Here is a 114,390-nt window from a genome sequence, read left to right as displayed (position 1 = left end):
TGATGTACCCCGCGTGGACGCTGCACAGGAACGCGCACGCACGGCCAAATTCGTCGCGATGTCCGAAGCGGCCGGCGGGGATCGTCTTCATGCGCTGCTTGCGCGCTTCGTCGACGGAAATGTTTTGCGCCCTGGCCTGCGCCTCGAACGTCACGGCAATGCGGTCGGTATCGAACATGCCGGGCAGCAGGTTGTTGATCGTCACGCCGGTCGGCGCCATTTTGCGCGCGAGTCCCGCGACGAAACCGGTCAGCCCCGAGCGCGCGCCGTTGGAGAGGCCCAGCACGTCGATCGGCGCCTTCACCGCCGAACTCGTGATGTTGACGATACGGCCATAGCCGCGCGCGCTCATCGAGTCGATGGTCGCGCGGATCAGCTCGATCGGCGTCAGCATGTTGCTTTCGAGCGCGCGAATCCAGTCCTCGTGCGTGAAGTCGCGGAAGTCGCCCGGCGGCGGGCCACCCGCGTTGTTCACCAGGATATCCGGCTGCGGACACGCGGCGAGCGCCGCGGCGCGGCCTGCGGGCGTGGTGATGTCGCATGCCACGGTGGTCACTTGCACGCCGCTTTGCCGGCGGATTTCGGCGGCCGTCGCCTCGAGCGTCTCGGCGGTGCGCGCGACGATTGTCAGGTTGACCCCCTCGGCGGCGAGCGCTTCCGCGCAGCCGCGCCCCAAACCCTTGCTGGCCGCGCAAACCAGCGCGGTGCGCCCTGCGATTCCCATGTCCATGTCTGTTCCCTCGTGGCGTAGTCGTGGCGCGTCGGCGCGCACGCGTTGCAAAGTTTCCCCCGATTCTAGAAGAATCGGTGCCGGACTGCGTCCGCCTGCTGCAATCTCCGGTATCTTCGGGCGGCACTCTTTCGGTAAACTTGCGCCGTGGCGCGTCCGCCGGCCCGCTGCCTCGGGCAGCGGACGGCGCGCCGAACGATTCCCCAACCGATCCCTCTTGCGCCGCCCGCGCCCCCGCCATGACCCAGGACAGCCGTTTTCCCAATCTCTTCATCCTCGATCACCCGCTGATCCAGCACAAGCTGTCCCACATGCGCGACCGGGACACGTCGACGCGCACGTTCCGCGAACTGCTGCGCGAAATCACGCTGCTGATGGGCTACGAGATCACCCGCAACCTGCCGATGACCACGCGCCGCATCACCACGCCGCTCGTCGAAATCGACGCGCCGGTGATCGCCGGCAGGAAGCTCGCGATCGTGCCGGTGCTGCGCGCCGGCATCGGCATGTCGGACGGGCTGCTGGAGCTGGTGCCGTCGGCGCGGGTGGGCCACATCGGCGTGTACCGTGCGCAAGATCATCGGCCGGTCGAATATCTGGTGCGGCTGCCGGACCTGGAGGACCGCGTGTTCATCCTCTGCGATCCGATGGTCGCGACCGGTTACTCTGCCGTGCATGCGGTCGATGTGCTCAAGCGCCGCAAGGTGGCCGGCGAAAACATCATGTTCCTCGCGCTCGTCGCTGCGCCCGAAGGCGTGCAGGTGTTCCACGACGCGCATCCGGACGTGAAGCTGTACGTCGCGTCGCTCGATTCGCATCTGAACGAACACGCGTACATCGTGCCGGGTCTGGGCGACGCCGGCGACCGGCTGTTCGGCACGAAGAACTGAAGGTGGGCTGCAAGCGCGCTGAGGACCGCCCGAATCCATGCCGGCGCATGCCGGCGGTGCAGGCGCAATGCCGCCGCGCCCCGTGTCAGGGCGCTTGGCGCGCAGTGTTCGGGCACCTCACTCGCTGCCGCACCCCGGCGGCATGATAAAATTCGCAACCGCTCCAGAAGCGCTCGGTCCGCGTGCTGGCGTGCAATGCCGGTGTCGCAATCTGGCGCGTCGCGCCTGTACGCGCAGCTTGGCGCAGCCGGCGCCGGGTTTGCCGTACGCCTGCTGCCACGCCCCCCACCGCGATGCCGCGTCACGCTGCGCCGGGCTCGGCGCAGCGTGAGCGGGCTGCACACGCGGGCTGCACACGCGGGCTGCACACGCGGGCTGCACACGCGGGCTGCACACGCGGGCTGGATAAGCGGGCTGGATAAGCGGGCGGAATGCGCGCGCTGAAGCACGTCGACACGGGCGGCTAGTTCCGACCAGCCGCCGCGGACGTCCCACCCCAGGCTTTGACATCGAGGCGCGCAACTCAAGCGCCCGACATCGCAACGACAATTGCACTATGCGTGCGCCCTGCTGGCGCGCGCGACGGAGAACGGTATGGCGGGTCATTCGAAATGGGCCAACATCAAGCATAAGAAAGCAGCGGCCGACGCCAAGCGCGGCAAGGTCTGGACGCGGCTCATCAAGGAGATTCAGGTCGCGGCGCGCATGGGCGGCGGCGACATCGACTCGAACCCGCGTCTGCGGCTCGCCGTCGAAAAGGCGTACGACGCCAACATGCCCAAAGACAACGTCAACCGCGCGATCCAGCGCGGCGTGGGCGGCGTGGACGGCGCGAGCTACGAAGAAATCCGCTACGAAGGCTACGGCATCGGCGGCGCGGCGGTGATCGTGGATACGATGACCGACAACCGCACGCGCACGGTCGCAGAGGTGCGGCACGCGTTCTCGAAGAACGGCGGCAACATGGGCACCGACGGCTCCGTGTCGTTCATGTTCAATCACGTCGGCCAGTTCCTGTTCGCGCCCGGCACGCCGGAAGACAAGCTGATGGAAGCCGCGCTCGAAGCCGGCGCCGACGACGTCGTCATGAACGATGACGGCAGCATCGAAGTGCTGTGCCCGCCGAACGATTTCCCGAAGGTGAAGACGGCGCTCGAAGCCGCCGGCTTCAAGGCCGAAGTGGCCGAGGTGACAATGAAGCCCCAGACGGAAGTCGAGTTCACCGGCGAGGACGCCGTGAAAATGCAGAAGCTGCTCGACGCGCTGGAGAATCTGGACGACGTGCAGGAAGTCTATACAAACGCCGCGATCGCAGACGAATGATCGTGCTCGGGCAGCGCGAGGCACGCGGGCTCCTGTCGCATGGGATGCAACCGCGTCGCTGGCTCGCCCTCGCGTCGGTGTGGCGTCGCGTGATCGCGAGGCGGGCGTCGGCACCTCGGCACACTTCGCGCGCCGCCACGTCCGCGTCGCTGCGCTCGGCCGCGGTTCGGCTTGCCAGCTTCGCCGGCGCGAAACCTGTCCGGCGCGAGTCTGGCGCTTGTCTCACTGTTTATTGCACGGCTGAGCTTGCTGTTTCGGCCGTTTACGCTTTTTAAGTCTCGGGGATTCACATGAAGTTACTCGTCGTCGGTTCCGGCGGTCGCGAACATGCACTCGCATGGAAGCTCGCGCAATCGCCGCGGGTTCAGCTCGTCTACGTCGCGCCGGGTAACGGCGGCACCGCGCAGGACGAGCGTCTGCGCAACATCGACATCACCACGCCCGCCGCGCTAGCCGATTTCGTCGAGCAGGAACAGATCGCCTTCACGCTGGTCGGGCCCGAAGCGCCGCTCGCCGCCGGCATCGTCAATCTGTTCCGCTCGCGCGGCCTCAAGATTTTCGGGCCGACGAAAGAAGCAGCCCAGCTCGAAAGCTCCAAGGACTTCGCGAAAGCCTTCATGAAGCGCCACGCGATCCCGACCGCCGAATACGAAACGTTCGCCGACGTCGACGCCGCGCATGCCTATCTGGACGCGAAGGGTGCGCCGATCGTCATCAAGGCCGATGGACTAGCCGCCGGCAAAGGCGTGGTGGTCGCGCAAACGCTGGAAGAAGCGCACGCCGCGGTCGACATGATGCTGTCGGACAACAAGCTGGGCGACGCCGGTGCGCGTGTGGTGATCGAGGAATTCCTCGCCGGCGAGGAAGCCAGCTTCATCGTGATGGTCGACGGCAAGCATGTGTTGCCGCTCGCATCGAGCCAGGACCACAAGCGTCTGCTCGACGGCGACCGGGGCCCGAACACCGGCGGCATGGGCGCGTATTCGCCCGCGCCGATCGTCACGCCGCAGTTGCACGCCCGCGTGATGCGCGAAATCATCCTGCCGACCGTGCGCGGCATGGAGAAGGAAGGCATTCGCTACACCGGCTTCCTGTACGCCGGCCTGATGATCGACGCGCACGGCAACCCGAAGACACTCGAATTCAACTGCCGCATGGGCGACCCCGAAACGCAGCCGATCATGGCGCGTCTGAAGGGCGATTATTCGAAAGTGGTCGAGCAGGCGATTGCGGGCACGCTGGACACGGTCGAGCTGGAATGGGACCGCCGCACCGCGCTGGGCGTCGTGCTCGCCGCGCACAACTATCCGGATACGCCGAGGAAGGGCGACCGCATCAACGGCATCCCCGCCGAAACCGCGGATTCCGTCACGTTCCATGCCGGCACCACGCTCGCCGACGGCAAGCTGACCACCGCCGGCGGCCGCGTACTGTGCGTGGTCGGCCTGGCGGATTCGGTGCGCACTGCGCAATCGGTCGCGTACGGAACGATCAATCAGATCTCGTTCGACGGCATGCAGTATCGCCGCGATATCGGCTACCGCGCGTTGAACCGCAAGCACGACGCCCGCAGCGAAGGCAAATAGCAAGCCCCCACTTGCCGGGTTGCGGCGCCAGGAGCGCTACGCTGCGCGCGCTACACTGGGGGCTTCCGCGTCCACGGCAGCAGGCTGGCACCGATACGGGCGGGAGCCCGGCGCCTGACGCGAAACGGCGTAGGGCCGCGCGCCGCCAGGTCTGTCCCTGACGACGGCGCGACCGTCGTCCTTCACGAAGAACCCGCGGCACCACGAGCGTGCCGCCCTCAGCATCCGCATTCATGACCGATTCGAGCTTCGACGCACAAGCCGTGCGCAACTGGCTGCAAGGCCTGCAAACGCATATCGCAGACACGCTTGGCGCGTTCGACGGCACATCGTTCGCCACCGACGCCTGGCAGCGTGCGCCGGGCGAGAAGCTGCGCGGCGGCGGTTGCACGCGGATTCTCGAAGGCGGCAAGTTTTTCGAGCGGGCCGGCATCGGCTTCTCGGACGTGGCGGGTGACGTGTTGCCCGGTTCGGCGAGCGCCGCGCGTGAGCAACTGGCCGGGCGCGGCTTCGAAGCGATGGGTGTGTCGCTGGTGCTGCACCCGCGCAATCCGCATTGCCCGACGGTGCATATGAACGTGCGTCTGCTGGTCGCGACCAAGGCCGGCGAAGCACCGGTGTTCTGGTTCGGCGGCGGCATGGACCTGACGCCGTACTACGGTTACGAGGAAGATGCGCAGCATTTTCATCGCACCTGCCGCGATGCGCTGCAGCCTTATGGCGCGGATCTTTACCCGGAGTTCAAGCGCTGGTGTGACGAATATTTTTTCCTGAAACACCGCAACGAACCGCGCGGCATCGGCGGGATTTTCTTCGACGATTTTTCCGCGCCGGGCTTCGATCAGTCGTTCGCGATGGTGAGGAGCGTCGGCGACGCGTTCCTGAAAGCGTACCTGCCGATCATCGAAAAGCGCCGCAACATACCGTACGGCCAAGCCGAGCGCGACTTCCAGGCCTACCGGCGCGGCCGCTACGTCGAGTTCAATCTGGTGTTCGACCGTGGCACACTGTTTGGACTGCAGAGCGGCGGACGCACCGAATCGATCCTGATGTCGATGCCGCCGGTGGTGAACTGGCGCTACGACTGGCGCCCCGAACCGGGCACGCCGGAAGCGCGTCTTTACAGCGATTTTCTCGTCCAGCGCGAGTGGGTGTGACGAGCATGCCGCCCGCACCGCCGCACGCGCCCGCCACCCGGCCACGATCGAGGACCTTCACCTGAATCCGAACGCCCACCCTGCCGCCCTGCCTCGCCGGATCGGCCTGCTAGGCGGCACCTTCGATCCGATCCACGACGGCCACCTCGCGCTCGCGCGGCGTTTCGCCGACGTGCTGCGGCTGACCGAACTGGTGCTGCTGCCGGCCGGTCAACCGTGGCAGAAAGCGGATGTGTCGCCGGCCGTGCACCGGTTCGCGATGACGCGCGCCGCCGCCAGCACGCTCGCGCTGCCGGGCGTGACGGTACGCGTCGCGAGCGACGAAATCGATCACGAAGGCCCCACTTACACCATCGACACGCTGCGGTGCTGGCGTGCGCGCGAAGGCAAAGACGCATCGATCGCGTTGCTGATCGGCGCGGATCAACTGGTGCATCTCGACACATGGCGCGACTGGCGGCGCCTGTTCGACTTCGCGCACATTTGCGCGGCCACCCGGCCCGGCTTCGACCTCGCGTCGATTCCGCCGGCGGTCGCACAGGAAATCGACGCGCGCCGTGCCCGCGCCGACGTTCTGCAAGCCACCCCCTGCGGCCACTTGCTGATCGATACGACGCTTGCGTTCAACGTTTCGGCCACCGACATTCGCGCGCATCTGCGCGAGCAGGTGCGCCGACGGCTGGCCCTGACCGGCCGCGAACAGCAGGACGAGGCCGCGAGCCATGTCCCCACCGCGGTGTGGGACTATATTCTTCAACATCATCTGTACCACCGGTAACCCCATGGATATTCGCAAACTACAACGCGTGATCGTCGACGCTCTCGAAGACGTCAAGGCGCAAGACATCAAAGTGTTCAACACCAGCCACCTGACCGCGCTGTTCGATCGCGTGGTCGTCGCGAGCGGCACCTCGAACCGGCAGACCAAGGCGCTCGCCTCGAGCGTGCGCGAAGGCGTGAAGGAAGCCGGCGGCGATATCGTCAGCACCGAGGGCGAGGACATCGGCGAGTGGGTGCTGGTGGATTGCGGCGACGCCATCGTCCACATCCTGCAGCCGGCGCTTCGCCAGTACTACAACCTCGAGGAAATCTGGGGTGACAAGCCGGTGCGCATCAAGCTGTCGACACCCGACCCGTTCGGCGGCGCGCGCTCGAGCGAGCCGGATGAGGAAGAAGAAGACGAAGAAGCGCCTGCCGCGAAGAAGCCCGCGCGCAAGACCGTCGGTCGCCGCAAGTAAGCGGGCCTTCTCCGGCATAGCGTAGACGTCCGCACTGCAACCGCGATCACATTCGTCATGAAACTGCACATTCTCGCGGTCGGCCACAAGATGCCGGACTGGATCGCCACGGGCTTCGACGAATACGCGAAGCGCATGCCGCCCGAGCTGCGCATCGAGCTGCGCGAGATCAAACCCGAGCAGCGTTCCTCCGGCCGTCCGGCCGAAAGCGTGATGGCTGCCGAGCGGCAGAAAATCGAAGCCGCTTTGCCGAAGAACGCACGCATCGTCGCGCTCGACGAACGCGGCAAGGACTGGACCACGATGCAGCTCGCCGGAGCGCTGCCCGGCTGGCAGCAGGACGGCCGCGACGTAGCCTTTCTGATTGGCGGCGCCGACGGGCTCGATCCCGATCTGAAAGCGCGCGCCGACCTGCTGTTGCGCGTGTCGAGCCTGACCTTGCCGCATGCGATGGTTCGCGTGCTGCTTGCCGAACAGCTTTACCGCGCGTGGACCATCACGCAAAATCACCCTTATCACCGGGCGTGAGCAAACGAGACGGCTGACCAGCCGGCGCGTCCTCGTCGCGCGTGACGCTGCGCGTTGCCGCGCGTTTCGGCTCGTCTGCAATGTTGCCGCCGATGCCGATACCGGTCGACTTCTCGCATCGATTCCATTTTGACGCGCGTGATCGACCTGCGTACCGCGACGCATTAGAGCGACACATTCGAGCGACGCATTCGGGCGACGCCCGCTCGGCGCGCGAGTCGCGCGTTTCGTATTCACGTTTCCTGCCATACGCTTGACCGAGACCCGTCCATGTCCATGTCCACGCCTGCCGCCTCGCTGCATCCGTTCGTCTACCTCGCTTCGCAAAGCCCACGTCGCCAGGAGCTGCTGCAACAGCTCGGCGTGCGTTTCGAACTGCTGCTCCCGCGCCCCGACGAAGATCCCGAATCGCTCGAAGCCGAGTTGCCCGGCGAACGCGCGCACGACTATGTGCAGCGCGTGTGCATCGCCAAGGCGCACGCCGCGCGTGCCCGCCTTTTGGCCGGCGGCGCTGCGGCGCGACCGATCCTCGTTGCGGACACAACCGTCACGATCGACGACGCGATTCTCGGCAAGCCGGTGGATGCCGTCGACGCGGCCGCAATGCTCGCGCGCCTCGCGGGTCGCGCTCACGAAGTGCTCACGGCCGTCGCTGTCATCGCCGCCGACGGCGCGTTGCTGCGCCCCGCGCTATCGGTTTCGAAAGTGCGCTTTGCTGCGCTGCACGCAGACGCGATCCGTCGTTACGCGGCGAGCGGCGAGCCGCTCGGCAAGGCGGGCGCATACGGCGTGCAGGGCCGCGCCGCCGAGTTCATCGAACATATCGACGGGTCCTATTCAGGTATCATGGGTTTGCCGCTTTTTGAAACCGCTGCCCTCCTGCGTGCAGCGCGCATCGACTTCTAAAATAACGTCATGAATGAAGAAATCCTGATCAATGTCACGCCGCAGGAAACGCGCGTCGCACTCGTCCAGCAGGGCGCCGTCCAGGAACTTCACGTCGAACGAACGCTGTCGCGCGGGCGCGTCGGCAATGTCTATCTCGGCAAGGTCGTACGCGTGTTGCCGGGCATGCAATCCGCCTTCATCGACATCGGTCTCGAACGCGCCGCCTTTCTGCACGTAGCCGACATCTGGCATCCGCGCACTGCCGGCGAGCCGCAGCATCAGACGCCGCATCAGCCGATCGAGAAGATCGTCTTCGAAGGTCAGTCGCTGATGGTGCAGGTCGTCAAAGACCCGATCGGCACCAAGGGCGCACGGCTGTCCACGCAAGTCAGCATTGCCGGGCGCACACTCGTGTATCTGCCGCAGGAACCGCATATCGGCATCTCGCAGAAGATCGAGAGCGAAGCCGAGCGCGAAGCGGTGCGCGCGCGTCTGACCGCTGTGCTGCCGGCCGATGAAAAAGGCGGCTACATCGTGCGCACGATCGCCGAAGATGCGACCAGCGAAGAGCTCGCCGGCGACGTCGCGTATCTGCGCAAGACGTGGGCGACGATTCTGTCGCAAGGCCAGCGCATGCCGCCCACCAGCCTGCTGTACCAGGATCTGAATCTCGCGCAAAGGGTGCTGCGCGATTTCGTCAATGACGAAACGTCGCGCATTCAGGTCGACTCGCGCGAGACGTATCAGATGCTTGCCGAGTTCGCGGCGGAGTTCACGCCCGCGGTGTCGTCGAAACTGCATCACTACACCGGCGAGCGGCCGTTATTCGATCTGTACAACATTGAAGCCGAGATTCAACGTGCATTGTCGCGGCGGGTCGATCTGAAGTCGGGCGGCTATCTGGTGATCGACCAGACCGAGGCGATGACTACCATCGACGTGAACACCGGCGGGTATGTCGGCGCACGCAACTTCGACGACACGATCTTCAAGACCAACCTCGAAGCCGCGCATACGATCGCCCGCCAATTGCGGCTGCGCAATCTCGGCGGCGTGATCATCATCGACTTCATCGATATGGAAAACGCCGAGCATCGGGACCAGGTGCTCGGCGAATTGAAGAAGGCGTTATCGCGCGATCGCACGCGCGTCACCGTGAACGGATTCTCGCAACTCGGGCTGGTGGAGATGACGCGCAAGCGTACACGCGAGTCGTTGGCGCATGTGCTGTGCGAGCCTTGCCCGGTTTGCCAGGGAAAGGGCCAAGTGAAGACGCCGCGCACGGTGTGCTACGACGTGCTGCGCGAGATCATGCGCGAGTCGCGGCAGTTCAATCCGCGCGAGTTTCGTGTGGTGGCGTCGCAGCAGGTGATCGATCTGTTCCTCGAGGAAGAGTCGCAGCATCTGGCGATGCTGATGGATTTTATTGGCAAGCCGGTGTCGTTGCAGGTTGAGTCGAATTTGAGTCAGGAGCAGTACGACATTGTTTTGATGTAATTTGATTGACGGTTATTTACGTTCACTCGAGACCGCCAAAAGCTTTTACTGACGGGCGTTTTCGCGCAAATTAAGTTCATCGCTATTAATCGCCGCGCAATGGAAGCGCGCCTCTGCCTGGTAGCTAGAAGGGCAGCAATAGAAAGCCGACCCACGATAGTCGGCTTTTCGTTTATTTTCAACTACTAAGCATAACTGACTTGCCTCGTAAACAACTCAACTGCCCTTTTCGATCTGCCAGGTTTACGCCGTCATAAGCGACAGGAACCGGCGATGGGCGGCACTGAACTGAAAACAAATTCGTTGCAACGGTGAATGATGTACAGCAAGGATGCCTACGGGAGCGGGCACATCTTTCTTACTCCCGAGCAGAAACAGGCGGTCGAAGAAGGCAAGAAGTTCTCCCAACGCGCATACGCCGATGTATGGGCAAAGGATGCCGCGCTCGAGCAGCCTGCGCAGCCGTTCGAGTATCAGTCCGATATGCCGTATGGCGACGCGGAAGAACTGGCGGCGACGACAGACAGCCCGCGCTACGCTGCCAAGATGCTCGGATAAGACAAAAACACGGTCTAAGCCCGCACCTGAAATACCTTATGACACGTCTTGGTCTGCCGCGTGCCGATTTACGCGAACTCGCGACGGCGCAAGGGGCGAAGGTAGCACTTTGGTGCTACTGGATGAACGAGACCGGCGATCGAGTTCCCGATATCCCCGACGATATTCGTACGATGATGGCGGCGATGGGCGGCACCATCGAGATCGACGAATACCGATAGGCCCACCATCCCTTAACGACAGTACCGAACAAAACCGCCCGGAAGGCCTGCACAGAGCAATCTGCACAGGCCGTCTCCACTAACGGAGGAACACGATGAAAACGCGACCAACGCAGAAACATTGATGACGATCATGCTAACCGACGGCTACGGGAAACTCTTAAAAGGCTGATAAAGCGCGCGTTGACGCGGAGATTCCGCACGGTGGCGCCTCCTTTCCGGGCTGCCAAGGCAACAACGAAACTTCAAGCTTTCAACAATCCGGCGTCGAGCGAGTACCTTGCTGCTCCCAATTCGAGTTCAGGATGATGCTGCACAGATTCACCCGTTCGAACCCCGGATCTTTGTAGGCGAGGAAATCGTCGTTAAAGGTGCCGAATGTACTGCCGGGTCGATGCTTCATACCGTCATAGAAAGCATCGATCATGCTGGCGGCAAAATCGGCGCCGCGGGGATATGCATTGACCACCGCCGAGCGTTGTTCGTCCGTGAACTGCTCGAAGCCACGTCCCGCCACGTCCATTCCGGCCCCGGCTTGCACGAGTGCGATTTCTCCGTGCATATGTTCCGGAATACCCGGGGTCGTATGGAGCGCGACCGCGGCCCAAACCTTGTCTATATCTTCCTGGGCAATGCGATGGCTTCGTAAAAAATCGCGCGCGGCATTCGCGCCGTCCACCTCGAAGCGGAGCTGGCTCTCGCGATATGTCGGCGTCAGCCCGATATCGTGGAACATGGCTGCCACATAAAGCATCTCGGGGTCGAAGTTCAACTTCTTCTGCTTTCCGAGCAGGGCGCCCCACAGATACACGCGGACTGAATGATTGAACAGCAGTTCGCTTTCGGTATCGCGAATGAGCTGCGTGACCTCACGCGCCAATTGGCTGTCAGGAATCACGACGCTGGATATTCCGTTCGTTCGCACAATTTTATCTCCCTTCATCTGGTTACACAGCCAGTAGACGGTGGAGGGCCAGTAGACGGTGGAGGTCCGAAGCGGAGCCTTTACTATCCGCATAGCCGCAGCTCTGTGGACACTTCATAGGCGAAAGCCGGCCTTTCCAGTCTGTCTATCCTGACCGCTCGTTCGATTCTGAACCCTCCGGCACGCAGCCCCACGTTTCGTAAAGCTGATTCTGCACCACCTGTCACCCGGGAAAGATACGCTTTGCTCGGGCCATCAAGAAGCCCCAAGATCGACAATTTTGAATGTACCATTGGCGACATGGCGACTCTCCCTATTAGCCTCGATCCTTCCAGACGGACGTCGCTGTCCGCGCAGATCTACTCCGCTGTGCGCAGCGCGATCGAGGCGGGGCAGCTCGCCTCCGGTGCGCGGCTGCCTTCGTGGTCGGATCTGGCCGCCCAACTGGGCGTCTCCCGAGGCACAGTCCGTGCGGCCTACGAGCGACTGATCGACGAGCAATTCGCAATCGGATTGGGGGCGGCGGGCACTCGCGTGGCGCAGCGGCCTCCTCTCGCTGCAACACCCAGCTGCTCGCCTGAAGCCCCGCCCCTTCCCGATCTATTCGATGAATTCGGCGCCGCCCCCGCGGCGTTTCAAATGGGCGTGCCGTCTCAAGACGCCTTTCCGTACAAGCTATGGTCGCGCATCCAGGCGCGCTCGGCCCGGCGAGCGGCGGCGGCACCAGTGGGATACCCCGATCCGCGCGGCGAACCGGACTTGCGCAGGGAAATTGCCGCGTATCTCGGCGTCGCACGCGGCCTTCGATGCAATCCCTCTCAGGTTTTCGTCACCGCGGGTTTCTCCGGCGCTCTGAACCTCGCGATTCGCGGCCTGCGCGTCGAAGGGATGGAAGCCTGGATGGAGGACCCCGGCTTTCCGCTGACGCGTACCGCGCTCGCCCTGGCTGGCATGAGCGTGAAAGCCATTCCGGTCGACGCGGATGGCCTCGATGTCGACGAGGGCATCCGCCAGGCCGGTGGGGCGGCCCTCGCGGTCGTGACACCCGGCCAGCAGGCACCGCTCGGTATGACGATGGCGCTTGCGCGGCGGATTGCACTGCTCGCCTGGGCGCGACGAAACGACGCCTGGATCATCGAGGACGACTACCTGAGCGAACTGCAACTGAAAGGGCGGGCAGCGCCAGCGCTTGCATCGCTCGACCAACACGGACGGGTCCTGCACATCGGCAGCTTCAGCAAGACGATCAGCCCGGCGCTGCGCCTCGGCTTTCTGGTCGTCCCGCTAGAAATGGCGCGTCATTTTGGGGACATCTCGGCGTGCCTGGCGCCCGCGCCAGGGGCGTGCACGCAGCTTGCCGTAACCGAATTCATGCGGGACGGGCACTATCTTCGCCACCTGCGCCGGATGAAGGCGCTTTATGCGGCTCGACGCGAGGCCCTGGTTCGCTGTCTGAAAGAGCTCGCCTCGGACTCCATCAAGGTGCAAGCGACCGGCGGCATGGCCGTCGTGACCGCAATAGCCGGGTCTGCACCGGATGTCGACATTGCTTCGCGAGCCCGGCGATATGGCCTGGCCCCCGCCCCGCTCTCACCTTGGTACGTGCACCCTTGCAAGCAACAGGGATTGTTGCTCGGTGTGACCAATGTGAATGAAGGCACCTTGTCCGCGGACTGTCACCGACTGCTGGAACTGGTTCGCGAGCCGAACTGACACACGGCTTCTTGGTGCATCGAAAATCTCCATTCATGGTGCTTTCTCGCGCGCCCGTCTGGAAGCACAATGCGCAGACATCAAGGAGCCGCGTTTTATGAACATTCGATCTATTGTTGGTGCTGCATGTGCGGGTATTGCGATTAGCACTGCCATGACTGCCGCTGCGCATGGCACAAGTGAAACGGTCGCGCTGAATTTCCAGCACGCTATTCCCAATATTCCCGGTAAATCGTTGACTGCCGTGGTCGTCGACTATGCTCCCGGCGGGGCATCGCCGGCACACACCCATGCAAAGTCCGCTTTCATCTACGCGTATGTCCTGTCGGGCGACATCGAGTCGCAAGTCAATGACGGGCCGAAGATCATTTATCATGCCGGCCAAAGTTTTTTCGAGGAGCCCGGCGCCATTCACCGTATAAGCCGCAATGCGAGCCAGACCAAGCCCGCGAAATTGCTTGCGGTGTTCGTGGCTGACAGCGACGACAAGGTTCTCACCACCCCGATCAAGTAGATCAAGTGCATCAAGGAGTCACCCCATGAGCAAGCGTCTCGACTATAACCAGATTGCACCCGCGGGCGTCAAAGCCCTCGGCGGCGTCTATGGCTACATCATGCAGAGCAGTCTTTCGCCTGTTCTCGTCGATCTGGCTTACCTTCGCGTCTCGCAAATCAACAACTGCGCCTACTGTCTCGACATGCATACACGCGACCTGCTGAACAAAGGCGTGAAAGTCGAAAAGCTAGCGCTGGTACAGGCATGGGAGGAAGCAGGCAATCTGTTCGACGAACGTGAGCGTGCCGCGCTCGCGTGGGCTGAATCCGTCACGCTGGTTGCTCAGACCGGCGTCCCCGACGAGGCCTATCAGGCGGCACGCGCCGTGTTCGATGAACGGGAACTCGTGGATCTCACCATCGCAATCAGCTTGATGAACACGTACAACCGTATGGCGATCAGCTTCCGCAATACGCCGCAGGCTGTTATGGAGCAGTGACAACGTGCGGGCTCGTATCTTCGAGCGCGTCATGATGAGATGCAGGTACGTCGTAATCAAGCGCCCGAGATCATCAGAACCTGAAATAGAAATTCGCACCTACGGCTCCTGCAACGATGGCACTGCTCCGCTTTGGCAATGCATAACGCGGTTAATCATGTGACGCAGCCAGATTTTCAGGCGGTATAAACCTGCATCGCACTCCTCTTGCTTTGCGGCTCGCCCTCCGAAATCTGGATCAGCTCGCAAGCACGGCGTTGCGGCTGTGCCATGCCGGGCGTCCACACCCAATAATGATTGCCCGGCAAGCCATTGACCGCCACCACGCGATGATTGCCTAGCGCATCGATCGCATGGATCGTGACGCGGCTGATCAAGCCGCCTTTGAGCGCGCGCATATCGTCGACGGCTTCGCTGACCGCGCGCTCGACGCTCATCCCCATTTTCATGTAGAGGACCACCGCGCGCGCCGTGCCGGCGCGGATCGTCATCTCGCCCGCGCCGGTGCATGCGCAGGCTCCATAGCGGCTATCGGCATAGGAGCCGGCGCCGATCACAGGGCTATCGCCCAGACGGCCCGGATATTTCCAGCCCCATCCCGATGTGCTCGTGCCGGTCACCACATTGCGCGCGCTGTCGAGTGCAAGAAAAACAGTCGTGTCCTTGCCGATCTCCGGATCGATCGCGTCGTGGCAATAGCGCTCGAGCGGCACGTTCGGCCACGCCGCCTTGTCGGCCGCGCTGACTTCGCTGTCGAACCAGCGCGCGTAGGCTTTGCGCGAATGTTCGGCGAGCAGCTCGCATCGCTGCGCGCCGGTTTCGGCCGCGAAGCGCGCGGCGCCCTCGCCGATCAGCAACTCATGCGGCAGCCGCTCCATCACGGCACGCGCGACGCTCACCGGATGCCTGAAGCCCTTCAGACCGCCCACCGCTCCCGTACGCAGCGTCGAGCCATCCATCACCGACGCATCGAGCTCGACCTCGCCGAGCAGATTCGGCCAGCCGCCCCGCCCCACGGTGCGCACCTCCTCGTCATCTTCGACGAGCCGGATTCCAGCCTCGACCGCGTCGAGCCCGGCACGGCCATTTCGCAGCAGCTCCGAGGTCATGCCGATACCAGATTTACCTTCGTTGTTGGTCAGAATGATCATGTGTTCAGGTTTTACAGGCAAAAAAGGCGGACCGTTACAGCCCGGTGCGGAAATCCTTGTTCCAGAAGTCGAGCATTTCCGTCTTGTGTTTCATCAACATCGCGAAGTCGACCGGCACGATCCGCTCGAGCTCCTTGCCCGAGAATCCCACCGCCTGTTGCAACGACGGCGGCAGGTTCGCATTGGTGATCGTCGGCGCGTAGCCCATCGATTCGGCGAACGCACGCTGGGAACGCGCATCGAGCATGGCGTTCAGATACGGGAACGCGCACGCGGACGATTTGCTGGCCGCGGTGACGGCGGCCTCGAACGTGGCAGGCAACGCGCCTTCCTTTGGAAACACGTAATCGACCGCGAGGCCCGCTTTTTTCCACTGCAGCGTACGCGCCTTCCACGTGACCGTCACGACGATCTCGCCGCTCTTGAGCGCCGACGCCAGCGCATCGACCGAGGGATACACGCGCGGGGATGTCTCGCGCAGCGCGCGCAAATACTTCTGCCCGAGCGCAAGGTCACTCGCCTGTCCACCGGATGCGAGCGCACCCGCAAGCGTTAAATAGTCGTACTGATCATCGACCAATCCGATTTTGCCCTTGAATTGAGGGTCCAGGAGTGCGGCAAGACCGTCGGGACGCGTGCGCACCCGGTCCGTATCGTAGACGAGCACGAGCGCGCTGAAAATATGTGGCACCGCGTAGCTGCGGCGGAACTGCGGAATCACATGGGCCAGGTTGGGCAGCAGCGCGTCGTCGAGCTTAGCGGTGGTGCCTTCGGAGTACATCTGAAACATGTCGTTATCGCGCAGCAGCGCGATATCCATCGTGCTGCGCCGGCCGTGCGCTTCGGCGCGCATCGTCGTCTGCCGCGCGAGCGCACTGCCTACGGCATAAGTGACGGCATCGCCGGCCGGCATCACGAGCGAATCGATGTTCTGTTGCAGCAGACGCTGATAGTCGCCGCCCCACGTGCCGACCACGATCTGACCGGAACACGCCCCGGCCGCGTTGGCCTTAAGCGCGAATGGACCTAGCGCGGACGCGGCGACGAGCGTCCCCGTGGATCGAAGGAAACGGCGGCGTGGGTGGTTGATGTGATTCATACACTCGCTCCAGGATGAATGCGTTTTCGAAAAGAAGCCGCAAAAGACAGCGTCAGGCCTCGGAGTCCCGCTCTGTATTTCATTGGCTAGTTGGGGAACGCCGCTGCCGCTTTGAGGCGGTCATACGTCAGTGCGCGCGCGTCAATCGCGCATTCACGGCCGTCAGCACTTCTTCGAGCGTCTCCTCCATCACCTTCGACAGTTCGTCGAGCTGCGCAGCCGGCGGCGCGCCGTGCGGGGTGATCTTCAGCGTATAGAAAGGCATCGCATGCTCGAAGCGGCGCAGAATCAGATTGGAGTCGAGGAAGTCGTAGGCCGACACCGGATGCAGCAAACCGATGCCCAAGCCCTCCTTGACCATCGTCGCGATGTTGACCGAGTAGGGCGCGGTCGCCACCACCTGCGATTGCAACTGCCCGGTCGCGAACACCTGATCCATGCCCCAGCGCACGAGGTCGGGCAGATCGTACGAGACGATCGGCTGATTCTGCAGATCGGCCACCCTGATGACCTTGCGCTTGCCAAGCGGATGACCGGCGGGCAACGCGCAGATCGCATCGAGCTGCGCGAACGCGGTCGAATCCGTGCCGGTCACGTCGACCGTATTCGTGACCAGACCGAGCGCAAGTTGACGCGACACCACCTGATCGCGAATCAGCGCCGACGCCCCGGTCGTCAACGCGATCTGCACGGCCGGATGCCGGCGATGGAAGTTCGCCACGACGCGCGCGAAGTAGCCGAGCCCGAATGACACGACCGAGCCCACGCGAATCACCGCGGTCGACGGATTGCGCAAGCTCAGCGCGAATTCGCGGATGTTGTTCAGACCGGCATAGCGCCGCTCGACTTCCTCGAACAATGCCAACGCTTCGACGGTCGGTTCGAGCCGTCCACGGCTGCGATCGAACAGCGTCAGGTTGATCGAGCGCTCCAGGTCGGTAATCAGCCGGCTGATGCCCGACTGCGAAGTGCCGATGACCTGCGCGGCGCGGGTCGTCGTGCGTGTGAGCATCAGCGCCCTGAATGCGTCGATGTGCCGAAAGTCCATCCGTTCTCTCCGGATTGCAAGGGTCGCCAGCGCCGCGCGCGGCTAACCCCACTCGGACGGGAGCGCTGCGCGCGTCACGCCGGCAGATCGAAGGCATGAATTTTACCGCCCTTCATCACGACCGGAATGCGCTCGCCCTGCCCCAGCAGACAGTCGAGCGACGCAAGCGGATTGCCGTCGACGACGAGCATGTCGGCGTGCGCGCCTGCCGTGATCTGCCCGAGCTGTCCGGCCTGGCCGAGCACCTGCGCACCGACCACGGTCGCGCTGCGCAGAATCTCGATGGGCGACAGCACCTGGCGGCGCAAGCGGAATTCATCGCTTTGCAGGCGCTGCGATGCGCCGAGCAGATCGCTGCCGAAGCCCATCGGCACGCCGGCCGCGCGGAAGATTTCGAGCGAACGCAGGGCCGCCTCGCGCACGGTCTCGATCTTCGCGACGCTGTCCGCGGGCAGCCCGAGTGCTTCGCCTTCGTTCGCGAGCGCGTCGTAGGTGACGAGTGTCGGCACCGCGAACGCGCCCGCTTCGGCCATCACACGCGCGGCCGCTTCGTCGACGAGATTGCCGTGCTCGATCGTACGGACTCCGCAGCGTACCGCGCGCGTGATCGCTTCGGCCGTGTACGCATGCGCGAGCACATAGGTGCCACGTGCCCGCGCCTCGTGGACGATCGCTCTGATCTCCTCCTCCGAATAACCCCAGGCGCCGACCGGATCGGTGGGCGAGGCGACGCCGCCCGAGGCCATGATCTTGATCTGGTCGGCGCCCATCTGCAGCTCTTCGCGCACCGCGCGACGCACCGCATCGACGCCGTCGGCGACACGCGAGACGGCACCGACTCGCGCGCAGCACGAGCATGGGCTATCGGTGCCGATGTAGTCGCTGCGGCCACGCATGTCGCCGTGGCCGCCGGTCTGGCTGATCGCGCGGCCCGATACGAAGAGCCGCGGACCCACGGCCAGCCCCTCTTCGAGGGCCTGTTTGAGCGCGAAGCCCGCGCCGCCCGCGTCGCGCACCGTCGTGAAGCCGCGTCTGAGCATGCCTTGCAGCAGCGGCAACGACTTCAATGTGACCAGCACGTTCGGCAGATTCACCTGGGCCGCGAGATTGAGCTGCGTCGCGTGCACGTGCACGTGCAGATCGATCAGGCCGGGCATCAGCGTCTTGCCGCGCACATCGATTTCGCGCGCGGACGCACTGCGGATCGGCCGATCCGAGACCTCCTTGATGCGTCCGTTTTCGACCAGCACCGCGTGGTCTTCACGCAACTCGCCGGCCACCGGATCCAGCAGCGCGCAGTGCGAGAACAGAATCGACTCCATCATGTCTCCTCCCGGTTCAAGGGCCGGGTGTTCTCCAACGTTCAAGGGTATCGTGAGATGCGCGACTCACTCGATGGTCGCATGCGCGAGCGTGCGCGGCGTCCTGGTCAGCAGCTCGGGGGTCGGGCCGGTCACGACCGAGTCGTCGAGCCGGAAGCCGCCGAGACCGTACACATAGATGCCGGGCTCCGCCGAATAGACCTCGTTGTCGAGCAGCGGGCGGTGGTTGAACGCCATGTCGTCCGGATACTCGTGACCGATGATGCCCATGCCGTGCCCCGTGCGATGCCGGATGTACTTCGCGCAACCGGCCTGTTCGATCACCGCTTGCGCGGCCGCGTCGATTCCTGAAACCGGCTGGCCGGTGATCGCCGCCGCAACGGCCGCCTCGTTGGCCGCGCGCGCGACCTCATGAAAACGCGCCTGCTCGGTGCTGGGCTTGCCGCAGAACCAGGTGCGCTCGTTCTCGATCACGAGACCGTTCAAACGCGGAATGACGATGTTCACGAGACCATCGCCGGCCTTGATCTGTGCGCCGCACGAGGCGCCGTCGCCATGAGGTGACGCCGACGCGGGCCCGGACAAGGTCCAGCAGCGCATCACTTCGAGGTTCTCGCCAGGAAAGCGGCGCGCGCCCTCGGTCACCATCAGCGTAGCCATCTGGTAGTCGAGTTCCTGGACGAGCCGCCCGGGCCGGATGTTCTCGCGATAGCGGTCCTGCACCCAATCGGCGAGGCTCGCGGCCGCCCGCATGATCGCGATCTCTTCCGCGTGCTTGACCCAGCGCAACGAGCGCAGTTCGGCGAGCATCGGCAGGAACTTCGCATCGGGCAACAGCGACGCCGCACGGCCAAGCGGACCGCTGCTTGCCTCGACGCCGATTCGCGAGGCGCCAAGCCCGGCGGCACGCACCCGCGCGGCGATCAGCTCGGGAACTTCGGCGAGCAGCGGCTGACGCTCGACCACACGCGGATGCTCGGAGTAGTACGAGATGTCGTCGAGCCACAGATGCCCGCGTTCGCGCGCCATCATCGCGTGATGCGTCGACAGCTCGTTCATGATCGCAAACGGCTCGCCCGACAGCGGCACACAGACCGCGATCGGCCGCTCCCAGGTCTGCACGTCGACATGGAAATTGGTCGCCCACTGGAAAAAGTCGGCGGACGTGAATATCAGCGCATCGACCCGCTGACGTTCCATCAGCGTTTGCATCAGGCGCAGGCGATAAGCGCGAGTCTGTTCAGTGAGGATCGGCATCGGTGATTCCTTCAGATAGCGATTTGAAGAGAGGCGCATCCCACCGATCAGCCCGCGGCGCGCCCTGCCAGTTCAGGTCATCATCGTCTTCGCGTAGCGGCGCTGGATGATCCAGTTCGATAACAGCGCAAGCGCAAAGGTGACGGCCATCGATACGAGTGACAGCACGGCCCCGAAAGGCCAGTTGTTCGCCTTGGCGATCTGGTCGTAGATCGCCGGCGTCATCATGGTGATGCCGGTGCCGCCGAGCAGAACCGGTGTCGCGTACGCATTCATGCACAGAATGAACACGAGCATCGTGCCGGCGGCGACGCCAGGCGCCGCGATCGGCAGCACGACGCGCGCGAGCGTCTGAGCGAAGCTCGCGCCGAGATTGCGTGCGGCTTCCTCGATCGAGAAATCGAGGCCTTCGAGCACGCTCTGCAAAGTCAGGATCATGTAGGGCAGCACCACGGCAGTGGTGCCCGCCATCACCGCGAACGGCGTATAGAGCAACCGCACCGGCTGGTCGACCACGCCGAGCGCGATCAGCATCGCATTGACGAAGCCCGCGTTGCCGAGCATGACCATCCATCCGGCCGCGCGCACCACGTTACCGACCAGCAGCGGAAACACCAGCAGCATCACCAGCTGGCTTTTGAAGCGGCTCTGCGTTTTAGCCAGTACATACGCGACTGGAAAGCCGAGCACGAGCGAGAGCGCGGTGCACAGCGCGGCCACCTTGATCGTGGTCCACAGCACCGCGTGATAGTACGGATCGGTCAGAAACTGGACGTAGTTCTCGAGCGTCAACGCGGCCTGCATCATCTGGACCGAGTCGAAATGATTGAAGCTGTAGCGCACCAGTTGCACGCCCGGCAGCACGATCACGAATATCACGACCAGCATGGCGGGCGAAGCGAGCAGGCCTGCAGCGAACTCTCGGCGTCGCGGCGCGGCGTTCATTGCACTCGTCGTCATGGTTCAAAGCCCCGGCTTGAATTCCTTGTTCCAGAAGTCGAGCAGCGCCGGCTTTTCCGCGGTGAAACGCGCGTAGTCGACTTTGACGAGGCGATCGAGTTCGGCATTCGTGAAGCCGACGCTCTGTTGCAGCGTCGGCGGCAAGGATGCACCTGTGACGGTCGGCGCATAGCCCATCGTTTCGGCGAAGCCCATCTGCGCGCGCGGATCGAGCATCGCGTTCAGATAGTTGAAACCGCATGCACGCGATGGTGCATTCTTCGGCACGGCCGCCTCGAACGTGACCGGCACGCCGCCTTCCTTCGGAAACGCGTAGTCGACCGGCACGCCGCCCTTCTTCCACTGCAACGCGCGGGCTTTCCACATGCAGGTGAGCCAGATCTCGCCGCTTTTCAGTGCCGCCGCGACGGCTTCGTTCGACGGATACACCTTCGGCTGCTGTTTGCGCACCTCGCGCAGAAACTGGATGCCGGCCGCCGTGTCGCCATTGTGTTGGCCCGCCGCGAGCGATGACTGCAGCACGTTGAAGTTGTACAGAATGTCGGAAAAGCCCACCCGTCCCTTCAGTTTCGGATCGAGCGCGACCGCCAGCGAGTCGGGCTTGGCCTGAAACTTCTCCGGGTTGTAGACGATCACCATCGCACTGAAGATGTGCGGAATCGAATACGGACGACGCAGCGCTTCGATGGTGCGTGCCGAGTTCGGCACTAGCTTCGTGTCGAGCGGTTCGAGCACGCCTGAACGGTTGACGTCGAACATGTCGATGTCGGCGAGACAGGCGACATCGAGCGAACCGTGACGCGACATTTTTTCCGCGCGCAGCTTCGTCATGCGACCAATCTGGTCCGCCGAGTCGTAAGTGACTCGTCCGCCAGCCACCTCGATGATCGGCTTGCCGATGTTCTTGTCGAGCAGGTTCAGATAATCGCCGCCCCATGTGCCGACGACGACGTCGGGGCAAGCGTCGGCCGCGAGCGCCGCGCGCGGATCGAATCCGAGCGACGGAGCGACGAGCAGACCGGAAGCAGCTTTGAGAAAGGTGCGGCGCGTGATGGGATTGCTCATGTTTTTAAGGTCCTTCAGGCGGGAAAAAGCAGGCAGTCTTCGGTTCTGAAACAGGCGTGCAGCGTGTCGCCCGGCGACCAGCCGCCCGCGCCCGCATGCGCCGTGTTCGGCAGGAGCGCGACGAGGCTCTGGCCGCGCTCGCTCGTGAGGCGCAATTCGACGGTCGCGCCGAGATAGATCCGGTTGGCGAGTCTGACCCGAATCGACACTTCGCCGTGCTCGGGCGCGGCGGCAAGACGCAGGCGCTCGGGACGGATGCCGAGCGTCCTCGCACCCGGCGCGGCGGCATTGACTTTGATCTGTTCGCCATTCGCCGTGATGAACTGGCCGTTGTCGACGTGGCCCGCGAGGAAATTCATGCGGCCCAGAAAACTCGCGACGAACGGATTCGCGGGCCGCTCGTACAGGTCGTCCGCGCTGCCGATCTGCTGCACCCGTCCGTCGTGCATGACGGCCACCCGGTCTGCCATGGCGAGCGCTTCTTCCTGATCGTGCGTGACGAAGATCGTCGTGAGACCGAGTCGTTGCTGGAGTGCGCGAATCTCTTCGCGAACTTCGACGCGCAACTTCGCGTCGAGGTTCGACAACGGCTCGTCGAGCAGAAACACGTCCGGACGAATCGCGAGCGCGCGCGCAACCGCGACGCGTTGCTGCTGCCCGCCGGATAGCTGCCGCGGATAGCGTTCGGCGAGCGACGTCAGCCGCACCATGTCGAGGGCCTCGCTGATGCGCGTGTCACGCTCCGCTTTGGGGACGCGCCGCATTTCCAGACCGAACGCGACGTTCTGCGCAACGGTCATGTGCGGAAACAGCGCGTAGCGTTGAAACACCATGCCGGTATTGCGCTTGTCGGGCGCAAGCCGCGAGACCTCGGTGTTGCCGATCCAGATTTCGCCGTCACTTGGCTCGACGAAACCCGCGACCATGCGCAGCGTCGTCGTCTTGCCGCAGCCACTCGGTCCTAGAAACGCGACCAGTTCGCCCTCGGCGATATCGAACGACACGTCGGCGACCGCGGTCGTCGCACCGTACTGCTTGCGCAGATTGCGCAGGGATACCTGAGCCATGATCAGATCACCTTGCCGAGCTTCACGAAACGATCGGTGATCAGCATCACGATGCCAAGCAGCACGATCTGCGCGGCCGATACCGCCGCAATGGTTGGGTCGAGATTGAATTCGAGGTACTGCATGATCGCAATGGGCAAGGTCGTCTTGCCGGGGCCGACGAGCGGCAAGGTCATCTCGAGGTTTTCGAACGAGACGATGAAGCCGAACAGCGTGGAGGCGACGATCGCCGGCCGCAGCATCGGCAACGTGACGCGCCACAGCGTGCGCAACGGGCCGGCGCCGAGATTGCGCGCGGCTTCCTCGACGGTGGTGTCGATCTGACCGAGGCTCGCGGTGACGAGCCGGATCGTCCACGGGATCGTCAGGCAGATATGCGCGAGCAGCAGGCCACCGAACGTGCCGACGATGTCGGTGTCGAGTGCATTCTCGGCGCGCAGATAGAACAGATAAGTGGCAATGCCGGCAACGATACCCGGCACGACCAATGGAAGCAGCAGCGTGTTGCTGACGAGGCGCCGCCCTGGCAACCGGTAGCGCGCCAGCGCGAGCGATGCCGCAACACCGAGCACCACGCCGCCGATGGCCGCGCCGGCGGCGAGCTTCAGCGACAGCACGAAGCCGTTCGCGAACGCCTCATTACGCCATGCGTTGACGTACCACGACAGCGTGTAGCCGGACGGCGGGAACGTAATGATTGCGTCCTTGAAGAAGCTCAGCCAGATCACGAAGATCAGCGGGCTCAACATGAACAGGTAGACGAGCGCCACGCCCGCCGTGACGAGCCATTTCGCCAGGGACAGACGTGGGCGGGCTAAGGCGTGCGCAAAAACGATGCTGCTATCGTCGATCGGAACCTGCGTCACCGCGCTTTCTCCTGGTCGGGATCACACGTTGGAATGTGTTCAATGGCGCCGCGGCCTCAGCCTTCCTTGGCGCCTGCGCTGCACTCGCTTGCAATGCAAATTTGCATAGCGTTGCGAAATTCGATTCACGATAGCATGAACAAAAAAAGGCGCAAAGCGGTGGGAGCTCGAGGGAGGGTCGGGGTTTACGCGGGTTGTTGGCAGACCAGGAACAAGACGAAGGAGTAGCCGCGGTGCGGCAGTCGCTGGCAATGCTGACGTGAGGGAGGTGATTGGGCGGCCTTCGACGCACGTGTGCGCTCGTCGACGCGCAGTGGCATCGGGTGCAGGGCTCTGCGCACATCGAGGCCTCTCCGGCCCTCAATTTGCCGATTGACTCCGCGGAAAGACGCGCGTAAAACGGATGCATACCATCCAGCCAGATGTTTTGTGGATGGCCGATGGATGAAAACGGAGCTCCAATGCCCAAACTTAGCCTCGTCGACAGTTCGCGCCCAAAGGGCGGCGACACCGAAAAAATCACCATCAACCTGGGTCCCATCGACCTCGGGCAGATCGACCTGCTGGTCGAAGAAGGCTTTTACTCAAACCGTACCGACATGATTCGCACGGCGATCCGCAATCAGCTTTCGGTGCACGCGCAGGTGGTCACCGAAACGGTGACGCGGCGAGCGATGGTGCTCGGCTTGCAGCACTTCTCGCGGCAAGACCTGGAGGCCGCCCAAGCCGCACATGAACAACTCGACATTCACGTCCTCGGCCTCGCCAGCATCGCCGCCGATGTGCCCGCTGAACTCGCCGCAGCAACGATTGCATCGGTCGTGGTGCTCGGCGCTTTTCACGCGTCGCCGGCGGTGAAGGCGGCGCTCGCCGGGCGCATCAGATAGCGCTCCGTTCCAGTCGTCAAACGACGCAACCGGCGGCTTCAGTCGCTCGCCCCTGCCGCCGGGCAACCCAACGCCAACCAACGCCAACCATCATGAAAATGAACGAAGATTTTCTGCAGTCGATGAAAGACGCCTTCCATCTGCTGCGCACGAAGGGTCCCGCCGAAGCAACCGCCGTGGTCCAGCGCGCGCTCAACGGGGCCGACGCACAAGCGGGCCACGCGCGCACGCCGCCGATACCGCACACCCCGCCCACGGCGAGCAATTGGACAAAAGCATGGTCCGATCTTCAAGCCGAAGCTGACGTACGAACGCAAACTCATGCGCAAGCGAAGCCGCACACCCCTGCCCCGCGTGCGTTCGACGCCGCGACTCCCGGGGCCTTCAGCACGCACACCTTCAGCAACCGTGCGGGCCAGCGTCAATACAAGCTATATGTGCCGGCGGTCTACAACAACGAGCCGTTGCCGCTGATCGTGATGTTGCACGGCTGCACCCAGAACGCCGATGACTTCGCGGCCGGCACACGCATGAACGAAATGGCCGAGCGTCACGGCTTTATCGTCGTGTATCCGAACCAGGCGCAAGCGGCCAATCATTCGAAGTGCTGGAACTGGTTCAAGCCGGGCGATCAGCAGCGCGGCCTTGGAGAACCTTCGATGATCGAGGGCATCACGCGCGAGGTGATGACGCACTATCGCGTCGATGCCCGGCGAGTCTATGTGGCCGGACTGTCGGCGGGGGGCGCGATGGCGGATGTCATGCTGAACACGTCGCCCGATCTGTACGCGGCCGCTTGCGTGCATTCGGGCCTTGCCCACGGCTGCGCGAAGGACCTGCCCTCGGCCCTCGCCGCGATGAAGGGCGGCAAGCCGCGGCGCAAGCCCGCGCGCGGCGCGCCGCGACGTCCGCTGATCGTGTTCCATGGCGATGCGGATGCGACGGTCCATCCGTCGAACGCGACCGATCTCGTCGCATCCTTCGATGCCGGCAGTACCACCGTCGATGCCCCGGCCACGGCGGCCCGGGCGTCGGAACAAGGACGCGGCGCTACGTTGCAACGGCGCGTGGCGGCCAACGGTATCGAAGCGGAGTACTGGCTGATCCACGGCGCGGGGCACGCGTGGGCCGGCGGCAGTCAGCGCGGCTCGTATACCGACCCGACGGGACCCGATGCGAGCGCGGAAATGCTGCGATTCTTTCTCGCTCATCCGTTGGTGGACTGAGCGGTGGTGGGTCAACAAGCAAGGTGCGCAACGCGACCTGCTCCGCTGACAACGATCAAGCGACCATCAAGCAACCATCAAGCCGCCGGCGCAGCACCTCGCGGCAACGCCGCTTCGATGAAAACCGCGCACAACGCCTCGATCCCTTTCGCGTCTTGCGCGTCGAAGCGCGCGAGGACCGGGCTGTCGACGTCCCATACGCCGATCAGCGTGCCGTCCGGGGCAACGAGCGGTACGACGATTTCCGATTGCGATGCCGAATCGCACGCGATATGACCGGGAAACGCGTTCACGTCGTGCACGACCTGCGTGAGCCGCGTCTGCGCGGCCGTCCCGCAGACGCCCTTGCCTAGCGGAATGCGCACGCATGCAGGCTTGCCCTGGAACGGTCCGACGACAAGTTCGCGGCCGTCGTAAAAATAGAACCCGGCCCAGTTGAGCTCGCTCAGCGAATGAAACAATAAAGCGGAAAAATTGGCGGCGTTCGCGATCCAGTCGGGTTCGCCCGCGAGCAGCGAGCGCGCCTGGGCGACGAGTTCTTCGTATTGCGCGGGTTTGGACAAATGCGAGGCAGGGGCGACTTCGAACATGACGGCGTCCGTGGTGAGAGCGGCAGGAGAAACAGCAACGCGTGCAGTTTAAAGCAAGCGCACGCTGAGTCGAGGCCGCACGGTGCTGTGCTGTGCTGTGCTGGGCGGTGCTGTGCCGTAGGCCAGCGCGGGCATGGCATCTCGAGTCCTGTCGCGCCATGCCGCTTTCTGCACCTCGCACAGCAAAGATCAACGCGGCTCAAGCCAGCCGACCCGACCGTACCTCTTCAATCATCCACGCCGATAATGACACTCGACGCCTTGAAGATCGCCATTGCCGCTTTGCCACTCGCGAGGCCGAGGCGATCGACGCTCTCATTCGTGATGATCGCCGCGATCTGCGCGCTGCCCGCGCTGACGATCACTTCCGAATTCACCGCGCCCTTCGTCACGGCCGACACGGTACCGGCGATGCAGTTGCGCGCCGACACCTGGCTTGTCGCGACATCGACCATCAGGATCACCGACGACGCCTTGATCAGCGCGAACGCCTTCCGGCCGGCAACAAGACCGAGCGACGCCGCGCTGCCGTGCGTGATGACCGCGATGATCGTGAGGCCTTGCTCGGTACGCAGCGTGACTTCGTCGTTCACTGCGCCGTCTTTGACTTCCGTCACTTCGCCGGCGAATTGATTGCGCGCGCTGGTTTGCATGGGCTACTCCTGGCTGACTGTGCCGTCCCGCATTAACGCTGGGGTCTCGGACGAGTGTAACGAAACACGCGGCCGCTGCAATCGGGCCTGCTTGCCGCGCGCGATGCACGATCTCAATCCACATGAGAACACATATTCTGCGCATAGGCATGCACAGCGCGGCGCGCGAACGACTCCGCAGAACGCGTCGCAGGACTTCGGGACGCCGTATCATCATGCCCTTGGACCCACTCTGCCGAACGCTATGTCTGTTGCCGTCCTGTCCCGCCGCCTTGCCGATTCACGCCTGGGCGCTTGCCGAGCCGCCGCGCTGTGCAGCGTCGCTGCAATCCTCGCCGCCTGCAGCAGCCCCCCGCCCGCTCCCGATGCGCATAGGCAGGCGCACGCGTTCATCGACACCATCGCGTTATTCCCCCTCGAACACTACGACCAGAACGTCGATCACTGGCTTCTACCCGGCAGCCCCGCCTACGATCAGCCGTTCCTCAGTCCGGGCGAGCAGCGGGCTCAGTTCGACCTGCTCTTCGCGCGCTACTTCGGCACCGGCGCAAATGCGCCGTCGCCGTGGAATTCCACCTACGTGACGCAACGCGTTTATCGAGAGCAAGGCGCGGACATCGCCGCGCTGCAGCAGCGCCGCATCGACCGGTTCGACAACACGGGCAAGCAAGGCGCCGCGCTCGGCTACGGTGAGAATTTCCGCCCGCACGACAAGGCATGGATCGACGCGGTCGAGCGCAACATGAACGTCGAGCAGTTCACGCAGACGCCAGTTTATCGGCCGCAAGCCCGCGCGATCGCCACCGGCAACCTGATGGTGCGTGAACTGCCGACGACCGATCCATCGTTCTACGACCATCGTCTGGCGGGCGAAGGCTATCCGTTCGATAACCTGCAAATCTCCGCCGTGCGCCCGGGCACGCCGCTGTATGTGCTCGGCAGCAGCGTCGACGGCGCGTGGCATTACGTGCAGACGCCCGACGTCCAGGGCTGGGTGCGCAGCGACGGCGTCGCGCTGGCCGACGGCCGCTTCGTCGACGCATGGCGCGCGGCTGCCGGCGAATCGCTGGGGGCAGTGACGGTCGCGTCCGCGCCGGTGCGCGACAGCAGTGGCGCGTTCCGCTTCGGCGCGCCGGCCGGCACGATGCTGCCGCTGGTGCCTGCGTCGCCAGCCGTCGCACCGCAGCCGTCCATCGCCGCGGCAAACGCTGCGCGGCACGTGGCAGCGGCCGCCGTCCCGGACCAGCCAAGCGCCGTGGACGACACCTCCGCGCGGCGCACGGTCCTCGTTCCTGCCCGCGATCCGGACGGCCGCGCGGTGATCCGCACCGCGACGCTGAGCGACACGCAAATCGCGACGATGCCGCTCGCCGCAACGCCGCGCCATCTGGCGATGCTGATGAAAGCGCTGATCGGCCGCCCCTATGGCTGGGGTAACAGCGGGCTCTACAACGACTGCTCGTCGGAGTTGCAAAGCCTGTTCGCAGTGTTCGGCGTGTGGCTGCCGCGTCATTCGTCGACGCAGATGAGCGCCGGGCGCATGATCGACCTGTCCACGTCCACGCCGGCGCAGCGGCTCGACTATCTCGCGCGGCACGGGGAACCGCTGCGCACGCTGGTCTACATCGGCGGCCATGTGATGCTGTACATCGGCAACACGACCCGCGACGGCGTCACGGTCCCGGTCGTCTATCAGGACGTGTGGGGCCTGCGACCCGCCGACAACGGGCGGCGCGCGGTCATCGGCGGCTCGGTGATCCTGCCGCTGTTCGCGCACATTCCCGAGGACCCGTCGCTGCAATCGCTGGCAGCTACCCGGACTTTCCAGATAAGCATTCTCGGCGCGCCGGGCGGCGTCCCGGCAGCGCCTGCCGCCGTGCCACCCGACGAGGACAACCCGGCGGGTTGAAGCAGGCCGGTGCGCGGGTGGACCGCTGCGGCTGTCGCCTGGAGCGCGGCCCGACCGCATTTCCGGCCCGCATCGTGCACGTTGCAGTTGGCGCTCGGAATCCTGCCGGGCGCTCCGCACTCGGCGCTTGACGTTTCCGCTCGGGTTTCGGCGTTTGGCGTTTGGCGTTTGGCGTTTGGCGTTTGGCGTTTGGCGTTTGGCGTTTGGCGTTTGGCGTTTGGCGTTTGGCGTTTGGCGTTTGGCGTTCGGCGTTCGGCGTTCGGCGTTTGGCGTTTGGCGTTCGGCGTTCGGCGTTCGGCGTTCGGCGTTCGGCGTTCGGCGTTCGGCGTTCGGCACACTCCACTCCCCACTCCGCGGTCCGCAATGCGTTTCGCGCTTCCGCGCGTCAGAACATCTGCCAACTCGCACTCCGCTTCCAGCCACCCACGCTGCGAGTGCACACGCCCCCACCGCACCCGGCATTTCGAGCACTCCCACAACGCCCCAAAAAATATTTTTCCCGGAGTGTCGATCCAGCGGTCACGGACTCGTCGTAATGTTGAAAACCTGGCTCACGCAGCCGGTCTTTCATCTCACCGACCCGTTACTTCAAGGAGACACAGTCATGCCCAGCGACGCCGTCAAACCGATCCCCGAGGGGATGCACTCGCTCACGCCTTATCTGATTTGCGCCAACGCCGCCGATGCCATCGCCTTCTACACGAAAGCCTTCAACGCCGTCGAGCAGGTCCGCCTGCCGGGGCCGGACGGCAAGGTGATGCACGCCTGCCTGAAGATCGGCGATTCGATGCTGATGCTGACCGACGAATGGCCCGAACATCAGACGTTCGGTCCGAACACGCTAAAGGGCACCCCCGTCATGATTCACCACTATGTACCCGACGTGGACGCCAGTTTCAAACAGGCCGTCGATGCTGGCGCGACCGTGCTGCTGCCCGTCTCCGACATGTTCTGGGGCGATCGCTACGGCCAGCTGAAAGACCCGTTCGGTCATCGTTGGTCGCTCGCCACACACAAGCGCGACCTGAGCGCCGAGGAAATCCAGCAGGCGATGGCCACGATGAAGTGCGACGGGTAGCCCGCGCTGCGAGCCTTTGTCCCTGCCTCGCGCCGCGCAGCGTGTCGCGGTATCGCCGCGCTCAAGCCGCGACACCGCGACACCGCGACGGCGCATCTCTGATACGATCGGCTTCGACCCACGATCGGCGAGATCATCAATAGTGCGAGTCAACCATCAGGCGTTTTTCTGCTCGTTGTTCATCGCGCGTCTCGCCGATCAGATCCTGCTGTTTCTTGTCCCCCTCGTCGTATTCCAGACTACACGTCAGGTCTCGTGGTCGGGTCTGGCGTTCTTCATCGAAACGCTGCCGCGCTATCTGGTCTTCCCGTTCTTCGGCGCATTGTGCGATCGCCTCTCGCCGCTCAGGCTGATGAGGATCAGTCAGACGGTGCGTGCGCTTGCATGTTTCGGCGGCATGGTCGCGTATGCGCTGTTCGGCGGAATCGGCTGGCTGATCGCGCTGTCGGCGGCGTGCGGCATGCTCACGAGCCAGGGGCTGGTGGCGCGCGAAGTCATGCTGCCGCAAATCTTCAGCACGCAGCAGTTTCAGCGCGTGCTCGCGTACTCGCAACTGGCCGACCAGTTGGGCTTCGTTCTCGGTCCGATGCTCGCGGCGCTGCTGCTCGGCTGGTGGCGCTGGCAATGGGTGGTCGGCCTCACCGGCGCACTGTTTCTCACCGCCGATGGCGCCTTGCTGCTGTGGCAGCGCACCAGCCGGTTCAGTGCCGGCACTCCGCCGCCCGAGATGGCGGGCCACTGGAGCTTGCCGTTACGGATAGCCCTACGCCATGTGCTGGTGCTGCCGGGTCTGAAACAGGTCGTCCTGCTCGCCGCCGCGGAAAACCTCGTGATCGGCGTGACGCTCGCCACGTCCGCCGCCATGGTGACGGGCTATCACGCGCAATCGAACCACTACTATGCCGGCCTGCAAACGGCCGGCGCCGTCGCCACGGTGCTGATTCTATTGACGATCGCCCGCACTGCATGGCCGGCCCGCGTGCTCGGCCGGGTAGCCTTCGCGGCCATCTGCGCGGGCGGCGTGATCGCCGGCGCGAGTGCGGCGCCTTGGGGCTATGCGGTGGGCTTTCTATTGATCGTCGGCTTCGACAAGATGTTCAACGTGTATATCCGCGGCGCGCGTCAGCGCATCATTCCGCCGGCGGACTACGGCAAGACCACGGGTGTGGTCATACTGCTCAACAACATGACGCAGCCGCTCGCCGGCTTGCTGGTCACGCTATTCTCCGCGCGCACGCAAACAGGGTCGCTGATCGTGACGCTCTCGGTCGCGATGGGCGGCATCGGCGTGGCCGTGCCGATCGGCGCGATGCTGATGCGGTGCCGACGTGCGCTGGCGCTTGGCGAATGACGCCTGATTCGGCTCGGTGAGCGCCGCGATCGATCGGCACGTGTTTGATCCAACAAAAGTTCGCGAGCGATTCGAAGCTTCGCGCTGTACGGACTGGTGCCGGCGACTTCGATAATCGATACCGCAGTAAGCGGGCATCGCCAACGCGTCCGGGAGCCCTTCAGCAGTTGCTGATGGAATCCGCATACGCCGCCCATATCGAACGCAGTGGTTCATTCATGTGTGGTATGGCGCACGGAAGTTATCAACAGAAACTGGGCACAAATCTGTGCATAACTACCGGCCGAAACACGCAAGCCGTTGATGCGATTGCCGTTTTCACTGCAACGCCGAAGTTGGGCAGGCCGGGCGCCGGGCTGGTCCCCCCCATCCGGCAGCCCGCTCGATGCGAAGGCGGAGTACGCGTCCCGCGCCGCCGACGCATGGCGCCCGGCTTCGGCCATTGCTGCCGCAAGTGCATCCTCCTGCGCACCGCAAGCCCGCGCCATCCGGACCGAGCCGCCGCGCCGCCTCGTGCCGAACTCCTGCTGCGAGGCGCAGCTATGCGCGGGGAAGCCACCGCTCGCCTATCCACGCGGCCGTGTGCGCTTCATCGTGCCAAAGTCACGGGCGGCATTTTACGTGCGGCTTTTCGTATGCGACGGCAGGCACGTATAATCAACCGCATTCAAACAGGCGCCCATCCGGTTCGATAAAACAGAACCGCGCAGAACTGCGGCGTGCCGCCGTTGCACCGCGCCGGTTCGCAGCGAACATCAACGACAACTCACGCCGCCGCAGCTTGCGGTATCGCCTCACCCTGCTCGCCGCCCAACGCGTCGAGCAGGTCCGTCAGCATGCGATCGAGTTCGGCGGTCATCAGTGCGACGTCCGAATCGAAGCGTTCATCGTCGTTCTGCGCGCTCGGGTCGCTCGCTTCTTTCAGTACGTCAAGCGGCGCGATGCGCTTGATCGTCAGCGAAGGCGTCAGCACGAACGAGACGCGGTCGTTCCATGTCATCGCGAGACGCATGCATTGCTTGCCGCCTTCGATATGGCGGCGCATATCTTCGGTGTCCAAAGTATGTCCGACGTAGCGTACGGTGGCATTGCCCTCGGTGGGAGAGCGCAACTCGGTGTCCTGGTCGAGCGTGAAGCCCGCCGGACCTTCGCCCGAGCGCAGCCATTGCGTCATCGCCGCGACCGGCGACTGCGCGACGCGCACGGTGCCGAGCGGCAACTGATCGATCGACTTCACCAGCAGGCCGCGCACTTCGTCGGCGACCGTTTGCGAGGCCGCATCGATCACGAGCCAGCCATGCTTGCAGTCGATCCACACGCGCGTGTCGCGGCGAATGCTGAACGCGCGCGGCAGCAGTTCGTCGGTGACCTGCTCCTTGAGTTCGCGCATCTGCTTGCGGCCGGGTTTGAAGCCCTGCTGGTCCTCGAGTTCGAGCGCGCGCGCCTTGGTCACCTGAGTGACAACCGACGCCGGCAGCAGCTTCTTTTCGGTACGAAACACCAGCAGCATCTGGCCATTGAGCGCGTACACCAGCGAGTCGTTATCGCGCGGCGATGCCCACCCCTGGCTTTGCATTTCGACGCTGTTGCCGGGCGCAAACGCGTGCGGCGCGAGCCACTTCTGCATCTGTTCGGGTGTGACGGACCACGGAGCGGGAAGACGGTGCAACTGAAGGTTTTTGAACCACATGGGCGAGGTCGTTTCCGGGCAAAGCGCGTCATTCTATCTGACGAACGCGCGTGGGGTGCCTGGGTGCGCGCGATCGAGCCGTTATGGTTTTGTCCTATCCGTTCAGGGGCGCGCTTTACGCGCAAATCACCTAGACTTTTTGATAGAGACGACCAGGACGGAGGCGGCCATGGCCGATGAAACCGCACGCTGGGAAATGGTGGAATACGAGGGCTTCGAGATTCACGTGTCGCCCTTCCCCAAAAATGCACCGGACCCCGCGAACCCTTCAGCCGCGGCGGATAACCGCTACACCTATCGCGGCTATGTCTGCCACCCGGGCGCCGACCCGGCCATCCCCGGCCATGCTGTGCCGTTTCATGCCGACGGCGAGGAGAGCTTCGCCGGCGAAGAGGAGGCAGTCTACGAAGCCGTGCATGTGGGACGCAGCATCGTGGACGGCACGCATCCGGACTTGACGGTGCTGCCGCTGGTGACGGGCGGGGTGTGAGGGGCGGCGTTTAGCCCGGCTGCGGCGCTAACCTGGGCGGCGCGCTTAAACACCCCGATCGCTCAGCCAAACGCGCGCTTGATCCGCGACTTCAGCAGCGCGCGCCGCAGACGCCCGTTGCGCTCGGGCTCACTGACCGCCACCGCTCCATCGACAGCAGTACCCCGGCGCAGGTAGTAGCGATCGAAAGTGGCCTGCGTCATACCCCACTTGTTGAGGAACTGGCGACGCCCGTCGTTCTTGACGACCTTGCCGGTGCTCTTTTGCTGGAAGTGGTAGACCAGACTGTCACCGACGCCGAGGAACACGCGGCAGCCAGCGTCCCACAGTTTCATCGAGAAGTCGTTGTCGCTGCTCATGCCCGGACTCAGCTCGCTGCTGTAGCCACCCACCTTGTGCCACCAGTCGCGATGCACGAGCGTAGGTGGCCATGTCGCGCCGCGCCAGTCGGCGCGCACGAGGCCAGGCGCGGCGGCGACCAGTTGCTCGGCGCGGAACGTCTGCACGTCGCGGCCGAAGTTTTGCACGACCACGCAGGGATTGCCCGAATCGACCGGCTCGATCATCGTGCCCGACAGCATGAACAGCTGGTCGGCGGGCATCTGCGCGAGGCGTTTGACGAGCGCGTCGTCCCAGCCGGGGCAGCAGTACATGTCGTCGTTCATGTAGACGATGTAGTCGCGCGTGGCGCGCGCCGCCGCGAGATTGACCGCATGGCAGATCCCGATGTTGCCGGGCGAGGCCGTATGTTCGATGCCCTCGTCGCGCACCCAGGCGAGCGTGCCGTCCGAGCCGTCGTTGACGTGGACGATGATCTGATGCGCGTGCGTGGAATGACGCCGCAGGCTGTCGATCACGAGGCGCAGGTAAGGCAGGTTGTTCCAGGTCGGAATGATGATTGAGAACATCGATGCGGTCCGTTGAGCAGCGTGCGGGCGCGGCACGCGCCGCGCGCCGGTCATGAGTTTCGCGGCGATTGTACCGCCGCCCGCCCGGGCGACAAACTTTGCGCTCGGGTCCCGGAGGCGGGCCGCCGCGCGCTCGCGCATGCGGCAGCCATCGTCCGGTCGTCGAGACGGCAGGTGGCACGATCGAGTGCGCGCCGCCGCTGCGCGATCGCCGCGCGCTGGCGGACAGTTGCCGTCTGCGCCCGACCGCAAGCCTTTTGCAAGCAGGCGCGCGGTTATAATCGCGGGCGCTCTGCCGTCTTGAAAATGTCACCCAATGGTCCGGCTCCCCTGGCAACTCCACCACCGGAACGGTAGTGTTCATACGAATCGTGGCCCTATGATTTTTGCTCCCAGTCTGCTCTGGCTCAGCTCGGCCCTGCTGTTTCTCGCGCCCGCCGTCAATCTGACGTGGCGCGGCGGCACCGGTTACTGCTTCTTCGCACTTTTCGCGCTGGCGGTGGGCGCCGCCGTGCTTCACCGCCGCACGCCGGGCTATTTCTCGGCGCTGCGCACGTACCGCTGGTTCACGATCGGCATGCTGGCCCTCGTCGTGGCGATCGGGGTCCAACAGCTGGTGCTCGGCTACTGGTTGCCCCGACAGTTCGACGCACTGTCGCGCTTCGTGCTCGCGCTGCCGGTGTTCCTGCTGCTGCGGCAATTGCCGTCGCGTCACCTGCGCACCATCGGCTGGGGTTGCGCGGCTGGCGCGCTCGCGGTCGGCGTGTGGGCGATCGTGAATCAGCCTGCGGGCGGCTGGACCGATGCGAACCGTCTGAGCAATTCCTACACGAACGCGATTCCGTTCGGCGATACCGCCCTGCTGTTCGCCTTCCTGTCGGTCTTCACGCTCGGCTGGGACAACCCGCGCGACTGGCGAGTGCTGCTGCCGCGCGTCGTGGCGCTTGCGTCGGGCGGCTACGCGTCGTATCTGTCGGGCACGCGCGGCGGCTGGCTGGCCGTGCCGGTGTTCGTGGTGCTGCTCGGCATGCAGTACCAGTGGTTCGTGCATAAGAAGCGTCTGCTCATCGCGACGCTCGCGATCGTGGTCGTGGCCGGCGGGCTGCTGTCGACCGAGCGCATTCACAGACGCATCTCCCAGGTGTCGACCGACGTGTCGATGATGCACAAGGGCGAGGACTACACGTCCGTGGGGCTGCGTCTGCAATTGTGGAACGCGTCGCGGCTGATCTTCATGCGGCACCCGGTGTACGGGATCGGCAAAGGGCATCTGGTCGACGAACTGCGGCTGATGGCACAACGCGGCGAAGTGAAACCGGAGATCGTGAACGAACGCGCGCATAGCGACTTCTTCTCGGCGCTCGCCGAGATGGGCGCGATCGGCGTGATCTGCCTGCTGCTCTTCTATCACGGCATCTCGGTCTATTTCTGGCGGCACCGGCGCTCGCTCGATCCGGCCATCCGTGCGGCCTCGTATTCAGGCCTCGCGGTCGCCACCAGCACGGTGATCTTCGGGCTCACCATCGACGTGCTCGTGCCAATCATGGTCACCGTGCTGCTCGCGCTGCTGGTCGCCACGCTGCTGGCAGTCGTCGATGCGAGAAAGCGCGAACTGCTGGAAATGACGCAGGCGAACGCGTCGAAGGCGACGCACCGCGAGGTAGACGTCAAGGCCTGAGGCGGTGGCGCGGGGGGTTTGCACTTGCGTAGATCGGTCCGTGCTGGCGTGCGCCGTTGCATGACCCTGGCAACGTTGCACCAATGTGCAGACGTTCGCTGTGCGACTGTGCGGCTTGCCGCTTTACTGCCTGGCCTCCTGGCGCTTGCCGCTTGCCGCTGTCCGCTCTACGAGTTCGCTAGCGCCGCTGGCGTACCCGCTCATCATCCAGTTCAACGCGTGAACAGCGCATAAAGCGCGGCGACGTGCGCATCGACGCTCGGGTCGTACACGAGGCTGTCGAGCGGCTTCGCGATCCGCGCACCGCCGTCGCGCACGCGCTGGACCGCGTGCTCAACGGCGCGTTCGAAACTTCCCAATGACTCCCGCGAAAACTCGATCTTCGCCGCACCGGTCACGGTCTCCGCCGAGCCGACGTTGTCCGCGATCACGAGCGGCGTGCCGCACATCACCGACTCGACGCCCACGAGCCCGAACGGCTCATACGCGGACGCGACCACCGTGAAGTCGGCGGCCGAGAAAAGTTTCTCGATCTCCTTGCTGTAGCCGGCATAGCGAATCGTGTCGCCGGTTCTGGGGACTGGGCGCCCGGCGACGACGAGGCACACCGGCAGCGTGGTCCGCGCAAAGAATGCTTCGAGCAGCGGATAGCCTTTGCGTTCATGACTCGTCGACGAAAAGAGGAAGATCACCCGGTCTTCGGGCAGATCGAGCTGACGGCGCACGGCTGCGCGCGCCGCGTCGGTGAGCGGCTGGAACCGCGCCGTATCGACGGGCGGATAGAGCACGTCGATACGCCCCGCCGGCACGCCATAAAAACGCTGCAACTCGCGGCTCATCAATTGCGAATGCGCGACGATCGAGCGCGCGTGCGTGTAGACGCGCCGCTCCATGTCGATCTGCCATTCGTCGCTGCGCCGCGCGCTGCGGCCGGCGGCTTCGAGCGAGCCTGGATGCGTGCCGCCGCACAATGCGACGTCGGCCTGCGTGCAGTGATTGATCGAAAACACGCAGGCCGGCCGGTGCCGTTCGAGCCGCTGCTTGAGCCGCCAGTCGAACGCGAGATTACGCAACTTGCGCGGCGCCCAGCGCACGTTCAGCGGCTGCGCGTCGACCCACGCTGCCTCAGGCAGCGCCCGATCGATTTCGCGGGCGAACAGCGTGGGCCGCAACCCCATCCGATGCAAGCCGGCGATCACATCGCGCGTATAGCGCTCGGCGCCTCCGCTGTTTTTCAGCGCCTGGGCGGTCAGCGCAATATCGGTGAGTGGACGGCGGATCGGCTCGGACAAGGATCGGATCTCAGTGAGTGCTGATGCGGCAAATGCGCGGCGCAACGGCGCGCGGCCGGTTTATCGATGGCTTTGCGACGGTTCACCGCTGGTTTTGCGACGGGTTCACGAAAACAGCGGCAATTGTAAAGGATGCGTCTCGCGGGGCGCCCCGCGCCACCGTTAGAATCTAGCCCAACCGCATCCGCCCGCCCTCCATGACCGATAGCCTGCCGCCCCACTCTTCTCCCGCCGCGTCGAGCGCCGGGCGCCCGCTCGTCACGCTGCTGCTGATCGCGTACAACCAGGCCGATCAGATCGGCGACGCAGTGCGCAGCGCGCTCGCGCAGACGTACCAGCCGCTTGAAATCATCATCTCCGACGACGCCTCGACCGACGCCACCTTCGCCGCCATTGAAGCGGCGCTTGCCGGCTACAACGGTCCGCACCGGGTGATCGCGCGGCGCAACACGGCCAACCTGGGGATCAGCGCGCACCTCTCGCACATTGCGCAGATGGCACAGGGCGAACTACTGTTCGTCGCTGCCGGCGACGACATGTCCGCGCCCACGCGCTGCGAACGGGTGGTCGAGCTCTGGCTCGCGCGCGAGCGCCGTCCCGACCTGATCGCCACCGACCTCGCCGACATGGACGAAGCCGGCCATGTTCACGAACGGCTGAGCCCGACCGAACTGGATGCCTACCGCACGTTCGACGACTGGCTGGCCAACCGCCCCTGGCTCATCGGCGCGGCACATACGTGGTCGCGGCGGCTGTTCGAGCGCTTCGGGCCGATGCTGCCGGGCGCCGCCGCCGAAGATCAGATCATGGTGCTGCGCGCGATTCTGTCGGGCGGCGCCGTGAGCCTGCGCGAGCCGCTGGTGCGCTACCGGCGCGGCGGGCTATCGCGCAAACGCCGCTACCGCTCGGTCGACGAACTGATCGCCCGGATGCGGCAAAGCAATCGGTATGGGCTCGCGGAGCTCGCGCAATTGCAGCGCGACGCCGAGATCGGCGGCATCGGCGAACGCATGCGCGCGGCGATGGCGCCCAAGCTCGCACGTGAGCAGTTCATCCACGCAATGTTTGAGGCGGGCAGTGTGGGGCAACGGATTGGACTGGTGACGCACGGCGCAGGTGTGAAGCTCGGGCTGCGCTTGCGCATGTTTCTCTACGCGAGTTGTCCGGCGGTCTACGCGCCGGGGATCTGGCTCAAGCGGGTGATTCGCAAGGACCGGGGCTGAACGCGCGCCACGGTGTGCGGGGTGATCAGCGGCCAATGCCCGGGGCCTTGGCACCTTTGGTCGGACGCGGCCTCGATGGGAATGACCGACTCCGCTGAGCACGCTGATGATGCGCGGCGGGCGCCCAACTTCCTAAGCCAGGCGCCGCGCACACGGGCCCGATCAGGCTGCGTCCTGCTGGAACTGAATACGATGCAGGTGCGCGTAGAGCCCGTCGTGCTGCAACAGCTCGCGATGGCTGCCGCTCTCGACGATGCGTCCCGCTTGCATCACGAGAATCCGGTTCGCGCGCTCGATGGTCGACAGGCGGTGCGCGATCACCAGCGTCGTGCGGCCCTTCATCAGCGTTTCCAGCGCAGCCTGCACGTGGCGCTCGGACTCGGAATCCAGCGCCGAGGTGGCTTCGTCGAGGATCAGGATCGGCGCGTCCTTGTAGATCGCGCGCGCGATCGCGAGACGCTGCCGCTGTCCGCCCGAAAGCATCATGCCGTTGTCGCCGATCAGCGTGTCGATGCCATTCGGCATGGCTTCGACGGTGTCCCACAGATTGGCCGCGCGCAGCGCCGCCTTGACCTTGTCGGGGTCGGCCGCCTGGCCGTACGCGACGTTGTTGGCCACCGTGTCGTTGAACAGCACGACGTCCTGGCTCACCATCGCGATCTGGCTGCGCAACGCGTGCAGGTCGTATTCCGGCAGCGCCACGCCGTCGACCAGGATTGCGCCGCCCGTCGGATCGAAAAAGCGCGGCAGCAGATTCACGAGCGTAGTTTTGCCGCTGCCCGACGGGCCCGCCAGCGCCACCATCTCGCCCGGCGCCACCTTGAACGACACGTGCTCGAGCGTGTGGCGCTCGTGCGTGGTGCTGTTGCCGTAAGCGAACGACACGTCGCGAAACTCCACTTCGCCGCTCGCGCGCGCGAGCGGCTTGCCGCCGCCTTCCGGCTCCGACGGCTCGTCGATCAGGCCGAAGATCAGCTCCGCCGCGGTCATCCCGCGTTGCAGCGGCTGGTTGACGTCCATCAGATGCTTGAGCGGCGAGATGATCAGCAGCATCGACGTGACGAACGCGACGAAGCCGCCCACCGTGGTCTGATCCGACGACGACTGCACCACCGCGATCGTGATCACGACGGCGAGCGCAATCGACGCGAGGAACTGCGTCAACGGCTGCGCGAGACCGCCCGAAACCGTCATGCGCATCGCGTAGCCGCGCAGGCGCTTGCTCATCGCGGTGAAGCGGTCGGTCTCGTACTGTTCGCCGTTGTGCACCTTGACGACCTTGTAGCCGCCCACCGTCTCCTCGACGATGTAGGACAGCTCATTGGTCAATAGCTGATGCTCGCGGTTCAGGCGCCGCAAGCGGCGGTTGATCTTGCCGACCAGCCAGCCGATCCCCGGCAGCAGCACCGCGACGATCAGCGTCAGGCGCCAGTTCAGATAGAACAGATAGCCGAGCAGAAAAATCACCGTCAGCGAGTCGCGCACCAGCGTCACCATCACGCTCAGCAGCACGTTGAGGATCTGGTTCACCTCGAAGACGATCGCGTTGATCACCGTGCTCGCGGTCTCGCGCTGGAAAAAAGCGACGCTCGTGTGGATCATGCGGTCGAACATCTTCAGACGCAGTTCGAGCAGAATCCTGTTCGACACGTACGCGAGCAGATAGCCGGATGCATATTGCGACAAGCCGCGCACCAGCGCGAGGCCGATCACCGCGACTGGCACGAACCACCGGGCGTTGTCGCTCGCGTGCGCGCCAAAACCCTTGTCCAGCAGCGGCTTGAGCAACGCGGGGATGGCTGCGTCGGTGCCGGCGCTGATGGCCATCGCGACGATCGCGCCGACCACCACCCACAGCAGCGGCTTGATATACGGCCACAGGCGACGGAACACGACGGCCGGCGAGGACGCCTCGCCTGAGCCGATGGGTTTGCTTAAGGTTGGCTTCGCGCTCAAGGAATCCTCTGTCAATGCGGGACGGCAACCGCGCGGCGGCGCAATGGCCGCAGCGTGGAATATCAAAAAGGAGCATTGTAATCGGTTGGTGCGTGCGGCTCGGGGCTGCGGGTTGGGTCGAGGTTCGGCGGTGGCTCGGAGCGGCTTGCGGTGGCTGGCGTGTTGGCGTGTGCCGTGCAGCGCGATTGCGCGATGCGTGGCGCGACGGCTGCGGAATAAAGCGCATGGCGTCCGTCGAGCGCGGTGCTTCGTGCTTCGTGCTTCGTGCTTGGTGCTTCGTGCTTGGTGCTTCGTGCTTGGTGCTTGGTGCTTCGTGCTTGGTGCTTGGTGCTTCGTGCGCGGAGCTCGGAGCTCGCGGTGCTCGGTGCGCGGTGCTCGGTGGCCCGAGCTGTCCGATCTTGTTGCCTGCTCGCTTCGGTATTTGCCGTTAGCCGCGGCGACCCGGTAGAGGGCTCGACGATCCCGGCTGTGTGGCTGTGTATACTCGCGGGACTCGCATGCGGCCCTCGCTTGCACGACCCGCTCCCGTCATTTCGCCTTCGCAACCAGGTATGCAAGAAACCACCCTCGGCGTCGCCATCATCACCCGAAACGCGGCGGCGCGGCTGGCCGAATGCCTGCAAGCCGTGGCCTTCGCCGATGAGATCGTCGTGATCGACGGCGGCAGCACCGACGGCACCACCGACATCGCCCGCGCGCACGGCGCCCGCGTCATAGAACAAACCGACTGGCCGGGCTTCGGCCCGCAAAAGAACCGCGCGGTGGCCGCGCTCAGCACCAGCTGGATCCTGTCGATCGACGCCGACGAGATCGTCTCGCCGGAACTGGCATCGTCGATCCGCGCGGCGCTGATGGCGCCCACCGCCGACGTCTACGCGGTGGACCGGCTGTCGAGTTTTTGCGGCCACTGGATTCATCACAGCGGCTGGTATCCGGACTGGATTCCGCGCCTGTTCAAACGCGGCGCCGCGAGTTTCTCCGACGACCTCGTGCACGAGCGCCTCGTCTTCGACGCACCCGCACAGCGCCTGACCGGCAAGCTGATGCACTACTCGTACGAGGACTTCGGAAGCGTGTTGCGCAAGCTCGACGCCTATTCGACGGCGGGCGCACAGCAACGTCACGCGGCGGGTCAACGCGGCAGTTTCGGCAAGGCACTGCGGCGCGGCGCGTGGGCTTTCGTGCGGACGTACCTGCTGCGGCGCGGCTTTCTCGATGGCCGCGCTGGCTTCATGATCGCGGTGTTCAACGCCGAAACGGTGTACTACCGGTTTTTGAAGCTGGCGCATTTGGGCGGGCCAACGCGGCGATAGCCGCGCGACCCAAGCCCGATCCTCAATAAACGATCTCGATCGAGCTTCCCGCGAACTCGCCGCGCAACGCAGCCAGCAGTTCGTCGGTCGGTTTCACGCGCCACGCGTCACCCAGACGCATTTCTCCTTGCGCGTTTTCGCTGCGATACACCACCTGCACCGCCAGCCCGTTGGGGATCGGCACCGCCTGACGCTGGCGTCCATTGTCGCCGCCGTAGCCGCCGCCGTTGCGGCCGCCACCCCCGTTGCCGCCCCCGTTGCCGCCGCGCGATGAAGCGGCCGGCAGAGCCGCGCCCTGCGGCTCGTCCTTGCCCGCGCTATGCGCTTCGAGCACGCGGCGCAATGCCAGCGCGTCCGCATTGCCGTTCATCTGCACCTTCACGGCTTCCGCGTAACGGCAGCGCGCGCGGCCCAGGTCCATGACCGTGTCGACAGTGAACCGGATGCCGCCCGTAAACGCGTCGTTCCGCGCCTGACCTTGCACCACCAGCAGTTCGTCTTCCTTGAATAACTGCTTGTTCGCTTCGAAGATTTCGTTGAACACCGTGACTTCGCATTGGCCCGTGCCGTCGTCGAGCAGCGCGATCAGCATCTTGCCGCGCTGGGTCATCTGCGTGCGCAGCGACGCAATCACGCCTGCGACCAGCTTGTCGCGCCCTTCCTTCAATTCGCCGATCTTCTGGCGCACGAAGCGCCGCACTTCGTCCCTGTACGCGTCGAACAGATGGCCCGACAGATAGAAGCCGAGCGCGGCCTTCTCTTCCTGCAGCTTCTTTTTTTCCGGCCATTCGGGCTCGTCGATCAGTTCGTGACCTTGCGAGGGCGAGTCGCCCATGTCGAACAGACCCGCCTGCAACGCATTGGCGCTCGCCTGCTCCGCCGCTTCCATTGCCAGCGAGACTGACGCGATCAGTTGCGCGCGGTTGGCGTGCAAGGTGTCGAACGCGCCCGCGCGAATCAACGCCTCGACCGTGCGGCGATTGACGATGCGGCGATCGACCCGATTGCAGAAATCGAAGATGTCGATAAACGGACCGTCCTCGCGCGCGCGCAGGATTTCTTCGATCGCGTTCTGCCCGCTGCCCTTGATCGCACCGAGCCCGTAGCGGATGGTTTTCGAGCGCTTGCCGTCGGGCTCGCCAACCGGCTCGAAGCGATACGCGGACAGGTTGACGTCCGGCGGCAGCACGGCCATCTTGTTCGCAAGGCAGTCCTCGAACAGGATCTTGACCTTGTCCGTGTCGTCCATGGCGAGCGACATATTCGCCGCCATGAATTCCGCCGGATGGTGCGCTTTCAGCCACGCGGTGTAGTACGCGAGCAGTGCATAGGCGGCCGCGTGCGACTTGTTGAAACCGTAGCCGGCGAATTTCTCCATCAGGTCGAAAATTTCGTCGGCCTTTTCGCCGGTCAGCCCGTTCTTCGCCGCGCCCTGCCGGAACAGTTCGCGATGCTGGGCCATTTCCTCGGCTTTCTTCTTGCCCATCGCGCGACGCAGCAAGTCGGCGCCGCCCAGCGAGTAGCCGCCGATGATCTGCGCCATCTGCATCACCTGCTCCTGATAGACCATGATGCCGTAGGTCTCTTTCAGAACAGGTTCGACGCGCGGATCGGGATATTCGACCACTTCGCGGCCGTGCTTGCGCGCGCAGAAACTCGGGATCAGGTCCATCGGACCCGGACGGTACAACGCGACGAGCGCGATGATGTCCTCGAAGCGGTCGGGCTGCGCATCTTTCAGCATGCCCTGCATGCCGCGGCTTTCCAGCTGGAATACGGCGACCGTGTTGGCCTTCTTCAGGATGGAGAACGACGCCGGGTCGTCCAGCGGCACCTGGCCGAGCGACCAGTCCTGCTTCGACGGATCGAGACGGCGGATATAGCGCTCGGCCCAGTCGAGAATGGTCAGCGTGGTCAGGCCCAGAAAGTCGAACTTGACGAGGCCGACGGCCTCGACGTCGTCCTTGTCGTACTGGCTGACGACGCCGCTTTCGTCGCCTTGCGTGTACAGCGGGCAGAAGTCGGTCAGCTTGCCCGGTGCGATCAGTACGCCGCCCGCGTGCATGCCGACGTTACGCGTGAGGCCTTCCACGCGCTGCGCGAGTTCGAGCAGTTGACGCACTTCGTCTTCGTTGTCGAAGCGCTCCTGCAACAACGGCTCTTCCTTCATCGCGTCGGCGATGGTGACGTGCTTGCCCGGTTTGAACGGGATCAGCTTCGCGATGCCGTCGGTGAACATGTAGCCGAGATCGAGCACCCGGCCGATGTCGCGCACCGCCGCCTTCGCCGCCATCGTGCCGAACGTCGCGATCTGCGACACCGCGTCCGCGCCGTACTTTTCCTTCACGTACTGGATCACGCGGTCGCGTCCGTGCTGGCAAAAGTCGATGTCGAAGTCGGGCATCGACACCCGCTCCGGATTCAGGAAACGTTCGAACAGCAGGTTGTAGCGCAGCGGATCGAGGTCGGTCACGCCGAGCGCATACGCCACCAGCGAACCCGCGCCCGAACCTCGGCCCGGCCCGACCGGCACGCCGTTATTCTTGGCCCAGTTGATGAAGTCCGCGACGATCAGGAAGTAGCCCGGAAAGCCCATCTTGATGATCGTGCCGCACTCGAATTCGAGGCGCTCGTAGTACGTAGCGCGCTGCGCGCTGCGTTCGGCCTCGATCGGATACAGTTGTTCGAGACGTTTTTCGAGACCCTCTTTCGACAGCAGCACGAGATAGTCGTCGAGCGACATGCCGTCGGGCGTCGGGAACAGCGGCAGTTTTGGCTTGCCGAGTTCGAGCGTGAGATTGCAGCGCTTCGCGACCTCGACCGTGTTGGCGAGCGCCGACGGAATGTCCGCGAAGAGCGCGGCCATCTCCGCTTGCGTGCGGAAATACTGCTCCGGCGTAAAGCGTTTCTGGCGGCGCGGATTGGCCAGGATGTCGCCTTCCGAAATGCACACACGCGCTTCGTGTGCGGTGAAGTCGTCGGGCGTCATGAACTGCATCGGGTGCGTGGCGATCACCGGCAATTTCAGCGACGCGGCCAACGCGACGGCCTGCTGCACGTACTGCTCGCCGCCTGGCTGAACGCAACGCTGCAGCTCGATGTAAAAACCGTTCGGGAACACCTTCGCCCAATGCAGCGCGTTGCGCTTCGCCGCTTCCGGATTGCCCGCAGCGAGCGCGAGACCGACGTCGCCCTGCTGGGCGCCCGAGAGCGCGAGCAGCCCTTCGCCGAGACCCGATTCGAGCCAGCCCGCTTCGATTTCCGCGCGGCCGCGATACTGGTTCGTGAGCGAGGCCTTGCTGAGCAACTCGCACAGGTTCAGGTAGCCGCGCCGGTCCTTGACCAGCAGCAGCAAACGCGAAGGCTTGTCGCGGTCGTCCGGATTGGTGATCCAGACGTCGCAGCCGGCAATGGGTTTGACCCCTTTGCCACGGGCTTCCTTGTAGAAACGCACGAGGCCGAACGCATTGCCGAGATCGGTGAGGGCGAGCGCGCCCTGGCCGTCTTTGGCCGCCGCCTCGACGATGTCGTCAAGACGCACGATGCCGTCGGCAATCGAGAATTCGGAGTGGACGCGAAGATGAACGAAGCGGGGATCTGACATGGCCGACATTGTAACTCCACCCTTGCGACGGATTCAGGCGAAAACCGCGCGTTAGCCATCCGTCTTAGGACGCGATTGCGCCGGCGCAACCATCTGGCCATTCAGCCGAGTCCGGCACAACGCCGGTTGAGGGATAATAGCGGTTTCGCCCTTTTCGACGTGGCCGCGACACCGCGGCTCGCCCCAGCTTGCAAGGGGCACATTGCGGCGGCTTCACACCGTCCGCTTTTCGCCATGCCGGCCACGTCTTACCGCTGAACACACATGAGTATCGTCAATCTCGCCGCGTATCAATTCGCGACCATCGAAGACACTGCCGCCTGGCGCGCGAGCGTCACTGAACGCTGCAACGCGCTCGGCCTGCGCGGCACCATCCTGCTGGCGCCGGAAGGCATCAACCTGTTCGTCGCCGGCACGCGCGAGAACACCGACGCGTTCATCGACTACCTGCGCCACGACGCGCTGTTCGAAGGCAAGTTCGCGAATCTGCAATTCAAGGAAAGCCTGTCGGAAAAGCAGCCGTTCACGCGGATGCTGGTCAAGCTCAAGCGCGAAATCATCACGATGAAGAAACCGGCCATCCGTCCGGAACTCGGCCGCGCGCCGTTCGTCGACGCTGCCACGCTCAAGCACTGGCTAGATCGCGGTCACGACGACGAGGGCCGCCCGGTGGTCATGCTCGACACGCGCAATGCGTTCGAAGTCGACGTCGGTACTTTCGACAACGCGCTCGACTACCGCATTACGAAATTCAGCGAGTTTCCCGAAGTGATCGAAAACAATCGCGCCGATCTCGAAGGCAAGACGGTGGTGTCGTTCTGCACCGGCGGAATCCGCTGCGAGAAGGCCGCGATCCACATGAAGGAAGTCGGTATCGAGAATGTGTACCAGCTCGAAGGCGGCATCCTGAAGTACTTCGAAGAAGTGGGCGGCGCGCATTATCACGGCGACTGCTTCGTGTTCGACTACCGTACCGCACTGAATCCGCAGTTGGAGCCGACCGCCACCGCGCAATGCTTCGGCTGCCGCGCCGTGGTCACGCCCGAGGCGCAACAGTCGCCGATGTACGTGCCGGGCAAGACCTGCCCGGCCTGTCACCCCGACCGCGAGGCGGCGCGAGCCGCGTAACGCTGCGTCAGGCGGACGAATGAAGCGACGCGCGCGGATCCGGAATGGCGGGTGGCATGCGGCGATGCCCGCGGCCGCCGGCGCGGCCAGGTGCGTGGCCCAGTGCCTGGGCCAGCGCCTGGCCAAACACCTGACCACCAACCCGGCCCCGCACCCGGCCAAAAGTGCCGCGCTTCCCCGCAACGCATTAGCTGCCTGCACCAGGCAAGCGGCATTTACGGGCGCAGCGACTGCACCGGCCCCCTCGCCCTGTGCCGCCACCATGCCGGCACCGTGGCTGCCGGTACCCTGCCTGACCTCGGCCAATCGACCATGACCTATCGCGGACGCTTCGCTCCGTCGCCGACCGGGCCGTTGCATTTCGGCTCGCTGGTCAGCGCGCTGGCGAGCTGGCTCGACGCTCGCGCGCATCGCGGCGCGTGGCTGGTGCGCGTGGAGGACATTGACAGGCCACGCACCGTCCCCGGCGCCGCCGAAGACATTCTGGCGACGCTCGAACGCTTAGGCATGCTCGCGGACGAAAAACCCGTGTGGCAAAGCCAGCGCATCGCGCGCTACGAAGTGGCGCTGGAGCAATTGAAGTCCACCGGCTTGGTCTATCCGTGCGGCTGCACGCGCAAGGAAATCGCCGACTCGTTGCTGCACGCCCATGCGCGCAACACGACACTGGCCTACCCCGGCACCTGCCGCGCCGGACTCAACGGCAAGCCCGCACGCGCGTGGCGCCTGCGCGTGCCTGATGGCGACGCCGCCGTCGTGACCTTCGAAGATCGCTGGCAGGGCAAGCAGACGCAGAACCTCGCCGCCGAGGTCGGCGATTTCGTGCTCAAGCGGGCGGACGGCCAATGGGCGTATCAGCTGGCGGTGGTGGTCGACGATGCGGACGCGGACGTCACGCATGTCGTGCGCGGCGCGGATCTGATGGATTCGACGGCGCGGCAGATCTATCTGCAGCGCTGTCTTGGTGTGCGCACGCCGCAATACCTGCATGTGCCCGTCGTGACTAACGAACATGGCGAAAAGCTCAGCAAGCAAAATGGCGCCACCGCACTCGACAGCGGCAAACCGCTCGAAGCATTGCGCGCCGCGGCGCGGCATCTTGGACTTGATCTGGCCGGCGAGCCGCATACGACACTAGACGGCTTCTACGCCGCCGCTACAGCGGCATGGGCAACGCGGATGGGTGTGACTTTGTGAAAGCGAAAGCGCGTGAATGCGCTTCGCCGTTGAGGCCGCATCGCGCCGAAGACACGCAAGCGCTTGACGCTGGCCGCCTCGCAGCGCGAATCACGACGACGAAGTCGTCTTCCTCGGCATCCCGAACCCGCCGAGCAACGCCGCCAACGGCTGCTTCGAACCCGACTTCTGCGTCGCCGCCGAAGCCGCCGACTCCTCGACCTTGCGCACCGCGGCAGGCGACGGCTCGTACGGCTTCAGAAAGAAGTCATCCACAGGCTGCGCGCGATGATGATGCGGCCGATCGAACGAGCCCGACGACGCACCCGTGCGGCGGCGGCTGCCGCGCTCGTCACGGCCCTCGCCGCTGCGCTCCCGACGCGGCGCGCGGTCTTCATGGTGATGCCGCACCGGCACGGCCACGGTCAGGCGCTGAACGTCCAAAGGACGCTTGATCAGCTTCTCGATATCGGCAAGCTGCTTGCGCTCGTTCGGGCTGCACAGCGACAGCGCGTCGCCCGACGCACCCGCGCGGCCGGTACGGCCGATCCGGTGAACGTAGTCTTCGGCGTTGAACGGCAGGTCGAAGTTGATCACCGTGGGCAGCTCGACGATGTCGAGGCCGCGCGCGGCGACGTCGGTCGCGACCAGCGCTTCGATCTCGCCGCGCTTGAACGCGTCGAGCGCCTGCATGCGCTCGTTCTGCGTGCGGTCGCCGTGAATCGCGGTCGCCACTACGCCATCGCGTTCGAGGCTGCGCGCAAGACGGCTTGCGCCGATCTTGCTGTTGCAGAACACGAGCACCTGCTTGAGACTGCGCTCGCGGATCAATTGCACGACCGCGCCGGTCTTGTCGCCCTCGGGGACTTCGTAGACGATTTGCGTCACGTTGGTCGCAGTCGAATTGCTGCGCGCCACTTCGATGGTCTGCGGATTGTGCAGATAGGTGGCCGCCAGCTTCTTGATTTCGCCCGAGAACGTGGCCGAGAACAAGAGCGTCTGACGCTCTTTGGGCAACAGGTTCAGGATGCGCTGCAGGTCCGGCAGAAAGCCCATGTCGAGCATCCGGTCGGCTTCGTCCAGTACCAGGATCTGCACCTGGCCCAGGTTGACGGTTTTCTGTTGCACGTGATCGAGCAGACGGCCCGGCGTCGCGATCAGGATTTCGACGCCGCGGCGCAACTGCTCGGACTGCGGATTCATGTCCACACCGCCGAACACCACGGCGCTGCGCAGCGCCGTGTGCTTCGCATACGACTGCACGTTGGCGGCGACCTGGTCGGCCAGTTCGCGGGTCGGGGTGAGGATCAGCGCGCGCACCGGATGACGCGCGGGCGACGCGCTCGTGCTGGCCTGCGGCAACAGACGCTGGATGATCGGCAGCGAAAAGCTCGCGGTCTTGCCGGTGCCGGTCTGCGCGGCGCCCATCACGTCACGGCCGGCCAGCACGACGGGAATCGCCTGCTGCTGGATCGGCGTGGGCGTGGTATAGCCCGATTCCTTGACGGCTTTCAGGATGTCGGGCGCGAGGCCGAATTGATCAAAGGTCGCAGTGCTGGGCGTGACGGCTGTGTCGGACATGGGTGGCTTTCGCTAAAAATGCGCTTGGCGCGGGTGCGCGCGGCAGCGGTCGGAACCGCAGAGGGCATCAGGATGAAGGCGGAGCCACGGCGTTCCGCACGGGACCGTTAGTATCACGGGAAAACTGCGGCCGGCTCCGGCCGGCGGAAACACCCGCCGGAAAGGCCGGTATTGTAGCACTTCAGCAAAAACACTCATGGCGCAGGCGCAGGCTTTCTGCTGGGATCGGGAAAGCGCGCCGCGCGAGCGTCGCTGACGGCGGCCATCGCCGCGCCCTGTCCCGCCGCGTTCATCACCGCGCTTACCAGGTCTCGCGCATCACCATCAAACGCAGCTCCGTCATGTCTTCGATCGCGTAGCGCACGCCCTCGCGCCCCAGCCCCGAATCCTTCACGCCGCCGTACGGCATGTTGTCGACCCGGAACGACGGCACGTCGTTGATCACGACGCCGCCCACGTCGAGCGCATCCCACGCGCGATGCGCATGCGCGAGCGAATCCGTGAACACGCCGGCTTGCAGGCCAAAGTCGCTGTCGTTGACGGCGGCGAGCGCGGCCTCGAAGTCGTCGAAGCGCTCCAGGATCGCCACCGGGCCGAAGGCTTCCTTGCGATACAGATCGGTGTCGCGCTTCACGCCTTCGAGCAGCGTCGCCTCGAACATCGCGCCCTCGACCTTCCCGCCTGCGACGATTTTCGCGCCGGCTTGCACCGCGCCTTCCATCCAGCCGGCGAGACGCCTGGACTCGGACTCGGAGATCATCGGCCCCACGAAGGTCTTTTCGTCTTTCGGGTCGCCCATCACGAGCGACTTCGTTTTCGCGATCAGCTTCTCGCGCAGCGCGTCGTAGACCTGCGCGTGCACCAGAATTCGCTGCACGCCGATGCAGCTCTGCCCCGACTGATAGAACGCGCCGAACGCGAGCCGCTCGACCACGTAGTCGAGCTTGCCGCCCTGGTCGCCATCGACGATCGCCGCCGCATTCCCGCCCAGCTCCAGGATCACTTTCTTCTTGCCGGCCTTGCGCTTCAGATCCCAACCGACCGCCGGCGAGCCCGTGAAGGACAGCAGCTTGAAGCGCTCGTCGGTGGTAAAAAGGTCGGCGCCGTCGCGATGCGCCGGGAGAATCGAGAACGCGCCCTTGGGCAGATCGGTTTCGGCAAGAATCTCGCCCATGATCAGCGCGCCGACCGGCGTGCGGCTCGCCGGCTTGAGCACGAACGGCACGCCCGCGGCGATCGCCGGCGCGACCTTGTGCGCGGTCAGGTTCAGCGGAAAATTGAACGGCGAGATAAACGAGCACGGTCCGATCGGCACGCGCTTCACATAGCCGTGATAGCCCTTGGCGCGCGGCGAGATTTCCAGATTGACGATCTCGCCGTCGATGCGCACGCTCTCCTCGGCGGCCACCTTGAACGTATCGATCAGACGCGTGACCTCGCCCTTCGAATCGTTGATCGGCTTGCCGGCTTCGATGCACAGCGCGAGCGCCAGTTCGTCGTAGCGCTCGCGAAAGCGCTTCACGCAGTGTTCGAGCACCGCCTGGCGCTTGAACGGGGGGAAAGCGCGCAACGCGGGCATGGCGTCGACCGCATGACCGATTGCCCTGTCGATTGCGCTCGCGTCGGCCATCGCCACGCGGGTCGCCACTTCGCCGCTGAATTTATCGGTGACTTCGAGGTCGGTATTGGCGGCCACCGCTTCGTTCGCGAGATAGTACGGATAGGTCTTCTGCAACATGACGCGTTCTCCTTGATCCGATGCCTGAGAGTAGCTATAGCAATAGCATGGGCAGCGCAGCCAGCAACGGCCATGCCGCCGCGTGAGGGTTCACATTGAGCTCACAGTTGCGCCGAAAGCCGCTTGATCTCGCGATTGAGCACCCGCTCGTTGTCCGAATAGTCGATTGGCAGGTCGATCACGTGCACGCCCGGCGTCGCGAAGCACTCGCGCAGCAAAGGCGCGAACTGCGCCGCCGACTCGATCCGATGGCTTTTGGCGCCATAACTCTGCGCATAGGCGACGAAATCCGGATTGGCGAGCGTCATCCCGTAGTCCGGGAAGTTCATGTTTTCCTGCTTCCAGCGGATCATCCCGAACGCGTCGTCGCGCAGTATCAGAATCACCAGATCGAGCTTCAGGCGCACTGCCGTTTCCAGTTCCTGCGAATTCATCATGAAGCCGCCGTCGCCGCACACGGCCATCACCTTGCGCTCCGGGTGCACGATTTTGGTGGCGATTGCCGAAGGCAAGCCCGCGCCCATCGACGCGAGCGCGTTGTCGAGCAGCAGCGAATTCGGTTCATGCGCGCGGTAGTAGCGCGCGAACCAGATCTTGTACATGCCGTTGTCCAGACACACGATGCCGTCCACCGGCGTCGTCTCGTACACGTCGTTGACGATGCGCACCGGGTACATCGGAAAGCGGTCGTCGTGCTGGCCTTTGACCAGATGCGCTTCGAAGTGCTCCTTGATCTCCTTGAAGCGCGTGAAATCCCAGTGCTCCTGGCGCTCCTTGAGGCTTTCCTTCAACTGCCACACCGCGTTGGCGATATCGCCGACCACTTCGATCTGCGGGAAATACACGGTGTCGACTTCGGCGCCGAGAAAATTGACGTGAATCACCGTCTTCTCGCCCGCGTCGGCGCTACGCATGAAGAACGGCGGTTTTTCGATCACGTCGTGGCCGACATTGATGATGCAGTCCGCGTGATCGATCGCGCGATGCACGAAGTCGCCGTCCGAGAGGGTCGCGTTGCCGAGCCACATGGGATGCGATTCGTCGATCACGCCCTTGCCCATCTGCGTGGTGAAAAACGGTATGCCGATCTGGTCGACGAATTCGCGCAGCATCTTCGTGGTGGTCTTGCGATTGCCGCCCGCGCCGATCATCAGCAACGGATGCTTCGCGCCGGTGATCGCCTCGACCGCGCGCGCCACCGCTTTTTCCTCGGCGACCGGACGGCGGCTGAAGCTTTTCGAAATCGGCTTGCCGTCGCCTTCTTCATGCGCGACGTCTTCGGGCAACTCCAGGTGGGTGGCGCCGGGGCGCTCCTCTTCCGCCTGCCGGACCGCCTCGCGCACCGCCGCCGGGATGTTGGCGACCGACACGATCTGGCGCGTGTACTTGGTGAGGGGCTCCATCATCCGCACCACGTCGACGATCTGGAAATGGCCCTGCTTGCTCGATTTGATCGGCTTTTGCCCTGTGACCATCAGCATCGGCATGCCGCCGAGCTGCGCATACGCGGCGGCGGTCACGAAGTTGGTCGCGCCGGGGCCGAGGGTCGCGAGACACACCCCCGTGCGGCCGGTGAGACGACCGTAAGTCGCGGCCATGAAGCCGGCCGCCTGTTCGTGCCGAGTGAGGATCAGGCGGATTTTCGAGCGGCGCAGCGATTCGAGCAGATCGAGATTTTCTTCACCGGGAATGCCGAACACGTACTCGACGCCTTCGGCTTCCAGCGACTTGACGAACAGGTCCGATGCTTTCATTGGGGGTCTCGGTTGATGGTACGGACAGGCGCGGTGAACCCAGCCGCCAGAGGTTCCCGAAGGGTCCGAAAACGGACGATGGAAGACGGCTTACACGGACGGCGCGCGGCATGGCGGGACGGCACGGCCAATGCCATGCCGGACAGCTTACTACTCGAATGGAAACGATGCGCGCAGCGGCGCAATGCGATGCGGCGGGGATGACGGCACGCGCGCTCCGGCGGCGGCACCGTGGGCAAGGGGCAGGCGCGCCGGAGTGCCTAGCGAATGATGGTGATGCAGTCGGACAGGATCGGCGGGGCGTTCTCGCCGGCCATCGCGTCATACAGGTCGGCGCGCGGGCCCTTGGTCCACCAGGTATAGCTACCGGCCTGGTATTTCGCGCCGGACGCCGACATCGTGTTGACGAACAGCAGCGGTTTGCCTTTGACCGGCACCAGCGCGAAGCTCTGGCCGTTCGCCGTGTTCCAGTAGGTCACTTGCAGGATCTTGCCGGTCGCGCACGTGTATTTGTGCGTTTGATGGCCCCTCGTCTGGATCTCGCCGAACTGCAGCGGCGCGGCCCACGCATTGGCGCCCGACGCCGCGAGGCTCGCTGCCATGATGCTTGCCATCAGCCATGTCTTCATTGGATGCCTCGATCGTTGCTGGATGCCAAACCGGACCGCGAGCCCCGACGACCGCCCGCTCACTCACGGATCGATCGCCCCGGCGCACGCATCGGTCGGCGCGGCCGCGACGTGCCCGACCAGCGGCACGATCTTCAAGCCAGCCGACACGATCCGGCAGGGCGCAGCCGCGAGGCCGCATCCGCTCAGCGCCGCACATAGCGCGAATGACAGCCCGACTGCGAGCAGACGGCCTGCCGTGCCGCGTCGCCTGTTGTTGCACGATCCAACCGCCATACGAACCCCTGCTTTATCTGGCTTTATTTATCTTTGATTGGCTTCAATGAGCCGCAACGGACCCGCCGAGCCGCGGTTGATTCGCCTTGCGCCCGGCCAAATTGCGAAGACCGCGCTGCGTGCGGTGAAGCACTGGCGAGCGCACCGCACTGCGGCGCTTACTTCGGTCCTGGCCCACCTTGCTTCGACGAAACCGGCCGCACCGCCGCCGCGGCCTGCTTCGCGCGCGAACGCGCGTCGTCGATGCTCTCGCCGGTGGCGAGCGCCACGCCCATGCGCCGTTTGGCGAAGCTCTCCGGCTTGCCGAACAGGCGCAGATCCGCATTGGGCACCGCCAACGCCGCCGCGACGCCTTCGAAGGCGATGCCGGCTTCGTCCAGTGCGCCGTAAATCACCGCCGACGCACCCGGCTCCCGCAGCGACGTGTCCACCGGTAAGCCAAGGATCGCCCGTGCATGCAATTCGAACTCCGAGAAGCGCTGCGAACACAGCGTGACGAGCCCCGTGTCGTGCGGGCGCGGGCTGACTTCGGAAAACCACACATCGTCGCCCCGGACGAACAGCTCCACGCCGAACAGGCCCCGGCCGCCGAGCGCGGCCGTCACCTTGTGCGCGACCTCGCGCGAGCGTTCGAGCGCGAGCGGGCTCATCGGCTGCGGCTGCCACGATTCGACATAGTCTCCCGCTACCTGCAGGTGGCCGATCGGATCGCAGAAGTAAGTATTGACCGCGCCGCTCGCCGGGTTGATTGCGCGCACGGTCAACTGCGTGATCTCGTATTCGAAGTCGATGAAGCCTTCGACGATCGCGCGACCGTGATTCACGCGGCCGCCCGCGAGTGCGTACTGCCACGCGGCTTCGACGTCGGCGTCGCTCCTGAGCACCGATTGCCCCTTGCCCGAGGACGACATCACCGGCTTGACGACGCACGGATAGCCGACCTTGGCGATGCCGGCGCGAAGTTGGTCGAGCGAATCGGCGAACGCGTACGGCGAGGTCGGCAAGCCGAGCTCTTCGGCGGCGAGTCGGCGGATGCCTTCGCGGTTCATCGTGAGCTGGGTGGCGCGCGCCGTGGGGATCACTTCGGCGAGACCGTCGGTTTCGATGGCGGCGAGCGCGTCGGTGGCAATCGCCTCGATCTCGGGGACGATCAGATGCGGGCGCTCCAGCTCGACCAGCGCGCGCAGCGCGGCGCGGTCGGTCATGTCGATCACGTGCGAGCGGTGCGCGACCTGATGACCCGGCGCATTCGGATAACGGTCGACGGCGATCACTTCGACACCCAGCCGTTGCAGCGCGATGATCACTTCCTTGCCGAGTTCGCCGGCACCGAGCAGCATGACGCGCGTGGCGGATTCAGAAAGCGGCGTGCCGATCCGTTGGCCGATCTGCATGGTGTCTCCAGAAAAGTCGGAATGAGAGTGCGATGGTTAGAGCGCGATGTTAACATGCGGGCCCCTCGCCGCGCCTGGCCTGCGGCGGCCACATTGGACCATTTTCCAACGGCCGGCACAGTCGGCCTGCCGCGAGGTGGCAAGCCGCAAACCGTGTAGCGCAGTGCCGCGCCTGAGCCAGCGCGCCGACAGGCTTCTATCACCGGGAAACACACTTGTGTCGACAGTTGCGCGTGCAAAGGCCCGACGCGGCCCGCCGGCATATGTGCGCGGCGCATACGGGCACCGCTGCTATCTCGCTAAGGTGTCCGCGCGCCGCGGCGCTCGCGTGCGGCAAGCTCAGTGCGTTACCCTTACGCCTTCGACAGTTTGAAGAGGAACGACGTAATGCTCCAAAGCTCCTCCGCGCGACGCGTTGCGCGCTTGACCCATCATGCGCGCGCGGCCATCGCCGCGTTGAGCGTCGCCGCGCTGTTGAGCGCCTGCGCGATCCCGAAACACCCGGACTCGGCCGCCGCGCCGCCCGATCCGTTCAATCCCGCGGCCGCGCAATTGCTCGACGACACGAGCTGGGTGCTGAGCGGATGGAAGCAGGCCGACGGTTCGGCGCGCGCGGTGCCGTCCGCCGACCAGGGCGAACCGATCACGCTGACGCTGTCTACCAAGACCGGCCAGCGTCGCGCGAACGGCTTTTCCGGCTGCAACCGCTACATGGGTTCATACGCGCTCAAGGACGGCAAGCTGAGCTTCGGCCCGCTGGGCGGCACGCGCATGGCCTGCAATACACCGGGCGGCAAGATCGAAGGCGCGTTTCTCGACGCGCTGACGCACATCGAGCGCACCGGCGTGCAGATGCGCGCGCCGCAGCAAATGGCGCTGGTGCTGGACAATGGCGACACGCTGACCTTCGATCGCAGCGACAAGTGAACGGCGCTGACGAGGCCGGCGGATGGCCGGTTTGCAGCCTGTCGTCTGCTGTGGATGAATGCGTCGTAGCGCGGCGGCGGGTGAACCGTCCGACGCATCGTCGAGGGCGGGCGGCCGCCTTCGAGACGGTCTGCGCGAATTGCGCTGGCCGCGCCGCCAACCCATGCTTTACACCGATAGCGGGCCGCGCGCCGGGCCGCTTTTCCATGAGACGCAAGCCTACTTGCGTCGGCCGTCGAAGCCTCGGGCTGTGCCGGTTAAACTCGACGGATTGCGCTTTGGCGCGTCCACCATTCGTTGATGTCTAGTATGCACACGGTAGTTTTCGGCTGGTTCGGCGGGTCGGCCGTCTGGTTCATCCCTCTTCTGTGGCGCCTCGTGAAGTCGGTGCTGCCAGGCGGCGCAGGCTTGCGTGGGCCCGGCACGATCCGGCTGTGGCTGGGCTTCCTCTGCGTGCTCGTGGCGAGCTGCACGCTCGAGGCGTCGCTGCTCGGCATCGACGGCGTCAATGGCCTCGGCCATGCGCTGGCCGCGGGCTTCGGCCATCTGCTCGGGCATGTCGGCACGCCGCTCGCGGCGCTCGCGCTGCTCCTTTTGAGCCTGCCCTGGCTGATCGATTTCCGCTGGCGCGATTTTGCCGCCTGGGCGGACGGCGCGTTCGGTCTGGGCTTCTCGCGTGGCCTCGCGAGGCGCGATGAGCAAGCGCGCCGTCATCGCAGCGTCGATGATGGCTTGCCTTCGCACGTATCGCCGGCCACCAACACGATGGCGCCGAAAAGCAATGGGCGCTATGCGCGGCCGACCGTGTGGCGACCCCCGGCGAGCGCGCGCAGTGCGGGTGCGGGTGTGGGTGCCGGTGCGGGTGCCGGTGCGGGTGCCGCTGCCGCTGCGCCGGGCGTGGTGTTGGGTAAAGATGCGCCGGCGCGCAGCGGCACGTCGGGCTGGCGTGCCGGCGCGCCAGCCGCGCGCAGGCAGGCGACGAAGATCGAGCCTGTTTTGCGCACCGGTACTGTCGTATCGCCGCGCCTCGCCCCAGGGCAGGCGTTGGCGTCGAATGCGGACAAGCGTCCGTTCGTGCCGGTGGAGCCGGTCGGGCCAAAGGGATGGTTGCGCGAGAGCGCGCCGCGTGTGGGCGCCGCGGGACGCATGGACGCTGCAGGTGCTTCGGGTGTGTCAGGCGACGTGCCTCGCGATCCCGCATTGCCGGTCGGCCGGCGTTCGGCCCGTGAGCAAAGTTCCGCCGAATCGTTGGGTGCGGGCTTAGGCCGGGCTGCTGTGGCTGGTGCGGCCGCTGCTGCGTCGGGTGTTGCGGGAGCGGCGGGCAAAGCGGGTTACGCCGGGGCGGCAGCGCGCACGGTGTCCGGCGCGCCTGCTGGCGGCGGTAGCGGCGCGGCTTCGGACGCGAGGCCCAATGCCACGGCCGGCAGCGCGAGTCGTCCGCCGACGCCGACGGGCTCGGCTGGCGCGGCCGCTCCGCTCGGCCGAACCGCGCAGCCTCGTCAACCGTTTGCGGCGGCGCGGACTCCGCCAGCAGTCTCTCCGACGCCCGATTCGTTTCGGCCTGCCCCGGCTTTCACCCGGCCGATACCGACCGCGCAGAAGGCCGCACCGCCAGCCAGCGTCGAGGAAACGCTTCGCAGCATTGCGGAAAACGCCGCGCGCTGGACCGATCTGGCCGGCGTGAGCCTGGCGCGCAGCAGCGGCGCGGAAGGTGGAAAGGGGGCGGCTGCGGCGAATGCCGCGCAATCGTTTGACGTCGAGAAACCGGCCGGGGATGCCGCGAGTGCGGAACCGGTTGGGACGGGGTCGCCGACGAGTGTGCATGACTCGTTGGGCGAGGTCGTCGAGCGCGCCTCGGGACATCCGTCGGGAGATGCTCCTGTGGTATCGGCGTCTGCTGTGACTGCGCCCGCTGCCTCTGCGTCTGCCGTGTCCGCCGTATCTGCGGCTGCTTCCAGTACGGCGGCACCGGCTGTGGGTGAGGCGACGTTGGACGCGGATGCGGCGGCACCGGCTGTGGCTGCATCTGCCGTCTCAGGCCCCACCACGTCTGCGTCTGCTTCAACTGCGCCTGCCCTAGCTGCGCCTGCCCTAGCCGCACATCCCGCGTCTGCGGCTCCACCGTCCACGGCTGCACATGCCGCGTCTGCACCGGCTGGGGATGCGGCTGCGCCGGCTACGGCTGTACCTGCGGAGTCTGCCCCACCGGCATCCCCACCTTCCACGCTAAAGCCTTCCCAGCATTTCGCGACCCCATTGCGCGCGGGCGACGAGCAAGCCGACGAACACGACCCAACGTCCATTGACGATTCGGCACGATCGTCCGCAACGATCGCCAGCCACCAGCAGACAAACGCCGAGCCCGTTCGACCGCTAGCCGGCTCCCAAGCACCGTCGCGCGTCGACTCATCGGCTGCCGCGGCGCTCGCGCACATCGCAGAAGCCGCGCCGATTCCTGAGCCGCTCCCGCCCTTCGCCGCTGCACCGACAGAGCCGCCGACCCCACCCGTCGCCAAACTCGTGATCGATCAGGCGCTAGCGCCCTGGCAGCCAGTGACCGCGACGCAAGCACCGCATGGCACGGCAGCATCGCCGAGCACAGCGCCGGTCGCCGAGACCGAGACGCTCACGCCGGATCATGCGTTGGCGCGATCGGACGGCACACCGCCGTTACAAACCGCGAGCGCGACCGGGCTAGAGACATCGGCCGATATGCAAGCAGCCATCAGCGCTGAAGAGCCGGCTATCGCCGACGCTCCCTTTGCCCATCCGCCCATCGACCCGATCACGCCGGCAAGCTCCGCCATCGCCCAAGCTGCGAGCGCGACGCTTACCCCACACGTCCCACAATTCGCCGCCGAACCCTTTACCGAACCCCTCACCGAGCGCGCGCCGCTGCGCGGCCACTCGCCGGTGAACGGCTTTGAGTTCCATGCTCCCGCCGCGTCGATGGTCGAACTGCCGACGCTCGATCTGCTCGCTCCCGCGGACACCGACGTCGAACCCGTCTCCGAAGAAAAGCTCATCGAAACCGGCCTGTTGATCGAGCAGCGGCTGCAGGAATTCAAAGTGCCGGTCACGGTGGTCGGCGCGTCGGCCGGCCCAGTCATCACGCGCTTTGAAGTGGAGCCGGCGCTCGGCGTGCGCGGCAGTCAGATCGTCGGCTTGATGAAAGACCTGTCGCGCGGGCTCGGCCTTACGTCGATCCGCGTCGTCGAGACGATTCCCGGCAAGACCTGCATGGGGCTCGAATTGCCGAACGCGAAGCGCCAGACGATCCGTCTGTCGGAAATCCTCGAAGCCAGCGTCTATCAGAACTCGCACTCGCAATTGACACTGGCGATGGGCAAGGACATCACCGGCCATCCGGTCGTCGCCGATCTGGCGAAGGCGCCGCACATGCTGGTCGCGGGCACGACCGGCTCGGGCAAGTCGGTGGCGATCAACGCAATGATCTGCTCGCTGCTCTATAAGGCAACGCCCGAAGAAGTGCGCCTCATCATGATCGACCCGAAGATGCTGGAGCTTTCGGTCTACGAAGGCATTCCGCATCTGCTTGCGCCGGTCGTCACCGACATGAAGCTCGCGGCCAACGCACTGAACTGGTGTGTCGGCGAAATGGAGAAGCGCTACCGCTTGATGTCGGCGGTCGGCGTGCGCAATCTCGCCGGCTTCAACCAGAAGATCCGCGACACGGAAGCGAAGGGCAAGAAGCTCGGCAACCCGTTCTCGCTCACGCCCGAGGCGCCGGAGCCGCTTGCTCCGCTGCCGCTGATCGTGGTCGTGATCGACGAACTCGCGGACCTGATGATGGTGGCGGGCAAGAAGATCGAAGAGCTGATCGCGCGGCTCGCGCAGAAGGCGCGCGCGGCGGGCATTCACCTGATTCTCGCGACGCAGCGGCCTTCGGTCGACGTGATCACCGGGCTCATCAAGGCGAATATTCCGACGCGCGTCGCGTTCCAGGTGTCCTCGAAGATCGACTCGCGCACGATTCTCGATCAGATGGGCGCCGAGTCGCTGCTCGGCCAGGGCGACATGCTATTCCTGCCGCCGGGCACGGGCTACCCGCAACGGGTGCACGGCGCGTTCGTCGCCGACGAGGAAGTGCATCGGATCGTCGAATACCTGAAGCAGTTCGGCGAACCGCAATACGAGGAAGGCATTCTCGACGGCCCGGCCACCGAAGCGGGCGCGGCGCAGGACCTGTTCGGCGAATCGCCGGATGCGGAAGCCGACCCGCTCTACGACGAAGCCGTCGCCTTCGTGGTGCGCACGCGGCGCGCGTCGATTTCGTCGGTGCAGCGGCAGTTGCGCATCGGCTATAACCGCGCGGCGCGTCTGGTGGAGCAGATGGAGACCGCCGGGCTCGTGTCGGCGATGAGCATCAACGGCAGCCGTGAAGTGCTCGCGCCTGGACCGGCGGAATAGCCGGCGCGCCGTTCTCGCCCCGCAACAAGGCGGCGAGTCCGCCACCGCCAGCGCCGCACCCGCTACAGTCAAAAGATGGGCCGCTCCGTTGGAAGCGGCCCGCCTATTCGTTCAACAAGGCGTTCGGCTCGCGCGCACCGAGCCATTACATCAAGACGGCGACACCAGCTTGAAATCCACCGGCGAGCCAAGTTCGAAATGCTGCCTCGGCGTCGGATCGAGCAGGCCGCTTTGCTGATCGCGCTTGAACACGTAGACCGTATCGCTGTTCTGATTGCCGACGATCAACCAGTTGCCGCTCGGGTCGATTGCGAATTCGCGCGGCGACTTGCCGAGACTCGATTGACGCCCGATCTTCTTCAGACGCCCATTGGCGGGATCGACCGAGAAGATCACGATCTCGTTCGCATCGCCGCGATTGGACGCGTACAGGAAGCGCCCGTCCGGCGACATGTGAATTGCCGCCGCGCCGACCGCGCCCTTGAACCCCGGCTCGGACAGCGACAGCGCTTGCACCTCCGTGAGCTTGCCGTCGTGATAGTCGAACGTGCTGACGGTGCCGGCGAGCTCACTCGTCAGATACGCGTGCTTGCCGTCGCTGCCGAAAACCAGATGGCGCGGACCCGTACCCGCCTTCTGCTGCGCGTAACCCCAGTCGGTCGGCGTGAGCGGGGCCTGGCTGTCGCCCGGCGTGTAGCGGTACGCGTACAGCTTGTCGGCGCCGAGGTCCTGCGCGAACAGATAGCGCCCATCGCGCGAGAACACCGTGGAGTGGACGTGCGAATCGTCCTGACGTCCCTTGACCGGACCGCCGCCCTCGTGATGCACGGTGAGCACGGACGTGCCGAGCTGGCCGTCGCCCTGCAACGGAAAGACGGCGAAGCTGCCGCCGGGGTCCGCCGCCACCGAGTAGTTGGCCGTCAGCAAATACTTTTCGTCCGGCGAGAAGCTCAGGTAGCACGGATCATTGCCGTCCGAGGACACCTTGTTGAGAAACGTCAGTTGCCCCTGCCCGGCGTCGAAGCGAAATGCACTGACGCCACCGCGCTGCGTGGCCGGACCGTTGTCACCGGGCAATTCATTGACCGCATAGACGAAGCGGCGGTCGCGGCTCACCACGAGGAACGACGGATTGACCGTCTGCGCCACCGACACGCGCGTGGCCGCGCCCGTCTTCGTGTCGAACCGATAGACATAAATGCCCTCGCTCTTGCCGGCGGTGTACGTGCCGACCAGCATGTCGTAGACGCCGTCTGCGGGAACCGGGCCTGAGTCTTGCGCATGCGCATGCGAAGCAACAATCGATACCATGAGCAGGAAACCTTTTATGATCGAGCGGGCGGTGCCACGAAGTGCAGAGGGAAAAGTACCCGAAGCAGATGTCGAAACGGCACGCACGGCGGCCCGGCGACGACGAAGCATAGAACCTCCTGACATCGGTCATTGAGTCGAAGCGGTTGTAAAGGCGTCTTTGGTCTGCCGCGCGGTGCGTCGTACGTTGTTCTTATCGAGGCAAGTATAAAAGCGTTACACAGCATCATGCAGCCAATCCGGCTACCGGCATCGGCCGCGCATCGGTAACTATCGTCCCCGGATCGCGGGACGTCTCTTCAATCGCGTCTGACGCGTTTCACACTACGGAGTCTTCATGAACGTCACACTCAGCCTGGGCCCGCTGGTCTCTCTGATCGCCGGTATTCTGATTCTCATCATGCCGCGCCTGTTGAACTACATCGTTGCGCTCTATCTGATCATCATTGGCATCATTGGAATCTTCGGCGTGGGGTCGACCCACTTCTGAGCGGACGCGCGGGGCCCGCTCAGACAGTGATGCAGGCAAGGCCGGGCGCAACGCAGGCCCGGCTCACTCAGATTTGCAGCGGCAAGATGGTGGCGAGACGACGCGAACGCCAATGCACGCAAACGCACGGACTACGCGTAAGCGCAAATGGCCCTGCATGCGCGGCCATGCATGCGCGCACATGTGCGGCAGCGCGGGAACGTACTGTCCAATAGGAAAAAGCAGGAAGAAGCAGGAAGCAGCGCCGCTCGATGCAGCGACACCGCAGGCTCGCCTCCGGCGATTCGCCAACGACCAGGCGCCATGCCGGCCCCCGGTGCCGCAGCAGCACTCAGCCTTGCGACAACTGTTCGAGCCGCAGCCGGCCCTGCAACGACAGCGCGCCGACGGCATAATGGCCGTCACCTTCCTGATAACGCCGGAAGCAATCCCGTTCGACGAGGAAAGCCGTGGCGGTCATCAACCCGTTGTAGCTCAGCCCCAGCCGGTGTGGATCGAGCGGCAGCATGGAATCGCCAGCAAGTTCGCTGGCGGCCGATAGAATCGTGATGCAATCGGATTTCGAAGGGTTCAGCATGGCTTTCGTCCTCGGAAACGGCGTGTGCATGCGCCATGGGCAAGGCCGGCTGGCAATTCGCAAGGCTTCAGGGATCGGCCGGAATTTTGATTGTAGGCATTCGTTTGACAGATTACCAACTCGCGTTTTGCCTCATTGCGCATGAACCAAAGCGCAACCCGCGAGTCCGGAAATAACCACGACTCCAGCGCGGCGGCCTGCGCCGCGCGTCATCAGTGACACGTTCGCCATGCCCGCACTCATCGAAGACTATGCACTTATCGGCGACGGCCACACGGCCGCGCTCATCTCGCGTGAAGGTTCGCTCGACTGGCTCTGCTGGCCGCGTTTCGATTCCGGCGCCTGCTTCGCGGCCTTGCTGGGCACGCCCGACAATGGCCGCTGGCTGATCGCGCCCGCCTCCGACACCCCGCCCACCGTCACGCGCCGCTATCGCGGCGAAACCCTGATTCTCGAAACCGAATTCGAGACGCCCGAGGGCGCCGTCACGCTGATCGACTTCATGCCGCCGGGCAATGGCTGGTCGGAGGTGGTGCGCATGGTCGTCGGCAAGCGCGGCACCGTGCGCATGAAAATGGAACTGGTGCTGCGCTTCGACTACGGCTTCTCGATTCCGTGGGTCGACCGGTTGAAGCACGATAGCGGCATCAAGGCGATCGTCGGGCCGGACAACGCCGTGCTGCGCACGCCGGTCGAGCTGCGCGGCGAGAACATGAAGACCCTCGCCGAATTCACGGTCAGCGAAGGCGAGCGGGTGCCGTTTTCGCTCGCCTATGCGCCGTCGCACCTGCGCATTCCGCCCGCGCGCGATCCACACACCGCGCTTGCGCGCACCGAAAACCACTGGCTCGAATGGTCGGCGCGCGGCACGGTCGAAGGCCGATGGGCCGGGCCGATCCGCCGCTCGCTGATCACGCTGCGCGCGCTCGCCTACGAGCCGACCGGCGGCATCGTCGCGGCGCCCACGACGTCGCTGCCGGAACAGCTCGGCGGCACCCGCAACTGGGACTACCGCTACTGCTGGCTGCGCGACGCCACCATCACGCTGCTCGCAATGATGCGCGGCGGCTACTACGACGAAGCCCGGGCATGGCGCAGCTGGCTAGGCCGCGTGATGGCAGGCGCGCCGGAGCAATTGCAGATCATGTATGGGATTGCCGGCGAGCGGCGGCTGCCGGAATTCGAAATCGACTGGCTGCCGGGTTATCAAGGCGCGAAGCCGGTGCGCATCGGCAATAACGCAGTCGGTCAGCGTCAGCTCGACGTTTATGGCGAAGTGATGAATGCGCTGCATCTGGCGCGCGTGGGGGGCCTGCAGGCGGACGAGACCGCCTGGAACGTGCAGTGCGCGCTGCTGCGCCACCTCGAAACGATCTGGCAGGAGCCCGACGAAGGCATCTGGGAAACCCGCGGCGGCCGCCAGCATTTCACGTTCTCCAAGGTGATGGCATGGGTCGCGTTCGATCGCGCGATCCGCTCGGCCGAGATGTTCAAGCTCGACGGCCCGCTCGACGACTGGCGCGCGGTCCGCGACAAGATTCACGCCGAAGTCTGCGAGAAGGCGTGGAATCCGGAGCTCGATGCGTTCTCGCAGTACTACGGCAGCGACCAGCTCGACGCGAGCGTACTGCTGCTGCCCCTGCTCGGCTTCCTGCCGCCGCGCGACCCGCGCATCAAAGGCACGGTGGAGGCGATCGAAAAAGGCTTGATGCACGACGGCTTCGTGATGCGCTATCGCACCACCGAATACGACGACGGCCTGCCCCCCGGCGAAGGGACGTTCCTCGCGTGCTCGTTCTGGATGGTGGACAACCTGGCGTTGCAAGGCCGCATCGGTGAAGCGGTTGCGATGTACGAGCGGCTGCTTGGGCTCTGCAATGACGTCGGCCTGCTGTCTGAAGAGTATGATCCGCTCGACAAGCGTCTGGTCGGCAATTTTCCGCAAGCGTTCTCGCATGTGGCGCTGGTGCACACCGGCCTGAACCTGATGAAGCACGAACAGGCGATGGCGCAGGCAATCGGCCATCCGGCCCATGTCGGCAGCCGGTCGGCGGAACTTAAGGCTGAGACATCTCCAGATAGCGGCGCGGCAACATCGCCAATAGCATGATTGAATAACAATTTTCGCGCGGCTCGCGCGAAAATTGTTGCATTGCACAAATGCCCTTTGTTCGATATGATCGATTAGACTGTCGGCCGACAACCCATGTGTCAACAACCAGAACGGCCCGCCGCAACGCCTCATGCGTGTTTGCGAAGCCCCATGCGAACCGCTTAAAACGGAGCACCCATGCTCTATCAACTGCACGAATTCCAGCGGGCGATGTTGAGCCCTCTTACCGCCTGGGCCCAGGCCGCGTCGAAATCGTTCGCGAATCCCGCCAGCCCATTGGCCTACGTGCCGGGCGCCACGCGCCTGTCAGCCGGTTATGAACTGCTCTACCGGCTCGGCAAAGATTACGAAAAGCCCGAGTTCAATCTGCATCAGATCGTCAAAGATGGTCATAACATTCCGATCATCGAACAGACCATTATCGAAAAGCCGTTTTGCCGTCTGATGCGCTTCAAGCGCTTCGCCGACGACAGCGACGCTGTTACCCAATTGAAAGACGAGCCGGTCGTGCTGGTGTGCGCACCGTTGTCGGGACACCACGCCACGCTGCTGCGCGACACCGTGCGAACGTTGTTGCAGGACCACAAGGTCTACCTGACCGACTGGATCGATGCGCGCATGGTGCCGCTCGAAGCGGGCCCGTTCGGTCTGGACGACTACGTAAGGTACATCCAGGAATTCATCCGCCACATCGGTGCGAAGAATCTGCATGTGATTTCGGTATGCCAGCCCACGGTGCCGGTGCTCGCCGCCATTTCGCTGCTGGCGAGCCGCGGCGAGGACACGCCGCGCACCATGACGATGATGGGCGGCCCGATCGACGCGCGCAAGAGCCCGACCTCGGTCAACTCGCTCGCCACGCAGCACTCGTACGGCTGGTTCGAGAACAACGTGATCTTCACGGTCCCGCCGAACTATCCGGGCGTGGGCCGCAAGGTGTACCCGGGCTTTTTGCAGCACACCGGTTTTGTCGCCATGAATCCGGAGCGTCACGCGGCCTCGCATTGGGACTTCTACCAGAGCCTGCTGCGCGGCGACGAAGAAGATGCCGAAGCGCATCGCCGTTTCTATGACGAGTACAACGCGGTGCTCGACATGGACGCGGACTATTACCTCGACACGATCCGCGTGGTGTTCCAGGAGTTCCGTCTGGCCGAAGGCACGTGGGACGTTGCCGGCGAGCGGGTGAAGCCGCAGGACATCAGGCACACCGCGCTGTTCACGATTGAAGGCGAACTCGACGACATCTCCGGCGACGGCCAGACCTTTGCGGCGCACGGACTGTGCACCGGCATTCCAGAGAAGAACAAGCGCCACTTCACCGCGGAAAAATGCGGCCACTATGGCATTTTCTCTGGGCGGCGCTGGCGCACCATCATTTATCCGCAACTGCGCGACTTCATTCTCGAGTACAACAAGGCGCCCAAGGTGGTGAAGGAAAAGGCCGAAGCCTGATCTGATTGAACCGCACGCGCACAAGCAAGTTCGCAACAACGGCCTCTTTGGAGGCCGTTGCTGTTTAAGATTCGTGACTGGTGTGTCGGGTGGGCTGGATGCGGCGGTGAGCGGCGCCAGTTTGCACCGCGCCCGCGGGCCGACTACTTGCGCAGCAGATACGCGAGCAGCAGTTCAGTATTCATCTGAATCACTTCACTGCGTTCGGCGGCGCCGCTGAAATCGCGGCCGAGCGTCGCTTCGAGCGTGAAACGGTTCGATACGATGTAGTAACCCATTCCCGAGAGCGTCACGTAAAACCGCAATGGATCGACATTGGAGCGAAACAGCCCCGCGCGCTGCCCACGTTCCAGTATCGCGCCCAGCGTGGCGACGATCGGCGAGATCATTTCGCGGATGCGCGTGGACTTACGCATATAGCGCGCTTCATGCAAGTTCTCGTTGTTGATCAGACGCAGCAGTTCGGGATGATCGCGGTAGTAATCCCAAACAAAATGCGCAAGACGCGTAACGGCCTCGATCGGCGCGATGCCATTCAATTCGAGCGTGCGCTCGGCTTCGTTGAGCGCGCTGAACGCATGTTCGAGCACTGCAGTGAATAGCTGCTCCTTGCTACCGAAGTAGTAGTACAGCATGCGTTCATTGGTTTCCGCGCGACGGGCGATCTGATCGACGCGCGCGCCGAATAGCCCACCATTTGCGAACTCTTCGGCCGCCGCAAGCAGAATGCGGCGCCTCGTGCCTTCAGGATCTCTTTTGATTTTCGGCTGATTCATGGTGGCATCGTCTTCGTGAGCCGCGTTATCCGGATCGCGCCGCCGGCCTCTCCTGGGCCTTGCACCGACAGCGTTGAACGGGCGCGCCAGGTTGGGGGACACCCTTTTCTGCGGTCTTTCGAAAAAGCGCTTCGATTATGGCACATGGATTACGGATGGCAATCGGGGAAATCGGCGATAATGTGCTATTTAGTTCAAGCTGTGCGGCCGTAAGGCAAGCCCCCACGTGGTGACCGAGACAGACATCGAAATGCTGGCGGATCGCATCGAAGATCTGCTACCCCAAACGCAATGCACGAAGTGCGGCTATCCCGCATGCCGTCCGTATGCCGAAGCCGTCGCGAAGGGCGAAGCCAATTACAACCAGTGTCCGCCCGGCGGTGCCGAAGGCATCGCGCGCCTCGCCGCGCTGCTCGGCAAACCGGTGATTCCGCTGAATTCCGCCAACGGCGTCGAACGGCCGCGTCCTTTGGCGGTTATCGACGAACGGGTATGCATCGGCTGCACGCTCTGCATTCAGGCATGTCCGGTCGATGCAATAGTTGGTGCACCGAAACAGATGCACACGGTGATCGCCGAGCTGTGCACCGGCTGCGATCTGTGCGTGCCGCCATGTCCTGTCGACTGCATTTCGATGCAGGCCGTCAGCGGCGAAGCAAGCGGCTGGGATGCATGGAGCCAGAGCCAGGCCGACGCCGCGCGCGAGCGCCATGACCGGCGCGAAGCGCGCCTCGCGCGCGAGCGCGATGCCGCCGAAGCGCGCGCTGCGGCGCGCAGAGCGGTCGGCGGCAGTGCCGTTGCGGCGAGCCGCACGGCAGCGCCGGCGGCAGGTGCGCCCGCAACCGAAGCTGCCGAAGCATCGGGAGATGCCGAAGCCAGGAAGCGCGCGATCATCCAGGCCGCGCTCGAACGCGCTCGCAAGAAGAAAGAAGAGTTGGCCGCCAAAGGCCAGGGGCCTTTGAACACCGAGCGCGTAAGCGCCGACGTGCAGGCGCAGATCGACGCCGCCGAAGCGCGCCGCCGCCGCCTCGGACTGGGCACCGACGACAACGACAGTTCGTCATCGCGTCGCTAGCAACCAACGAACGCAACGGCACTCACCCGCACGCCCGGTATGAACGCGAACAAACGCCGCGCCATCTTCGAAACGCTCCGGAGTCTGAACCCGCATCCGACGACCGAGCTCGAGTACACGACACCGTTCGAACTGCTGATCGCCGTGCTGTTGTCCGCGCAGGCCACCGACGTGTCGGTAAACAAGGCAATGCGCAAGCTGTTCCCGGTGGCGAACACGCCGCAGCAGATGTTGGAACTGGGCGAAGAAGGCGTGGCCAGCTACATCAAGACGATCGGCCTGTACCGGACCAAGGCGAAGAACGTCATCGCGACTTGCCGCATTCTGCTCGACCAGTACGGCGGCGAGGTGCCCGAGAATCGCGAAGCGCTCGAAAGCCTGCCGGGGGTCGGCCGCAAGACGGCCAACGTGATCCTGAACACGGCCTTCGGTCACCCGACCATCGCGGTGGACACGCACATCTTTCGGGTTGCCAATCGAACCGGACTCGCGCCCGGCAAGGACGTCCGCGCGGTCGAAACAGCGCTGGAGAAATTCACGCCCGCCGAATTCAGGCACGATGCGCACCACTGGCTGATTCTGCACGGCCGCTATGTCTGCAAGGCGCGCCGGCCCGAGTGCTGGCATTGCGTGATCGAGCCGCTGTGCGAATTCCGGCCAAAGACCCCGCCGCCTGATCTCTGAGCGCGCCGGCCACCAGCAGGCCGCGCGGGGCCAGCGTAAAATGCTGGCCTGAGCGTTCGGCTCCACGTCCCTTCCACGCACCGGTTCCACGATGTTCAATCCCAGCCGCGACGACGTTCGTCTTTTTTTCACCGACACCTGGCGCAAACAGCGTCAAGGTGAAATTCTGACGCCGCTCGAGGCGATCGCCGCCGACTGGATCGTCGAGCATCCCGAATATCATGCCGACCTGAGCGACACCGACGCCGCGCAAGCGCAGGACTACTCGCCCGAGCGCGGGCAGACCAATCCGTTCCTGCATCTGTCGATGCATCTGGCGATCAGCGAACAGTTGTCGATCGACCAGCCGCCCGGCATTCGCGCAGCGCACGAGCGGCTTGCCGCTCGCCTCGGCTCGACGCACGAAGCGCAGCACGCGATCATGGACTGCCTGGGCGAAACCATCTGGGAAGCGCAGCGCACCGGCACGCCACCGGACACGGATGCGTATTTGCAGCGGATCGAACGGCGTGCGACGCGCGATTGAGCATTGAGCCGCGAGTCGCCCGCAAGCGCACCGCGCCTTGGCGGAGCGTCCGCATTCGGCATCGCGCCAAGCGGGCCGCCCCAAAAAAAACACCCTGCCAAAGCAGGGTGTTCTTCACTTCGATCCACGTGCGGCGTGCTTACTTCTTCTGCACCAGGTCACCGTTGAGCGATTCGACGTAAGCCGCGATGTCCTTCATGTCACTTTGTGACAGACTTTGCACCTGCGCCTGCATGATCGGGTTGTTGCGGCCGAGGTGCGGGTTGCCGACCCCCATCTGATACTGGCGCAGCGCCCAGTAGATGTAATCGGAGTACTGACCGGCGAGCTTCGGATATTCCGGGCTCACCGGCTTGTTCAGATTCACGCCGTGACAGGCCGCGCAATTGTGGCTGTCGGCCAGCACTTTGCCGTTGCCCGCGTCGGCGGCATGCGCGACGTTCGCTGCAACCAGACCAATCACTGCCGCCGACGCGCATGCAGCCTTGAACACCGTGTGGAGTGCCTGTTGGGGCTTAATCATGAATGCTCCTATCCCGCGAATATGGGTAGCCGTGTGACCGACGCCGATCACTTGTCGGGATTGCTTTTCGAAGAGGAATTCTGCGCCGCGTAGTAGGCAGCGATGTCGGCGATGTCCTGGTCCGACAGCGAGACGGCAACGGCATGCATCGTAGCGAAATGGCGGTCGCCCTTCTTGTAGCCGCGCAGGGCATTTTCCAGGTACAGCTGATTCTGGCCGCCGAGCTTGGGCACGCGATAGACCTCGGGATAAGCGGTGCGGTACTCCGGAATACCGTGGCAGCCAATACACATCGCGACCTTGTCCTGGCCCGCCTTGGCGTTGCCGACGACATCCGCCTGCGCAGCGGCCGAAAAGCCCCCGAGCACCGACAGCGCTGCGATCACGACATGTTTGCCGACGAATTTATTCATAGCAGGTAACCTGGCTTGAGGGGAACGGGCGCCCAAAAAAGGCAACGGCCCGCGCCGTTCTTCTTATAGGGTAGCCACGCAGGCCAAAAAAATCGGGCTAATTGTACCGCGACGCCGCGCCGAACGTCCACCGCGCGCGGCAGCGGGCCGCCCGCGCACGGCACAGCGCCGGCGGCGGCGCTCCACTGCCGCCTGTCCGCAGAGGGACACGTGTCCGATGCAGGCGCGCTCAGTGCGCCGGGCCGGACTCCAGCCGGACTCGCATTCGACGCGGCGAGCGCGGCGGGAACCGGCGCCGGCCATACGGCCCGACCACCAAACGGCCACACCCGCCGCTCAACCTACGCCATACGACGCGCTTAATGACCCGCGCTCGCGGTGCGGCAACTCTGGCCGCACCGGGCTCACACCCTACGCGAGCCCGTTTCAGGCCAACAGGCCTTCTGACTTATACTGGGTTTTTCCCCGAACTCGAGCACCTCGCCATGCGTTTCGAAGGCTCATCGCAGTACGTCGCCACCGACGACCTCAAGCTCGCGGTCAACGCCGCGATGACACTCAAGCGTCCCTTGCTGATCAAGGGCGAACCGGGCACGGGCAAGACCATGCTCGCCGAAGAGGTCGCCGCCGCGCTCGGCATGCCGCTGCTGCAGTGGCATATCAAGTCCACCACCAAGGCCCAGCAGGGTCTGTACGAATACGACGCCGTGTCGCGGCTGCGCGATTCGCAGCTCGGCGACGAGCGCGTCAAGGAAATCCGCAATTACATCGTCAAGGGCGTGCTGTGGCAGGCGTTCGAGTCGGACGAGCAGACCGTGCTGCTGATCGACGAGATCGACAAGGCCGATATCGAATTCCCGAACGACCTGCTGCGCGAACTCGACCGCATGGAGTTCTACGTGTACGAGACGCACGAGCTGGTGCGCGCGAAACAGCGCCCGCTCGTGATCATCACGTCGAACAACGAGAAGGAGTTGCCCGACGCGTTTCTGCGCCGCTGCTTTTTCCATTACATCAGATTCCCCGATCCGCTCACCATGCAGCAGATCGTCGAGGTGCACTACCCCGGCATCAAGAAGGAACTGCTCGCGGCGGCGATGCAGAGCTTTTTCGAACTGCGCAACGTCGCGGGGCTGAAGAAGAAGCCGTCCACCTCGGAACTGCTCGACTGGCTCAAGCTACTGCTCGCCGAAGACATTCCGCCCGAAGCGCTGCGCTCGTCGGACCAGAAGCAGATCATTCCGCCGCTGCACGGTGCGCTGCTGAAGAACGAGCAGGACGTGAGCCTGTTCGAGCGGCTCATCTTCATGAACCGCAACAATCGCTGAGCGACCCGTTAGCGACTGCTGCGCGGCGCCTGGCACGATCACGGCCCGCCACCGTTCAGCGCGCCGCACGCATCACGCGTTGTCGCCGCAACTATCTTGCATGAGGCACTGCATGCTGATCGACTTCTTCTACTCGCTGCGCGCCGCCAAATTGCCGGTGTCGGTGAAGGAATATCTGACGCTGCTCGAAGCGCTCAAGGCCAACGTGATTGCGCCGTCGCTCGACGAGTTCTACTATCTGGCGCGCATCACGCTCGTCAAGGACGAACAGTATTTCGACAAGTTCGACCAGGCGTTCGGCGCGTATTTCAACGGTGTCGCGGTCGCCTCCGAAATGGCGTTCGACGTACCGCTCGACTGGCTGAAGAAGAAACTGCAGCGCGAGCTGTCGCCGGAAGAAAAAGCGCAGATCGAAGCGATGGGCGGCCTCGACAAGCTGATGGAGCGCCTGAAGGAACTGTTCGATGAACAGAAGGGCCGTCACGAAGGCGGCAGCAAATGGATCGGCACCGGCGGCACCTCGCCGTTCGGCAACGGCGGCTACAACCCGGAAGGCGTGCGCATCGGCGGGGACGCCGCGGGCAACCGCACCGCCGTGAAGGTGTGGGAAGCGCGCGCGTATCGCGACTACGACGACCAGGTGGAAATCGGCACGCGCAACATCAAGGTCGCGCTGCGCCGCCTGCGGCGCTTCGCGCGCGAAGGCGCCGCCGAAGAGCTGGACCTTCCCGACACAATCCGCAGCACCGCCGCGAACGCCGGCTGGCTCGACCTGAAGATGGTGCCCGAGCGGCACAACAAGGTGAAAGTGCTGATGCTGCTCGACGTGGGCGGATCGATGGACGATCACATCAAGCGCACGGAAGAGCTGTTCTCCGCGGCCAAGGCCGAGTTCAAGCATCTGGAGTTTTATTACTTTCACAACTGCGTGTACGACTTCCTGTGGAAGAACAATCGCCGCCGTCACGCCGAACGCATGCCGACCTGGGACGTGATGCACAAGTTCGCATCCGACTACAAGCTGATCTTCGTCGGCGACGCGACCATGAGCCCTTACGAAGTGCTGCAGCCGGGCGGCTCGGTCGAATACAACAATGCGGAAGCCGGCGCGGTGTGGCTGCGCCGTCTCGCGGATCACTTCCCGCATCACGCGTGGCTCAATCCGGAACCGGAAGGCTTGTGGGCATACCGGCAATCGGTCAGCGCGATTCGCGAAGTGCTCGGACACCGTATGTATCCGCTCACGCTCGCCGGGCTGGAGACCGCGATGCGCATGTTGAGCAAATGACGCCGTCAAGCATTCCCCTCGACCATTAGAAAGCCTCTGAATGAGTTGTCCTTCCTCGCCCCAGTTGTCCCCGGCCGCCACACCGCCCAGGCGGCTCAATCCGATCGCCGACACGTCGCTGTCCACCATCGTCGCCGGCTTTGTCGCGATGATGACCGGCTACACCAGCTCGCTCGTGCTGATGTTTCAGGCGGGTCAGGCCGCGCATCTGAGCAGTGCGCAGATTTCGTCGTGGATCTGGGCGCTGTCGATCGGCATGGCCGTCTGCACGATCGGTCTGTCGCTGCGCTTTCGCGCGCCCATCGTGATCGCGTGGTCGACGCCGGGCGCGGCGCTGCTGGTGTCGTCGCTACCGCACGTGGCCTATGCCGAAGCAATCGGCGCGTTTATCGTGTGCGCGGTGCTGTTGACCGTGGTCGGCCTGACCGGCTGGTTCGATACGCTGATGAAGAAGATCCCTGCCGGTATCGCGTCGGCCTTGCTGGCAGGCATTCTGTTCGAGATAGGCATCGAGATCTTCCGCGCCGCGCAGTTCCAGACCGCGCTGGTGCTGACGATGTTCTTCACCTATCTGATCGTCAAACGCCTCGCGCCGCGCTACGCGATCGTGACGACGCTGATCGTCGGCACGGGCGCCGCTGCCGCGCTCGGTCTGCTCGATTTCAGCCACTTTCGCGTCGCGCTTGCGCACCCGGTGTTCACGATGCCGGCGTTCTCGGTGGCGGCCAGCGTGAGCATCGGAATTCCGCTGTTCGTCGTCGCGATGGCGTCGCAGAACGTGCCGGGCATCGCCGTGCTGCGCGCGGACGGCTACACCACGCCATCCGCGCCGCTGATTTCCACGACCGGTATCGCGTCGCTGCTGCTTGCGCCGTTCGGCTCGCACGGCATCAATCTTGCGGCGATCACGGCGGCGATCTGCACCGGCCCCGAAGCGCACCCAAACCGCGACAAGCGCTACACCGCCGCGGTCTGGGGCGGCATTTTCTATCTGCTCGCGGGCGTGTTCGGCGCGACTATCGCGGCCTTGTTCGCGGCGCTGCCGAAGGCGCTGGTGGTCTCGGTCGCGGCGTTGGCGCTATTCGCCTCGATCATGAGCGGCCTCGCCAACGCGATGCAGGACGTCAAGCAGCGCGAGGCGGCGTTGGTAACTTTCATGGTGACCGCATCCGGGCTGACGCTGCTGTCGATTGGCCCCGCATTCTGGGGGCTGGTGGCGGGCATGCTGACGCAACTGGTGCTGAACGCGCGACGCGCGTGATGAGCCAGAGCGAAAACGGTCGACGGCGGACGCCACCGGCCTCGTGTGGACGGCCCAGCGGTCACGCGCTCGCCACTAAGCGGCGTGACCAGAACGGCTGGTGACAATCCGCAACGCGCATCGTCGTTGCCCGGAATCCCGTTGAACGGATCACATGGGTCAACTGTCGATACCGGATCAGGCGATCCGCCATAGAATAGAAGTATCCGGCAGTGTCGCCCGGCCGCATGGGCGCGGCGCTGCGGCGTGACCCGCGGCCACCGGCGCTGATGTCGTCCTGTCAGCCCGGCGGCGTCCTCATTTCTCCTGAACCACGGCGCGCACGCGCCCTGAAGGCCTGAACATGACAACCGCACTCGATCAACTCAAGCAATACACCACCGTCGTCGCCGATACGGGCGACTTCCAGCAGCTTGCCCAGTACAAGCCGCAGGACGCGACCACCAATCCGTCGCTGATTCTCAAAGCCGTGCAGAAAGACGATTACCGGCCGCTGCTCGAAAAGACCGTGAAAGCGAATGCGAGCAAGCCGGTCGGCGCGGTCATCGACCAGTTGCTGATCGCCTTCGGCACTGAAATCCTCAAGATCATTCCGGGCCGCGTGTCGACCGAAGTCGACGCGCGCCTGTCGTTCAACGTGGAGGGCTCGATCGCCAAGGGCCGCGAACTCATCGCGCTCTACAAGGAGCACGGCATCGGCCCCGAGCGCGTGCTGATCAAGCTCGCTTCGACGTGGGAGGGCATCCGCGCGGCCGAAGTGCTGCAGAAGGAAGGCATCCGCTGCAACATGACGCTGCTGTTCTCGCTCGCGCAGGCCGCGGCCGCCGCCGAAGCGGGCGCGCAACTGATCTCGCCGTTTGTCGGCCGCATCTACGACTGGTACAAGAAGAACGCCGGCAGCGCGTGGGACGAAGCGAAAGACGGGGGCGCCAACGACCCGGGCGTCCAATCCGTGCGCCGCATTTATACCTACTACAAGAAATTCGGCTACAAGACGGAGGTGATGGGCGCAAGCTTCCGCACGCCCGGTCAGATTCTGGAACTCGCCGGCTGCGACCTCTTGACCATCAGCCCCGATCTGCTTCAAAAGTTGCAGGACAGTACTGACAAGGTCGAGCGCAAGCTCTCGCCGGAGTCGGCTGGCAATGCAAACGTCGAGCGCGTGCCGGTCGACGAAGCGTCGTTCCGTTTCCTCGTCAACGACGAAGCGATGGCGACCGAAAAACTCGCCGAAGGCATCCGCACGTTTGCCGCGGACGCGATCAAGCTGGAAAAGCTGATCGAATCGCTGCGCTAAGCACGGCTTCCGGCCGCGTGACTCACACGGCCGGACGGACAAGCGGCCCTGGACCCCATGGTTCATGGCCGCTTGCCGTTCATGCGCTTCGTTTCTTCAAACCTGTCGCTGACGGCCGAGGACAGCGCGTCCGGCCAAAGATACTTCAACGCGCTAGCCGAGGGCGGCCAGCTGACGTTGCCCTTCCAGGCGACCTTCTGCAGCAAGGGTTTGGGAATAGTGGTGGATCGCTTCGTGCTGATGGGGAGGGTGACGCTGCCGCCAGAGGCTTCGAACGCTTAGGTGGAGCGGCCGCGCAGCAGCGCGCGCGGCAACGCCGCGCCTCACGGCATCGCACCGCCGACACCCGGCCCCGGCGACCTGCAGTGCACGGGCCGCAATCGGAGACATCGCCCTGTCGCGCGCCCCGGCTACCCCTTGCGCGCCACGCTCGCGGGCCGCTCGATATTCCAGTTCGACTCGGTCTCCAGCAATAGCGCGCGCAACCGCTCTACCTGCTCCGCGAGCCGCTGGCCGAGCCAGTACGGCCCTTGCAAATCGCTCGGCAGCCGCAGCGCCGGGGCCGCGTGCGCCTGCACCAGCAGCGACGCGGCCGGGATGCCGAAGTGCGTCGCGTGCCCGAAGCGCAGGGCACGGGCTATCGCGAGTAGCGTCGCCCGCACCGCGCGGACCTCCACGCCGCATTGCTGCGCGTACAGCGCGCGGGCTCGGTCGTCCGCATGCCTCAGCGGACCGGTCGCCAGCAACTCCAGCGCGCTGAGCACCGAGCGATGCAGCCGCTGGATCTCTTCGAGCTTCGCCTGCGGCACGTCGATTTCCTTTGCCACCGACGGCATCAGCGAGCGCAACTGCACCAGCCGCTTGTTGATTTGCAGGAAACGCCCGACCTGTTCCTCTTCGCTGATGGTCTCCCCCTCCAGCAGACGCGCGTAGAGGGACGCGCATTCGCGCAGATTGGCCGCGAGCCCGTAACGCCACGAATAGGTCGCGTGCAACGGCAGCGCGAACGAAAACGCCAGCGCGATCACGATGCCGATCAGCACGTTCAGCGTGCGCCAGAGTCCGACATCGATCAGGTTGTCGCCATGTCCGGCGACGATGCACATCGTGATCGCCGTCAGCAGCCCGACGTAGCCGGACGAGCCAATCGCGAACCACGCGCAGATCGACGCAACGATTGCCATCAGCACATAGGTGAGCGGCAGCGAGCCGATCAGGTTCTGCTGCAGGATCAGCAACAGCCCGATCGACGCTCCGAGCAGCGTTCCCACCGCGCGCTCGGCGGCCTTCTTGCGGATATTGCCGTGATGCTGCAAGCCGCCGATCACCACCAGCAGCGTCACTGACGACCAGATGCCATGCGGAATGTCGATGCCGGTAGTCGCGAGAATCGAGACCAGCATCGCGAGGCCCACGCGCAGGCTGTGCAGCACCGTTGCGTAGCGGTAGCGGTAGTAAGGCGAGCTCACCGCGCGGATCATCCGGCCGAGCGCAGAACGGCGGGGCATCGCGGTATCGGATTCGGCAGAAGCCATGGCGGCGTGGTGATCCAGAAGGACCCGAAAGGACAGGAACGACCCTTAAACGACCCCAAACGATCCCGAAGGATCCTAAGGACCCGGAAGAACCAAATGAAGGCCCCAGCGAAGGACACGATGAAGGATCTGCTGAAGGACCCATCCAGGCCCACGAAGGCCCATGGACGACGCGTGGAAGTCCGGTTCCGCTATCCTGCCCTGATTGCCCGCCAAAGACAAACGCCCGCAGACTTTCGTCTGCGGGCGCCGTGTCCGTCGACGCACCGTTCCGGACGAGGCCGGACGGCGCGAAGCCGGCAGATCAGCTTTCGACCACGTCCAGATAATCTTCCGGACGGGTGCGATCTTCGGCGCGCTGCATGCCGAATGCGCGCACCAGCAGGCTCACTACCACGGACACCACCAGGTTCACGATCAGCGACCATACGGCCGCATAGCCCGGAATCGCCATGCCGAACAGGTGGATCGTGAAGATCGAGCTGGCGAGCTTGAGCGAAACGGCCATCCACGTGCCGGTGGCGATGCCGGCCGCCCAGCCGGCCAGCAGGCCGCGATAGTCGAGCACGCGCGTGTACAGACCCAGCACGATGGCCGGCAGCGTCTGGATGATCCAGATGCCGCCCAGCAACTGCAACTGGATCGCATAAGTGAGCGGCAGACCGAGAATGAACGCGACCGCGCCCACCTTGACGATCAGCGAGACCAGCTTCGCGACGTTGGTCTCCTGCTCGTGCGTCATGTTGCGGTTGACGAACTCCTTGTGCACGTTGCGCGTGTACAGGTTCGCCGCCGCGATCGACATGATCGCCGCCGGTACCAGCGCGCCGATACCGATTGCCGCAAATGCCACGCCGACGAACCACGACGGGAAGAAGTGCAGGAACAGTGCCGGCACTGCGAAGTTCGGCCCGAATGCCTTGAAGTACGGCACGAATTCCGGCATGTCCTTCACGCCGGCCGCGAGCGCCATGAAACCGAGCAGCGCGAGCAGGCCGAGCACCAGCGAATAGGCCGGCAGCAGAGCCATGTTGCGGCGGATCGTGTTGCCCGACTTCGACGACAGCACCGCGGTGATCGAGTGTGGATACAGGAACAGCGCCAGCGCCGAGCCGACCGCCAGCGTCGCGTAGGCACTGTAGCCGTTCAGACTCGACACGTCAGGCGACTTGAGTAGCAGCTTGGCCGGCGGCACCACGCTGAAAATGTGGCCGAAGCCGCCCAGTTGCGGCGGAATCACGATGATCGCGGCGAAGATCGTGACGTAGATCAGGATGTCCTTGACCACGGCGATCATCGCCGGCGCGCGCAGGCCCGACGTGTAGGTGTACGCGGCCAGAATGGCGAACGCGATGATCAACGGCAGATCGCCGACGAAGCCGGTCGTGTCGAAGCCGAGCGCGCCGATCACCACTTCGATACCGACCAGTTGCAGCGCGATGTACGGCATGGTCGCGACGATGCCGGTCACGGCGATCGCGAGCGCCAGCATGCGGCTGCCATAGCGGGCCGACACGAAGTCCGCCGAGGTCACATAGCCGTGACGCTTGGCGATGCTCCACAGTTTCGGGAACACGACGAACGCGAACGGATAGATGAGGATCGTATACGGCAGTGCGAAGAAACCGGTTGCGCCCGCACCGAACACCAGCGCCGGCACGGCGACGAAGGTGTACGCGGTATACAGGTCGCCGCCCAGCAGGAACCATGTGACGATGGTGCCGAAGCGCCGGCCGCCGAGACCCCACTCTTCCAGATGGGCAAGATTGCCGCGCCGCCAATGGGCCGCGACGAAGCCGAGAACCGTGACGCCGATAAAAAACAGAACGAAGACGAAAGTCGCAATGGCGTTCATGACTGCGCGCCCCCTTGCGAACGGCCCGTGTAGCGCGATCGGGTCTTGAAGTACACGAGTGCCGTGATAACCGCACTGATCAGCACCCACAGCAGCTGATACCAGTAAAAGAATGGGAAGTCGAACAACTGCGGTTCGACCTTGTTGTACGAAGGCACCCAGATCATCGCGATCCAGGGCAGCACCAGCAACCAGAGCCAGTGCTTGCTGGCCTTGTTCATGTCGGCGTCGTGATCCATGACGTCTCCTCTTTCCTATTTTTGAATTGTTGAGCCCGTGGTTGACGGGAGGTGGTTCCCGCGGCGGGTGGCCCCGGGCACCCCGAAAGCTCCGAAAGAGTATAGGAGCAGCCAATGCGCGGTCAAGCAGGGACGACCCGAGGCGAAACGGTGCGTTGGCGCGGCCCGCGCAGGAATGAAGCCTGCTCGAACACGACGCGCGGGCGTTGCGCCGAGTGCGACGGCGGCAGGCGTTCCGTGCCGGGCGAGTTCGAAGCGCCCGACGCGTGACGTCGGCAGTGCGCTTGACTCGATCGACGCACCGGGTCGCACGGCGAACGCCGCGCGGCCCGCAGAATCGCCCGCCGGCGGCCGCCGACGCATGCGCGCCGTCATGCTGCCGCCACGTTCAGATCGAGAACGACGCGCCCTTCTGGCCGGTGGATTCCTGCAGCCCCTTGATCCACTTGCGCGCCGGCAAGCCGAGCTGCGCTTCGATCAGCTTCGCGCGGGTTTGCAGTGAGGCGAACGGCACATCGAGCGCCGGGCCCGAAAAGGCGATCGCGATGCGGTTACCGTCGTGCACTTCCGGCAGCGCGATCACGCGGCCGTCGAACGCTTCGTTCAGACGCTTCATGTTGCGCACGAAGCTCGGATGATCGCCGAACAGGTTCACCGTCACCACGCCCGCGTCGGTCAGACAGGCGCGCGCCGCGCGATAGAAGCCGACGCTGTCGAGCACCGGGCCGCGCGCGGTCGCATCGTAAACATCGATCTGCAATGCGCCGATCGTGCCATGGTTGGCGCTGTCGTTGACGAAGTCCCACGCGTCCGTTTCGTGCACGCTCAGGCGCGCGTCGTCGTGCGGCAGTTCGAACATCGTGCGCGCGGCGACCACGACCGCCGGGTTCAGTTCGACCGCCTCGACCTTCGCGTGCTTCAGGAAGCGGTGCGCGAACTTGGTGAGCGCGGCGGCCCCGAGGCCGAGCTGGACGATGCGCTTGGGAGTTTCGATGAAGAGCAGCCAGGCCATCATCTGCTGCGCGTATTCGAGTTCGATGTGATCCGGCTTGCGCAGACGCATCGCGCCTTGCACCCATTGCGTGCCGAAGTGCAGGAAGCGCACCCCGCCCTCTTCCGAAAACGTGACGGGCGCGAACCGCGGCTTGCGCGGTGCTTCGATTTGCGGCGCGTCGTGCAGATCGTCGTCGTGCGCGGCGCGCTTGTTGTTGCGAGTGGTCTTCCCCGCGATTTTCTGTTTGCCGCCGGTGCTGTCGGCGTCCCGGTTACGGAAGGCACGCGCCTCGGCCGAAGCGCGCCTGATCAATTTCGTCATGTGAGGATGTCGCGCCAGAGACGCAATTTTTGGTCGAACGAGAGCATAGCATTCGCAGGACTCGATGACGGCAATACGAGCGTGTCGTAGCCCGCCGCGCCGATCACCGGCGCGAAGCGGCCCGCCGTCTTGCCGTTGAAGCAGACTTTGCGCAGCAGCGGCGCATGCGTATGCAACGATGCGAAGTCGTTCGGTTGCGCGTTGCGGATCGCCGAATCGAGACTTCCCTCCCGATGGCAGGCATCGAGCACGTCCCAGAGGCCGATGCGATGAGCGAGCAGCCGAGTCAACCGCTCGTCGTACGGCAATTCGTGCAGCGAGGGCTCGTCGAGCACGGCGCCCAGCAGGCGCCAGAACTGGTTACGCGGATGCGCGTAATACTGGGTCGCGGCGAGCGACGCTTCGCCGGGAAAGCTGCCGAGAATGAGCGTATGCGTGTCCGCCGCGACGATCGGTGGAAAGCCGCGCAGCATCAGCGGCTCTGCTCGTCCGAGGCGCGCGGCGCGGGGTGGGCGCGCGACGCGGTGTGCTCGAGCGCGCGACCATGTTCGCGCACGCGCGGCGACGCCGCGTGAGACGCATGCGCCTGCGCAGCGGCGACGCGCTCGCTTGCATCGCGGGCGTGCGACGCGGATGCTGACGTCGACCAAGCCGCCAGATGCGCCCACAATGCCGGCAACATGCATTCGGTCACCATCAACGGTGCGCCGTGACGCTCGAACACTGAACGGCGCGCGACCAGCGCATGTGGCGGCACGCCGTCGACTTCACGCGCGGCCAGCCGGTACAACGGATGACGCGCGCTCACCCTGCGGCTCACCAGCGACGAACGCGCGACGCTGCTGTCGCTATAGAGCAGCTCCGCCAGCGGCCGCGTGCGCAAGCGCCGCGTGGCCTGCCACACGCCGACGCTCGCCGCGCGTGGCGTCACGCTGTGCGCGGCGACAAACGGCACGCCGTCCACCGACAACACCACTTCTCGCGCCCACACCGGCGCGCGCGGCGCGAGGCCGAGCGCCGCGCACTCGTCGGGCCACGGCAGGGCAATGCATTCGCGCGTGACGCGCACTGCCACGACGCCGAGCATGCGCAGATGGGCGGTCAGCGAACCGCCACGCGTCAACCAGTCTTTCTGGGCGGCACTGAAGCCGGGCAAGGGCGCGACGCGCCAGTGCGCGTCGGCGGCATCGAAACGGATAGACATGGTGCTGGATTATAGCGGCGCCGGCAGGCGGGTTTGCGCGCGCTAACCGCTCGCCATTTTCAGACACGGCTGATTCCTCCGCTCTGTGACGCGCGATAAAACCTTCGTGCTTTAGCCAAGCCGGCGGTTCGTCTACTTTCGAACGACGCGTCGTCCGGTCGGACACTCAACGAGGAGAAAAACATGAAAACATTCCTGGGCGCAATGGCGTGCGCGTTTCCGGTATTGCTGATGGCGGGCTGCGCTTCGCCGCTCAATCGCGACACGGAAGTTGCGCTGAACAAAGCGGTCGGCATCGACGTGGCGTCGGTCGCTGACGGCGTGGCGGTCAAGCTGCCCGAAACCGCGTTGTTCGACTTCAACAAGTCGGATGTGCGCGCCGATTCCGCTGCGGTGGTCGACCGTTCGGCGGTACTGCTCAAGCGCAGCAAGCAGCCGATCGTCGTCGAGGGTTATACCGACAACGTCGGCACGCTCGAATACAACCAGCAGTTGTCGGAACAGCGTGCGATCTCGGTCGGATATGCGCTGGTTGCGCGCGGCGTCGCGCAAAACCGCATTCGCACGAAGGGCAACGCGTACAACGATCCGGTCGCCAGCAACGACACGCCCGAAGGACGCGCATTGAACCGGCGCACGGAGATCATCGTGCGCGGTGAATCGATCGATACGCTGATGGGCAAGAAATAAGTATCGGTGCGCCCGAGCGTTCAGGCGGCTCGGGCGAGCCTCTGGAGAGCGCCGGTCCCGGCGCGGCCGGCGCGCGCAGCTCGAGCGGCCCGATGCAATCATCTTCTCGAACCGACGCGAACCCGGCTTACCGGCAGTCGGTCGCTTTTTACGAAAACAATTAGGAGTCCAACTTGAGCACCCAAAACCTCAAACAAACTTCCGATCGGATCGCCCACCTTGCGACGCTCGTTCTGCAGCGCACCGACGCCACCTATCAGGAAAAAGAACTGGCAGGCTCCGCGCTGGCGCAGCACCACACGGTGAAGCAGACGAGCCGGGCCATCGGCAGTCTGGCCGCGAAACTCCTCGGCGACCCCACGTCCAGTCACGAAACCAAAGAACTGGCTGGCAGCGTGCTCGCGCAAATACGTCAGTCTCAGGAATCAGGCTCCGCTGCTTGATCCCACCCGGCTGAGCACGCTCGCCTGACGCATCACGACCGGCGGCACCACGGGCGCCCCCCGCGACAGGCAAAAAAAAACGCTGCCCTGAACTGCACCGCAAAAGTTGGACACCCATCCAACCTTCGGCGCGCAGTTCGAAAGCAGCGCATTTTTCAATCACACACGTCAGGACAACACCGTCGGCTCACGCCGACTTCATGCTCACCGCGCTCAACCAGCGCGCGCCAGCAGCAGTGCATTGGTCCGCTTCACGAAGCTCGCCGGATCTTCCAGCGCGCCACCTTCGGCGAGCAAGGCCTGATCGAACAGCAGATGGCACCAGTCGACGAAGTCCGCGCTGTCCGCATGCAAGCCTTTCACCAGCGCGTGCTCCGGATTCACCTCGAGAATCGGGTGGAACGACGGCGCCTGCTGACCTGCAGCCTTCAGCATGCGCTGCAGATAGCCGCTCATTTCCCCATCGTCGGCCACGAGGCATGACGGCGAGTCGGTCAGACGGAATGTCAGACGCACGTCCTTCGCCTTGTCCTTCAGCGCTTCCTTCATCTTCTCGACGAGCGGCTTGAATTCTTCGCCGACCTTTTCCTGAGCCTGCTTTTCCTCGTCGTTCAAGGCACCGAGATCGAGGTCGCCGCGCGCCACGCTTTGCAGCGGCTTGCCGTCGAATTCGTTGAGGAACGACAGCATCCATTCATCGACGCGATCGGTCAGCAGCAGCACTTCCACGCCCTTCTTGCGGAACACTTCGAGATGCGGGCTGTGAGTCGCGGCCTGCCAGGTGTCGGCGGTGACGTAATAGATCCTGGTCTGCTCGGGCTTCATGCGCGCGACGTAGTCGGCAAGCGACACCGTCTGCTCCGGCGTTTCCGTATGGGTGGACGCAAAGCGCAGCAGCTTCGCAACGCGCTCGCGATTGGCGAAATCTTCGCCGACGCCCTCCTTGAGCACCTGGCCGAATTCTTTCCAGAACCCGGCGTACTTCTCCTTGTCGGCCTCGTTCTCGGAGTTGGCCAACTCTTCGAGCATCGACAGCGCGCGCTTGGTCACGCCTTCGCGGATCGCCTTAACGTCGCGGCTTTCCTGCAGGATTTCGCGCGACACGTTCAACGGCAGATCGCTCGAATCGACCACGCCCTTCACAAACCGCAGATATGCCGGCAGCAGTTGCTCGGCGTCGTCCATGATGAACACGCGCTTCACGTACAGCTTCAGGCCGCCGCGCTGCTCGCGGTTCCACAGGTCGAACGGCGCGTGGCTCGGCACGTACAGCAGCTGCGTGTATTCGCTGCGGCCTTCCACACGGTTGTGGGTCCACGTGAGCGGGTCCTGGTGGTCGTGCGAGAGGTGCTGGTAGAACTGCTTGTACTGCTCGTCGGTGATGTCGTTCTTCGCGCGGGTCCACAGCGCGCTCGCCTGGTTGACGGTCTCGTCCTCGTCCTTCGTGACCATCTCGCTCTTATCCGCGTCCCACTCTTCCTTCTTCATCAGGATCGGCAGCGCGACGTGATCGGAGTACCGCTGAATGATCGACTTCAGGCGATGCGACGACAGCAGCTCGTCCTCGTCGGCACGCAGATGCAGCGTGATGGTGGTGCCGCGCGCGGCGCGCTCGATTTGCTCGACCGCGAAATCGCCCTCGCCCGCGCTGACCCAGCGCACGCCCTCCGAGGCCGGCAAGCCGGCGCGGCGCGTTTCGACCGTGATCTTGTCGGCGACGATGAAGCCCGAATAGAAGCCCACGCCGAACTGGCCGATCAGCGCCGCGTCTTTCTGCTGGTCGCCGGAGAGCTTGCTGAAGAACTCCTTGGTGCCCGAGCGGGCGATCGTGCCCAGATGCGAGATCGTTTCCTCGCGGCTCATGCCGATGCCGTTGTCGTCGACCGTGATGGTGCGCGCGGCCTTGTCGTACGACACGCGAATCCGCAGGTTCGGATCGTTCTCGTACAGCGCGCTGTTCTCGATCGCTTCGAAGCGCAGCTTGTCGGCCGCGTCGGAGGCGTTCGAGATCAGCTCGCGCAGAAAGATTTCCTTGTTGCTGTACAGCGAATGGATCATCAGTTGCAGAAGCTGTTTCACTTCTGCCTGAAAGCTCATGGTTTCTTGTGCCATGGTCGGACTTCCTCTCTGTTGCGAATGCGTTGCGGACGTGTTGCGGATAGGTTGCCGATCGGTTGCGAACGGGTTCGGGCTAGCTGTGCCGCTCGGGCGACGGCGGCATTGGGCGCCCATGCGCGCGAGCAGCTACGCCGGGCCGACCGAACCGACGGCTTGCCGGTCGGCCAGCGGGCGGCCACCGCCGAGCCCAGCGCCCGATTGTGCGCGTAACTGGGGACGAACCGGCGCGGTTTCAAGAGGTGCGCCGCGCGACGCCGTCGAGATAGCGGGACAGAAATGTCGCCAGTTCCGGATCGCCGCAGTTGGCGATATTGAAGCGCATCCAGGTGGTGGGCGACTGCTGTGGCGAAAACAGGCTGCCGGGCGTGAGCAGAAAGCCGGCTTCGTGTCCCGCGGCCGCCAGCGCGCCCGCGTCGACGCCGGTGTCGGCCCACAGAAACATACCGGCCGAGGGCGTCAGAAACAGCTTCATGCCGGTCTTTTCCAGCATCCGTACGGACTTTTCGCGCACGCCGTCGAGCCGCGCCCGCAGGCGCTCGACGTGCCGCCGGTAGTGGCCTTCGGTGAGAATCTTGTACAGCACGCGCTCGTTGAGCTCGGGGCTCGTCATGCCGACCAGCATCTTCTGGTTGCTGACCGCGGTCGCCACGTCCGGCGCGCACGCGATGAAACCCACCCGCAGATTGGGTGCGAGCGTCTTCGAAAAACTGCCGAGGTAGATGACGCGCCTTAACTGATCGAGGCTCGCCAGCCGCGTACCCGGATTGCTCGGCGGGCACAGATCGCCGTAAATGTCGTCTTCGACGACGATAAAGTCGTACGCTTCCGCGAGGCGCAGGATGCGGAACGCCTGTGCCGCCGTGAGCGACGTGCCGGTCGGGTTTTGCAGCACCGAGTTGATCACCAGCATTTTCGGCCGCCACGTCGCGACGAGCGATTCCAGCGCGTCGAGGTCGGGGCCGTCCGGCGTGTACGGCATGCCGACCAGCCGCGCGCCTTGCGACGCAAAGCAGCCGAACATCTGGAACCACGCCGGATCGCCGACGATCACCGCGTCGCCCGGTTTCACGTAGATGCGCGAGATCAGGTCGATTGCCTGCGTGACGCCGGACACCATCACGATCTGCTCCGGCGACGCACCGATCTCCAGTTCCTCGAGCCGCGTCTGCAATTGCTGGCGCAGCGGCAGAAAACCCTGTGGCGTGCCAATGCCGAGCATCTGCGCACCGCTTTGCCGGCCAAGCGTGCGCAGCGCGTTCGTGATCAGGTCGCCATCGAGCCAGCGCGCCGGCAGATAGCCGAGGCCCGGGCTGCGTTCCGGGCGCGCGCCGGTGCACAGCATGTTGCGCAGCAGCCATACGACGTCGAGCTTGGTTGGCGCCGGCGCGCCTTCCGTCTGCGGGCGAATCTCCATGACCGCCGCGCCGCCCAGCCGCTCGCGCACATAGAAGCCCGAGCCGCGCCGCGACTCCAGATACCCTTGCGCGACCAGCCGCTCGTATGCTTCGACCACCGTGAAGCGCGACACCCGTTTGTCGAGCGCCAGCTTGCGAATCGACGGCATGCGCATGCCGGGGCGAAACACGCGCTCCTCGATTCGGCGGCGCGCCCACTGGACGAGCTGTTCCACCAGCGTGAGCGCGGACGTGTCGTGCGGGGCGGGAATCTGGGCGAGCGGGACGGACATGGCGGGCTCCAACTGTACCGAACAGTATCGAGCCGATTGTACCGTTACTGTGCCGGTCCGCGCCGCTACATTCGAGAGACAGCCGGGGACGACAAGGCGGGCGGGCGCGTGGCCGGAACTGGAACTGGATAGCGGTCCAGCCGCTCGCGCGCCATTGCCGCGACACTCGTCTCTTCAAGGCATCCGCATGGCCCGCCGGTCCGGCAAACAGTTATGCTGACGACCGCGGCCGCGCCGCCAGCACGCGAGCGCCTGTACCGGCCCGCATAAAAAACCGTTTTCCTTCGACCCGCCATGACAGCCCATCCACTGCGTCTCGATCATCTGGTGATTTCCGCCCGCACCCTCGACGAAGGCACGCGGTACGTCGCCGATACGCTCGGCGTCGCGCCGGCCGGCGGCGGCGCGCATCCATTGATGCGCACTCGCAACCGCCTGCTGAACCTGTGGGGCGGCGTGTATCTGGAAGTGATCGCGGTCGATCCGCACGCCGCGGCCATCCCGGATGCCGCCGCCGAAAACCACGCGCCGCGCCCGCGCCTGTTCGCCCTCGACGACCCGGCGACACACGCCCGGCTCGAAAACGGGCCTTACCTGTCGCATTGGATCGCGCGCGTCGAGCGGCCCAAGCGGCTGTCGCTGTGGCAGGCGCAGTACCCGCAGCGCATTGCGCCGATCGTGCCGATGACGCGCGGCGATTTCGCGTGGGGCCTGTCGGTGCCCGACGACGGCGCGTTCCCCGGTTGGGAAGGCGCGGGCGACGGCGTGCTGCCCTCGCTGATCCAGTGGGACTCGCCTCGTCATCCGTCCGAGGTGCTGCCGGACGCGGGCATCGCGTTGAAAGCGTTGAAAGCCGTACACCCGCAAGCCGAGCGGATCGCCGCGCAATTGCAGTGGCTCGGCGCGGCGCATCTGATTGATGTGCAGCCCACCGAAGGCGCCCCGGCGCTCATCGCCGAATTCGAAACGCCTGATGGTCTACGGACCCTCAAATGAGGCAGCGCGCGTGGGTCGCCGACTCGCGCGATAATTGCAGTTTTGCCAGTTCCACAGATACCAGCCGAGGAGACCATGGACCAAAGCGACTTGAAAGCCCCTATGTGGCAAATATCCGAACGCGCGCGCAAGCTCACCAGCTCGGCGATCCGCGAGATTCTGAAGGTCACGGAGCGGCCCGAAGTCATTTCGTTCGCTGGCGGCCTGCCGTCGCCGGCCACCTTCCCCGCCGAGCGCATGCGCGAAGCCGCCGACCGCATTCTGCGCGACAGCCCCGCCGCGGCGCTCCAATACAGCGCAACCGAGGGGTATTTGCCGCTGCGTGAATGGATCGCGCAGCGCCACTCGGTAAACGGCGCACAGATTCGCGCAAGCCAGGTGCTGATCACGACCGGTTCGCAGCAGGCGCTCGATCTGCTCGGCAAGGTGCTGGTATGCCCGGACAGCGCGGTGCTGGTCGAAACCCCGACCTACCTTGGCGCGCTGCAATCGTTTTCGATGTACGAGCCGCGCTACGTGCAGCTTGCAACCGACGATGAGGGCCTCATTCCCGCCGCGCTGACGCCGGAACTGACAAAAGGCGCGCGCCTGTTGTACGCGCAGCCGAACTTCCAGAATCCGACCGGCCGCCGTCTGCCGATAGAACGCCGCCGCGCACTCGCTGAATTCGCGAAGACCGCGCCGTTTCCGGTGATCGAAGACGACCCGTACGGCGCGCTGGACTATGCGGGCGAACCGCTGCCCACCATGCTGTCCATGGCGCCGAATCACATCGTTCACCTGGGGTCGTTTTCCAAGGTGCTCGCGCCCGGCCTGCGCGTGGGCTTCATCATCGCGCCCGAGGAGCTGATCTTCAAACTCGTGCAGGCCAAGCAGGCCACCGACCTGCACACGCCGAGCTTTACGCAGCGCATCGTGCACGAAGTGATCAAGGACGGCTTTCTCGACACGCACGTGCCGACCATTCGGGCGCTGTATCGCGATCAGTGCGCGGCGATGCTCGCTTCGCTCGAACGCTACATGCCAGAAGGCGTAAGCTGGAACCGTCCGGAAGGCGGCATGTTCGTCTGGGTGAAGCTGCCCGCGCGGATCGACAGCATGAAGCTGCTGGAAGAGGCCGTCGCGCAGAACGTCGCGTTCGTGCCGGGCGGTCCGTTCTTCGCGGACGACGCGCAACACAACACGCTGCGCCTGTCGTTCGTCACAGTGCCGCCGGCGAAGATCGACGAAGGCGTCGCGCGTCTGGGCGCGCTGATCCGCGCGAAGCTATGAGCGCTCGTCGCGCGATCCTTGCGCGGCTCGCGTGAAGCGAATCTCACTACTAAATCGAGGACAGAAGATGGCTCAAACGAACGTATACGACAAGCTCAAGGAACTGGGCATCGAACTGCCGGTCGCCGGCGCGCCCGCCGCCGCCTATGTGATGAGCGCACAAAGCGGCAACACGGTGTACCTCTCCGGTCACATCGCGAAGAAGGACGGCAAGGTGTGGGCGGGCAAGCTCGGCGCGACGCTCGGCACCCAAGAGGGCAAGGCCGCGGCGCGCTCGATCGCCATCGACCTGCTCGCCACCTTGCACGCGCATGTGGGCGATCTGAACCGCGTCACGCGCATCGTCAAGCTGATGAGCCTCGTGAACTCGACGCTCGAATTCACTGAACAGCACCTCGTCACGAACGGCGCGTCGGAACTCATCGCCGACGTGTTCGGCGAACGCGGCAAGCATGCGCGCTCGGCATTCGGTGTCGCGCAGATCCCGCTAGGCGCGTGCGTCGAGATCGAGATGATCGCCGAAGTCGAGTAAAGGGCTGGCCACGGCAACACACGTAGAAAAACCTGCGCTGGCCATTCGACCAGCCTCGCTGGCGGTTTAACCTGGCGCTCCGTTCAGAACGCGTCGCGAAGTGTGAGCCATTCGCGGCGCGTTTTGCATTTCTGCAAAGGTGGCTCGCTGCCGCGCCAGCGGATAGAATCCGCGAATCCCGCTCAACCGTCTGATCGCTGGACTGCGCCCAATGCCTGCCCGCACTGTTCGATTCAAACAAGTCGACGTATTCACGTCGGTGCCGCTCAAAGGCAATCCCCTTGCCGTCGTATTCGACGCCGACGCGCTCGATGCGCAACAGATGCAGGCTATCGCGCACTGGACCAATCTGTCCGAAACGACCTTTCTGCTGAAGCCAACCGACCCCGCCGCCGACTATCGCGTGCGCATCTTCACCACGCATGGCGAATTACCGTTCGCGGGTCATCCGACGCTTGGTACAGCGCATGCGTTGCTCGAAAGCGGTTATCAGCCGAAGAAGCCTGGCAAGCTCGTGCAGCAGTGCGGCGTGGGACTCGTCGAACTGGAGGCGCTGACCGAAGCGGCCAATACCGACACTGCAGCCAAAGCAGCCAATCCGAGCGCTACGGCTGGCAACGCGCCCGGCGCCTGGGCCTTCGCCGCACCGCCCGCGCGGGTCACGCCGCTGGCAACGAACCGCTATGCGGCGCTGTCTTCGGCTTTGCGCAGCGACGCGGTAGACTTCAGCGCCCCGCCCTGCGCGGTCGACAACGGTGCACCGTGGCTCGTGGTGCGCGTCAATTCGGCGCGCGATTGCCTCGCGCTGGAACCTGCCAGCGCCGCGCTCGCCGAACTCGTGCAGTCGGTGCACACCCATGGGCTCGCGGTGTATGGCCCGCACGACGCCGATGGCCCGGCGACCTTCGAGGTGCGCTGCGTGATGGTGGGCGGCAGCTTCGGTATCGGCGAAGACCCTGTCACCGGCAGTGCCAATGCCGCGCTCGCCGGGCTTCTGACCGCGCAGCAGCGGCGCCCCGGCACGCGCTACACTGCGCGTCAAGGCACGGTACTGGGCCGCGCCGGACAGGTTTCGGTGCATTATGACGATGCGCGCGGCAAGACCTGGATTGGCGGCTCGTCGGTCACGATTGTCGACGGCACTTTTTTGCTGCCCTGAGCGTGAAGCAGCGCAGCGGCACGATAAGGGGAAACAAGCGTGCGCCCTTGCGCACGCGCCGGTCAGCATCTGGAATTGAACAGTGCGTTGAGCAGTGCGCTCCACATCTCGCCGCGCCTAAGCACAAAAAGCCGCATCATTTCAACAATTGATGCAAGCGGCATCGCAGCCGATCACGAAGACTTGGCACACCTGAACAAAAACCCGATGAAACCTCCGAAGCGAGTGCCACCTCCTCGCCGCACGGCAGCCCGCGCCGGCCGCAAAACCAGCCACAGCGGGCGATCTACCGCGCCAGCGTATACCCGATGCATGGACTCTTCCTTAATCCAGTGGCATTAAGTAATATCGAAACGTACCCCATGACCCTTGGACGGTCAGGCCAGGCATGGCACCACGCCTGCTCCTCGCGCAGCATTTCCGGCACCTTGGTCACCATGCAGCCATCCATGAAATCAGCGCAGTCGCAGTTCGTGCGTTTGCAGCCTCTCGGCACTCAGGTACGGACGGCCCAATGAGCCCACCGCGCTTCGCCGAGCAGCGCGAGGCCAAGCCTCGCCTCGATCCGGGTGTGTCCCGCCGGCGGGCTTTCCTCGTCATCCCCGCACTGGGCGTGCTGGTGCTGGTCCTGCTGTGGACCGTGATCTTCGCGCGGCTGTCGGTTGAAAAAGAAGCGACCTATCGCGAAGCGATGGCCTCTGCTGCCATTCTCTCCGCGGCGCTCGAGCAGCACACGATCAAAGCCATTCACCAGGTCGACCAGATCACCCGCTTTGTTAAATACGAGTTCGAGAAAACGCCTAATCATTTCGACCTTGCGGGCACCGTCGAAAAAGGCGTCGTGCAAAGCGAGACGCTCGTGCAGGTTTCGTTGATCGATGAACACGGCAGGCTGATCGCCAACACGGCCGAACTCAATCCCAAGCACATCGACCTGTCCGACCGTGAACACTTCAAGGTCCACGAACACGAGAACGACGACCAGCTGTTCATCAGCAAGCCGGTGCTCGGCCGCGTGTCGGGTCAATGGACCCTGCAGATGACGCGGCGTCTGAATCATCCGGACGGCTCGTTCGCGGGCGTCGTGGTGGTCTCCGAAGACCCCAGCTACTTCACCTCCGACTTCTACAACAACGCGGCGATCGGCCGCGACGGCGTCATCGCGGTGATCTCGGACAACGGCACCGTGCTCGCGCGACGCACGGGCGCCGCGGAAAAGGCCAACGGCACATTCTCCGCCAGTGGCTCGTATCCGACCTCGGAACATGTATCGGGCACCTATGTCGATTCCCTCGACAAGGTCACGCGCATCGTCTCTTACCGGCACATCGACGGTTATCCGCTCGGCGTGCTGGTCGGTCTTTCGCAGACCGAAGAATTCGCCGACTACAACCACACGCGCGACGTCTATCTGCTGATGGCGGGCTTCGTCTCGCTCGCGATGCTGAGCTTCTTCGCCGTCGCGACCGGCTTGATCGGCAAACTGCTCGGACGCGAGCGCGAGATGACGCATCTGGTCGAATACGATCTGCTCACCGGCTTGCGCAACCGCTATGCCACACTGCAATCGCTGCGGCACGACGTGGCGCAGCCGGCCAACCTGGGCCATCTCGCCATCCTTTTCATCGACCTCGACAACTTCAAGACGGTCAACGACACCCTCGGCCACAACGCCGGCGACATCGTCCTGCAAATGACCGCCTCGCGGCTCGCCATCGCGGTCGGCGAGGGCGGCGTGTTAAGCCGTATCGGCGGCGACGAGTTCGTCGTCGTGATCAAGGGCAACGACGTCGAGAAGCGCGCGGTCACGCTGGCGGAGGCCGCCGCCGAAGCCTTCGCGAAACCGTTCGACGTGCGCGGCAGTTCGTTCGTACTTCATGCGAGCATCGGCATTGCGCTGTATTCGGTGACCAACGAAAGCGAGATCGACCTGCTGAAGAAGGCTGACCTCGCAATGTACAGCGCGAAGGACGCCGGCAAGAACTGCTACCAGTTCTATTCGCCGCAGTTGTCGCATCGCGCGGACCATTTGATGAAGTGGGAGCAGCAACTGCGCGTGGCGCTCGCCGAAGGTCAACTGTTTCTCGCCTATCAGCCGAAGATCGATCTGACCCGACGCTGCATCACCGGCTTCGAGGCACTGGCGCGCTGGAACCATCCGCAGCACGGTCTGATCCCGGCGAACGAATTCATTCCGGTTGCGGAATCGACCGGCCTGATCGTGCCGATCGGCGACTTCGTGATCGACACGGCTTGCCGCCAGTTGGCAATCTGGCAACAGCAGGGCTACGACACGTTGTCGCTCGCCGTCAACATCTCGGCCGTGCAGTTCTGGCGCGGCGATCTGTACGAGACGATCTCACGTGCCATCGAGGAAACCGGCATCTCCGCGCGCCGCCTCGAACTGGAAATCACCGAGACGGCGATGATGGAATATCCAGAACTGGTGTCGGAGAAAATCTTCGCGTTAAAGCGCCTCGGCGTGCGCATCGCGCTCGACGACTTCGGCACCGGCTATTCGTCGCTGTCCTATCTGAACCGTTTTTCAGTGGACACGCTGAAGGTAGACCGTTCGTTCATCCAGGCAATCCCCGGCGACCGCAGTGTCTGCGTGATGGTCACCGCGATCGTCAACCTGGCGCGTTCCCTGGGACTGACGGTGGTGGTCGAGGGCACTGAAACGGAAGAGCAGATCGCATGGCTCGCCGCGCTCGGCCATATCGAGGCGCAAGGTTTCCTGTTCTCGCGCCCGGTGCCCGTCGAAGCAATCGCCGCGCTGCTCGACCGCTTCGGCGTTTGCGGGATGACGGGCCGCCATGCCGTGCATGAAACCGACCGCACCAGCAGCGTCTCCAGCACCAACGACTAGCGCGGCGCTCTCGCCAATGCGCCGTAAAACGGCAACATTCACGCTGTACTACGTCACAGTCGACGTCGGCCGCTCGCCGCGTCATCCAGACACCCCTGATCCAGAAGGCGCGCGCCCGCACGCCGGGCCCCCTTGACGCCATGCCGACGATCACGAACCAGGACGCTATCAGACGAGGGGAACGGGAACCGCTATGGGCGCTGTTTCGGGTCGTGTTCGGCCTGTCCGCGCTGTCTTGGGGCGGGCTCGCGCTGATGGCGCAACTCGAACATCACTACGTCGAACGTGAGGGGCGGCTCTCGCCGGTCGCGTTCTCCGACCTGATTGCGCTCGCTTGGATGGTGCCCGGCCCCGTGGGATGCAACGTCGCCGTGCAGTTGGGGCACGCGCTGCGCGGACGTGCCGGCGCATGGGTGTCGGGCATCGCCAGCGTGCTGCCCTTCTTCGTTCTGATGACGCTGTTGGCGATGTTCTACCGCTCGCCGATCCTACGCACGGCCGCTCCGCAAATGCTGCTCAATCATTTCAGCGTGGTGCTGGCCACGCTGATCGCGATGACGTGGTTCAAGCAGACGCGCGCGCTGGTGCGCGGCAAGCTCGAATGGATCGCGGCAGTGCTCGGTTGCGCGGCGCTCTTTTATGCGCGTAACGCCGCGGCTTACGTTTTGATGCTGGGCGCGGCCTTCGGCGCCGGATGGTTCACGAGCCCGGAGCGCGACAGCCGCCTCGTGGTATCGCTGCGGCGCGCCGACTGGCAGATGCTGATCGGGCTATGCGTGTTGCTGATGCTGTTCGCGCTGCCGTTGCCGCGCCGCTATGAGCTGCCGTTATTGTGGCCGCGGCTCGCCGGCGCCGGCATGACTTTGTTCGGCGGCGGCTTCTCTGCGTTGCCTGTGCTCAAGACGCTGTTCGTGACGCCCGCGGTCGGCGTATCGGAGAACGACTTCACGCTCGCGTTTTCGTTGTCGCCGCTCTCGCCCGGGCCACTGCTGAACGTGGTGCCGTTTTTCGGCTATCTGGTGGACGGATGCGCCGGCGCGCTGATGGCGACGCTCGCCATCTTCGTACCGTCGGGCTGCCTCGTCGTGCTCGCGCAACGGCATTTGCCTCAGTTGAAGGCGAATCCGCGCTTCGAGCACGGCATGAGCGTACTGCGCGCGGTGACCACCGCGTTTCTCGCGGTCGCGGTGCTGCGCATCGCCGGGCATGTGCCGTTACAGCCGGTCTATCTGCTGACAGCGCTCTTCTCGGCGCTATGTTTCGGCAAGCTCAAGGTGCCGGTGTATGTCGTGTATGGAACGGTGGCGGTGGTGTGCGGACTGTGGCTCGCGTATGGGGCGCTGCAGTGAATACCGCCGGCATTGGCAACGATAAGAACACCGTAGCCGAAGCCCAAGCGGCAATGGCGACACCCGCCCCACCGCGCCTCAGAACCCGCGGGAGAGCACCGCCACGCCGACCGTCACAACGCCGAGCACGATGTTGATCAGCACCAGACGCCGGATCGTGCCGACTGCCCGCGCGCCGTCAGGCCACTTCTGCGCCTGCACTGCGCGGCGAATGCGCGGAAAGACAGCAAAGCGAATATGCCCGAAGATCAGCATCATGACGATGCCGAGGCCAGCCATGGCGTGCAGCGGCCATGTGGCGTGAGCGCCGCCGAACTGCATCAGCAGAAAGCCGCCGGTGAGGAGAATCACCAGCACGGCCGCGGCGACCCAATTGAAGAAACGGCCGAACACCGACTCCCACAAAGGCAGGCGCAATTGCGGCGAAAGATCGGCAATGGCCGGGCGCAAGCAGAAATGCGCGAACACCATGCCGCCCACCCATACCGCGACCGCGAGCAGATGCAGAAAAAGCGCGAGTTCGATAGCCTTGATCATGTTGTTTTCCTCTCCCGACGACGCCGCACCACTGCGCGATTGCTTTGGCTTGGCAGCGGCCGTTGAGCGCGTTCGACCGCGTGCCTGAGCACGCAGTTCCGGGCGCCTGCGGCTTTCCCGTCGATTTATAGTTGTTATTTGCAGCGCGCCCCGTCCCGCGACGCCGCGGCCCCCGCCTGTCAACTGCTGCGCGTCACGTCAGCTACCGCGCACAACGAGCGCCTTGCATGCTATCAGACGCCCGCCGCACACACGCATCGATTTCGTCAAGCCGCCAGCACCGGACGCATGCCGTCGAGCTTCAGCTTGCTCTCCGGCGCCCGGCCCTTGCGCGCACGCTTGCCGACATGCGGCGCGAGCGCGGCGCCGCTCAGCTTCTCTTCGTCCACGCGGCCGCCGCGCCGCGTGCCGATCAACATCACGCCCGCCGGGTTGATCGGCAGCGCCTGCAGCAGCGTTTCGTTCTCGTCGAGCGCCATCAGCGTGACGCCGCGTCCGCCGCCCGAGAGCGTTTTCATCTCGTCGAGGCCGAACACCAGCAAACGCCCGCCCGACGACAGACACGCAATCTGCGCGGCGTCCGGCAGCATCGGCATCGGCGCGAGCGGCGCGGCACCGGCGTCGATCGTCATGAACGATTTGCCGGCCTTCACGCGGCTCACCATGTCGCCCACCTTGGCGATAAACCCGAAGCCGTTGCTCGACGCGAGCAGCAACGCCTGATCCGCGGCGGCCGCGTAGTAGTGCATCAGGTGGCTGCCCGACTCCAGCTCGATCAGCGACGTGACCGGCACGCCGTCGCCACGCCCGCCCGGAAGCGACGCGACCGCGACCGAATAGACGCGCCCATTGCTGCCCCACGCGACCAGTGTGTCCGGCGTCCGGCACTGGAAGGCCGCGTACAGCCCATCGCCAGCCTTGAACGTGAAGCCGGTGGCATCGAGGCCATGGCCCTTGAGCGCGCGCACCCAACCCTTCTGCGACACCACCACCGTGACAGGCTCGTCGACCACACGCGCCTCGAACGTCGCGCGCTTTTCCGGCTGAATGAGCGTGCGGCGCTCGTCGCCGTATTGCTTCGCGTCGCTCTCGATTTCCTTGATGAGCAAGCGCTTCATCGCCGATTCGCTGCCGAGCAGTTCTTCGAGCTTGGCCTTTTCGTCGCGCAGTTCGGCCAGTTCCTTTTCGATCTTGATCTTTTCGAGCCGCGCCAATTGACGCAGCCGAATCTCGAGGATGTCCTCGGCCTGGCGATCGGACAGCCCGAACGCAGCCATCAACGCGACCTTGGGTTCGTCGGACTCGCGAATGATGCGGATGACTTCGTCGATATTCAAAAAGACGATCATCCGGCCTTCGAGGATGTGAATCCGGTCGTCCACCTTCGACAAACGATGACGCGTGCGGCGCGTGACCGTGGCGAAGCGGAACGCGATCCACTCGTGCAGGATTTCGCTGAAGCCCTTCTGGCGCGGCCGGCCGTCGCCGCCCACCATCACCATGTTCAGCGACGCGTTCGACTCCAGGCTCGTATGGGCGAGCAGCGAATGGACGAACTCGGTCTGATCGAGACGACTCGACTTCGGCTCGAACACGAGGCGCACGGGCGCGTCCTTGCCGGACTCGTCGCGCACTGCGTCGAGCAGCGCGAGCATGGTCTGCTTGGTCTGCAATTGCTCCGGAGTCAGCGTCTTCTTGCCGAGCTTGATCTTCGGATTGGTCTGCTCTTCGATTTCCTCGAGCACCTTCTGCGCAGCCGTGTTCGGCGGCAGTTCGGTGATGACCAGTTGCCACTGGCCGCGCGCGAGGTCTTCGATCTTCCAGCGCGCGCGCACTTTCAGACTGCCGCGGCCGGTTTCGTACGCCGCGGAGATTTCCGCTTCGCTCGAAATAAGCTGGCCGCCGCCGGGGAAGTCGGGGCCGGGGACGTGCTGCATCAACTCGGCGTGCGACAGCTTCGGATTGCGGATCAGCGCGACCGCGGCAGCCGCGACTTCGCGCAGATTGTGCGACGGGATCTCCGTCGCGAGCCCGACCGCGATGCCCGACGCACCGTTGAGCAGGACGAACGGCAGGCGCGCCGGCAGAACCTTCGGCTCCTGGAACGAGCCGTCATAGTTCGCCATGAAATCGACGGTGCCCTGGTCGATTTCGCTGAGCAGCAGTTTGGCGATCGGCGTGAGACGCGCTTCCGTGTACCGCATGGCCGCTGCGCCGTCGCCGTCGCGCGAGCCGAAGTTGCCTTGTCCGTCGATCAGCGGATAGCGCATCGAAAAGTCTTGCGCGAGACGCACCAATGCGTCGTACGCGGATTGATCGCCGTGCGGATGGTATTTGCCCAGCACGTCGCCGACCACGCGCGCCGACTTGACCGGCTTCGCGTTGTCGCCGAGACCCATCTCGTTCATCGCGAACAGGATGCGGCGCTGCACCGGCTTCTGACCGTCGCACACGTCGGGTAGCGCGCGGCCCTTGACCACGCTGACCGCGTATTCGAGGTACGCGCGTTCCGCGTAGTTGCCGAGCGTCAGAAAGTCGCCGTCCGGCGGCGGCGGCTCGGTGAAAAGGTCGAGAGTGTTATCGTCGTCCATCTAGATTCCGTATGCGTGTTTGGCTTGAGGTGTGGGTGCGGTGGCAGTGCACGCAGGCGCGAGCGCGCCGCGCTCAGATGTCGGCTTCCACCTCGTTGCCTTTTTCTTCCAGCCAGTTGCGCCGCGACGCCGCTTCACCCTTGCCCATCAGCATCGTCATGCGCGCGACGGTGGCCTCGTAGTCGAGTTCGCCCAGCGCGACCGGTTGCAGACGCCGCGTGTCTGGATTCATCGTGGTGTCCCATAGTTGCTCCGCGCTCATTTCGCCCAGGCCCTTGAAGCGGCTGATCGACCATTGCGATTCGCGCACGCCGTCCTTGCCCAGCTTGTCGAGAATCGCTTCGAGTTCGCCTTCGTCGAGCGCGTACAGCTTCTGCGCCGGCTTCTTGCCGCGCGCAGGCGCGTCGACCCGAAACAGGGGCGGCCGCGCGACGCACACATGGCCGCGCTCGATCAGTTGCGGGAAATGCTTGAAGAACAGCGTGAGCAGCAACACCTGGATGTGCGAACCGTCCACGTCCGCGTCCGACAGAATGCAGATCTTGCCGTAACGCAGATTCGACAGGTCGACGTTGTCGTCCGGACTATGCGGATCGACGCCGATCGCCACCGAAATATCATGCACCTCGTTGTTCGCGAACAGGCGGTCGCGCTCGGTTTCCCAGGTGTTGAGCACCTTGCCGCGCAGCGGCAAAATCGCCTGGTACTCCTTGTCGCGGCCCATCTTCGCGGAGCCGCCCGCCGAGTCGCCCTCCACGAGGAACAGTTCGTTGCGGCCGATTTCGGTCGACTCGCAATCGGTCAGCTTGCCCGGCAGCACGGCGACGCCTGAGCTCTTGCGCTTCTCGACCTTCTGCCCTGCGCGAGTGCGCGCCTGTGCCTGCTTGATCACGAGCTCAGCGAGTTTCTTGCCGTGCTCGACATGCTGATTTAGCCAAAGCTCGAGCGCCGGCCGCGCGAACGACGACACCAGCTTCACCGCGTCGCGGCTATTCAACCGCTCCTTGATCTGCCCTTGGAATTGCGGATCGAGCACCTTCGCCGACAGCACGAACGACACGCGCGCGAACACGTCTTCCGCGAGCAGCTTCACGCCCTTGGGCTGCAGGTTGTGCAACTCGACAAAGCTCTTGACCGCCTGATACAGACCGTCGCGCAACCCTGACTCATGGGTGCCGCCCGCGGGCGTCGGAATCAGGTTGACGTAGGACTCGCGCATCAGCGTGCCCTCCTCGCTCCACGCGACCACCCATGCAGCGCCCTCGCCTTCGGCGAAAGTCTCTTCGCTCGCGCGCGAACTGTCGACATACCGATCGCCCTCGAAGAGCGGTATCAGCAGGTCGCTGCCGTTCATGCCTTCGAGCAGATAGCCGCGCAGGCCGTCCTCGTATTTCCAGCTTTGCTGCTCGCCGGTCTTCTCGTTGATCAGCGTCACTTCGACGCCGGGCAGCAGCACCGCCTTCGAGCGCAGCAGGCGTTGCAGTTCGCCGAGCGGCAGATTCGGCGAGTCGAAGTATTTCGGGTCGGCCCACGCGGTGATGCGCGTGCCGGATTTCTTGTCGCCCTTCGCAGCGGCCCGCACCTGCAGCTGCTTTGCGACGTCGCCGTGTGCAAAGCTCAGTTCGGCGACCTTGCCGTCGCGCCACACGGTGACGTCGAGGCGCGTGGACAGCGCGTTGGTGACCGACACGCCGACGCCGTGCAAGCCGCCCGAAAACGTGTACGCGCCGCCGGCGGCTTTGTCGAACTTGCCGCCCGCGTGCAGTCGCGTGAACACGATCTCGACGACCGGGACGCCTTCTTCGGGATGCAGGCCGAACGGAATGCCGCGGCCGTCGTCTTCGACCGAAACCGAATGGTCCGCGTGCAGCGTGACGGTGATTTGCCGGCCGTAACCGCCGAGGGCTTCGTCCGACGCGTTGTCGATGACTTCCTGAATGATGTGCAGCGGATTCTCGGTGCGGGTGTACATTCCGGGCCGTTGCTTGACCGGCTCCAGACCCTTCAACACCTTGATCGACGCTTCGCTATACGCAGCGTTTGGCTTTTTCGTAGACATGGTTGACTCGGGTGCGTCGGTTCATCGTTGTCCACAGGTGCTGTGGACAGGTCCGTGGACAATGCGTTGAGTTTTCAAAAAAAAGCGAGACCAGACAACGGGGTTAGGTGGGGTGCCCACAGTACAGGCAAGTTGTTTTGTCGCGCGGCTTCCCGTTGGCGCGCCTGACGACGCGCATTCGCACGACCAGCCCGATGCGAACCCGGGGGAAGCCTGTTCGCGGGGTATTTTACTGATTTCGATCATCGCGGCAATCGACCCTTTGCCGGATTGGCCGTGTGGATAAGGCGCAGCGGGCGCCAAAGAGAGGCGGGCAGCAGGCTTCGAAGCCTGCCGCGCCGATGTGGTATCCGACGTTCAGCAGCGCTTTTTACCGCAAGGTCCAGCTTGCCGATGCGGCGCGCCGAGACCGCGCCGTGCGCGGCGCTCCACGTCATTTGCGCCGGCTTTCAAGCTCGTCCCAACGCTCCAGCGCAATCAGCAGCTCTTCTTCGATGTGCGCATAGCGCTCCGTTAGCCGGGTGCCTTCGCGAGCGTCTCTCGCGAACACCGAGCCGTCTTCGAGTTGCGCGCCGATGGCTTTCTGCTCGGCTTCGAGTTCGGCAATCGTCTTCGGCAGCGCCTCGAGTTCGCGCTGCTCCTTGAACGACAGCTTCGCCGGGCGCTGCGGATTGCGGGCCGCCGAGCTGTCTTTGGCCGCCGCCGCCTCTTTGACCGCTTCCTTGCCGGCCGCTGCCTTTCCGGCAGCTTTCTGCGCGTTGAGCGCCATCTGCTGGGAACGGTCGCGCTGAATCTGCCAGTCCGTAAAGCCGCCTACGTACTCGTGCCACTTGCCCTCGCCCTCCGACGCGATCACCGACGTCGCGACATTGTCGAGAAACGCGCGGTCGTGGCTGACCAGCAGCACCGTACCGTCGTATTCGGTGAGCAGTTCTTCGAGCAGTTCGAGCGTGGGAATGTCAAGGTCGTTGGTCGGTTCGTCGAGCACCAGCACGTTGGCCGGACGCGCGAACAGACGCGCGAGCAGCAGACGGTTGCGCTCGCCACCCGAGAGCGACTTGACCGGCGAGCGCGCGCGTTCGGGCGCGAACAGGAAGTCGCCGAGGTAGCTCATCACGTGCTTTTTCTGGCCGTTGACCTCGACCCACTCGCTGCCCGGGCTGATGGTGTCGGCAAGGCTCTTTTCCAGATCGAGCTGCGCGCGCATCTGGTCGAAATACGCGACTTGCAGATTGGTGCCCACGCGCACCGCGCCCTCATCCGGCTGCAGTTCGCCGAGGATGATCTTCAGCAGCGTCGTCTTGCCCGCGCCGTTCGGACCGACGAAGCCGATCTTGTCGCCGCGCATCACCGTGGCCGTGAACTTGTCGACCACCGTGCGCGAACCGTAGCGCTTGGTCACGTCGGTCAGCTCGGCGACGATCTTGCCCGACTTCTCGCCCTGGCCGACGTCCAGCTTGACGTTGCCCTGCACGTTGCGGCGCTCGGCGCGCTCGTTGCGCATCTGCACGAGCCGCGCGATCCGGCCGACGCTGCGGGTGCGGCGCGCCTCGACGCCCTTGCGAATCCACACTTCTTCCTGCGCGAGCAGCTTGTCGGCCTTGTCGTTTTCGACGCGTTCGATTTCCAGTTGCTGCGCCTTGCGCGTCTGGTATGCCGAAAAATTGCCCGGATACGACAGCAGACGCCCGCGATCCAGCTCGACGATGCGCGTCGCTACGCGGTCGAGGAACGCGCGGTCGTGGGTGATGAACAACAGGCCCGCGCGCAGCGAGACCAGCAGTTCTTCAAGCCAGCGGATGCCGTCGAAGTCGAGGTGGTTGGTCGGCTCGTCGAGCAGCAGCACGTCCGGCCGCACCACCAATGCGCGCGCCAGCGCCACCCGCTTTTGCATGCCGCCCGACAGCGAACCGACCCGCGCCTCGCCGTTCAGACCGATCTGCTGCAGCGTGGTGGCCACGCGAGTGCTCCAGTTCCAGGCGTCCGATGCGTCCAGCGACGATTGCAGCGTGTTCATGCGCGCCATCAGCGCGTCGTGCTGCGCGCCTTCGGGTTCGTCGGCGAGCTGGTTGGCGACTGCGTCGTATTCGTCCAGCAACGCGCGCGCTTGCGTGAGGCCGGCGGCGACCGCGTCGAACACCGTGTCGTCAGTGTCGAACTCGGGCTCCTGCGGCACGTAGACGGTGCTCAGATTCTGCTGACGCGAGATCAGGCCGTCGTCGGGCTTGGCCAGCTCGGCAACGATCTTGAGCAGCGACGACTTGCCCGCGCCATTGCGCCCGATCAGCCCGACGCGTTCGCCCGCTTCGAGAGAAAAATCCGCGTGATCGAGCAACGCGACGTGACCGAACGCCAGTTGGGCGCCGGTAATGGTGTAGAGCGACATGGAGAATTGGGGAAGACAGCGATGAGCCGGAACTGCCCATTGTACCGGGCGCGCGCCCCGGTGCCTGTCTGCCGGAAGAGATAGGGCGAATGGGCGGCATGTAAGGCGTAGAGGTGGCAGTCATGAACGTCGCGGCGCACAGGACTGGGACCGAAGGTGCGCACCGCGTCGATGGGACCCGCTGGGGGCCTGCCGGACTACTGCACGGTGGCTGTCGCTGCATCCCGGCGGCCAGACAAACGGACGGCTGGTTGTCGCCACCCGTCGCCGATAGCTCATCCCGCGAGACAGGCGGCTTACGTGGCGGGTACGTGCCCTGATCGCGGCCGGATAGACAGATTCCGGTAATATTGCGGGTTGCCGCGTTGCCCAAAAAAGGGGCGGGGTGAGCAGGCTATTGCGTTGAAACTACAGACTACAGAAGAGTGCGGCGTGAGTGAAGTCGTTGAAGTGACCGATTATAAAAGCTGGGTCTGCCTGATTTGCGGCTGGATCTACAACGAGGAAGATGGCCTGCCCGAAGAAGGCATCGCGCCCGGCACGCGCTTCGCCGCCATTCCGGACGAGTGGCGCTGTCCGCTGTGCGATGTGGGCAAAGCCGAGTTTGCGGTAGTGCAATTCTGAGTCGAACTGATCGAAGCACGCGTGGCCAGCGATGGGTGTGCGGGTTACTGAGCGTTGAGGCTACGCCGGTTTTTCGGCTCGCTTTTGCAGCGCTCCACATGGCGCGCGAGGCAATGCGCTGGGCCGTTTGCTTGGTGGAACGGCCTCGCCCCCGGGCACGTTTGATATACTCTGCGCTCGCTGGCGAGTTTCGACTCGCGCAATCCTCGCGGACTTCGTCCGGTGGCAGGATTGCTGCGGATAGTCCGGTTCGGTCCTCTCCCTGTAGTTCAGGGGGTGGAATGATAAGCCGGAAGCCCGTCGGATAAGGCTTTGCCACAGTGCTATAGCAATTATGTAGCACACGCTGAAATACCTAGTGAAGCGGGATCAACATGATCGGGTCGAGATGCAAGCCGCCCATCCCCTATAAACACGGCACCGCAAATATATCTAGCACGACCGGGGGCAGCAGGTGGCGGATCTAGATCAAATTCAGCTGTACCACATTACTCATGTCGAAAATCTACCTGCGATCATCGACGCGGGTGGACTGCTCGCTACCAACTTCATACCCGCCGGACAGCGCGGTGTGAATATTGCTCATTCGTCCATTCAGGCCCGACGTGCGGCAACGATCGTGAGCTGCTCGGAAGGCGGCTCGCTGCATGACTATGTGCCCTTTTATTTCGCACCCCGCTCGCCTATGCTGTTTGCGATACACAGGGGCAATGTTGCAGGCTACGCGCAAGGTCAGGCACCAATCGTCGTTTTGCGTGTATCGCTGCGCGAAGTCTTGGATTCGAATTCTCGATGGGCGTTCACCGATGGCCATCCGACTGTTCAGCCTTCGGACTTCTACGACGATCCTGCAGATCTGGACGAGGTCGACTGGAACGTTATGTCGCTCACTTATTGGAATGATACGAACGATGATCCCGACCGGAAGCGCCGTCGCCAAGCAGAATTTCTCGTTCATCAACGTTGCGACTGGCAGTTGATAAATGGGATCGCATCAAGCAACGTGGTCACCGCTGAGCGCGTTTCGCAGATTTTAGCGGCTAGGCAAATCCAGCACGTGCCACCGTCAGGCGTTGTAGCCAACTGGTATTATTGAACACATGATTACGCTTACTCACGGAAATCTCCTCACCGCGAACGTGGAAGCGATAGTCAACACAGTCAACTGTGTTGGCGTCATGGGGAAAGGGATCGCCCTACAGTTTCGCCAGGCGTTTCCCGCCAATTTTGACGCTTACGAAAAAGCATGCAAGGCTGGAGAAGTCCGCCCCGGGAAAATGCACGTATTTTCCACAGGTGAGTTCGTCAATCCGAAGTACATAATAAATTTTCCCACCAAGACTCATTGGCGCTCGCCATCGAAGCTTGCCTATGTTGAAGACGGACTGGCGGACCTCGTACGCGTGATTGCGGACCTTCGCATCAGTTCAATCGCGATCCCTCCGCTCGGATGCGGAAATGGGGGGCTTCGCTGGAGCGATGTCTTACCGCTAATCGAAACGGCAATGGACACACTCACTGACGTCGACGTGCGCGTCTATCCGCCCGAAGGCGCACCGGCCAGCGATGCGATGCCGGTACGAACAGAACGCCCGAGAATGACCCGAGCCCGTGCTCTATTCATAAAGCTCATCGAGCAGTACAACGAACTCGGCTACAGGCTAAGTCTTCTCGAAATACAGAAGCTGGCCTATTTCCTCCAAGAGGCCGGAGAAAAGCTTCGCCTGAACTACTCCAAGCATATCTATGGCCCCTACGCGGACAATCTAAATCAGGTTCTTGTGCGCCTTGAAGGGCATTTCATTCGTGGTTTCGGCGATAGAAGCGGTGACGCGGAGATCTACCTGCTGGACGGCGCAGTTGAAGAAGCTGATGCTTTCCTCGGCGAAGACAGAGAAGGCAAAGACCGACTGGCGCACGTAAAGCGTCTCGTTGAGGGATTTGAAACACCATATGGTGTGGAGTTGCTCGCCACAGTACATTGGCTCAGCGTACATGAGGGGTCGAGAAACTACGAAGATGCCACCAAACAAGTGCAAGCTTGGAGTGATCGCAAATCAAAGCTCATGAAGCCGCGTCACATCGAAAAGGCGTGGAAACATCTAGCCGACAGCGAATTCCTGCCTAGATCGGAAAACGCTAGCATGACCCATTATATGAACTGAGTGGAACGTGACCGCTCAAAACGGTCAAACCAGCGTCCCGCACAAGCGGGCCGCTGTAGTTCAGGGGTGGAATGACAGGCCGGAAGCCCGCCAGACAAGGCATCGCTACACTGCTGTAGCAAATTTGTAGCAGGCGCTGGCGCGTTGATGCCCTCTACAGTAGCTAGTAAAATTAACAGGCCACTTGATGCCGCAAGACTACCGTCGTCGCTTTGAGAGCAGCGTAGACATCGAATGGTTTCTCGCGAATTGCCTCGGTTTAGTAGGGGATTTCAAACTTCCCTCCGGCAGACCTTGCATCTTGGATAAGGTTGTCGAAGAACTGAGAAATGCCGAAGCAGCTGTCGAAAAAGTCGGTGACAGATCCACATACAAGAGTCCTGCCAATCGTTACGGAAGTTATCGTGATCCCGCATCACGACAACGTCTACGGGAAACCATCCTCGAGGAACTGTGGACTCTCGATAGACTCGCTGATGATGAAGACATCAAGCTAGGCACTGGCGGTGCGCAGCCGATCGGTCGGCCGGCCGAAAAGGGCTTCACGGCTTACATCGTTACAGGACTGCCGGCGTCGGGAAAGTCGACAATGGTGAATCAGATTGCGGATCAATTAGGCGCAGTTATCGTTGATTCGGATTACGCAAAACGCAAATTTCCCGAATTTGACAATAATGCAGGGGCCCAGCTTGTCCACGAGGAATCAGCCATTGTGACCGAGGGCGGCGAAGTTGGCGCTGACGGGCAGCAAGTTCCGTCTCTGCTAGGCGCGTGCACACAAGACGGTATCAACGTGGTGATGCCAAAAATCGGACATAATCCGGAGAGCTTGATTCGCCTTCAAGAGGCCTTCTTGCATAAGAAGTATCAAGTACATCTCACCACTGTGGAACTCACGCGTCGCGAGGCCACGATGCGTGCTTTACACCGTTTTTGCGACACAGGACGATACGTTCCGCTCGGTCTTATCTTTGATCACTATGCAAACGATCCAGCGTTGACGTACTATAAATTTAGAGCGGGGATCCTTCCAGGATCGACCGGTTGGGCGTCGTTTGGCGCGGTATCCAGCAAAAACCGCGGCTATCAAGTAGTGGACTATTCGTCCGAAGAGAATCCCGCAGCCCTTTTCAGAAACGAGGACAAAGCGCCATGAACAAGCGACCTACCTCACGAAAGTTCGTGCGGGACTCCGCCCTGAAGGGGAAGATCGACGAGCTGAATTCAGCCGTACGAGTGATCAAGGCATTGAAAAACGAGCCTGATCGGGTAGTACGCGTGAAAACGATGGTGTCGAGAGACGGCGTCATAGTAAAAGTGGTGCCCAAATTGGCGAAAGACTTGACACATATGAAGGTCAAGACGGCGCTGCCGCGTTCCGGTAACTTTAAAGTGCACACTTACACGTTCGCTATTAAGTCAACGGTTAGCAAGCGTGTTGACAGGAGCATCGAAGACACTGACCGCGCCGTGCGGACGTTGTCGACCGGGCCGTCGGAGCAGGTCGCCGCCTTTTACAAGAAACTTGCAGCGAAACGCGCCGTTTAATTCGAGTTCGCCCTAAGGCGTTGGTAAGTTGTTCCCCTTCTGTAAGACAAGCAAAAAGCCCGCCGACGCGGGCTTTTTGCTTTTTTTAGAAATGTGCCGATCTCAGCGTCGTCACCGCTGGCCTGCTTGAGGAAAGCACTCCCCATTGCCGACTGTGTAGCCTGAACCACGGGCTCGCAGAAACATAGCGCCGAGGTAACGCGTGTTCGGTTCCCGGCAAGCCGGCCAACCGAGCTAAAAGAGGCTAGCAGGCTGGGCGGCGGCGTCCCAGCTGAAAATGATAACTTCCTTGCGTGGTGCCTCACGGCCGCCACCGCCGACTGTGTACTTGATGTCGACGGTCTCGATATGGAAGCCATCGAACGCCCGCCGGATATCCGGATGATCGTTCAGACTGACGATCGCCCTTCCCTTGAGCGCCCGCAGACGTCTCGCCATCTCCTCGTACTCGGCATAGGGAAAGGCCACGCCATATCCTTCGGTCTCCCAGTACGGCGGGTCCAGATAGAACAGCGTGTGCGGCCGGTCGTACTTGTCGATACAGGTCTTCCAGTCGAGCCGCTCGACGAATGTATTCGACAGGCGGAGATGCGCGGCCGACAACGTCTCCTCCAGCCTGAGAAGGTTGAGACCGGGCGGCGCAGTCGTCGCCGTCCCGAACGACTGGCCCTCGACCTTCCCGCCAAAGCAGTTCTGCTGCAGGTAATAGAAGCGGGCCGCGCGCTGGATGTCGGTGAGCGTCTCCGGAACGGTGTCCTGCAACCACTTGAACACCTGGCGGCTAGTCAGCGCCCATTTGAACTGCCGCACAAACTCCTCAAGATGATGCTGTACGACGCGGTAGAGGTTCACCAGCTCGCCGTTGATGTCGTTGATCACCTCGACCTTCGCCGGCGGTCGCATGAAATACAGGGCGGCGCCGCCCGCGAATACCTCGACGTAGCATTCGTGTGCGGGGAAGCGCGGAATGAGATGGTCCGCGAGGCGCCGCTTGCCCCCGATCCAGGGGACGATAGGTGTGGCCATAAATGAATTGCCTTTTCTTTTTAAGTTAGAATTCGGCCCGCCTACCGGTAGGTGTCAGGGCCTTGGCTAATTCACTGGTCTGTTCAGTGGAAAGGCGGCCGGCAGCATGCGGAAACATGCTGCCGGTCGCCCTGTCTTTTTCTGCCCAACTGAGCGCGGTTAAAGTGACTTTGGTACGGCAAACTTCATCCGCGGTTGTCGCTCGGCACGCGCGGGTCGCTTTGCATTTTTCCGCGGAACCATGAGGCGATGCCGAGCGGCGCAGCCATCGTGGTCATCACTGCCGCTTCCGCACCGAGCATGCCGGGCAGCTGCGCGAGCACTGCCGGGTCGATGCGAAAGAACATCACGCCCGCGTACGCGGCGCCGACTGTAATGCCGGCGGATAGGCCGAGCAGACCGAAACAGAAGCCGATGAACGGGCGCCAGGTGTACGTCGGCCAGTGATCCGACTTCGCCTCAACCTGCATCGTCTGGTTGACCACTGCGGTGTTCGCCTGATCGGCAGCGAGCTCGGCCTTTTCGACATCGGCGGCGACCTGCGCGAGCTGCGCCTGCTGGTCGAGCACCGCTTTTTGATACTGCATCGCCAGATTCGGGTCCGACTGGATGGCAGCGAGCGCGGCGTCGGGCGCAGACTGCCCTGTCACAGTCTGGGCGATGCTGACCACTTTGCTGGCGATGTCTTCGGCCTTCGAGCCGCCGAGCCAGCCGGCGATCATCGGTACGAAGTGCGCGAGCGCCATTGCGATGGGGATCAGCGGCATCATGCAGCTCCTTTCATGAGGTTGTTGGCGATGCGATTCGTCCAGCCCCTACCGAAGGTGCCGAACGTCTTGAGTGACGTGAAATAGCGCAGGCGCAGCGCGTTCCAGCGGAGCAGGAACCGCAGCGGATCGGTGGCCTGCACCGCTGCAATGGTTGCCGGCCCGATCAGGCCGTCGACCTTCGCGCCGGCGGCGCCCTGCATCCAGATCACCGGATGGCCGCCGTTGTAGTTCGCGTCGAGGATCTGGAAGGCCACGCGCGCGTCCAGTTCGTCGAGCCGTAGCGGATCCCAGTACAGCTTCTTTGCGATCGCCTTCGCCGTGTCGCGTGGCAAGTTTTTCATGGGTCCCGTGTAGCCCGCCGCACGCGCAACACGCGCCGTGACGCCCCACATCGTTTCGCCGCCCGGATCAGCTGGATTGTTCGAATAGCCGCCCTCGTTACCGATGAGCGCATCAAATGCGTCGTCAAAGCTGCTCACTTGCTGAACCCCTTTGTTTGCAGGAATGCGTATCCCAACGCGGCGAGGCACAGTGATGCGACGCCGCCCAACGTCCACTTCCCGAGCGTCGCGAACTGCTTGTCAAGCCACTCTGTTAGTCCCTCTTTCAGCGCCTCTTTAACTTCCTCGTGCGACAGATCGCCTGACGACATGCAACCCCCGAAAAAATGCCGCCTCGACGGGCGGCTGAAAAAACCGCCGGGCATTGCTGCGCGGGCGGATCCATTTACAACAGGTGAGGTTTTGCGCGGGAGTCAGGCAGCCGCAGCGGTCGGCATTGTCGTCTCGAAAGGGACGTCACCGGCGGCGGCCGACAGAGCGGCATGCAGTGTGGCCGGATCAAAGCGCCACGACTCAGGAATGCCGACCGCCGCACCGATCGATTCGGAGCAATCCCAATGTCCCGCCCGATGCCCCCGGCGCCACACGAAGCCGAGCACGGCCGCGAGGTCGTACGGCTCGCCGAGGTGATCGTTAAACCACTCGACGGCCGCCTTTTCCGTATCGGTGTCCGTTACGAACTCGACCACATCCCATCGCACAGGATCCAGATCGATGACTGTAAAACGCACGCCGCTGTCTTCAAACGATGACGACGCACACAGATATGTGCCATCGATCGGTGCGACGACGAGCTCGCAGTGCGAGTACCGGCTATTCGTCCACCAGCGGATCAGGCGATTGACGATGCCGGACAGGCCCGGACGCGTGCCTTTGTAAAAAGCAACTTTCATTCATCAGCTCCACTGGATGGCTTGCACTGCTTCCACGGTCGTCGCGGCGTCGATCTCGGAGGCAAGCTGCTGGTTCTTCGTCAGACACGCGAGAATGGCCGCCTTGCCGTCCTGCCCGACTTGCTGGATTTGCGCCGCGGTGTGCATCACGTAGGCCCATGTGCCCGAGCCGTCAGCGCACCAGAACGGCGTTGTCCAGTCCGCAGCCACGCCGGGAAGGATCGACGCGACGACCGATGCGTTCAAGTTTTGCTGATCGGTCGACTTGGCCGGATACGTGTGCGCAGAGCCGAGCGCCGATGACGAAAAGCCTGCGACGATGGCGTCTTGGCATGCCTGCGACACGATGGCCGTTTGCGACGCCTTGGCGTCGTCGAGTAGTTCCGCAGTGCTCGGCCCCGGCGTCGGCACAATCGCGCCATCCTGATAACTCAGGTTGCACCAGTTCAGATACGTCGCCTCATCGACTTCGATGTGATTCGCCTCATGATCGGGCAACAGGTCTTGAATGTACGCGCCGGTGAACGGGCCGTTTCCGTTGTATGTGAGGTATCGCATTAGGCCACCTTAGTGATTTCAACTTCTGTGTAGACCTCACCAAGGCCGGATGTGGTGGCTTTGCCGAGGCCGGGCGAGGCACCGAGGCTGGTGTAGTGGTTAATTACGATCGTTTTAGGGGCGGATAGCGTGAAGGACCCGATGATTACCGATCTTGTTTGCATCGAATATCCCAAGTACTCCGAAAGCGACTCACTTGTTCCAGTAACAAGAGTCACCGAGTCGCTTACGCTGAAGACGGATGCTTGATGATATAGACCGTTGCCAGAAGTGTTAGCAGGTGCGCTAGCAGAAACGCGAAATATTCCCGCTGGCAAAGTGATCTGATTGCCTGACAGTGACGCCCCAGGAACCGTATTTGTCACCACCGTATTCAGAACACGTACCTGCGTTCCGCTGATCGAATTTCCGGCGCTAGATCCACTTGGTTGTTGCTCTCTAACATGGAGATAGGGCAGAGCCGGAGCAGCAAGAGCGACGCCGCTCGCTCGCACGTAGTCAATGACGCGCGCATTACCTGCGCCATCGCCACGCACGATCATCGTGTCTCCCGCCGCAGTGGTGATGTTTGCGCCGCCAGGAAGAATCAACGACGCTGCGTTATAGGCCAGCGTCAGCACGCCATCGAACACGACTGTGCGTTCAGCGCCCGAGTTGAGCGTGATTGCGGTGATGGTCGTAGTGCCGGTGATATGGACGAGGTTGCCAGTTGCAGTTTCGAGATTAACAGTCGCCGCTGACGCGATGTTTGCGCCCTTCACCTCATCGACCGCACCGCTTGCGATACCGGCATATTGTCCCGCCGCCCCCTGGGGTCCTTGGGCACCTTGCGTGCCCTGGGTGCCCGAGATGGAGATGTTCCAGTCAGATGGGCTGCCCGATCCACCGACATCCAGCACGTTGACGGTCAGCGACGTCCCGCTGTAAGCGGTCACCTGGCCGTGCATGTAGTTCGTCGGCGTTCCTGCACTCACGGCGGAGACGAACTGCCCGACTGCGAACTGCTTATTCGCCTGCGTCGCGAATGTCTTTGATCCGATGCCGATGGCAACGACCGTCGTGCTGGTAGCGGTCAGTGCTGCCGCGTAGTTCTGCGCATTCGTTGCGCTCGTCGATGCGTTTGATGCGCTAGTGCCCGCTGCGCTGGCAGACGACGCGGCATTGCTTGCCGATGTGCTCGCTGCCGACGCGGATCCGGCCGCATTCGTTGCATTCGTCGACACAGTGCTGGCCGTGCCGAGGATCCAGTTCGCAATAGCAATGATCTGGGTGAACATCGGCAGCAAGCGCACACGAAAGCCGCCATTTGCCAGGCCGGTCGTCGCGTTGCTGTCGTCAGTGACGGTTGAGCCATCGCCGCCGACGTTGGTCGGAAAAGTAACTTGGTTCGTCATCAGGACGTTTCCTCGATTTCAAATGCATTGCTGTTGTTGTTCAGAAACACGGTGGCGATCGGATTGAGCGCGCGCATGCGGCCGACGAATGATTGCCGGATCAGGTTCAGCGCGTCGCCTGGATCCCACGCGACAAGCAGCTCGCCGTCCATGCCGAGCGTTCGCTGCATTTCAAACACCGTCGCCTTTGCCTCGGCATCGCTCAGAAACCCGAGTGAGAACTTGTCGACTCGACGCGGGTTCTTCCGGTCGAAGTAAGGCGTGCCGCCGAGCGAGCGCGCAACCTTCGTATCCGTTTCCCAATTGAACGACGCGCCGTATGACATGTTGTTGGCGGGCTGCCAGCCAGGCGACAGGAACAGCCGGCCGAACTGCAGATACCCTGCCGCGTTTGTCGCATCGCTGAACAGCACCTTGACGTAGCGCGCGAGCACAATGCTTGGCAGAAGGTCGAGCAGAATGCCCGGATAGCCCGCGCGGGCGTCCTGTGAGATCGTGCCTTCCCACCAGTTGTCGTCTTCCCATTCGAGCGTGCCGAACGGATAGACGACCGGCCATGCAACCTGCCAGCCCGAGTCGTATTTGTTGGACGTGTACGTCGGGTCGTCGCCCATCAGCAAGCGCCACTGCCCTTGCGTGCTCATGTTGTGGCTGATAAGCGAGATCACTTGCAGCTTGCGGTCTTTGCCGAGGTCGATGGCGAACTGCGTGTTCGGCGTCGTGCAGTCGGTCGTCCTGGCGACGCGCGCGAGCCGCCGGTCCTGCAGGTTCGTCAGCGGCGCCTGCCAACTGCCGCCCGACAGTGTCGCGCCGTCCGTCAGGTTCGGATATGCGAGTAGGACATTTGCCACATCATCCCCATAGCGTGAGTGTTGCGAGGTGCGTGTCCGCGCCAGCGTCGACGCCGACGACTACCATCAGCTTCGACGGCAGGCCATACCGCGGATATGTGAACGCGACGACGCTGCCGAGGTCGAGCGTGCCGAGTTGCGAGAGGTCGATATCAACGGTCAGCAGCATGCGGCGACTGAACAGCGCGAGCCGGCGTGTTGCCTCTGCCAGCGCGTCGGATGAGTTGATGAGCACGGTGTCGAACGACTGGGCGGTCGCGGACGGCCATGCGGTCTGGACGGTCCCGCTCGTCGAGATCTGGCTGCGCGATGCCTGCGAAATCCACGTGCGCCGGTCGACGGTCACGCTGCCGGCCGGCTGGTTCTGCACGGTGTAGTTTTTCGCGTAGTTGATCGTGACCTGATAGGCGGGAATGCCCGCCTCTCTCACGTTCACCTGCTCGAGCACGACATCATCGAAGGTCGCCGCCGGCGAGCCGGTCGGCGCAGTCATCCGTCCCATGCGCAACAGGCCCAAACGGTCGAACGAGTAATAGGCGCCGACGCTGACCGCAATCAGATCCATCAGCGACTGACTCGTCACCTGACCGTCAGCCCACACGCCGCACGGCGCGGAGGTCAACGCATTGAGCGCGGTCACATCGGCCGCGCTAATATCTGCGGACGCGAACCCAGCATCGAGCGCGATCTGCTGCATGACACTGGCCGCGCTGGTGGCCCCGCTCGTCGCATCGCATGTCACCTGCGACGCAGGACTGGCACCAAGCCGGAAATAGCCCTGAAAGCGACGATAGTGGCCAGATGCGGGCTGCGTCGATTGCAGCGCCGCCAAGTCCGGATAATCGGCATCCTGAGTAAGCGCTACGCCGTTGTCATAGACAGCCGTTATCGAGCAGTTCGCCTGATCAGATGCCTGGTAAATCAGGTTCGAGGTGTTGACGCACTTCGGCGCAATGTTCAGCACCGAGCCATAGACGCGCGGCTTGTACTGGCCCGCGAGGTCGTTGGCCGTTCCGTCGATGCCGTTGGGCAGCACGTTCGTACCGCCGTAGGTCGGGCGCTGCTGAGTGAGCGTGAGCTTTTGCAGGCGATCATTGACCACCAGGCTAAGCGTCGTCGTGTTGCTGACCTTAACGTCGCTCAGCGTGCCGGATGCTGTCACCGTCCAGGTGCTGAACTGTGCGATTCACAGACATCGTTTCACTTTCTTGAAGACCGTTTTCTTCGCGTGCTTGAGCTCGAGGCTCCGGTAGGAGACGCGAACTCAAGCACGCGCCGATGATGTTCGGCAAGGATCCTGT

The 114,390-nt window shown here is 64.0% G+C and carries 101 protein-coding genes (1 of these 101 only partly in view); 51 read left to right on the top strand and 50 right to left on the bottom strand.

Going from position 1 to position 114,390, the window contains the following annotated elements:
* Positions 1–730, bottom strand: partial view of an SDR family oxidoreductase gene (locus tag ABQJ48_RS29515; RefSeq protein WP_367841488.1) — the 5' portion only. Its footprint begins 50 nt before the window's first position; only the first 730 of its 780 coding nucleotides appear in the window; it begins with the start codon at positions 728–730; the stop codon falls past the left edge of the window.
* Between the two features lie 239 nt (positions 731–969).
* Here ABQJ48_RS29515 and upp point away from each other — a divergent pair, with 239 nt between their 5' ends.
* The 11 genes from upp (at position 970) to ABQJ48_RS29460 (ending at position 10,616) form a co-directional block, all read left to right on the top strand.
* Positions 970–1,620: a uracil phosphoribosyltransferase gene (upp, locus tag ABQJ48_RS29510; RefSeq protein ID WP_367841487.1), complete on the top strand. Its 651-nt coding sequence runs from the start codon at positions 970–972 to the stop codon at positions 1,618–1,620.
* A 594-nt stretch (positions 1,621–2,214) separates the two neighbouring features.
* Entirely contained in the window at positions 2,215–2,943 is a 729-nt protein-coding gene (locus tag ABQJ48_RS29505) for a YebC/PmpR family DNA-binding transcriptional regulator (protein ID WP_367841486.1), read from the top strand.
* Positions 2,944–3,233: 290 nt separating this feature from the next.
* On the top strand, positions 3,234–4,529 hold the full coding sequence (gene purD / locus ABQJ48_RS29500; protein ID WP_367841485.1) for a phosphoribosylamine--glycine ligase: 1,296 nt from the start codon (positions 3,234–3,236) through the stop codon (positions 4,527–4,529).
* 233 nt (positions 4,530–4,762) lie between these two features.
* Entirely contained in the window at positions 4,763–5,686 is a 924-nt protein-coding gene (hemF, locus tag ABQJ48_RS29495) for an oxygen-dependent coproporphyrinogen oxidase (protein ID WP_367841484.1), read from the top strand.
* 46 nt (positions 5,687–5,732) lie between these two features.
* Positions 5,733–6,464: a nicotinate-nucleotide adenylyltransferase gene (locus ABQJ48_RS29490; RefSeq protein ID WP_367841499.1), complete on the top strand. Its 732-nt coding sequence runs from the start codon at positions 5,733–5,735 to the stop codon at positions 6,462–6,464.
* 4 nt (positions 6,465–6,468) lie between these two features.
* On the top strand, positions 6,469–6,924 hold the full coding sequence (gene rsfS, locus ABQJ48_RS29485) for a ribosome silencing factor (RefSeq protein ID WP_367841483.1): 456 nt from the start codon (positions 6,469–6,471) through the stop codon (positions 6,922–6,924).
* A gap of 57 nt (positions 6,925–6,981) precedes the next feature.
* Entirely contained in the window at positions 6,982–7,452 is a 471-nt protein-coding gene (gene rlmH / locus ABQJ48_RS29480) for a 23S rRNA (pseudouridine(1915)-N(3))-methyltransferase RlmH (RefSeq protein WP_367841482.1), read from the top strand.
* A 276-nt stretch (positions 7,453–7,728) separates the two neighbouring features.
* Positions 7,729–8,358, top strand: a complete 630-nt coding sequence (locus ABQJ48_RS29475; protein ID WP_367841497.1) for a Maf family protein — start codon at positions 7,729–7,731, stop codon at positions 8,356–8,358.
* Between the two features lie 9 nt (positions 8,359–8,367).
* Positions 8,368–9,837 carry a ribonuclease G gene (gene rng, locus ABQJ48_RS29470; protein WP_367841481.1) on the top strand — a complete coding sequence of 490 codons (1,470 nt, stop codon included), beginning with the start codon at positions 8,368–8,370 and terminating at the stop codon, positions 9,835–9,837.
* Positions 9,838–10,152: 315 nt separating this feature from the next.
* Positions 10,153–10,395: a hypothetical protein gene (locus tag ABQJ48_RS29465; protein ID WP_367841480.1), complete on the top strand. Its 243-nt coding sequence runs from the start codon at positions 10,153–10,155 to the stop codon at positions 10,393–10,395.
* A 38-nt stretch (positions 10,396–10,433) separates the two neighbouring features.
* On the top strand, positions 10,434–10,616 hold the full coding sequence (locus tag ABQJ48_RS29460; RefSeq protein ID WP_367841479.1) for a hypothetical protein: 183 nt from the start codon (positions 10,434–10,436) through the stop codon (positions 10,614–10,616).
* A gap of 253 nt (positions 10,617–10,869) precedes the next feature.
* On the opposite strand, the gene ABQJ48_RS29455 is transcribed toward ABQJ48_RS29460, so the two are convergent.
* On the bottom strand, positions 10,870–11,559 hold the full coding sequence (locus tag ABQJ48_RS29455; RefSeq protein ID WP_367841478.1) for an HD domain-containing protein: 690 nt from the start codon (positions 11,557–11,559) through the stop codon (positions 10,870–10,872).
* 282 nt (positions 11,560–11,841) lie between these two features.
* Between ABQJ48_RS29455 and pdxR the strand changes: the two genes are divergently transcribed.
* The 3 genes from pdxR (at position 11,842) to ABQJ48_RS29440 (ending at position 14,249) form a co-directional block, all read left to right on the top strand.
* Positions 11,842–13,254 carry a MocR-like pyridoxine biosynthesis transcription factor PdxR gene (gene pdxR / locus ABQJ48_RS29450; RefSeq protein WP_367841496.1) on the top strand — a complete coding sequence of 471 codons (1,413 nt, stop codon included), beginning with the start codon at positions 11,842–11,844 and terminating at the stop codon, positions 13,252–13,254.
* 97 nt (positions 13,255–13,351) lie between these two features.
* Positions 13,352–13,768 (top strand): cupin domain-containing protein, encoded by a 417-nt coding sequence (locus tag ABQJ48_RS29445; protein WP_367841477.1) that lies wholly within the window; start codon positions 13,352–13,354, stop codon positions 13,766–13,768.
* Between the two features lie 25 nt (positions 13,769–13,793).
* Positions 13,794–14,249, top strand: coding sequence for a carboxymuconolactone decarboxylase family protein (locus tag ABQJ48_RS29440; protein ID WP_367841476.1), 456 nt, complete (start codon positions 13,794–13,796; stop codon positions 14,247–14,249).
* Between the two features lie 176 nt (positions 14,250–14,425).
* Here the strand turns inward: ABQJ48_RS29440 and ABQJ48_RS29435 are convergent, their stop codons facing one another.
* The 9 genes from ABQJ48_RS29435 to ABQJ48_RS29395 all read right to left on the bottom strand — a co-directional run bounded on the left by ABQJ48_RS29435 (position 14,426) and on the right by ABQJ48_RS29395 (position 24,084).
* A complete protein-coding gene (locus ABQJ48_RS29435) occupies positions 14,426–15,400 on the bottom strand; it encodes a glycosylasparaginase (RefSeq protein WP_367841475.1) in 975 nt (324 codons plus the stop codon).
* A 34-nt stretch (positions 15,401–15,434) separates the two neighbouring features.
* The gene (locus ABQJ48_RS29430) at positions 15,435–16,499 is read right to left on the bottom strand and encodes an ABC transporter substrate-binding protein (protein WP_367841474.1); all 1,065 of its coding nucleotides are present in this window, start codon (positions 16,497–16,499) and stop codon (positions 15,435–15,437) included.
* 127 nt (positions 16,500–16,626) lie between these two features.
* Entirely contained in the window at positions 16,627–17,547 is a 921-nt protein-coding gene (locus tag ABQJ48_RS29425; RefSeq protein WP_367841473.1) for a LysR substrate-binding domain-containing protein, read from the bottom strand.
* A gap of 74 nt (positions 17,548–17,621) precedes the next feature.
* Positions 17,622–18,869, bottom strand: coding sequence for a metal-dependent hydrolase family protein (locus ABQJ48_RS29420; RefSeq protein ID WP_367841495.1), 1,248 nt, complete (start codon positions 18,867–18,869; stop codon positions 17,622–17,624).
* A 66-nt stretch (positions 18,870–18,935) separates the two neighbouring features.
* The gene (locus ABQJ48_RS29415) at positions 18,936–20,126 is read right to left on the bottom strand and encodes a M24 family metallopeptidase (RefSeq protein ID WP_367841472.1); all 1,191 of its coding nucleotides are present in this window, start codon (positions 20,124–20,126) and stop codon (positions 18,936–18,938) included.
* Between the two features lie 72 nt (positions 20,127–20,198).
* On the bottom strand, positions 20,199–21,086 hold the full coding sequence (locus ABQJ48_RS29410; protein WP_367841471.1) for an ABC transporter permease: 888 nt from the start codon (positions 21,084–21,086) through the stop codon (positions 20,199–20,201).
* Between the two features lie 3 nt (positions 21,087–21,089).
* Entirely contained in the window at positions 21,090–22,151 is a 1,062-nt protein-coding gene (locus ABQJ48_RS29405) for an extracellular solute-binding protein (protein WP_367841470.1), read from the bottom strand.
* 14 nt (positions 22,152–22,165) lie between these two features.
* On the bottom strand, positions 22,166–23,218 hold the full coding sequence (locus ABQJ48_RS29400; protein ID WP_367841469.1) for an ABC transporter ATP-binding protein: 1,053 nt from the start codon (positions 23,216–23,218) through the stop codon (positions 22,166–22,168).
* A 2-nt stretch (positions 23,219–23,220) separates the two neighbouring features.
* A complete protein-coding gene (locus tag ABQJ48_RS29395) occupies positions 23,221–24,084 on the bottom strand; it encodes an ABC transporter permease (RefSeq protein WP_367841468.1) in 864 nt (287 codons plus the stop codon).
* Positions 24,085–24,545: 461 nt separating this feature from the next.
* Between ABQJ48_RS29395 and ABQJ48_RS29390 the strand changes: the two genes are divergently transcribed.
* Together ABQJ48_RS29390 and ABQJ48_RS29385 are read left to right on the top strand one after the other, a co-directional pair.
* Complete coding sequence (locus tag ABQJ48_RS29390) at positions 24,546–24,971, top strand: CopG family transcriptional regulator (RefSeq protein ID WP_367841467.1); 426 nt, start codon at positions 24,546–24,548, stop codon at positions 24,969–24,971.
* A 92-nt stretch (positions 24,972–25,063) separates the two neighbouring features.
* Positions 25,064–26,197: an extracellular catalytic domain type 1 short-chain-length polyhydroxyalkanoate depolymerase gene (locus ABQJ48_RS29385; protein WP_367841466.1), complete on the top strand. Its 1,134-nt coding sequence runs from the start codon at positions 25,064–25,066 to the stop codon at positions 26,195–26,197.
* A gap of 77 nt (positions 26,198–26,274) precedes the next feature.
* On the opposite strand, the gene ABQJ48_RS29380 is transcribed toward ABQJ48_RS29385, so the two are convergent.
* A complete protein-coding gene (locus ABQJ48_RS29380; RefSeq protein WP_367841465.1) occupies positions 26,275–26,787 on the bottom strand; it encodes a GAF domain-containing protein in 513 nt (170 codons plus the stop codon).
* A 227-nt stretch (positions 26,788–27,014) separates the two neighbouring features.
* Positions 27,015–27,440, bottom strand: a complete 426-nt coding sequence (locus ABQJ48_RS29375; protein WP_367841464.1) for a TOBE domain-containing protein — start codon at positions 27,438–27,440, stop codon at positions 27,015–27,017.
* 244 nt (positions 27,441–27,684) lie between these two features.
* Here ABQJ48_RS29375 and ABQJ48_RS29370 point away from each other — a divergent pair, with 244 nt between their 5' ends.
* From ABQJ48_RS29370 to ABQJ48_RS29360, 3 genes are all read left to right on the top strand, one after another.
* Positions 27,685–29,349, top strand: coding sequence for an SH3 domain-containing C40 family peptidase (locus ABQJ48_RS29370; protein WP_367841463.1), 1,665 nt, complete (start codon positions 27,685–27,687; stop codon positions 29,347–29,349).
* A 604-nt stretch (positions 29,350–29,953) separates the two neighbouring features.
* Complete coding sequence (locus ABQJ48_RS29365) at positions 29,954–30,427, top strand: VOC family protein (protein ID WP_367841462.1); 474 nt, start codon at positions 29,954–29,956, stop codon at positions 30,425–30,427.
* A gap of 142 nt (positions 30,428–30,569) precedes the next feature.
* Complete coding sequence (locus ABQJ48_RS29360) at positions 30,570–31,778, top strand: MFS transporter (protein ID WP_367841461.1); 1,209 nt, start codon at positions 30,570–30,572, stop codon at positions 31,776–31,778.
* Positions 31,779–32,544: 766 nt separating this feature from the next.
* Here the strand turns inward: ABQJ48_RS29360 and ABQJ48_RS29355 are convergent.
* On the bottom strand, positions 32,545–33,468 hold the full coding sequence (locus tag ABQJ48_RS29355) for a recombination-associated protein RdgC (RefSeq protein WP_367841460.1): 924 nt from the start codon (positions 33,466–33,468) through the stop codon (positions 32,545–32,547).
* Positions 33,469–33,637: 169 nt separating this feature from the next.
* Between ABQJ48_RS29355 and ABQJ48_RS29350 the strand changes: the two genes are divergently transcribed.
* Entirely contained in the window at positions 33,638–33,958 is a 321-nt protein-coding gene (locus tag ABQJ48_RS29350; protein WP_367841459.1) for a hypothetical protein, read from the top strand.
* A 62-nt stretch (positions 33,959–34,020) separates the two neighbouring features.
* On the opposite strand, the gene ABQJ48_RS29345 is transcribed toward ABQJ48_RS29350, so the two are convergent.
* Positions 34,021–34,866 carry a glycosyltransferase family 2 protein gene (locus tag ABQJ48_RS29345; RefSeq protein ID WP_367841458.1) on the bottom strand — a complete coding sequence of 282 codons (846 nt, stop codon included), beginning with the start codon at positions 34,864–34,866 and terminating at the stop codon, positions 34,021–34,023.
* 379 nt (positions 34,867–35,245) lie between these two features.
* Here ABQJ48_RS29345 and ABQJ48_RS29340 point away from each other — a divergent pair, with 379 nt between their 5' ends.
* Positions 35,246–36,544 (top strand): O-antigen ligase family protein, encoded by a 1,299-nt coding sequence (locus ABQJ48_RS29340; protein WP_367841457.1) that lies wholly within the window; start codon positions 35,246–35,248, stop codon positions 36,542–36,544.
* A gap of 212 nt (positions 36,545–36,756) precedes the next feature.
* Here ABQJ48_RS29340 and ABQJ48_RS29335 read toward each other — a convergent pair whose 3' ends face one another.
* Positions 36,757–37,836: a glycosyltransferase family 4 protein gene (locus tag ABQJ48_RS29335; RefSeq protein ID WP_367841456.1), complete on the bottom strand. Its 1,080-nt coding sequence runs from the start codon at positions 37,834–37,836 to the stop codon at positions 36,757–36,759.
* Positions 37,837–38,033: 197 nt separating this feature from the next.
* Here ABQJ48_RS29335 and ABQJ48_RS29330 point away from each other — a divergent pair, with 197 nt between their 5' ends.
* Complete coding sequence (locus ABQJ48_RS29330; protein ID WP_367841455.1) at positions 38,034–39,059, top strand: glycosyltransferase family 2 protein; 1,026 nt, start codon at positions 38,034–38,036, stop codon at positions 39,057–39,059.
* A gap of 162 nt (positions 39,060–39,221) precedes the next feature.
* Here ABQJ48_RS29330 and msbA read toward each other — a convergent pair whose 3' ends face one another.
* A complete protein-coding gene (gene msbA / locus ABQJ48_RS29325; RefSeq protein ID WP_367841454.1) occupies positions 39,222–41,015 on the bottom strand; it encodes a lipid A export permease/ATP-binding protein MsbA in 1,794 nt (597 codons plus the stop codon).
* Between the two features lie 551 nt (positions 41,016–41,566).
* On the opposite strand from msbA, the gene ABQJ48_RS29320 reads away from it, so the two are divergent.
* Positions 41,567–42,328, top strand: a complete 762-nt coding sequence (locus ABQJ48_RS29320) for a glycosyltransferase family 2 protein (protein WP_367841453.1) — start codon at positions 41,567–41,569, stop codon at positions 42,326–42,328.
* Positions 42,329–42,350: 22 nt separating this feature from the next.
* Here the strand turns inward: ABQJ48_RS29320 and dnaE are convergent, their stop codons facing one another.
* The gene (gene dnaE, locus ABQJ48_RS29315) at positions 42,351–45,941 is read right to left on the bottom strand and encodes a DNA polymerase III subunit alpha (protein ID WP_367841452.1); all 3,591 of its coding nucleotides are present in this window, start codon (positions 45,939–45,941) and stop codon (positions 42,351–42,353) included.
* A gap of 255 nt (positions 45,942–46,196) precedes the next feature.
* Here dnaE and ABQJ48_RS29310 point away from each other — a divergent pair, with 255 nt between their 5' ends.
* On the top strand, positions 46,197–47,060 hold the full coding sequence (locus tag ABQJ48_RS29310) for a sulfurtransferase (RefSeq protein ID WP_367841451.1): 864 nt from the start codon (positions 46,197–46,199) through the stop codon (positions 47,058–47,060).
* A 312-nt stretch (positions 47,061–47,372) separates the two neighbouring features.
* Entirely contained in the window at positions 47,373–48,257 is an 885-nt protein-coding gene (gluQRS, locus tag ABQJ48_RS29305; protein ID WP_367841494.1) for a tRNA glutamyl-Q(34) synthetase GluQRS, read from the top strand.
* A gap of 90 nt (positions 48,258–48,347) precedes the next feature.
* On the opposite strand, the gene ABQJ48_RS29300 is transcribed toward gluQRS, so the two are convergent.
* The 6 genes from ABQJ48_RS29300 to purT form a co-directional block, all read right to left on the bottom strand.
* Complete coding sequence (locus tag ABQJ48_RS29300; protein WP_367841450.1) at positions 48,348–49,817, bottom strand: DEAD/DEAH box helicase; 1,470 nt, start codon at positions 49,815–49,817, stop codon at positions 48,348–48,350.
* Between the two features lie 301 nt (positions 49,818–50,118).
* On the bottom strand, positions 50,119–51,555 hold the full coding sequence (locus ABQJ48_RS29295; protein WP_367841449.1) for an aldehyde dehydrogenase family protein: 1,437 nt from the start codon (positions 51,553–51,555) through the stop codon (positions 50,119–50,121).
* Positions 51,556–51,656: 101 nt separating this feature from the next.
* On the bottom strand, positions 51,657–53,309 hold the full coding sequence (locus ABQJ48_RS29290; RefSeq protein WP_367841448.1) for an acetolactate synthase large subunit: 1,653 nt from the start codon (positions 53,307–53,309) through the stop codon (positions 51,657–51,659).
* A gap of 260 nt (positions 53,310–53,569) precedes the next feature.
* On the bottom strand, positions 53,570–53,938 hold the full coding sequence (locus ABQJ48_RS29285) for an MliC family protein (protein ID WP_367841447.1): 369 nt from the start codon (positions 53,936–53,938) through the stop codon (positions 53,570–53,572).
* 63 nt (positions 53,939–54,001) lie between these two features.
* The gene (locus tag ABQJ48_RS29280; protein WP_367841446.1) at positions 54,002–54,214 is read right to left on the bottom strand and encodes a DUF6726 family protein; all 213 of its coding nucleotides are present in this window, start codon (positions 54,212–54,214) and stop codon (positions 54,002–54,004) included.
* Between the two features lie 158 nt (positions 54,215–54,372).
* Complete coding sequence (purT, locus tag ABQJ48_RS29275) at positions 54,373–55,608, bottom strand: formate-dependent phosphoribosylglycinamide formyltransferase (protein ID WP_367841445.1); 1,236 nt, start codon at positions 55,606–55,608, stop codon at positions 54,373–54,375.
* Positions 55,609–55,995: 387 nt separating this feature from the next.
* On the opposite strand from purT, the gene ABQJ48_RS29270 reads away from it, so the two are divergent.
* Together ABQJ48_RS29270 and ABQJ48_RS29265 are read left to right on the top strand one after the other, a co-directional pair.
* Positions 55,996–56,535: an META domain-containing protein gene (locus ABQJ48_RS29270; protein ID WP_367841444.1), complete on the top strand. Its 540-nt coding sequence runs from the start codon at positions 55,996–55,998 to the stop codon at positions 56,533–56,535.
* Positions 56,536–56,844: 309 nt separating this feature from the next.
* Positions 56,845–60,966, top strand: a complete 4,122-nt coding sequence (locus ABQJ48_RS29265) for an FtsK/SpoIIIE family DNA translocase (RefSeq protein ID WP_367841443.1) — start codon at positions 56,845–56,847, stop codon at positions 60,964–60,966.
* 150 nt (positions 60,967–61,116) lie between these two features.
* Here ABQJ48_RS29265 and ABQJ48_RS29260 read toward each other — a convergent pair whose 3' ends face one another.
* Entirely contained in the window at positions 61,117–62,388 is a 1,272-nt protein-coding gene (locus ABQJ48_RS29260) for a lactonase family protein (RefSeq protein ID WP_473094208.1), read from the bottom strand.
* Positions 62,389–62,614: 226 nt separating this feature from the next.
* Between ABQJ48_RS29260 and ABQJ48_RS29255 the strand changes: the two genes are divergently transcribed.
* Complete coding sequence (locus ABQJ48_RS29255; protein ID WP_168793077.1) at positions 62,615–62,767, top strand: DUF3096 domain-containing protein; 153 nt, start codon at positions 62,615–62,617, stop codon at positions 62,765–62,767.
* Positions 62,768–63,098: 331 nt separating this feature from the next.
* Here ABQJ48_RS29255 and ABQJ48_RS29250 read toward each other — a convergent pair whose 3' ends face one another.
* A complete protein-coding gene (locus ABQJ48_RS29250) occupies positions 63,099–63,344 on the bottom strand; it encodes a hypothetical protein (RefSeq protein WP_367841493.1) in 246 nt (81 codons plus the stop codon).
* 229 nt (positions 63,345–63,573) lie between these two features.
* Between ABQJ48_RS29250 and ABQJ48_RS29245 the strand changes: the two genes are divergently transcribed.
* Positions 63,574–65,454, top strand: a complete 1,881-nt coding sequence (locus ABQJ48_RS29245; protein WP_367841441.1) for a glycoside hydrolase family 15 protein — start codon at positions 63,574–63,576, stop codon at positions 65,452–65,454.
* Positions 65,455–65,634: 180 nt separating this feature from the next.
* Positions 65,635–66,912: a polyhydroxyalkanoate depolymerase gene (locus ABQJ48_RS29240; protein ID WP_367841440.1), complete on the top strand. Its 1,278-nt coding sequence runs from the start codon at positions 65,635–65,637 to the stop codon at positions 66,910–66,912.
* 143 nt (positions 66,913–67,055) lie between these two features.
* On the opposite strand, the gene ABQJ48_RS29235 is transcribed toward ABQJ48_RS29240, so the two are convergent.
* Positions 67,056–67,688: a TetR/AcrR family transcriptional regulator gene (locus ABQJ48_RS29235; protein ID WP_367841439.1), complete on the bottom strand. Its 633-nt coding sequence runs from the start codon at positions 67,686–67,688 to the stop codon at positions 67,056–67,058.
* A gap of 229 nt (positions 67,689–67,917) precedes the next feature.
* On the opposite strand from ABQJ48_RS29235, the gene rsxB reads away from it, so the two are divergent.
* From rsxB to ABQJ48_RS29220, 3 genes are all read left to right on the top strand, one after another.
* Complete coding sequence (gene rsxB, locus ABQJ48_RS29230) at positions 67,918–68,763, top strand: electron transport complex subunit RsxB (RefSeq protein ID WP_367841492.1); 846 nt, start codon at positions 67,918–67,920, stop codon at positions 68,761–68,763.
* 39 nt (positions 68,764–68,802) lie between these two features.
* The gene (gene nth, locus ABQJ48_RS29225) at positions 68,803–69,447 is read left to right on the top strand and encodes an endonuclease III (RefSeq protein WP_367841438.1); all 645 of its coding nucleotides are present in this window, start codon (positions 68,803–68,805) and stop codon (positions 69,445–69,447) included.
* Positions 69,448–69,538: 91 nt separating this feature from the next.
* Positions 69,539–69,973, top strand: a complete 435-nt coding sequence (locus ABQJ48_RS29220; RefSeq protein WP_367841437.1) for a DUF1841 family protein — start codon at positions 69,539–69,541, stop codon at positions 69,971–69,973.
* Between the two features lie 139 nt (positions 69,974–70,112).
* Here ABQJ48_RS29220 and ABQJ48_RS29215 read toward each other — a convergent pair whose 3' ends face one another.
* Both ABQJ48_RS29215 and ABQJ48_RS29210 read right to left on the bottom strand, forming a co-directional pair.
* Complete coding sequence (locus tag ABQJ48_RS29215; RefSeq protein WP_367841436.1) at positions 70,113–70,496, bottom strand: c-type cytochrome; 384 nt, start codon at positions 70,494–70,496, stop codon at positions 70,113–70,115.
* 47 nt (positions 70,497–70,543) lie between these two features.
* On the bottom strand, positions 70,544–70,909 hold the full coding sequence (locus ABQJ48_RS29210; RefSeq protein WP_367841435.1) for a c-type cytochrome: 366 nt from the start codon (positions 70,907–70,909) through the stop codon (positions 70,544–70,546).
* A 485-nt stretch (positions 70,910–71,394) separates the two neighbouring features.
* On the opposite strand from ABQJ48_RS29210, the gene ABQJ48_RS29205 reads away from it, so the two are divergent.
* The 5 genes from ABQJ48_RS29205 to ABQJ48_RS29185 all read left to right on the top strand — a co-directional run bounded on the left by ABQJ48_RS29205 (position 71,395) and on the right by ABQJ48_RS29185 (position 76,365).
* On the top strand, positions 71,395–72,237 hold the full coding sequence (locus tag ABQJ48_RS29205) for an AAA family ATPase (RefSeq protein WP_367841434.1): 843 nt from the start codon (positions 71,395–71,397) through the stop codon (positions 72,235–72,237).
* A 112-nt stretch (positions 72,238–72,349) separates the two neighbouring features.
* Positions 72,350–73,525 (top strand): vWA domain-containing protein, encoded by a 1,176-nt coding sequence (locus ABQJ48_RS29200; RefSeq protein WP_367841433.1) that lies wholly within the window; start codon positions 72,350–72,352, stop codon positions 73,523–73,525.
* A gap of 40 nt (positions 73,526–73,565) precedes the next feature.
* The gene (locus tag ABQJ48_RS29195; protein WP_367841432.1) at positions 73,566–74,786 is read left to right on the top strand and encodes a benzoate/H(+) symporter BenE family transporter; all 1,221 of its coding nucleotides are present in this window, start codon (positions 73,566–73,568) and stop codon (positions 74,784–74,786) included.
* 343 nt (positions 74,787–75,129) lie between these two features.
* Positions 75,130–76,083, top strand: a complete 954-nt coding sequence (tal, locus tag ABQJ48_RS29190) for a transaldolase (RefSeq protein WP_367841431.1) — start codon at positions 75,130–75,132, stop codon at positions 76,081–76,083.
* Positions 76,084–76,140: 57 nt separating this feature from the next.
* Complete coding sequence (locus ABQJ48_RS29185; RefSeq protein WP_473094207.1) at positions 76,141–76,365, top strand: VOC family protein; 225 nt, start codon at positions 76,141–76,143, stop codon at positions 76,363–76,365.
* A gap of 128 nt (positions 76,366–76,493) precedes the next feature.
* Here ABQJ48_RS29185 and ABQJ48_RS29180 read toward each other — a convergent pair whose 3' ends face one another.
* The 6 genes from ABQJ48_RS29180 to ABQJ48_RS29155 form a co-directional block, all read right to left on the bottom strand.
* Complete coding sequence (locus ABQJ48_RS29180; protein ID WP_367841430.1) at positions 76,494–77,618, bottom strand: FUSC family protein; 1,125 nt, start codon at positions 77,616–77,618, stop codon at positions 76,494–76,496.
* 304 nt (positions 77,619–77,922) lie between these two features.
* Positions 77,923–79,473 (bottom strand): monocarboxylate uptake permease MctP, encoded by a 1,551-nt coding sequence (gene mctP, locus ABQJ48_RS29175; RefSeq protein ID WP_367841429.1) that lies wholly within the window; start codon positions 79,471–79,473, stop codon positions 77,923–77,925.
* Positions 79,470–79,712 (bottom strand): DUF3311 domain-containing protein, encoded by a 243-nt coding sequence (locus tag ABQJ48_RS29170; RefSeq protein ID WP_367841428.1) that lies wholly within the window; start codon positions 79,710–79,712, stop codon positions 79,470–79,472. The genes mctP and ABQJ48_RS29170 overlap by 4 nt, the downstream gene beginning before the upstream one ends.
* A gap of 388 nt (positions 79,713–80,100) precedes the next feature.
* The gene (locus ABQJ48_RS29165; protein WP_367841427.1) at positions 80,101–81,027 is read right to left on the bottom strand and encodes a class I SAM-dependent methyltransferase; all 927 of its coding nucleotides are present in this window, start codon (positions 81,025–81,027) and stop codon (positions 80,101–80,103) included.
* Positions 81,024–81,500 (bottom strand): DNA-deoxyinosine glycosylase, encoded by a 477-nt coding sequence (locus tag ABQJ48_RS29160; protein ID WP_367841426.1) that lies wholly within the window; start codon positions 81,498–81,500, stop codon positions 81,024–81,026. The genes ABQJ48_RS29165 and ABQJ48_RS29160 overlap by 4 nt, the downstream gene beginning before the upstream one ends.
* A complete protein-coding gene (locus tag ABQJ48_RS29155) occupies positions 81,500–82,231 on the bottom strand; it encodes a chorismate--pyruvate lyase family protein (protein ID WP_367841425.1) in 732 nt (243 codons plus the stop codon). The genes ABQJ48_RS29160 and ABQJ48_RS29155 overlap by 1 nt, the downstream gene beginning before the upstream one ends.
* Before the next feature lie 183 nt (positions 82,232–82,414).
* Here ABQJ48_RS29155 and ABQJ48_RS29150 point away from each other — a divergent pair, with 183 nt between their 5' ends.
* Positions 82,415–82,921, top strand: coding sequence for an OmpA family protein (locus tag ABQJ48_RS29150; RefSeq protein WP_367841424.1), 507 nt, complete (start codon positions 82,415–82,417; stop codon positions 82,919–82,921).
* A gap of 173 nt (positions 82,922–83,094) precedes the next feature.
* Positions 83,095–83,364 (top strand): hypothetical protein, encoded by a 270-nt coding sequence (locus tag ABQJ48_RS29145; RefSeq protein WP_367841423.1) that lies wholly within the window; start codon positions 83,095–83,097, stop codon positions 83,362–83,364.
* A 213-nt stretch (positions 83,365–83,577) separates the two neighbouring features.
* On the opposite strand, the gene htpG is transcribed toward ABQJ48_RS29145, so the two are convergent.
* Both htpG and ABQJ48_RS29135 read right to left on the bottom strand, forming a co-directional pair.
* A complete protein-coding gene (htpG, locus tag ABQJ48_RS29140) occupies positions 83,578–85,476 on the bottom strand; it encodes a molecular chaperone HtpG (RefSeq protein ID WP_367841422.1) in 1,899 nt (632 codons plus the stop codon).
* 238 nt (positions 85,477–85,714) lie between these two features.
* Entirely contained in the window at positions 85,715–87,169 is a 1,455-nt protein-coding gene (locus tag ABQJ48_RS29135) for an aminotransferase-like domain-containing protein (RefSeq protein WP_367841421.1), read from the bottom strand.
* 294 nt (positions 87,170–87,463) lie between these two features.
* Between ABQJ48_RS29135 and ABQJ48_RS29130 the strand changes: the two genes are divergently transcribed.
* The 6 genes from ABQJ48_RS29130 (at position 87,464) to ABQJ48_RS29105 (ending at position 95,346) form a co-directional block, all read left to right on the top strand.
* Positions 87,464–88,165: a VOC family protein gene (locus ABQJ48_RS29130; protein WP_367841420.1), complete on the top strand. Its 702-nt coding sequence runs from the start codon at positions 87,464–87,466 to the stop codon at positions 88,163–88,165.
* A 75-nt stretch (positions 88,166–88,240) separates the two neighbouring features.
* Positions 88,241–89,437, top strand: coding sequence for an aminotransferase-like domain-containing protein (locus ABQJ48_RS29125; RefSeq protein ID WP_367841419.1), 1,197 nt, complete (start codon positions 88,241–88,243; stop codon positions 89,435–89,437).
* Positions 89,438–89,504: 67 nt separating this feature from the next.
* Positions 89,505–89,969, top strand: a complete 465-nt coding sequence (locus ABQJ48_RS29120) for a RidA family protein (RefSeq protein ID WP_367841418.1) — start codon at positions 89,505–89,507, stop codon at positions 89,967–89,969.
* Between the two features lie 211 nt (positions 89,970–90,180).
* Complete coding sequence (locus ABQJ48_RS29115) at positions 90,181–91,128, top strand: PhzF family phenazine biosynthesis protein (protein ID WP_367841417.1); 948 nt, start codon at positions 90,181–90,183, stop codon at positions 91,126–91,128.
* Positions 91,129–91,642: 514 nt separating this feature from the next.
* Positions 91,643–93,997 carry a bifunctional diguanylate cyclase/phosphodiesterase gene (locus tag ABQJ48_RS29110; RefSeq protein WP_367841416.1) on the top strand — a complete coding sequence of 785 codons (2,355 nt, stop codon included), beginning with the start codon at positions 91,643–91,645 and terminating at the stop codon, positions 93,995–93,997.
* 140 nt (positions 93,998–94,137) lie between these two features.
* On the top strand, positions 94,138–95,346 hold the full coding sequence (locus ABQJ48_RS29105) for a chromate transporter (RefSeq protein WP_367841415.1): 1,209 nt from the start codon (positions 94,138–94,140) through the stop codon (positions 95,344–95,346).
* 78 nt (positions 95,347–95,424) lie between these two features.
* Here the strand turns inward: ABQJ48_RS29105 and ABQJ48_RS29100 are convergent, their stop codons facing one another.
* The 4 genes from ABQJ48_RS29100 to ABQJ48_RS29085 all read right to left on the bottom strand — a co-directional run bounded on the left by ABQJ48_RS29100 (position 95,425) and on the right by ABQJ48_RS29085 (position 102,919).
* On the bottom strand, positions 95,425–95,883 hold the full coding sequence (locus ABQJ48_RS29100) for a CopD family protein (RefSeq protein WP_367841414.1): 459 nt from the start codon (positions 95,881–95,883) through the stop codon (positions 95,425–95,427).
* Between the two features lie 266 nt (positions 95,884–96,149).
* Positions 96,150–98,474 carry a DNA topoisomerase IV subunit A gene (parC, locus tag ABQJ48_RS29095; protein ID WP_367841413.1) on the bottom strand — a complete coding sequence of 775 codons (2,325 nt, stop codon included), beginning with the start codon at positions 98,472–98,474 and terminating at the stop codon, positions 96,150–96,152.
* Between the two features lie 73 nt (positions 98,475–98,547).
* Positions 98,548–100,533: a DNA topoisomerase IV subunit B gene (locus tag ABQJ48_RS29090; protein WP_367841412.1), complete on the bottom strand. Its 1,986-nt coding sequence runs from the start codon at positions 100,531–100,533 to the stop codon at positions 98,548–98,550.
* A 433-nt stretch (positions 100,534–100,966) separates the two neighbouring features.
* Complete coding sequence (locus tag ABQJ48_RS29085; RefSeq protein WP_367841411.1) at positions 100,967–102,919, bottom strand: ATP-binding cassette domain-containing protein; 1,953 nt, start codon at positions 102,917–102,919, stop codon at positions 100,967–100,969.
* Positions 102,920–103,351: 432 nt separating this feature from the next.
* Between ABQJ48_RS29085 and ABQJ48_RS29080 the strand changes: the two genes are divergently transcribed.
* The 5 genes from ABQJ48_RS29080 to ABQJ48_RS29060 all read left to right on the top strand — a co-directional run bounded on the left by ABQJ48_RS29080 (position 103,352) and on the right by ABQJ48_RS29060 (position 107,256).
* Positions 103,352–103,543: a rubredoxin gene (locus tag ABQJ48_RS29080; protein ID WP_367841410.1), complete on the top strand. Its 192-nt coding sequence runs from the start codon at positions 103,352–103,354 to the stop codon at positions 103,541–103,543.
* Between the two features lie 454 nt (positions 103,544–103,997).
* Positions 103,998–104,639, top strand: coding sequence for a type II toxin-antitoxin system toxin DNA ADP-ribosyl transferase DarT (darT, locus tag ABQJ48_RS29075; protein WP_367841409.1), 642 nt, complete (start codon positions 103,998–104,000; stop codon positions 104,637–104,639).
* 4 nt (positions 104,640–104,643) lie between these two features.
* On the top strand, positions 104,644–105,708 hold the full coding sequence (gene darG, locus ABQJ48_RS29070) for a type II toxin-antitoxin system antitoxin DNA ADP-ribosyl glycohydrolase DarG (RefSeq protein WP_367841408.1): 1,065 nt from the start codon (positions 104,644–104,646) through the stop codon (positions 105,706–105,708).
* A gap of 187 nt (positions 105,709–105,895) precedes the next feature.
* On the top strand, positions 105,896–106,864 hold the full coding sequence (locus tag ABQJ48_RS29065) for a zeta toxin family protein (protein ID WP_367841407.1): 969 nt from the start codon (positions 105,896–105,898) through the stop codon (positions 106,862–106,864).
* On the top strand, positions 106,861–107,256 hold the full coding sequence (locus ABQJ48_RS29060) for a hypothetical protein (protein WP_367841406.1): 396 nt from the start codon (positions 106,861–106,863) through the stop codon (positions 107,254–107,256). Before ABQJ48_RS29065 ends, ABQJ48_RS29060 begins: the two co-directional genes overlap by 4 nt.
* Positions 107,257–107,490: 234 nt before the next feature.
* Here the strand turns inward: ABQJ48_RS29060 and ABQJ48_RS29055 are convergent, their stop codons facing one another.
* From ABQJ48_RS29055 to ABQJ48_RS29015, 9 genes are all read right to left on the bottom strand, one after another.
* The gene (locus tag ABQJ48_RS29055; protein WP_367841405.1) at positions 107,491–108,282 is read right to left on the bottom strand and encodes a DNA adenine methylase; all 792 of its coding nucleotides are present in this window, start codon (positions 108,280–108,282) and stop codon (positions 107,491–107,493) included.
* Positions 108,283–108,467: 185 nt separating this feature from the next.
* Positions 108,468–109,052, bottom strand: coding sequence for a hypothetical protein (locus ABQJ48_RS29050; protein WP_367841404.1), 585 nt, complete (start codon positions 109,050–109,052; stop codon positions 108,468–108,470).
* Positions 109,049–109,531, bottom strand: coding sequence for a glycoside hydrolase family 108 protein (locus tag ABQJ48_RS29045; RefSeq protein ID WP_367841403.1), 483 nt, complete (start codon positions 109,529–109,531; stop codon positions 109,049–109,051). Before ABQJ48_RS29045 ends, ABQJ48_RS29050 begins: the two co-directional genes overlap by 4 nt.
* On the bottom strand, positions 109,528–109,704 hold the full coding sequence (locus ABQJ48_RS29040; RefSeq protein WP_367841402.1) for a hypothetical protein: 177 nt from the start codon (positions 109,702–109,704) through the stop codon (positions 109,528–109,530). Before ABQJ48_RS29040 ends, ABQJ48_RS29045 begins: the two co-directional genes overlap by 4 nt.
* Before the next feature lie 102 nt (positions 109,705–109,806).
* A complete protein-coding gene (locus ABQJ48_RS29035) occupies positions 109,807–110,286 on the bottom strand; it encodes a hypothetical protein (RefSeq protein ID WP_367841401.1) in 480 nt (159 codons plus the stop codon).
* Positions 110,287–110,289: 3 nt separating this feature from the next.
* A complete protein-coding gene (locus ABQJ48_RS29030; RefSeq protein ID WP_367841400.1) occupies positions 110,290–110,844 on the bottom strand; it encodes a DUF4376 domain-containing protein in 555 nt (184 codons plus the stop codon).
* The gene (locus tag ABQJ48_RS29025; protein ID WP_367841399.1) at positions 110,844–112,238 is read right to left on the bottom strand and encodes a hypothetical protein; all 1,395 of its coding nucleotides are present in this window, start codon (positions 112,236–112,238) and stop codon (positions 110,844–110,846) included. The genes ABQJ48_RS29030 and ABQJ48_RS29025 overlap by 1 nt, the downstream gene beginning before the upstream one ends.
* Positions 112,238–113,089: a hypothetical protein gene (locus ABQJ48_RS29020; RefSeq protein WP_367841398.1), complete on the bottom strand. Its 852-nt coding sequence runs from the start codon at positions 113,087–113,089 to the stop codon at positions 112,238–112,240. The genes ABQJ48_RS29025 and ABQJ48_RS29020 overlap by 1 nt, the downstream gene beginning before the upstream one ends.
* Before the next feature lies 1 nt (position 113,090).
* Complete coding sequence (locus ABQJ48_RS29015; RefSeq protein WP_367841397.1) at positions 113,091–114,251, bottom strand: hypothetical protein; 1,161 nt, start codon at positions 114,249–114,251, stop codon at positions 113,091–113,093.
* Positions 114,252–114,390: the final 139 nt, after the last annotated feature.

This window comes from Paraburkholderia suaedae, from assembly GCF_040812055.1.
GTDB lineage: Bacteria > Pseudomonadota > Gammaproteobacteria > Burkholderiales > Burkholderiaceae > Paraburkholderia.
This window is presented reverse-complemented; position numbering and strand designations above follow the sequence as displayed.

What these genes read in the sequence shown, in the direction of transcription:
- ABQJ48_RS29375 (WP_367841464.1), bottom strand. Translation starts at nt 27,440, where the DNA reads ATGCAAACCAGCGCGCGCAATCAATTCGCCGGCGAAGTGACGGAAGTC.
- ABQJ48_RS29025 (WP_367841399.1), bottom strand. Translation starts at nt 112,238, where the DNA reads ATGACGAACCAAGTTACTTTTCCGACCAACGTCGGCGGCGATGGCTCA.
- ABQJ48_RS29035 (WP_367841401.1), bottom strand. Translation starts at nt 110,286, where the DNA reads ATGAAAGTTGCTTTTTACAAAGGCACGCGTCCGGGCCTGTCCGGCATC.
- ABQJ48_RS29475 (WP_367841497.1), top strand. Translation starts at nt 7,729, where the DNA reads ATGTCCACGCCTGCCGCCTCGCTGCATCCGTTCGTCTACCTCGCTTCG.
- ABQJ48_RS29445 (WP_367841477.1), top strand. Translation starts at nt 13,352, where the DNA reads ATGAACATTCGATCTATTGTTGGTGCTGCATGTGCGGGTATTGCGATT.
- ABQJ48_RS29180 (WP_367841430.1), bottom strand. Translation starts at nt 77,618, where the DNA reads ATGGCTTCTGCCGAATCCGATACCGCGATGCCCCGCCGTTCTGCGCTC.
- ABQJ48_RS29185 (WP_473094207.1), top strand. Translation starts at nt 76,141, where the DNA reads ATGGTTCATGGCCGCTTGCCGTTCATGCGCTTCGTTTCTTCAAACCTG.
- ABQJ48_RS29460 (WP_367841479.1), top strand. Translation starts at nt 10,434, where the DNA reads ATGACACGTCTTGGTCTGCCGCGTGCCGATTTACGCGAACTCGCGACG.
- ABQJ48_RS29220 (WP_367841437.1), top strand. Translation starts at nt 69,539, where the DNA reads ATGTTCAATCCCAGCCGCGACGACGTTCGTCTTTTTTTCACCGACACC.
- gluQRS (WP_367841494.1), top strand. Translation starts at nt 47,373, where the DNA reads ATGACCTATCGCGGACGCTTCGCTCCGTCGCCGACCGGGCCGTTGCAT.
- ABQJ48_RS29245 (WP_367841441.1), top strand. Translation starts at nt 63,574, where the DNA reads ATGCCCGCACTCATCGAAGACTATGCACTTATCGGCGACGGCCACACG.
- ABQJ48_RS29110 (WP_367841416.1), top strand. Translation starts at nt 91,643, where the DNA reads ATGAGCCCACCGCGCTTCGCCGAGCAGCGCGAGGCCAAGCCTCGCCTC.
- ABQJ48_RS29060 (WP_367841406.1), top strand. Translation starts at nt 106,861, where the DNA reads ATGAACAAGCGACCTACCTCACGAAAGTTCGTGCGGGACTCCGCCCTG.
- ABQJ48_RS29120 (WP_367841418.1), top strand. Translation starts at nt 89,505, where the DNA reads ATGGCTCAAACGAACGTATACGACAAGCTCAAGGAACTGGGCATCGAA.
- ABQJ48_RS29085 (WP_367841411.1), bottom strand. Translation starts at nt 102,919, where the DNA reads ATGTCGCTCTACACCATTACCGGCGCCCAACTGGCGTTCGGTCACGTC.
- ABQJ48_RS29370 (WP_367841463.1), top strand. Translation starts at nt 27,685, where the DNA reads ATGTCTGTTGCCGTCCTGTCCCGCCGCCTTGCCGATTCACGCCTGGGC.
- ABQJ48_RS29210 (WP_367841435.1), bottom strand. Translation starts at nt 70,909, where the DNA reads ATGAATAAATTCGTCGGCAAACATGTCGTGATCGCAGCGCTGTCGGTG.
- ABQJ48_RS29250 (WP_367841493.1), bottom strand. Translation starts at nt 63,344, where the DNA reads ATGCTGAACCCTTCGAAATCCGATTGCATCACGATTCTATCGGCCGCC.
- ABQJ48_RS29240 (WP_367841440.1), top strand. Translation starts at nt 65,635, where the DNA reads ATGCTCTATCAACTGCACGAATTCCAGCGGGCGATGTTGAGCCCTCTT.
- ABQJ48_RS29285 (WP_367841447.1), bottom strand. Translation starts at nt 53,938, where the DNA reads ATGAAGACATGGCTGATGGCAAGCATCATGGCAGCGAGCCTCGCGGCG.
- ABQJ48_RS29435 (WP_367841475.1), bottom strand. Translation starts at nt 15,400, where the DNA reads ATGATCATTCTGACCAACAACGAAGGTAAATCTGGTATCGGCATGACC.
- rng (WP_367841481.1), top strand. Translation starts at nt 8,368, where the DNA reads ATGAATGAAGAAATCCTGATCAATGTCACGCCGCAGGAAACGCGCGTC.
- htpG (WP_367841422.1), bottom strand. Translation starts at nt 85,476, where the DNA reads ATGGCACAAGAAACCATGAGCTTTCAGGCAGAAGTGAAACAGCTTCTG.
- rlmH (WP_367841482.1), top strand. Translation starts at nt 6,982, where the DNA reads ATGAAACTGCACATTCTCGCGGTCGGCCACAAGATGCCGGACTGGATC.
- dnaE (WP_367841452.1), bottom strand. Translation starts at nt 45,941, where the DNA reads ATGTCGGCCATGTCAGATCCCCGCTTCGTTCATCTTCGCGTCCACTCC.
- ABQJ48_RS29270 (WP_367841444.1), top strand. Translation starts at nt 55,996, where the DNA reads ATGCTCCAAAGCTCCTCCGCGCGACGCGTTGCGCGCTTGACCCATCAT.
- ABQJ48_RS29155 (WP_367841425.1), bottom strand. Translation starts at nt 82,231, where the DNA reads ATGTCTATCCGTTTCGATGCCGCCGACGCGCACTGGCGCGTCGCGCCC.
- ABQJ48_RS29205 (WP_367841434.1), top strand. Translation starts at nt 71,395, where the DNA reads ATGCGTTTCGAAGGCTCATCGCAGTACGTCGCCACCGACGACCTCAAG.
- ABQJ48_RS29440 (WP_367841476.1), top strand. Translation starts at nt 13,794, where the DNA reads ATGAGCAAGCGTCTCGACTATAACCAGATTGCACCCGCGGGCGTCAAA.
- nth (WP_367841438.1), top strand. Translation starts at nt 68,803, where the DNA reads ATGAACGCGAACAAACGCCGCGCCATCTTCGAAACGCTCCGGAGTCTG.
- ABQJ48_RS29280 (WP_367841446.1), bottom strand. Translation starts at nt 54,214, where the DNA reads ATGGCGGTTGGATCGTGCAACAACAGGCGACGCGGCACGGCAGGCCGT.
- ABQJ48_RS29215 (WP_367841436.1), bottom strand. Translation starts at nt 70,496, where the DNA reads ATGATTAAGCCCCAACAGGCACTCCACACGGTGTTCAAGGCTGCATGC.
- ABQJ48_RS29135 (WP_367841421.1), bottom strand. Translation starts at nt 87,169, where the DNA reads ATGTCCGTCCCGCTCGCCCAGATTCCCGCCCCGCACGACACGTCCGCG.
- ABQJ48_RS29505 (WP_367841486.1), top strand. Translation starts at nt 2,215, where the DNA reads ATGGCGGGTCATTCGAAATGGGCCAACATCAAGCATAAGAAAGCAGCG.
- ABQJ48_RS29235 (WP_367841439.1), bottom strand. Translation starts at nt 67,688, where the DNA reads ATGAATCAGCCGAAAATCAAAAGAGATCCTGAAGGCACGAGGCGCCGC.
- ABQJ48_RS29200 (WP_367841433.1), top strand. Translation starts at nt 72,350, where the DNA reads ATGCTGATCGACTTCTTCTACTCGCTGCGCGCCGCCAAATTGCCGGTG.
- parC (WP_367841413.1), bottom strand. Translation starts at nt 98,474, where the DNA reads ATGGACGACGATAACACTCTCGACCTTTTCACCGAGCCGCCGCCGCCG.
- ABQJ48_RS29380 (WP_367841465.1), bottom strand. Translation starts at nt 26,787, where the DNA reads ATGTTCGAAGTCGCCCCTGCCTCGCATTTGTCCAAACCCGCGCAATAC.
- ABQJ48_RS29100 (WP_367841414.1), bottom strand. Translation starts at nt 95,883, where the DNA reads ATGATCAAGGCTATCGAACTCGCGCTTTTTCTGCATCTGCTCGCGGTC.
- ABQJ48_RS29420 (WP_367841495.1), bottom strand. Translation starts at nt 18,869, where the DNA reads ATGGAGTCGATTCTGTTCTCGCACTGCGCGCTGCTGGATCCGGTGGCC.
- ABQJ48_RS29345 (WP_367841458.1), bottom strand. Translation starts at nt 34,866, where the DNA reads ATGTTCTCAATCATCATTCCGACCTGGAACAACCTGCCTTACCTGCGC.
- ABQJ48_RS29425 (WP_367841473.1), bottom strand. Translation starts at nt 17,547, where the DNA reads ATGGACTTTCGGCACATCGACGCATTCAGGGCGCTGATGCTCACACGC.
- ABQJ48_RS29465 (WP_367841480.1), top strand. Translation starts at nt 10,153, where the DNA reads ATGATGTACAGCAAGGATGCCTACGGGAGCGGGCACATCTTTCTTACT.
- ABQJ48_RS29195 (WP_367841432.1), top strand. Translation starts at nt 73,566, where the DNA reads ATGAGTTGTCCTTCCTCGCCCCAGTTGTCCCCGGCCGCCACACCGCCC.
- tal (WP_367841431.1), top strand. Translation starts at nt 75,130, where the DNA reads ATGACAACCGCACTCGATCAACTCAAGCAATACACCACCGTCGTCGCC.
- ABQJ48_RS29130 (WP_367841420.1), top strand. Translation starts at nt 87,464, where the DNA reads ATGACAGCCCATCCACTGCGTCTCGATCATCTGGTGATTTCCGCCCGC.
- mctP (WP_367841429.1), bottom strand. Translation starts at nt 79,473, where the DNA reads ATGAACGCCATTGCGACTTTCGTCTTCGTTCTGTTTTTTATCGGCGTC.
- ABQJ48_RS29350 (WP_367841459.1), top strand. Translation starts at nt 33,638, where the DNA reads ATGGCCGATGAAACCGCACGCTGGGAAATGGTGGAATACGAGGGCTTC.
- ABQJ48_RS29040 (WP_367841402.1), bottom strand. Translation starts at nt 109,704, where the DNA reads ATGTCGTCAGGCGATCTGTCGCACGAGGAAGTTAAAGAGGCGCTGAAA.
- ABQJ48_RS29340 (WP_367841457.1), top strand. Translation starts at nt 35,246, where the DNA reads ATGATTTTTGCTCCCAGTCTGCTCTGGCTCAGCTCGGCCCTGCTGTTT.
- ABQJ48_RS29105 (WP_367841415.1), top strand. Translation starts at nt 94,138, where the DNA reads ATGCCGACGATCACGAACCAGGACGCTATCAGACGAGGGGAACGGGAA.
- ABQJ48_RS29030 (WP_367841400.1), bottom strand. Translation starts at nt 110,844, where the DNA reads ATGCGATACCTCACATACAACGGAAACGGCCCGTTCACCGGCGCGTAC.
- ABQJ48_RS29090 (WP_367841412.1), bottom strand. Translation starts at nt 100,533, where the DNA reads ATGTCTACGAAAAAGCCAAACGCTGCGTATAGCGAAGCGTCGATCAAG.
- ABQJ48_RS29320 (WP_367841453.1), top strand. Translation starts at nt 41,567, where the DNA reads ATGCAAGAAACCACCCTCGGCGTCGCCATCATCACCCGAAACGCGGCG.
- ABQJ48_RS29410 (WP_367841471.1), bottom strand. Translation starts at nt 21,086, where the DNA reads ATGACGACGAGTGCAATGAACGCCGCGCCGCGACGCCGAGAGTTCGCT.
- ABQJ48_RS29355 (WP_367841460.1), bottom strand. Translation starts at nt 33,468, where the DNA reads ATGTGGTTCAAAAACCTTCAGTTGCACCGTCTTCCCGCTCCGTGGTCC.
- ABQJ48_RS29050 (WP_367841404.1), bottom strand. Translation starts at nt 109,052, where the DNA reads ATGATGCCGCTGATCCCCATCGCAATGGCGCTCGCGCACTTCGTACCG.
- ABQJ48_RS29390 (WP_367841467.1), top strand. Translation starts at nt 24,546, where the DNA reads ATGCCCAAACTTAGCCTCGTCGACAGTTCGCGCCCAAAGGGCGGCGAC.
- purD (WP_367841485.1), top strand. Translation starts at nt 3,234, where the DNA reads ATGAAGTTACTCGTCGTCGGTTCCGGCGGTCGCGAACATGCACTCGCA.
- ABQJ48_RS29365 (WP_367841462.1), top strand. Translation starts at nt 29,954, where the DNA reads ATGCCCAGCGACGCCGTCAAACCGATCCCCGAGGGGATGCACTCGCTC.
- ABQJ48_RS29170 (WP_367841428.1), bottom strand. Translation starts at nt 79,712, where the DNA reads ATGGATCACGACGCCGACATGAACAAGGCCAGCAAGCACTGGCTCTGG.
- ABQJ48_RS29430 (WP_367841474.1), bottom strand. Translation starts at nt 16,499, where the DNA reads ATGAATCACATCAACCACCCACGCCGCCGTTTCCTTCGATCCACGGGG.
- ABQJ48_RS29330 (WP_367841455.1), top strand. Translation starts at nt 38,034, where the DNA reads ATGACCGATAGCCTGCCGCCCCACTCTTCTCCCGCCGCGTCGAGCGCC.
- purT (WP_367841445.1), bottom strand. Translation starts at nt 55,608, where the DNA reads ATGCAGATCGGCCAACGGATCGGCACGCCGCTTTCTGAATCCGCCACG.
- ABQJ48_RS29150 (WP_367841424.1), top strand. Translation starts at nt 82,415, where the DNA reads ATGAAAACATTCCTGGGCGCAATGGCGTGCGCGTTTCCGGTATTGCTG.
- ABQJ48_RS29165 (WP_367841427.1), bottom strand. Translation starts at nt 81,027, where the DNA reads ATGACGAAATTGATCAGGCGCGCTTCGGCCGAGGCGCGTGCCTTCCGT.
- ABQJ48_RS29055 (WP_367841405.1), bottom strand. Translation starts at nt 108,282, where the DNA reads ATGGCCACACCTATCGTCCCCTGGATCGGGGGCAAGCGGCGCCTCGCG.
- hemF (WP_367841484.1), top strand. Translation starts at nt 4,763, where the DNA reads ATGACCGATTCGAGCTTCGACGCACAAGCCGTGCGCAACTGGCTGCAA.
- pdxR (WP_367841496.1), top strand. Translation starts at nt 11,842, where the DNA reads ATGGCGACTCTCCCTATTAGCCTCGATCCTTCCAGACGGACGTCGCTG.
- ABQJ48_RS29265 (WP_367841443.1), top strand. Translation starts at nt 56,845, where the DNA reads ATGCACACGGTAGTTTTCGGCTGGTTCGGCGGGTCGGCCGTCTGGTTC.
- ABQJ48_RS29310 (WP_367841451.1), top strand. Translation starts at nt 46,197, where the DNA reads ATGAGTATCGTCAATCTCGCCGCGTATCAATTCGCGACCATCGAAGAC.
- upp (WP_367841487.1), top strand. Translation starts at nt 970, where the DNA reads ATGACCCAGGACAGCCGTTTTCCCAATCTCTTCATCCTCGATCACCCG.
- rsfS (WP_367841483.1), top strand. Translation starts at nt 6,469, where the DNA reads ATGGATATTCGCAAACTACAACGCGTGATCGTCGACGCTCTCGAAGAC.
- ABQJ48_RS29405 (WP_367841470.1), bottom strand. Translation starts at nt 22,151, where the DNA reads ATGAGCAATCCCATCACGCGCCGCACCTTTCTCAAAGCTGCTTCCGGT.
- ABQJ48_RS29115 (WP_367841417.1), top strand. Translation starts at nt 90,181, where the DNA reads ATGCCTGCCCGCACTGTTCGATTCAAACAAGTCGACGTATTCACGTCG.
- ABQJ48_RS29160 (WP_367841426.1), bottom strand. Translation starts at nt 81,500, where the DNA reads ATGCTGCGCGGCTTTCCACCGATCGTCGCGGCGGACACGCATACGCTC.
- ABQJ48_RS29385 (WP_367841466.1), top strand. Translation starts at nt 25,064, where the DNA reads ATGAAAATGAACGAAGATTTTCTGCAGTCGATGAAAGACGCCTTCCAT.
- ABQJ48_RS29455 (WP_367841478.1), bottom strand. Translation starts at nt 11,559, where the DNA reads ATGAAGGGAGATAAAATTGTGCGAACGAACGGAATATCCAGCGTCGTG.
- ABQJ48_RS29300 (WP_367841450.1), bottom strand. Translation starts at nt 49,817, where the DNA reads ATGTCCGACACAGCCGTCACGCCCAGCACTGCGACCTTTGATCAATTC.
- ABQJ48_RS29400 (WP_367841469.1), bottom strand. Translation starts at nt 23,218, where the DNA reads ATGGCTCAGGTATCCCTGCGCAATCTGCGCAAGCAGTACGGTGCGACG.
- ABQJ48_RS29260 (WP_473094208.1), bottom strand. Translation starts at nt 62,388, where the DNA reads ATGCTTCGTCGTCGCCGGGCCGCCGTGCGTGCCGTTTCGACATCTGCT.
- ABQJ48_RS29290 (WP_367841448.1), bottom strand. Translation starts at nt 53,309, where the DNA reads ATGAAAGCATCGGACCTGTTCGTCAAGTCGCTGGAAGCCGAAGGCGTC.
- ABQJ48_RS29415 (WP_367841472.1), bottom strand. Translation starts at nt 20,126, where the DNA reads ATGCCGATCCTCACTGAACAGACTCGCGCTTATCGCCTGCGCCTGATG.
- ABQJ48_RS29065 (WP_367841407.1), top strand. Translation starts at nt 105,896, where the DNA reads ATGCCGCAAGACTACCGTCGTCGCTTTGAGAGCAGCGTAGACATCGAA.
- ABQJ48_RS29125 (WP_367841419.1), top strand. Translation starts at nt 88,241, where the DNA reads ATGGACCAAAGCGACTTGAAAGCCCCTATGTGGCAAATATCCGAACGC.
- darG (WP_367841408.1), top strand. Translation starts at nt 104,644, where the DNA reads ATGATTACGCTTACTCACGGAAATCTCCTCACCGCGAACGTGGAAGCG.
- ABQJ48_RS29295 (WP_367841449.1), bottom strand. Translation starts at nt 51,555, where the DNA reads ATGTTGCAGAAGACCTATCCGTACTATCTCGCGAACGAAGCGGTGGCC.
- ABQJ48_RS29255 (WP_168793077.1), top strand. Translation starts at nt 62,615, where the DNA reads ATGAACGTCACACTCAGCCTGGGCCCGCTGGTCTCTCTGATCGCCGGT.